Raw genomic sequence first — 99,933 nt, forward strand, 5'->3', positions numbered from 1 at the left:
GAAGAATAATCATTCTAAATGAACTAAAAAATATGTAATAGCAAGCATTACGATGTAACTATACCGTACTCATGAACAAATGCGACTAACTGTATAACAGACTAACTATCATCGCATTTTGCCTTGATCGTTACTTGATGATTGTGACGGAGTATCGAGAAACATTTTATCTACATTCCTGCCATAGACAAAAGTCGGATGCGTCTTCTTACCCTGATGGCTAAAACGCTGGGCAAAATTCTTCTCTCCCCAAAAGATGCAATATGAAGCGTCTATTTTTTCATTACGTCCTATTACAGCCAATTTTGCATGCATCTAACGTTTTAAGGACGATCAGATACAGATCACAACGTAGAGCATAGACCTAACCTGCAATTGGTTTTTATTGAAATAGGAGTATGCGTCATAAAATCAAGTGCTTATATTACAACCCTACTTGATAGCTCTATAGATAACCGTTTAATAGAAGGCAACGTTGAATCCTCATTTTTATCTTTATCGCATCTACCGTCAGATATATGTTATCTACAAAAACGCAAATAATCGGCAATAGCGGCATGTTGGATTATGCCTACAAGCCGCACTGTTACATGAATCTATATCACTTCTAGTTGCATCAACAGCTAGCGAATCCGCTATCTCATTCCCTCTTACACCAGAATGCGCTCTCACCTTTTCGACTTCGACATACTTGCCAGAACGCAGCTCATCGACTGCCTGCCATAAGCGTCGATTCTTAATCTGCTTTATCGGCTCTACGCCAGCCTTTCTTTTCCAGACATCACAATGCCCGAAGGCAGTAAAATCATTAAAACAAGTAATGTTAATGCCAACAGCAGCAGTAAAAAACGACAGTGGAGAGCGTGATTGCTCCCCATTCTTTTTTTGCCTTAACGCATCTATTTGAAGGTATATGTTATCAGTAAAAAGCGAGTTAACTATATCAAGTACCAGTCAATACAGAGGGGGGTTATTGAAGCTGGTACCATACATATCTATATTGGACATCAACGAAAAAGCACTTAGTCACTCGTACTCATGGGAAATAAACAACTATCAGGAAACAATAGTCCACTATGGCCGACTAAAAATGGCACATCGAATCCTTCAGGTGGTGGGCGCACCAACAACCCGCCAAGCAAAAAATAGAAGCAAACCTAGGCTGCTATAGCAGCCTAGGGAGCGTAACGCTGGTAACGACTTGTCGTGTAGATATCAGAGAAAGAACTACTAGACCCTGTAAATAGTTCTGTGTAACTGTCGGGGGTTACATGTATTCAGTCAGTCGGTCTTCGAACATAATCATAAAGCGGTTTAGAGCTTGTCGCCAGTTTCTAATCGGCATCGTCCACTTCTTGGAAGTATCTCTGATATCTAGGGAGATCACCTTTAGAGCTGATGTAATGACCCAGTTAAAATTGGACAATCTAAGCCGCTAAAGCATATACCTCAGCAGGTGTTTTCATCTTAAGCGCCTGATGTGGACGCTCGTTGTTGTAGACGATGGCAAAGCGAGCTTCACCTAAAGAGCCGAAGTTATGCATCCAAACATACTGCTCTTTAATGGTTATTATAAGGCGTTCAACTATATACTTATCAACATACGTGAAATAAGTGCCACTAGGGCTATAGCGCCGCTACCCGTGCGATCGTATAATAAATGTCCGCTTGCACGCTTGTGCACAATGAGTACGAGGACAGCCATGCCAAAGTTAACCATTGATACCCAATATGGCATCATCATTATCCAAGATTTAGAGACCGTATTCGTCAATGAATACTACGCGCACCTGTATGGCTACTCTAGCGCCTCTGAACTCCTCAACTCAATAGACTCCTTTCTTGACTTGATTGATCCCTCTTACCATCCCCAAGCGATCGACAACTATCATCAAACGCTCAAAGGTGACGTTCTTCCCCGAGGGAGAACCTTTCGTAATCGCGATCGCAACGGTCGGGAATTCTCAGTGTTTGCCATCGATCACGTGATTGAGTGGAACGGAAAACCCGCTTTACAAGTCACGGTTATCGATCTCTCAGCGCAAGAACGAGCCCAACTGCAACTTCAAGAAAATGAGCGAAAATTCAAACAGCTGATCACCAAGTCAGGGCAAGGCATTAGCGTCCACCGAGACTTTAAACCCATATTTGTCAATCAAGCTTGGGTTGACTTGATGCGCGCCCCCTCCATCGACGCCGTACTCCGTGATGTCAACTTACTCACTTTACTACCTGAGGAGGAGCACGCCAACGCTCAGTCACGTTATCAATCACTCATTAGTGGCCGTTTATCCGGGGCCAAGACGGTTGTGAAAAATCGATGTTTTGATGGAGAGATTCGTTACTTTCGCGTCTACGACAACTTGATTGAATGGGATGGAGAGCCAGCTGTTCAAGCCGTCATCGAGGATGTTACCGATCGAGTCATACTCGAAGCCAAGTTAAGACAGCTGTCGGTGACCGATCCACTAACCGATGTCTATAACCGTCGGGAACTCGATCGTGTACTCAACCAAGAATTTCAAAAAGGGCAACGTTATGGGCACCCATTTTCGGTTATCCTCATCGACATCGATCACTTCAAGGTCATCAATGATACGTATGGACATGATGTGGGCGACAACACATTACGAGCCATTGCCAACACACTTCGTAACACCCTACGCCAAACTGACGTGTTAGGCCGTTGGGGTGGGGAGGAATTTTTAATTGTCTGCCCGTCCACTGACCTTACCGGTGCCTCGCACCTCGCCAACACCTTAAGATCACGCATCGCGAATCTAGCACTAGACGTTACGAAGTCCGTTACCATCAGCATCGGAGTCGCCAGCCTAGACACTGACGAAACACAAGTCTCCGATGTTCTGAAGAGAGCCGATCGCGCGCTCTATGACGCAAAACATAACGGACGAAACCAAGTAAAGGTGGACCGCCCATAATATTGTCAAATATGGTCTACGCTTAGTAAGAGCGATTCGTTGGCGAATCAACGACACTAATGCGATGCCAATCTGACTGTACTTGGCGATGCAGAATTGGCGCAAACTTGCGATGTGTTCGAGCGATGTTAGCTTGGTGTACCAAACTGACTACTTTCGACAAACCGTAGGCGGTCAAATTACATTCGACAATCATCTAACACCGCTATCGATTAATGAGACTACTACCTCTTAAAAATGAAACGTTGTGCGTAAAACTTACCCAATATAAGGTGATATCAATCGGTGTGTACCCGTGACGCGTTGACTGTCAACACAACCTGAGTATGATTGACATAAATACGAGCGATGTTAGACATGAAGTAAGAGAGGTTTTCCCCGCAGTGATGACGCAGCCCCATCGTAACCGTTCGTTAAGTTTTGAGGGCCAACAAGGCAGACTTACTGCTGAAGATTACCCCACGATACCTCAAACGCGCCCTTTTGATGACGTAGCTCGGTGCCTTATCGAAGCGCAACGCGATGAAAAGCTCTTAAACGCACTCACTCACTTTTTTAGCCATGCTGAGCAGGCAATGGCGCTTAACCCCGACGCTTATCAAAATTTCCGCTCCACGTTACGTGCCTTTCACACCTTAATAGAAAAGAGCACAGAGCAACAGCAACTGTTGGCGGCGCTCACTTTATGGATTCGCTGGCTTTCTGCGTCGCAAAAGCCGTCTACACCAACCGAGCCCATGACATCATTAATTGTATTCGCTTCACAACGCCTCGCCGACGTCGCGATCCCAATACTCAGTGAACTGCATTCACACCAACATACCTTCGAGCGACTCAGAGACAGTGAGCGCCGGCTTCACGATGCCATGGATTACGCTCAAATCGGGCACTGGTCATCCCCTTATGAGGGCACTCGATCTCAGTGGTCACCGCAAATTTATGACTTGCTCGGATTAGAAAGGACCTGCCCCCCAGGCCTTGACACCCTAAAATCCGTCATCGATGAAGACTTCATGCCCGACTTCATAGCCGCTCGGCAGCGCTGCTTTGAGACGGGCGAAGACTTCTTCCTAGAGTGTCCAGTCACTCGCCAGAGTGATGGGGAGCGCCGTTGGATTGAGTGTCGTGGACAGGTGCATTACCTCAAGTCCGGCGAGCCTGAGCGATTGTCCGGCTTCATTCAAGATATCACGAGTCGTAAAGAGAGCGAGGAAACCATTACCCAACTCGCCTACTTTGACCCACTGACGTCACTACCGAACCGGCGTTGGTTATTGGATAAGTTAACTCAGCAATGCGACTCTCTCGCACATCGTCGCTCTTACTGCGCAGTTCTTCACATTGATATCGATGATTTTAAAAAAATCATTGACCTTTATGGTCACCCATGTGGCGATACATTGCTGATGCTCATCACAAAGCGTATCTGTGCGCTTCTTCGCCCCCAGGATACGTTAGCGCGCATCGGACATGACGAATTCATGTTGATACTTTGTGGCTTACCTGAAAAATATCCTCTAGCCCTCGAACAAGTCGACCAATGGAGCACTCAGCTCCTAGAGACGTTGGCACAACCTTATACCATCGACGAACATAAGTTTGTCAACAGCGCCAGTATCGGGATGGCGCTTTTTAATGACAATTCCGTTGGCGCTGAGGAGCTCATTGATCGAGCAGGGATGGCGTTAACGTACGCCAAGCACGACGGAAAAAATGTGTCACATTTGTACCATAGCACGATACAAGACAAGCTATTGCAAAGACTCCATCTTGAGTCGTCACTGCGCCAAGCCCTAGAACTCAATCAGCTGGCATTGTTTTATCAACCTCAAGTCCATGGCACCCATCTAACTATTGGCGCGGAGGCCCTGATTCGGTGGTTCCATCCAGAACATGGACTTATCGCACCTGATGACTTCATTCCACTTGCGGAAGAAACGGGACTGATCATTAGTATCGGGGATTGGGTACTAGAACAAGCTTGCCTTCAACTCTCGCGTTGGCAATCTGACTTCCAATATCTGACTTTGTCTGTCAATGTGAGCTACAAACAGTTCACGCACCCAGATTTCGTGACGAAAGTCGAATCGGTTCTTGAACGTTATCCGATTTTACCTGGTACGTTAAAGCTCGAGCTCACTGAAACCCTGCTAGTCGATGACATTGAACTGACTATCGCCCACATGCAGGCCTTAAAAGTGCGTGGCATCATTTTTTCATTAGACGATTTTGGTACGGGCTATTCCTCTTTGCAGTATCTCAAGCGTCTGCCTATAAGTCAGATTAAAATCGATCGCTCCTTTGTCTCAGAGCTTGAAGATAACCCTAACGACCAATCCATTGTCACCGCGACCATTGCCATGGCCAAAGCATTGGGCATCGATGTTATTGCTGAGGGTGTTGAGACACATGCGCAAGCCGCTTTTCTTCGAGAGCACGGATGTGACACGCACCAAGGCTATTACTATAGTCCGCCTTTATCGCTGTGTGACTTTGAACGCTATTTACAGGCGAACGTCCGGAGATTGACCTAGCAAGCTCCGAACTTAAGATGAAATAGCAAACATCAGCGCTTCGCTAGCCATACAACTTAAACGCTCTTGGTATTGCAAACACTTTCGCTAATTGCCAAGCAAACTGACGTATCGATGTCCATCGTATTCCATCCTTGCTAATGTTATCCAACGTGCGGTCTGTCGGCAGCTTACTCTTTACCACTGACACATTTAACCACTTTATTTTTCTCTTGGAGAAACAGGGAGTCCCAAAAACCCTGAGACTTCATCAGGCGAAGGTAGAAATGGGTTGCCCAACTTGATAACGGGCATTCTAAACTTTTCGTTGAGCATTAGAGATAACTCGTTCCTTAGGCAATACCGAAACGTTAAGAGAAACTGTCGAAGCCAGCAATACTAATGATAAATAAGAATGACAGCTTGTGGGGTACATCCCACAAGCTGCGTGCCACTGACCTTATAACGCCGCGGCTTCAACCGCTAACAAGTCAGCTCTCTCATTCCCTTCAACACCGGAGTGTGCTTTTACCTTTTCAACTTCAACATACTTCCTGGAACTCAGTTCATCCACTTGTTGCCACAGATGACGGTTCTTGACGGGTTTCTTATCCGCACGGCGCCAACCTCGGTCTTTCCAATCGTCCATCCAGATGTTGAAACCTTTCACACAGTAATCGCTGTCCGAATAGATAACGTCCCCATCTTCTGCGTATTCCAATGCTTCAATTAAGGCCAGTAGTTCCAGCTCAGCATTGTCGGTTTTTCGATTGATGGTAAAGCTCTCTTCATGAACAATCTCGTTGTCTTCATCCATGACCACCAGCCCGATACCTCCTCGTGTACATCCGTGTTGGTTGTTTGGTGCAGCGCCGTCTACGTAAATTGAATAACTCATTTTTTTTATCTCTCTCTAATTGTAAAAAGGGCGCATGACTTTGCTTAGCCAGCGCCCCGTTGATGATGTAATTGCTGTTTGTGTTACTGAAAGGATTCTTGGTTGTCTCGCATACTCAGACGCGATTCCATCCATTCCTCGATTTCACTTTCGACCCAAGCCACGGCACGTCCACCGAGTGGGACACTCTTCGGAAAATCGGTTTCATCAGCCATGAACTTGTAGATAGTGGAGCGGCCTAGCCCTGTTAGTGACATCACGTCTTTAAGTCGTAGAAATTTCATTTTCACTGGGAATCGTCTCCTGCTTTGTATATACCCATGTGATAAGCCGCCATTGTAAAAAAATGCAGTCGGTCTATTCCAAGCTAGAGCCAAAGCAGTAACGCTTTTCTTCCCACGCTTCAGCAAGACTGCTCATGCGGTGGAAGACAGTGTTCTTTATGTTGACGTCTTTGCTACGACAACGAGTCCCCACCCCATAATTGCCTCGGTCATTGAGAAACACCAATGAACGCGCTTCGCCGCTGTAGTGCTTTTCTATCGCTTCTTGCCAAGCCATTTTAAGGTGCCCGACCAATTCATTGCGCTTGTCCCAACAAATAGCGGGACCAAAGTGCTGGCTATAGTCAGTAAACAGCATCACGCGATAGTTGTGGGATGGCACCTTGTCTTCCCGCTTACGCCATACATAGAACAGAGAATCCGTATCAAGCTTTTCTTTAAGCAGATTAAAGTAATCGTTGAGGATACTGAGGTCGGTATCTTGATGGTCTTCTGGCAAAAACAAGTCCAAACGTGTGGCGAGAGCGATGTCAAACTGACTGAGTGCCTGTTCAAAGACATCGACCATTGAGGTCAGTACTGACTCGTATAACCCCTTGTCGCTGTAATACAGCGGGTAATCTTCAAAAGTTCTATCAAGGGTAATGCTTGGGAGGTAGGTTCTATTCGCCATGAATAATGCCTTTTGTGTGTGAATGACATAGGCATTACTCGCGCTGTATTTTTTTAAGGTGAGTCGTGACTGCAACCAAAGCTCTTGTTGCGTTGGTCGTTTTGGTTGGCAATGGGTTTCGCGAGACGACTGATTCGATAGAAGAACTCGTTTAACTGTAACGAGAACACTTCAGCGTCAGACAACAGCTCAAAACCTTCATTCGTAGGAGAGTAGGCTAATCCAGAGCATGGTTGGCTGTAATAAGCTTCAACCACCCTATCCCATGTCTTCCTCACTTTTTTGTAGAGAAAACGACCCCACCCCTCTCGACCAGTACCGAAGTTTTGAAAGAGATCCCTATCAAAGAGCAAGATAAGATGATGGTGCTCTCTGGTGGATTCACTTTCCTTCGCCCAGATATAGCGAATGACCGTTTGCTGGTATTGATAAGTTCTGTCGGTGTATTTGTCCTTACAGAGCTCGTTAGTCTCCGATTCTAAAATACGAAAGAAATGGGTAAACACCGTTAGGTAATCACCCCCGAAGTCACTCGGTAGATTTAGGTTGATGTGAACAGCATAGATTCTTGGATATTGGTTTAGAGCTTCAGTCAGCACTCGGTCTATACCCTCTAGGTATTCGAGGACGAGACCATTCTCAAAGTAGTAGAGTGGTTTCCCATTGAAGGTTCTGTCATGAATGATAGTGTGGGCTCTTTGATGAGCTACGTTGAGTTGATGAATCATGATTGGTTCCTGTGGTTTGGTGTGATTCCCACAGGAACTGTTACTACCGTTATTTTTAAGTGTATCAAGAGCTAGTAGCGAAGTTTCTCATCGTCCCTCCGTATACCTTTGAATTAGGTTTCGCGAAATAGCACACCCTTTTGAATAGCTCATTCTTCGATTGTTCAATATCCGATGCTTTCAGGTTTAAGCGATACACACCATTCTTGCAGAAATGAACTAGTGCTGGTTTCTCCTGTTTGATTGCACTGCACCATGCTTGCTTAATCAAGTCGGCTAGAGAGCCGTCTGACGCCCCTACATCCCCGAGTTGATAATAGATATCTTTGTTCAGGAAGAGTGCAACATGGTAGTGGTACTGCTCAGAGGTATTCTTCTCTTTTGCCCAGATGTAACTGGTCTTGTTCTTTAAACCCCTTCCCCAGCTTTTCTCTTTACGTTTTATATCTACGTCTAATTTGGCATTTAGGGATTTGAAGAATCGAGTGATGACTTTCGAGTCTGCATCATCGAAATCTTCGGGTAAGTGTAGGTCTATCCGAAAGACGGATAGCCTAGGATGATACTTCAATGCTTTCTCTATCAATTGAGAAATTTTGTAGAGGTAAAACTTACGATAGAAGAATCGTTGCTTTCGTTTCGTTGGTTGAGGTAGGTCGTAGTTATTGAACTTGTCTTCAGATGTGTACTGGTGATTCATGGTGTTGTTATCCCTATTCGTGTGTCTCTCATACACACAGGGAGTAACGTAAATTTTAGTAGTTGGTAGTTATGTATATTACCTATACCAACATATCCTCATGACATCAAAACGACCTTGCCACAAAAACCAATCCCCTTTTTATAAAAATAGTAGTCCTTTTACGCAAAAATCAAACAAAACAGACTTAAGGATAAAAATAATCATGTTTCCTTTCACTCGAAACTTATCACCTTGGATTTTAAATTCATTAAAAAACACCCACTACAACCAGAGGATGACATCCCATTCAGTTTATATCAAATCGTTAATTTGATTATTTACCAGAGATGCTTTATATTAAATCCACTCAAAGTGAAAAATAACTTATGTCATATATCAGATGTGGATGGCCTGTCCACTTTTTGAACACTGCTAAATGACATTCGAAATCATCGATCCTGAGTTTAATCTGAAACCTTATAGAAAAACCAGCAAAAAACCCACCAGCAACCAACATAAAACCCACAATTTATAGTTGTAAAACTATCAATTCTCCTACATTTCTCCTACACTAGACCGACAAAAATCTTGCACAAACGAATGACCATGAGTACTAGAAGATATTTAGAGCTGATTAAAAACTCATCAGAAGAAGACCTGAAACTTTATATTTATATAATTAAATGGGAATTAGAAAATAAAAGAGATGAGGTGATTGATTTAAGCAATAGGAACAAATCAAGCCTACAATTAATATTAAAAGAATTAATTAGAGACAAGCTCGACATTGAATATAAATACTTAGAAGGAGATGATTTAACTGAATATGAAAATGAAGATTTGGATGATTTCATTAGCTCTTTATTTTCACGCGCTCAGCAAATAAGAGGGGATATTAGTAAACAGATAGAATGGTTATCTGAACCAAGGCCACTATATTTTTTCTCAGTATTGATGCGCGCTGTTATCAATAACAACATTACTGACTTGTCTTACCCTGTAACATCGGTTGACTTCAAAAAAACAAAAATTGACTTTAAAACAGCAAAGTCAACAAAAGATACTGATACTGATAAGCACAAACTCAGTAAATTCGCTCAAATGGCCTTCGACTATGCCAACCAGCCACATTTCCTTGCAGCTCTAAAAAACATTTGTCCAAACAAAACATCACCAGCTCAGGATAGTATCGCCAGAACACTTGAGTATATTGCTGTTTCTTGTCATGTAGACGACCAAAGAGTAATGCTAGAAATAATTAATGATATAGAAAGTCTCTACCAATTGAGTTGTCGTTACGTAAACACAGAGTGGAACGTGTTTAACTCAAACGATGAAAAATTGAACGCTTGGTATTACCATTACTTGATGAAAAAGTATCCAGGAACCGGCTTAAACACAACTAATGATTCCATTAAACAAAAACATACCATTATGTGCATTTTTGACGTACTTTGCGCAACAACCTCACCTGATGATTTGAGTGAAAAAAGTAGCGAGGCTACAACATTTAAAAAAGTTGTAAAAGAACTCACTGATTCGTTTTCAAGAAAAGCTAAGTCTTCATCTTCACAAAGCAACGCCTTCAAAACTAAAGAAGAAAAAACACTAACATTCAGTGAGGTGGATTGGGCTAAGTTGATCGAGCTTACTGGCAGCGATGGAAGAAACGAGATCAAGGCCAAGCTTAAAAAGTTGATCGATAGAGAGTTGGAAAATCGAAAAAATGCTAAAGAGGGCAATGTAGGTCAAGATTCCAACGACGACTCTCTTACAATGCCATCGGAGCAGAAAAAGAAGGTTACAAATTTGGATAAAATATTTGAAACAAAAACTTTTGGAAGACCTCTTCTGAAGCGAGACTAAAGTATAGATTCATCGTTATAGTAAGCAATAGGTACACCACAAGGTACACCGTAAAAAATTAAACTGAACAATATTAAATAAAATCAACAAATTAACGACCAAGATCAACTTACGCCAGCCCACCAAACGTTTGGAAAGGGCAGTAGCAGTAATGTTACTGCCCTTTTTGTTTAAAGGGACTTGAACATGGATGTTATAAATTGGTATTTAACGAAACACTCTGATTACCAAGGGAGCAACACACCTTCATCAGCATCGCTAATGCAGTTGGAGGAGCTAAAACAAAACATTCTAACTCCTATACATAATTCCCTCGGAGCTCCCCGTATAACCTATGGCTTTACGAGCCATCCCCTTTTGCGTCACATCCTAAAGCACTCTCCGGGTGATATGGCGCCGGATATCGATCAACATGCCTCTATGGAAGTAAACTCGCGTGGAAATAGAATTTGTAAGCGGGATGGCGCCGCTTGTGATTTTTTTGTAGAAGGCTTTGAACAACGTATGCACGAAGTCGCGAAGTTTATCTGTGAAAACCTAGAGTTCGATAGACTGTATTTTTACGGGGTTGATAAACCATTACACATCAGTATTGGTTCTGATAACTCTCGTTATGCCTTAATCAGAAAAACTCGTAGTGACGGAGTTCGTGTTAATGACAGAAGTGCAAAAGGCGCAGCCACACCTACCCTATTTGATGATTTATAATCGTTAAAAACATAACTAGGGAAAAGTAATGAACGAAGAGCTGTTTAAACAATTGGTATCTCAAATCAATTTAGGGAAACATCTCCCTGATGCTGTTTATCTTCATAGAGATGCATTTTCTGCTCTTCCTAAAAATCTAAGTCAATTTATTCCCGCTGTAGCAAAAGCAGTAAACCTAGATGATGATAGTTGGAATCTAGTAAAATTATTTAAAAAGGAATTTCGACTATCCTTACTGCATTACCCTAACTTCTATAACGATTCCTACCCGTCTCTTAGACAAAGCCTCAACGTAGACCTTACAAAGCTAAGCCATAAAATTACAAGTTACGAAGAGACCGAAAACCCACCGATACTACATCGCAAAGAAACTATGATTCTGCCAAACAGCGACTATTACGGCCATTTTGTATCCCTAACACAAGAAGGAGAAAATGCCGGACTGTATGAGAATAGTCGTCTCATTGGTTTTAAAAACTCTTGGGAGAACGTCATTGCCCGTCATGGATATGAATTAGTCGATGGTCGGCTATTTCGTAGCTCCTCAATACCACAAACGGATGAATCCGGTATTGATAGGCATAAAACTGCAATAGTCAGACATGAGCTTTCTGCTCCCATGAAAAGCTTAGTTAAACATGGGTACCTTGAGGGCTCTTATTCCATATTTGATTATGGTTGCGGACGTGGCGATGACTTACGAGAACTCGAAGCGCATGGTCTTGATGCGTTAGGTTGGGATCCGAACTTTCAACCTGATAACGACAAAGTAAATTCAGATATTGTTAACTTAGGTTTTGTGCTTAATGTCATTGAAGATCAGGACGAACGATTGGAAGCATTGTTAGGTGCTTGGGAACTCTCCGATAAGTTTCTTGTAGTATCCGTAATGCTAGCTAACGAAAATTACATAGCTCAGTTCAAGCCATACAAAGATGGTGTGATAACCTCTCGTAATACCTTTCAAAAATACTATGCACAATCTGAAATCAAAAACTACATAGAAAGGTCCCTACAAGAAGAGGCTATAACCGTAGCCCCAGGTATTTTCTACGTATTCAAAGATAAAATTGAAGAGCAGTTATACCTGCAGAGCAAATACAAGCGACACCACAAATGGCAGCAACTCACCTCCCCAGAGCCCGTAGAATCGAAAGACAAAGCAAAACTGCTCATTACTCAAAACCAAGAACTGTTCAATGAGTTCTGGAACGTATGCTTAGAACTTGGCCGAATACCAGCCAACGATGAATTTGAGCAATCAGACAAAGTTCGAGAACTGATAGGATCTCATAAAAAGGTATTTACCCTACTTCAAGAACTGTTTGATACCAAAGAGTTTGAACAAGCGGAAAAAAGCCGTAAAGAAGATCTACTGCTTTACTTTGCTATGGGTCTATTCGAAAAAAGAAAGCCATACACCCAGCAACTAGAATCACTCAAAAGAGACATAAAAGCCCTCTTCACTGATTACAAAACAGCAATTAACTTAGCTGCTGAGCTACTATTTGCTATTGCAGATACAGAGCTAATCAATAAACAATGTGAAAAAGCACATTCACAGCTCGCTGCAAGTTTACTTAATGAAGGGCACTCGCTGATCTTCCATCGTGATTATATTGATGACCTTCCCCTACTACTGAGAGTATACGTTGGCGCAGGTTTACAAATGTATGGTGAGCTTGATGACGATATAGATCTAATCAAAATCCACATTACATCAGGCAAGCTGACTCTCACCGCTTATGATGATTTTGAAAAATCCGTACCTTTCTTAGTTGAAAGAATTAAGATCAAAATGGCCGAACAGGATATCGATTTCTTTGACTATGTGGTTGAAGAACGCAGGCCACCTCTGTTGAACAAGCATATTTTCCTAGAAACAGAACACATTCAATTTGAAAAACAAAAGAGATTTGATATACAAATATCAAAGCTCTTAGGCACAGACAACCAAAACGAAACAATAATCTCTCGGCAACACTTTGAAGAAAAATTACAACTAGCAAATAGACAAATTTCTGGTTACAAGCTTATAAAAATTTAAAGTAATAAGGAGGAAGGCTTATTCTGAAAGTTCTTCTGGCTTCCTCTTCTCTTAATCCGATTGCGGTCAATACATGAGAGGGTGTATTAGAAAGCGCATTACAAGCCGATCCTTGAGAAATCAGCCAAGCTTGCTCTTTAAGAAAGCGTTTTACCTCATCGTCATCACTAAAAGTAATGTTCCAAATTGTAGCAACGTGATCACTGCCACCGTTGCGACAGTAATGATATTTGCTAATGATTTTTTCAAATTCACTTTGCTGCTCACTTGGCTCTATCGGGAAATGTTCAACAGCAGAGCCTAAACCGACAATAAGTGGGGTAGGGGATGTCCCCCCTCGGATTCCTAATTCCTGACCGCCACCATGGATGAGTGGAATTAGCTCAGTATCTCGGGCATCACGTACGTACAACACACCAATGCCTTTAGGACCATAAATTTTATGGCCAGAGAGCGACAACATATCGATGTTCATGTCATCGACATCAATATCTAGCTTACAGAAGCTTTGCGCCGCATCGGTATGAAATGGAATGTTGTTATCAAAGGCAACTTCACCAATTTCATCGATAGGCTGCACGCAACCCAACTCGTTATTCACATGATGAATAGAGATCAACAGAGTATTAGGCTGAATTACATTCGCAACAGACTCAGCAGAAATGATGCCGTCACGATTGGGCTTCAAATAAGTCACTTCGAACCCGATATCTTCCAAAAAGCCACAAGTGTTTAAAATACATTTATGCTCAATAGAAGAGGTGATGATGTGACCTTTATCTTCCAGGTACTTAAAAGCCACGCCTTTAATCGCTAGGTTGTTTGACTCACTTGCACCACTGGTAAAAATAATTTCACTAGGCATCGCACCGATCTTTTCCGCGATGGCCTCTCTTGCTTGTTGAATCGCTTTAGTGGCCTTTTCTGCCTCAGAATGTGCTGCAGAAGGGTTGGCATAGCTTTCACTTTGCCATGGGGACATAGCGTCTAAAACAGAAGAAGAGACGGGTGTTGATGCTGCATAATCGAAGTAGTTATTCATGACTGATTAAAGTAATACGTTGACTGTAATTAGGGCGGTCTATCTCAAACTTATCTGACGCATAAAGCTGAAAGTAATCAAACAGGTTAGATATATAATCTTTTATTTCTCGCCGATATGGAAGAACATCATCTTTCAAAGCGTCGTGAACCCAAGACGTTACCATACCAAAATAAGCTTCTTTAGACTCTTCCTGCAACAGTTTTTGTTGAATAAAATGAAACACTTTGCTGTTGAGAAACGCTAACTGCGTTCTTTGTTTCGGCAAACCTAATCTAAACACATCTTGATCATGCAAGAATGATTCAGAATCAGCTAAATATGAACTCTCATCAGGAGTACTCCAAGGCAAGTCCATAACATATAAACCATCTGTATAGTTATATGACGACAACTCTAGAAGTTCATCCCACCACTCGTGTGTCAATTGATCATCGGTTTTATCCGCCTGTAACAAATACGCCTCTAACTGCTTTAACAACTCACTGGTAACGGGTACTGCATCATCACGAATTTGAGTAACCAAATCGATGTCTTTCTTGGTCAAGTCTAAACGAGTAGCTAGCTCCAAGTTCCCATAACCTGAAAGCTTTAGACCATTACTGGTAAAATTTGCACTTCCTATAAAACCAATAGATTCATCAACTATGTATAGCTTTGCATGCAAATCACGACTGATGAAACACTTAACACCACTATAATGAAGAACTTTCAATGCTTGTAAATCACATGAACCAGTTACAAGGTCTTGAGGCCGAGCCCGACAAACGACATTGATATCAACACCTAATGGAGCAGAATCAAACAGAAAATCTACAGCAGGTTGAGTTAAATATGCACTGATAATCGTGATCTTATTTGCTGTATCAAAACTAATTTTCAACTCATTCGATAACTGCTCACCTAGCATTAAATTAACAGGCACTAAAAAGGTCCTCACCATGATTGATTTCATCTACTAGATGATAGAAATATAACCCTAACATTTCTCTAGTACCTTTTAACGCGTTTTCTACACTATTTGATAACGAACTTCTCTCTGCAAAAAGCCATGCAGCGTATATCTGAATAAAAATGTGTTTCTCAATATCGGTCAAGGTGTGAACATAAGCTTCATTAAACGGATGGGAAACATTAACTAAGACAATAACACCTGATTGTGTTATACGATAATCAAACAAAACAGAAAGAGGAAGTTCGGTAAACTCAGTAGTATATTGTTTGGTTTTCTCATCACACTCTTTCAAGCTCTTCATAAAACCAGCTTTTGCAATTTGGCTGTTTTCGTTCGCCTTTACCGGTAACTTATACATTTTTGTTTTAGCCCAAAGAGCAATAAACATCTTAAGAGATTCCCAGAAATTTCCGCCTAATTGAGTGGAAGTCTTTTTTATATACTGATGATGCAGATTGAATGAAATGATGCTTTGATCTTCCGAGTTAAAAGAAAATAGCTGTTCATCTTTGAGGTTACAAAATTTAAAGGTGAAGTGTTCGTCTAACACCTTAACTTCAGTATTGAGTATCTGGGCAGAGTCTTCTCTATCCGAAAGGCTGTCCTGTTGTGGCTCTGCAGTCGATTGGCTATCTTTCCTATTTACACCTAGATTTTCATCCCACTCGGTAATAGTTTTAATCAGTTGATCTAAATGCCTTTCACGAACAAAGAAACTGCCTCTAACAGAAAAAGTATATGGGTCAATGGATTCAATAATATTCCTGGGTAGGAAATCAATAAACCATCCTGTTAGTAATTTTCCTCGTTGAGTTATGTAACTCTGAACCGACCCAAGAACCTCAAGGGGATCTCTATTTTTAGGCTGAGTCATAGGTTCATTAGGGGGAAAATTAAGTTTTAAGCTAGATTTAGCCTTTATTCTTTTCTTTAAATGAGCCTGTAAAGCAGACAAAGTAATCGCGACAGGTTTATTGTATCTCTGCTTATCTTTAGGTGAGAGGCCTATGACTTGGGAAACATCTGTTAACTTACCAAATATATCTATTGTTAATATTGCTATTTCCTGCAAAGAATCGGGGAGTTCAATATCACAAAGCAGAGAGTTTTTGGTTACATAAAGAGCTTCACTATAAAGGTTGCTACTTGTATCTGTCAGATACTCATTGACTGGATCAGAAGAACTCATAGGCCCGGGATTACTGAATACTTCACTTTTACCTGGTGAAAAGGTTTTAACTACAGAGCTTTTTGTCACATAGTCATCAGACAACTGATTTTGTGTATTATCTTTTTGATTCTCCAGTGGAATTTCTTCAGCTGAATCAGAATGGTTTGTTGGTAAGAGGTTGCTTATCACTTCTCTTTTGGCTAGTAGAAAAATTTCAACTTCTTCATCCGTTAAGCATAAGGTCAGTTTTGGTCGAGGGATATCAAGGCGAGAGACTAAGAATTTATGCAAATGTTTAGTTTTTAGTAACACCGTTTTATAGACTTCATCTAATCCCGTTAGATTGAAAACATCTGGATGTTCGAGATGTTCTTTTAGTGCTGAAACATCAGCGTTGGCTTTTTCTACCGTATTTGAAGATACTTCTAACTCCAGCTGAGAGGGCATATATTCGCGTTTTTTTGCTTCTTGAGTAGCTAGGTTAGACAAAGCATCACCGACCCGATTACTTTTATTTAAAATATTCGTCCGTCTTTGACTATTAAGATCTAAATATAATCTCGCAAAGTCACCTCTCAGCTTTTCAAGTTCTGCGTTTAACTTTAGATTTCTTGTTATCTCTTGGTCTAACTGATGGGTTCTCTCATCCAGCGCAACTTTTGTCACGTCTAACTCTTTCTGAATACTATCTACATGGGATTGAATCAATTCCATGGCATATTTCAAATTTGTACTCATTTACGTTCCATAAAGGCCAAAATAGAACAATTTATTTTGGCCTTTTCTACCTTCTACTCGTCATCACTCAGATATTCGTGCAGCATTTGTCCCCAAAGCTGGCGCGCAAACTCTAGTTGTTTCACTGAACGTTCAGATAGAGCTTCATTTTCCATTCTAGCCCATGCACCAAGACACACTTGTAAAATATCCTTTTGTTTTTGCTCTGCATTCTGAATTAACTTTTCATAAAATGGATGATTCTTATTCAGTTGTAGCAGTGTTAATCCTTGATATCTGCTAACATCAAAAAAGATATTTTGCGCTACCGAGATCTCTTGAATCTTAAAATGCTCACCATTTTTTATAATATTATCGACAATATTTTGAGCTTCAGGCTCTGTCACGGAAGGATCGCGTTTAATAGCTTTTATAATCTCTGGTTTATCTGACGGCTGAATTGGTTGATCCGGCTCTGGACCTTTACCTTCTTCACTCCTTCTATTATTTATACTTTCAATTATTGTTTCTGCTCTAGGTCGCACAATTGCACCATCTGTTTGTGGCCCAGTAATTTCCACAGAAAGAGCCCTTATATCTTTCTCAACTTCTTTAATCGCATTCCACAGCTTTTTTGATACCTGATACAACTTTACTTTTGGATCATTATTTTCTTCAAGGTCTTGCAAGTATTCTTCAGCTGTTTCAAACCCCTGTTTTTCAGCATCAGCATCAACATCCATATATTCAAAGTTGACAGCAGCTTGCTTGTTATTCAGAACCCCAAACACTTTATCTAAACCTGGAGGGAAGCGAACTTCGGCACCCATAAACCGGTTCTTATACTGAAGAGATGATTCGCGACTTAAAAAATCAAACCTTGTTTCTAATTCACGGCCTGCACGTACAATAGATACGCCGATATTGGTTGCCATATGAATGCCCCACATCGTTTTACCTAAAGTATTACCTTTAACATTGGGAGATTTTTTAATCGCATTAGCTACTTCGCTTTTGATCATAGAAACAATAATTTCTACGTTATAAACCTGACCTTCAAATGGTATTTCAACCACTTCTCTTTGCTTTATCTCAAACGGAACTTCACCTTGCATAGGTGAAGGTAACTCAGGAAGTGATGTATTAGCGCTTAAATAAAGTGGATCATTGGCCCTAAACTCTGCAGCTTTTGGGTTCTCTGATGGTAGATATTTATTATTAGCTTCGTTCCACAGATACGGTTCAAAATTAATTTTAACTTTACCTTCTGATATAAATTTACGGTACATTCTTCCAACTAACATTTCAGAATGTTTGTAAATAGACGCTGCCGTTTTCCACTGTAAACGGTCTAAGCTACTCCACAGTATAAAAGTACCGGACTCAGGCAGTCTGTCACCTTCAATGATCGACTTATACTCTAGAGGGATAGGTTTTTCTACCGGGTATGGAATCGACTCAAGGTCACCATGTTTCATCTCATCAATATCTAAATAGGTGTAACATGGCGATGAACCTTTCTGCCAACTCCAAACTTCAACACGCTTACATTGTGAAATACTGGAGTTAGGCAACCCCATACCAAATTTCCCCATACCTTCAGGCTCATCACGATTTTTAGAGCCGCCAAACTCTAAGGCTAAGTGAAGAACATCTTTATTCATTCCTTTACCCGTATCGAAAATACCTATGCGGTTAATTCTACGAGTATTTCTTGCTCCTGATGAATCGACTTTTTCAAAGCACAGTAACTTTACATTTTCTGCACCAGCCTGGATGCTGTTGTCTATCAACTCAGCCAATGCATATGCTGCGTTTTTATAGCCATTGTCTCTCATAGACTCAATAGCTACGGATCCGCGAATAAACGGTTTGTCATTATTTTGTTGTGTATTCATCATAAGTACTTATTCCGGTTTCCACATTTGGTCCCAATATTCGAATGCTCTACAAACACTACGAAACTCGGGGATATTGTCATTTACGGTATAAACTCGACACTGTTCATTACCTCCACTTCTTATTCCTCGCATAGCTCTTCCTGCCATTTGAGAATACTGAACTAAGGAATTTGTCGGTCTCGCAATAATCGCAACATTAGTGCATGGAGCATCAAAGCCGGCAGTTAAAACGCCATAGTTTATTAATACGTTTATCTTCTTATTTCTATAATCACTAATCGCGACTGCTCGTTCTACTTTAGGAGTTTTCCCATCAATGCTTCGACAGGCTACCCCTTTCGCAGTGAGAATCATCGCTAGTTCATTCGCATGCTCAACCGTACAAGCAAAGACTATGATCTGAGATTGATTTATTAACTCGGCTTCAATTGTTTCTAACAGTTTTTTATTCCGGTTATTGTTAAGAGATAAAGCTTTGAGAACGTCACTATTATCTACCTTTGCATTTTCGGGTTCGCAAGGTAACTGTAAGCTTAAATCGTCATAGTCAAGTTGTTTAAACTCAGCTTTAGCTAAATAGCCCTCATCAACTAAATAATCTAATGGCGAAAGATAACCACGAACCTTCATAGTGATTTTATTGTTTTCAAAAAAATCGCTTAAACGTTTATTTTCTTCTATAAGATTTTGATCATCACCTAAGACTCGTCCAGGCGTAGCTGATAGTCCCACTAGAAAAGCGTTATTCTCGGAATGGTTTAAAAAGTTATCAACAATACTCTTATACGTTGGAGCAATAGCTATATGTGCTTCATCAAATATAACGAGTGATGTATTCTTCCTTAACTGCTCATAGACGAATTGCAATGCCCCCGCATCCTTTCTCCCCAAGCTATGCAACTTCTGTAAACCTGCAACTAAGAAGCCTCGAGTAATCCCGCTAATAGACAACTCTGAATCACCATAAAACGAATAGACAGGAAGGTTATGGTTACCAATACGACTCCAAGCTTTTAAAAACTCATCACAAGCTTGCTCACACAGTTCTTTAGTATCAGCCAACCATACAACTAAACTATTTGGATTCGAACGTAAGTAAGAAGAGACAATATTCATTGCCGTTCGTGTTTTACCCGCCCCAGTAGGTAAATGTAGTAAAGCCCTTTTAATGTCATCAGATTGGATAAGACATTGAATACGATCAGCGCAATCAATCTGGTAATCATATAAAGGGTAATCAACGTTCGCTTGCCTTGTCCCTTGGACTTTTTCCTTAAGAGAATCAAACTGTTCTACAACTTCACCAATTCCTAAAGCTTTATAAAAGTCATTAGGAAAATGCTCAGCTATCTCACGTAAAATCTCATAATTTTGAGGAATATCGCTTTCATTATACTCAATTCCTTGAATATTTACGTTTTCAATAATTTCCTTTACTTGTTCCGGTGTCATTCTCTGCAATAGAAGATCCCTAGAACTTTCTTCAAAGAGTAGTTTCAAGCCAGCCGACTCATAAAGCATATTTGCTAAATCAAGCTCTGATTGAAGTTCTCCACTCACATTTGCTACATAGTCTTTTTGAGTTTGATTCAAAAGGCTGAACTTATCGCTCGATGATAAGTTTTCAATGATTTGTTTTAACACTCGTTTATTCCACTGACGACAATAACTTATTTACTCTATTCAGAGTATAGTGATACCATCAAAGATACCGTACTGCTGATTATTAAAACTAATAATATAGTAGCATATATACAAATCAATCAGTTAAAGTGCATCTTTCTTGATACAACTCACTGTTCTACAAATTAAAGATTTCATTTACATTCCTTCACCTCTAGATCTTGACTCGATATGCTGTAGAATCGCTGTTTGGATAAAATCTCCAAATCAGAAAGCAAGGTAACAACATTGAGCATTGAGACAAGTAACCTGAAATTTTCCGGGCATCAAACTTTCCCTATTCGATACGGTTGGATTTACAAAATAATTCAAGAAGTTATGAAAGGTCATTCCCTGTCGAGCAAAGACAACATTGAAGATCAGATGATCTCAATGGGGATGGGTAAAAACATGGTGCTATCAGTAAGGCATTGGGTTAAAACGCTCAACTTGGTGACTTGTACTGATAAAAAAACTCAGCAATACGAACTGACGGATTTAGCTAAAAAGTTATTCGTGGGGGATGATGCGTATGATGAGTTTTTAGATAAGGTTGGTACGGTATGGCTCCTTCATTGGCTAGCTCAATCAATTAACACTCAAGACTCAGACCTCAACACTGCTCGTTGGTTCTTTAATTATTTCAATGGCGTACGCATCGATAAGATTCAGTTATCAAAAGATATTTTGATTTCTTTAGCTCATCATGAAAAAGAACTGACGGAAGCAACACTGAAAAAGGACATCGACTGTCTATTTCAGATGTACTCAGCGAAGGCAACATCAGCGTCGAAAGTGAACGAAGATAGTTTTACCTCTCCTTTCACTGAATTGGGACTAATTTCTCAAGAATCCGCAAAAGATTATCGAGCAGAATTGAAAGCGCAGAAGTCCTTACCTGTAGAAGTGTTTGCTTATACAGTGATCGACTATATGAAGAGATCACAATTCGATAAGACAGGAAAAAAGATAAACAATAACAATACCTTATCTTTTGATACATTACTAAATGAAGTTGGCTCGCCAGGCAAAGTATTCCGACTTACAACTACTGGCTTAACTGAAAAGCTCGATGAACTTGAAGTATTAAGCGAAGGCAAAATTGCCTGGACAGATACCCAAGGCCTACGACAAATTCAACATAACTATGATGATTTACAAGCTGTAGATCCTGGTATGTTTTTGCATAACTATTACCGGGGGGAATAAAAGTGACACTAATAAACCAGTACTCCATAGCTACACGTCAACAGCGCTCAACTCGTATTGATAGTGACCTTGCCCCTGAATTTTTTAAAGGTTTGGTCTATCACGGCACTGCTCAATCGGCGCTAGAGACTTTATTCAGACAGTTTTCTCAAGTAGGCCAAAGTGCATATACATTAACGGGGCCGTATGGCTCTGGTAAATCAACCATCGCATTATTGCTAACTGGTTTACTACATCATAGCGATGCTATACGTCATGCAGCGCTAGAAGTCATCAATGAAGAATCAACAAAATTACTAACAGAAAGCATTCCTTACTCTTCTGGCTGGTTACAAATACGCTCAGTCGGTGGTGTCAACAACCCTGTAGATACCTTCTGGAAAGCTACGTTAGAAGCGCTACAATCACACCCGAACACAGATAGGGTCTATAAAAAGTACGCCAAAGTAGAGATCAAAACAGAATCTGATTTAGTTGATACTTGGGAAAATCTTTTCAAAGAAATTAAAGACTTAGTCGACGGTGTATTGCTCCTGGCTGATGAAATGGGTAAGAGCCTTGAGTTTATTAATAAAAACCGTGGTGAACTGCATCTTTTCCAAGACTTAGCTGAAGTCTTAGGCCGTATAAAAACACCGGTTATTTTCCTTGGTTTACTTCACCAAGCGTTTAGCGAATATGCAAAAGATCGAGGAACCAAACTCCAGGAAGAGTGGGGCAAAATTCAAGGCCGTTACAACGATATTCTCTACAACGTATCGACCGACGAGACCGTTGCTCTTATTGCTAAATCTATCGTCAATATTGAGTCGGTAGATAACAGTGGTGATGTGCGTGTTAGTAAAGTACTCAACGCACTGACAGATAATTCCGAGAGAAAAAAACAGCTCAAACAACGTTTAGAGCAAAGCATTCCTCTACACCCATTAACCACATTACTGCTCGGCCCTATTTCAAAACGTCGCTTTAGCCAAAATGAACGAAGCACATTCAGTTTCTTAAACTCACATGAGCAACACAGCTTTCAAATGTTCCTTAAGCAAAATGCGAACAAAAATGCGCGTTATACGTTAGAGAACTTGTGGGATTACCTGGAAACAAACTTAGAGCATGCAATTTTAGGCTCCCCAGATGGTCACGCTTGGGCGGCAGCAACCGAATCTATTCGCCAAGCTAGTAAGAAACAAGTGCCAGAAAAAGCAATTGAAATACTTAAATTAATTGCACTACTCACTTTGTTTGGACGTCCAGCGAACCTATCAGCCACAGAAGATATGCTGTTAGCTGCTAGCGATATTGAAGAGAAAAAAGAACTTGATGAGTATTTAAAAGCACTTAAGGAAGCCTCTTGCATCATCTATCGAAAACACTTGTCATCTTGGGTTATTTTTGAAGGTTCTGACCTTGATATCCCAAGCCTGATAGAAGAAAAAATCGAGCAGCAAGGCAGCAGTAACGAAGCTATCAACCATATTGTGTTTTCTAAACAGGTTATAGCCAAAGGTTACTACCATAAAATTGGTACTCTCCGTTGGGCAGAACAGTCACTAGTACAACGTTTCGATCAAGAACAAATTACTCAGACTATTGCACATCGCAAAGAAGAGTTTGCGAATATGTTGTTGCTATTAGAAGCTCAAGACGAAACTGCTTTACGTGAACAGACCAAACAGAATTCAACCCTTATTTTAGCGAATGCAAATAACTCTGAAGATATTATTGCTCTAGCAAAAGAAGTGTATGCCTTAGATCTTATCAAATCGGATAAAGAGATTGGTCGTATTTTGCAGCATGACAATGTTGCACAAAAGGAATATCAAGGCCGTTATATCAATGCGGAAATAGCACTTAACAATGCTATAGATGAAGGATTTAACACTGCAACCTGGTTCTATTGTGGCATCAGTTCAACGACTGAAACACTCAGCGAGATTGTAAGTACAACAGCAAGTAGAATTTTCAATCAAACACCAGTGATTATGAATGAGCTGGTCAACCGAAATAAGTTATCGGGTACAGCTGTTTCTGCATTGAAAAAACTACTTGAAGCAATGCTAGATTGCGAAGGTGAAGAAAACTTAGGTATTACAGGCTTTCCGCCAGAGATGTCTATGTATATCAGCTGCCTTAAAAACACAGCTGTTCATACATACGAACTCGAGCAAGATTCGCACTGGCACAGAGATGATATCAATCCAAGATTGGTGGCTATTTTTGAAGCAGCAAACAAACTACTTCAGAACAAAGCAGGGAAAACGGTCCTGTTATCAGAAATCGCAGAACTATGGAATAAGGCTCCATTTGGTTTAACTCATGGTGTTATCCCAATTTATCTACTGGCATTTTTGAAAACGCTTGGACAAGATATCGCCTTTTATGAAAAAGATCTAAGCAACGAATATGCGTTTATTGCTGAGCCAGACGTTGACTATGTACACAAGTTAATTCGTGCACAGCATGAACTCGCGGTAAAGTACATCGTATTAGATAAGTCAGAAAAAGAATGGCTACAAAACCTAGCAGTATTTGCAGCAACAGAGACTAGCAGGGAGATTGCGAACAACGTGTTAGCTGTTGCAACACCTTTAGTTACAACAATGCATAATTTGCCGCATTGGGTTAAAAACGCACATAACTTTATCGAAAATGATTTAGCAGCCAACAAGCAAGTCCTCGCGGTTCGTGACCTATTCTTACAAGCTAACGATCCACACGCGCTGTTGATTAAAGATCTGCCTAAGTTATTGAACTCGGATGGTAACTTTAGCTATTCACAACAAATCGATGTATTGGAGAATTGCTTTAAGATTCTCCGTGGTAAGCATGAGAAAATGCTCCGCCAAATCAAAGACAAAGTAAAAATCATCTTCCCTGAGACCGGCGAAGAACTGGCTTCAATGTGTAAGCTTGTTGAAGATAGAACTGGTGATTTACGCCTGAAAGCATTTGCTCGAGAGTTAGGAAAGAGCGAGGACGGCTTAATGCAATGGCTAGAAAGCATGATTCAGATTGTAATCGGCCGTGGCAAGCAAAGCTGGAACGAAGGGCTTTTATTAACCGCTTCCGCTAAAATTAGTGATTTTTCACAAGACTTCCTAAGCATCGTTAAATCGAGCTATCAAAGTAATGTATTAACTGATGCAAAACCAGAATCCATAAAAACTAAGTTAGTTTCTCTGGTTTTAGAAGACGATGATGGCCAACTAAGATCCTATAAGAAAGAAGTACGTGTGACAGACAATTCAAATTCAGATATCAAAGTAAAAGATGTTAGCCAAACACTAAACGCGCTAAATCTGAATGAGTTTGAACGCATTCACGTACTCCAAACACTATTAAAAGAAGCACTGGAAGCTCAAGGTTAAAAAATGGGTATTAATCATGAGTGAAGAACGCAAAGTAAAACATGTGCTTGGCTTATCAGGCGGTAAGGATAGTGCTGCCTTAGCCATTTATATGGCTCGTAACTATCCTGAAATCGATATTGATTATTTCTTTACCGATACAGGAAAAGAGTTGCCTGAAGTATACGAATATTTGGAACAGCTTGAGATTGTTCTTGGTAAACCCATCTCTCACATTAACGATAAGAAAGGCTTCGATTATTGGCTTGAACAGCACAATAACTTCCTTCCTGCAGGTCAGCAGCGTTGGTGCACAATTCGTATGAAGCTCGAACCGTTTGAAAAATGGATAAGACCTTATCTTGATGAAGGTTACGAAGTTGTTTCTTACGTGGGTATTCGAGCCGATGAGCCGTGGCGTGATGGTTACCGTCCTAATGAAAGCCAAAAATACCTGAAAATTAAGATGCCGTTTGCCGAAGATGGTATTAAGAAACAGGGGGTTTTAGACATCCTCGATAGTGCTGGTTTAGGGCTACCTAAATACTACGACTGGCGCTCTCGTTCTGGCTGCACATTCTGCTTTTTCCAAAGAAAAATTGAGTGGGTTCGCCTAAAAGAAATTCACCCAGAAGCGTTTGAAGAAGCGAAAGCTTATGAGAAACGTGCTGATACCAGCGCCAATGGTGAAACCTTCTTCTGGATGGGTCCTAACGAGCCTTTAGATACATTAGAAAACCCTGAGCGGATTGCAGAGATCAAAGCAAACCACGAGAAGGTTAAACAACGTTTCGAGAAGAAAAAAGCACGTGAACGTAAACGCCGCTTAGGTATGCATGCCATGGTAGATGAAAGCATGCTTATCGATACTTTAGACATGGACGCTATGTACGACCTTGAAGAAGGTGGCGGTGCTTGTGTGACTTGTTATAAGTAATGTATTTAGCGGCTTCGGCTGCTTTATCTCAAACATGGTATTTAAGTATCTCCAACAATCCCTTTCAGCCACTGCGTAAAAGTCGCAGTGGTTTCATTTGGGTTATGGGTGATCAAAAAGTACCCTGCGTTTGCGGGTATGGGGTTGAATGGTGAAATGAGCTTGCCTGTTTCCAGTTCATTTTGCAGTAGCATTGAGCGAGCCATGGCAATCCCTACCCCTGCTTCAGCAGCGGACATCGCCATATCGGTGCGGTTAAAGAAGTGCCCTTTGAGAGTTGAAATCTCAACGCCCATTTCGGACGCCCAATAAAGCCATTCATAATCTCTTGGTGCTTTTGCCCACGGCATGGCGTCATGAAGCAAGTTAACCTCATCCCAGTAGTTTTTATTGTTACTAATATCTTCAAGCCATGGGTGAGCTTTTAAATAGGATGGACTCATTACAGGTAACAAAGATTCCGCCATAAGTAGCTCTGAGTTTTTCCTGTTGTAAGGAAAAGGGCCGTAATCTATTGCGAGATCGAAGTCCTTTCTTTCGCTGTCCACCAGCGCCCCTTCCGCAAAAAGCTGTACCTGAATATCTGGATTCTGATGATAGAAATCTTCAAGTTTGGGTAACAACCATTTGAACGCCAACGACGGAGTGAGTTTAAGGCGGATCTCTTTACGATTCTCACGTTGCTCCAAGTTATGTAACGACTCTTCGATATCGTGAAAACTGCGTTGGACAACAGCTCTAAGTGTCTCTCCTGCTTCAGTTAATTTCACTCCACGCGAATGGCGTTCAAATAGACTAAAACCTATTTTTGATTCCAGTTGGAGTAACTGCTGACTAATTGCGCCTGTCGTTATGTGCAATTCCTTAGCTGCTGCACTGAAACTTGGATACTGAGCCACTAACATGAAGGTGTGTAACGCTGATACTTGAGAACTCTTTAACATAGCTTTGCTTATAGTTTTACTAAACACTGCTGATAATTTTTATCGATTGTTAACAAAAGGTAAAGCAAAGAAACTACCGCTATAACAAATGAGGAGTTTCAAATGGAAGTTATCGTTCTTGGAAGTGGTGTCGTAGGTTTAACATCAGCATGGTATTTATCTCAGGCAGGTCATAGCGTGACAGTGGTAGACCGCCAACCACGTAGTGCTGAAGAAACCAGTTTTGCGAACGCTGGGCAAATTTCATATGGTTATTCATCGCCATGGGCAGCTCCAGGTATTCCTCAAAAAGCGATTAAATGGTTATTTGAAAAACACGCACCTTTAAAAGTTAAACCATCGCTTGATCCTCAAATGCTGCAATGGATGACGCAGATGTTGGCGAACTGCCAACTTGCACGTTACCAAATCAACAAGTCTCGCATGCTGGCCATTGCGAATCATAGCCGCGAGTGTTTGAAAGAGCTTAAGAAGCACCACAACGTTGAATATCAAGGTCGCCAGAAAGGCACACTACAAGTATTCCGTACCGAAAAGCAGCTCGTTTCTATCGAAAAAGACATGAAGCTATTAGAGCAAAGTGGTGTGCGCTTTGAACTGATGGATGTGGCTTCTTGTATTAAACAAGAGCCAGGCTTAACTCCAGTGCAGGATAAACTGGTTGGTGGCCTCTATTTGCCTGATGATGAAACCGGTGACTGTTACCTTTTCTGTCAGCAACTAACGGAGCTGGCAAAATCCCAAGGCGTACAATTCAAGTTCGATACTCAAATTCAATCACTAGAGATTGAAAGCAAAAAGATCATGGGTGTCCAAACGGATAAAGGCCTGTTAAAAGCGGACGCTTATGTGGTTGCTTTAGGTAGTTTTTCTAAGCAGATGTTGAAGCCTTTAGGCGTAGACGTACCTGTATACCCAGTAAAAGGTTACTCATTAACCTTACCGATTGTGAATGAAGAGCTTGCTCCTACCTCTACAGTAATGGATGAAACCTACAAAGTTGCATTAACTCGCTTTGATGACAGAATCCGCGTTGCAGGCACAGCAGAATTAGCTGGTTTTGATCCTTCAATTCCGACCGCTCGCAAAGAAACGATTGAGATGGTCGTTCGTGATTTGTTCCCACAAGGTGGCGATTTTAGTAAAGCGGAATTCTGGACAGGCTTCCGTCCGATGACTCCAGACGGCACTCCTATTATTGGTGCTACACCGATAGAGAACCTTTACACCAACACTGGTCATGGCACTTTAGGCTGGACTATGGCGTGTGGATCAGGACAAATTCTTTCAGACATCATCACTCATGGTGATGCAAAAATTGATGTGACAGGATTAGGCGTTTCTCGTTATTACAGCTAAAAATCCTATCAATCACCAAAAAGGGTCTAGCCAGACCCTTTTTTATTAATGTATATACATATTATTCACCACAAAACATCGCAATTTCAAAACAACCTCAAAATGAAAATTTATTCATATAGGCATGCATAATTCTTATATAAGTAATATCTGATTTATAAAAGACCACTTTTTAAACAAATCTAGAATTTATAACTTACCATTCACTCTTTAATCAGAATTTCGTGTGAAAAATCACAGTAATTAAGTCTTAGAGAAAATTTGGTTAACATTACTGTTACAAAAGATTATTATCTGACACGCAAAACAAACACAACTATCACTCAACAGGGAAAATACTAATGCAGTCATTTGTTGATTTTCTAAATGGAATTATCTGGAGCCCGGCGCTGATTTATCTGTGTCTTGGCGCAGGTGTTTTCTATTCAGTTCTAACTCGTTTCGTTCAGGTTCGTCATTTCTTCGAGATGTGGCGCCTTTTGCTTTCTGGCAAAAGTTCTTCTAAGGGCATATCTTCGTTCCAAGCACTTGCAGTTTCTCTGTCAGGTCGTGTGGGTACAGGTAACATTGCAGGCGTAGCAGCAGCAATCGGTTTTGGTGGTCCTGGTGCTGTTTTCTGGATGTGGGTTGTAGCATTCTTTGGTGCCGCGACAGCCTATGCAGAATCAACTCTCGCGCAAATCTATAAAGAAGAAGATAACCATGAGTTCCGTGGTGGCCCTGCTTACTACATCGAAAAAGCAATGGGTCAAAAATGGTACGCATGGATCTTTGCTATCGCGACTATTTTTGCTTGTGGTGTCCTACTTCCGGGTGTCCAGTCAAACAGCATTGGTAATGCCGTGGAGACTGCATTTGGTTCAGGACCAATGATTGACACAGCTATCGGTACATTCAGTTTCGCAAAAATTCTCACTGGTACGATTGTTTCAATCCTTCTTGCATTCATTATTTTCGGTGGCGTGAAACGTATCGCTAACTTCACACAAATTGTTGTGCCATTCATGGCTCTGGCCTATGTGGTAACTGCGTTCGTTATCATTCTGCTAAACATTGGTGAAGTACCAAGAATCTTCGGCATGATCATTGGAGACGCATTTACACCTATGGCTGGTGTCGGCGCTGCAATTGGTTGGGGTGTGAAACGTGGTGTTTACTCTAACGAAGCGGGTCAAGGTACTGGTCCTCACGCTGCAGCGGCAGCAAGTGTTGATCACCCAGCTCAACAAGGTCTTGTACAAGCGTTCTCTATCTACATCGATACACTATTAGTATGTTCGGCAACAGCATTTATGATCCTAATCACTGGTGCTTACAACGTACACGGTGGCGCTGAAGGTCTGTTCCTAGTTCAGAACATCGCAGCAGATGTAGCGGCGAACGGTCCTGCATTTACACAGATGGCGATTGAAAGTGCACTTCCAGGTGTTGGTAAACCATTCGTTGCATTCGCGTTGTTCTTCTTCGCATTTACAACCATTCTGGCTTACTACTACATCGCTGAAACTAACGTGGCTTACATTCGTCGTACTTTCAAAGTTGACGGCCTAATGTTCTTCCTAAAACTGGTGATCATTACAGCGGTATTCTACGGTACGGTGAAGACGGCAAACCTTGCATGGGCAATGGGTGACGTTGGTGTAGGTATGATGGCTTGGCTGAACATTGTTGGTATCGTGATTATTTTCTTCATGGCTAAACCAACAATGGCAGCGTTAAAAGACTACGAACAACAACAAAAACAAGGCGTAGAAGATTACCTATTTAACCCTGTAAAACTTGGCATCAAGAATGCGACTTACTGGGAAGAAAAATACAAACGTAAGACAGGTAAAGCACCAACAGCTGACTCAGATTCTGAACTAGAACAGGTTTCAGGAACTCCGGCAGAACAATCTTCTAACTAAAATTAGAAAGATGAAAAAAGGGTTAGCTAAGCTAACCCTTTTTATTTGCAGCGAAAACGGCAACTTAGCTTTTCACTGTTTCCTGAATAATGTCTTCACTAGCATTTGGACGTTTTGCCCAGTAACCAGCCAACACAGATCCTGATAAGTTATGCCAAATCGAGAATATAGTTCCTGCCACAGCTGAAGCTGGAGTGAAGAACTTCATTGCCAATGCAGTTGCTAAACCTGAATTCTGCAAACCTACTTCAAACGCTACTGTACGACACACAGTTTCATTAAAGCCAAGTACACGGCAAACCCAATAGCCAGAAGCTAAACCCACACCGTTATGCAAAATAACCGCAAGGGCTACGATTGGGCCAATTGTCGCAAGGTTCCCAGCATTCAAAGCCACGACAATGGCAATAATAAGCACAATAGCCGCCATTGAAACAAGTGGTAATACTGGCTCTAATTTCTCAGTGACTGATCGTAAGAAGACATTCAACAGAACGCCACCAGCAACGGGTACTAAAACAATCTTCACTAAACTCATCAGCATACTGGCGACAGGCACATCGACAGCTTTACCCGCCAATAACTCAACCAATAAAGGGGTCAATACCACACCTAGCAAGGTGGATATTGATGTCATTGTAATCGACAAAGCCACATCCCCTTTTGCCAGATAACACATCACATTTGATGATGTACCACCTGCCACGCTGCCAACCAATACCATGCCGATAGTGAGCATAGGATCGAAACCCAACAGTAAGCTAATTAGCAAAGCTGCAATAGGCATGACGGAGAACTGCAAAATTAAGCCAACACCTATTGCCTTCTTATTATGGATAACATTAAGAAAGTCTTTAGGTTTTAGGGTTAGCCCCATAGCCAGCATAATGATCGTGAGAAGTGGAACAATTTGTCCTTTGTGCTCAACGAATAAGCTAGGTACAAAATAAGCACAAAGAGAGAACAATATTGCCCATAGAGGGAATAGTTGCGTGATAATCCTTAACATATACATTCCTGTTTAATTTTATATTTATAAGCCTTACCAACTGACTTGCCACTTCCGTTAAAATGACATCATGGGATAAGGGATAGCTAGGCCCATAGCGCTAGTATCAGGAATACGTTACTCCACTCTTTGAATATAAAACAACCAGACATTTACTGTGGGTTAGAATTTACACACAAAAAAAGGCCGACCATAGGTCGACCTTTCTAGAAATCAAAAGTTAATTAAGCTGCAACTTCTTTCAGTTCAACTTTAACTTCTTCTTTAACGAAAGCTGGTTTACCAACTGGTAACACTTCACGACCGTATTCTGCGTTAAGAACTTGAGCCATTGCGAAGTAGATAGCGCTTGCGCCACAGAAGATACCTTCGAAACCAGCAATAGTGCCGATTAGCTCGCTACCAGTGAAATCACGTAGTGCTAGTAGAGCAAATAGGATAGTCAGTGAACCGAATACTACTTGTTTTGCAACTGGGTAGCAGCGAGAACCAATGAACATGAAACCAGTAAAAATACCCCAAAGACCTAGGTACCAACCCATGAAGTGCTCAGGGCTAGCAGGCAGACCCATTTTTGGCATAACGATTAAACCAACAAGAGTTAACCAGAATAAACCGTAAGAAGTGAATGCTGTTGTACCGAAAGTATCACCACGGTTGTAGCACATAATGCCTACAATAACTTGACCTAAACCGCCGTAGAAAATACCCATAGCAAGAATCATAGAATCTAGTGGGAAGAAGCCTGCGTTATGGATGTTAAGCAGAATTGTAGTCATACCGAAACCCATTAGACCAAGTGGTGCTGGGTTAGCTAATTTAGTAGACATTACTCATGTACCTTAAAAAAAGTGGATAAAATTTACGCGCGGATTTTAATGGACGGCTAGATAAAATAAAGACTTCATTTGCAAAAACTTAGATTTCATTTTTATAGTTATTGAGTTATAAGAAACCAAAAGCTAACTTCACTGTACAAAAATAAAATAACCCTATAAAAAACATAGAATTAAAACACAAGCAAAATGCCCACGGCAGGACAATTGCTTAAAGTTTGAGCTTTGCAATAGCTCGGACATATTTTTTAACTGAAAAAAGAAAGCCCCAGAAGTTATCTGGGGCTTAGCAGTAGAGCTAATCGAATATTATTCCCACTCGATTGTCGCTGGCGGCTTACCAGAAATGTCGTAAACCACGCGTGAAATACCATTCACTTCGTTGATGATGCGGTTAGACACTTTACCTAGGAAATCATAAGGTAGGTGTGCCCAATGCGCAGTCATGAAGTCGATAGTTTCTACTGCACGTAGCGATACAACCCAGTCATATTTACGACCATCACCCATTACGCCCACTGAGCGTACTGGTAGGAATACCGTAAATGCTTGAGATACTTTGTTGTATAGATCCGCTGCATGTAGTTCTTCAATGAAGATAGCATCCGCACGACGAAGTAAGTCACAGTATTCTTTCTTGATTTCACCAAGAACGCGAACACCTAGACCAGGACCAGGGAATGGATGACGGAAAAGCATGTTGTATGGAAGACCAAGTTCCAGACCGATCTTACGTACTTCATCTTTGAACAGTTCACGTAGTGGCTCAACCAAGCCCATTTCCATATCGTCTGGCAAACCGCCAACGTTATGGTGAGATTTAATTACGTGAGCTTTACCTGTCTTAGATGCTGCTGATTCAATCACATCTGGGTAGATAGTGCCTTGAGCCAACCATTTTGCATTTTTCAACTTCTTCGACTCTTCATCGAATACGTCAACAAACACGTGACCAATTGTCTTACGTTTCTCTTCTGGATCAGACTTACCTTCCAGAGCATTTAGGAAACGCTCTTCCGCATCAACTTTGATGATGTTCAGGCCGAATTTATCGCCAAACATTTCCATCACTTGCTCACCTTCGTTAAGACGAAGTAAGCCGTTGTCTACGAATACACAAGTCAGTTTGTCGCCGATCGCTCGGTGAACAAGCATTGCAACCACAGAAGAATCCACACCACCAGACAAGCCAAGGATAACTTCATCGTCACCCACTTGCTCTTTGATACGTGCTACTGCGTCTTCAATGATTGATTCAGACGTCCATAAACGCTCACAGGCACATACGCCAAGAACAAAGTTCTCTAGCATTTGCAGACCTTGTTTTGTGTGCGTTACTTCAGGGTGGAACTGAACACCGTAGTATTTCTTCTCTTCATTAGCCATTGCCGCGTAAGGACAAGTGTCTGTTTCACCTACTTTTACGAAGTCAGCTGGAATTTCAACAACTTTGTCACCGTGGCTCATCCAAACATCTTGGATTTCAGCAAGATCTTTGAATAGTGCTGATTCACCAGACACTTTAACTTGTGCGTAACCGAACTCACGTTCTTCAGAACTTGCTACGCGACCGCCTAGCTGTTCTGCCATGGTTTGCATGCCGTAACATACACCCAGAACTGGAACACCAGAATCAAATACATATTGAGGTGCGCGAGGAGAGTTTTGTTCAGTTACACTTTCTGGACCACCAGAAAGGATAATGCCATCAGGGTTGAATTCGCGAATGTCCGCTTCTTCTACGTCCCAGCTCCACAGTTCACAGTAAACACCGATTTCACGTACGCGACGCGCGACAAGTTGAGTGTATTGAGAACCGAAGTCTAGGATCAGAATTCGTTGATCATGAATGTTCTTTGTCATATTGAGCAATCTTATCAGCTAAATGGAGAATCGGAGGCGAGTCTACTCGCCTCTCTATAAGTCATCAAGTAAAAAAGCAAACGTTTACGTAAGGTGCATATTCCGCTAAGAAACTCGCCTCTACGATCAAACGTTTATTGAGCTAAACCGTCTATTAATCTAGACGCCGCTCTTAACCCATACGATAGTTTGGTGCTTCTTTAGTGATTTGAACGTCGTGTACATGAGACTCTGCCATACCAGCACCAGAGATTCGTACGAATTCTGCTTTAGTACGCATGTCTTCAATAGTAGCTGAACCAGTTAGACCCATGCTTGAACGTAAACCACCCATCTGTTGATGAACGATCTCTTTCAGACGACCTTTGTATGCAATACGACCTTCGATACCTTCTGGAACGAGCTTGTCAGCAGCGTTATCAGACTGGAAGTAACGATCTGAAGAACCTTGAGACATAGCGCCCAAAGAACCCATACCGCGGTATGACTTGTAAGAACGACCATTGTATAGAATGATTTCACCCGGTGCTTCTTCAGTACCAGCGAACATTGAACCAACCATTACACAAGATGCGCCAGCCGCGATTGCTTTACAGATGTCACCAGAGAAACGGATACCACCATCAGCAATAACTGGAATGCCGTATTCATTTGCTACTGCAGCAGCATCTGAAATTGCTGTAATTTGAGGAACACCTACGCCCGTTACGATACGAGTAGTACAGATAGAACCAGGGCCGATACCCACTTTCACAGCACTAACACCAGCATCGATAAGTGCTTTAGCTCCAGCACCAGTCGCTACGTTACCACCAATGATGTCTAAATCTGGGTAAGCTGCGCGAGTTTCACGAATGCGGTTTAGAACACCTTCAGAGTGGCCGTGTGAAGAGTCGATAAGTAGAACGTCAACACCCGCTTCAACAAGAGCTGCTACGCGCTCTTCGTTACCAGCGCCAGCACCAACTGCAGCACCTACACGTAGGCGACCACGAGCATCTTTACATGCGTTTGGTTTACGTTCTGCTTTATGGAAATCTTTTGCGGTGATCATACCGGTTAGCTGGAACTCATCGTTCACAACCAGTACTTTCTCAACACGAGCTTCGTGCATTTTTTCTTGAACTTCAGCGCGGGTCGCGCCTTCTTTCACGGCTGCAAGACGCTCTTTAGGTGTCATTACAGAACCAACTTCTTTTGTTAAATCAGTAACAAAACGAACATCACGGCCAGTAATGATACCAACAAGTTCGTTGTTATCCGTTACCACTGGGAAGCCAGCGAAGCCGTGCTTTTCTGTCAGTTCAATAACATCTGCAATCGTCGCTTCTGGGTTTACTGTGACAGGGTCAACAACAACACCAGCTTCGAATTTCTTAACTTTACGAACTTCAGCTGCTTGCTGCTCGATTGACATATTCTTATGAATAAAGCCAATACCGCCTTCTTGTGCAAGAGCGATAGCTAAACGAGCCTCTGTCACTGTGTCCATAGACGCAGAAATCATTGGAATATTTAGAGTAATATTTTTAGTTAGCTGCGTATGTAGATCGGCAGTGTTTGGGAGAACGGTGGAGTGTGCTGGTACGAGTAGAACATCGTCGAATGTCAGCGCTTCTTTGGCAATTCTAAGCATTTGCAATATCTCACAATTTAGAGGGTAAATATAAAAACAATCCAAATGCCCTTTTCGTATAGAATGTTTAACCATCCCGAAAATTTACATTTGGATTAGATATTGCGGACGGATTATACGCCCGACGCAATCGCTTGGCTACACATTTTTTTCATTTTAATTTGCATTCCGCCCCTTGCTATGTATTATATTGCCGCTAATTTCCATACTCACGTCTGGTTGAAAAATTAGTGCCTTCCAATACCAATCCAAACATCTACACCGTTTCTCGTCTTAATGCTGAAGTCCGATTATTACTAGAAAATGAAATGGGCATCGTTTGGTTAATTGGTGAAATTTCCAATTTCTCAGCTCCTGTTTCTGGTCACTGGTATCTCACGCTTAAAGACTCTCGCGCCCAAGTAAAATGCGCCATGTTCAAAGGCAATAATCGCTTTGTGAACTTTAAGCCGAAGAATGGTCAGCAAGTATTGGTGAAAGCACGATTATCCCTGTATGAACCGCGTGGTGATTATCAAATCATCATTGAAAATATGCAGCCTGAAGGTGATGGCCGCTTACAACAGGAATTCGACCAACTAAAAATGAAGTTGGCTTCTGAAGGCTTGTTCGCTCATACCTTAAAGCAAAGCCTTCCTGAACATCCAAGATGCGTGGGTGTCATCACATCGAAAACCGGTGCTGCTCTGCACGACATTCTTCAAGTACTTAAACGCCGAGATCCGAGTTTACCTGTGATCATCTACCCTACTCTGGTTCAGGGAGAAGAGGCTGCGATTCAAATAGCTCAAGCGATTGGGTGTGCGAACTCCCGAGCGGAATGCGATGTGTTGATCGTAGGTCGTGGCGGTGGCTCATTGGAAGATTTATGGTGCTTTAACAACGAAATCGTTGCCCGCACGATTGCCGCCAGTCAGATCCCGATTATCAGTGCAGTTGGACATGAAATTGATGTCACTATTGCCGATTTCGTTGCAGATGTTCGAGCACCAACACCATCAGCGGCTGCTGAACTGGTCAGTAGAGACAACACGCATAAGAAGCAAGCGTTTCAAACCTATCGTCACAAGATAGCCAGCGCTATGCGCCACTATTTTGCTCAGCAGAAAGTGGAGTTGAAACAACTGCAACATCGTTTAGACCGACAGCATCCAGCCAATCGTTTACAACGCCAGCAGCAACAGTTAGATGAATACAGCATACGTTTAGAGCGTGCGATTCAAGCTCAAATCAACAAAACACAACAACATCTCGATAAACAGAAACATCAGCTTCAGTTGCTGTCACCGGAAAAGATACTGCGCAATCAACAATATTTGTTAACCAGTAAACAAAAAGAACTGAATGATGCCATGAAGCGATATCTTGTCTCTTCTCGCCACACGTTTACTCGCCTGACAGACAAAATGAACGCGGTTAGTCCTTTGGCGACATTGTCGCGCGGCTATTCAATCACTCAAAATGCTCAAGGTGACGTTATCCATGATGCCAATGATGTTAAGCAAGGTGATCTAATCGTAACTCGTCTCAAAGAGGGCGAGATTCGCTCAATCGTAAAATAGGCTCATCTCGTTATCCCGTTATAAAAAAGCCACTGAGGCTATCAGTGGCAAATATCACAGTGGAGTCCCAACACAACTCAGGTCTTACTCAACCTTTAAGTTATCTTTTATTTTCTTGGTCAGATTTTCTACATCGACTGGGCGAGAGAAGTAATAACCTTGCAGTAAGTGGCAAGCAAGGTCACCAAGAATTTGCGACTGCTCTTTGGTTTCAACCCCCTCAGCCACAATGGTAAGCTGCTTGATGTTCGCAACCGCCAAGATACTTTTCACTAAGTTGTAAGCATCTTCATCTTCGACTAAATCATTGATAAAGCTCTTATCAATTTTCACTTCATCAACGGGTAACTTAGATAAATAACTTAGTGATGAGTAACCGGTGCCAAAATCATCAATTGAGAACTTAATACCTACGGCTTTTAGTTGTTCAATAACCGCAACTGTGCCTGGAATATCGTTTAAGAATGTACCTTCCGTGATTTCAAACACAATACGACTTGGATCAATACCTGTCGATTCAATGATCTCAATAGTATTTTCAACGAACCTTTTACTCATAAGCTGGTTAGGAGAAATGTTGACTGAAAGAGTCAATGCTTCTTCACCATTCGGGCTAACTGATTGAATGTCATTACAAGCTTGAGTCAATACCAGATCACTGATCTTACCAATGGTTCCTTTCTTCTCTGCGATAGGAATAAAATCCAACGGCGCAACTCGACCTAGCTCAACGTTATCCCAACGAACTAAAGCCTCAACGCCAATTATCTTACCGTTCAATGTACTTACTTGCGGCTGGTAGTGAACATAGAATTCTTTGTTTTCGATAGCGAAATCAAGAAGGTTCGAAATCTTAAAATGACGCTCTGAACTCTTAGACATAAACGAAGAATAGTTTACGTGAAATAAATTATTTGCCTTCGCATACTTCATGGCCAGCTCACCGTTACGAACAATGATCGAACCCAAAATATTTCTGTTCTTGAAGTTCACGACTGCATTACGGACACGTAGTGAGATCATTTCACCGCAGATATCAAACTTCTCAAAGGTTTCTGTTTCTTTTGCTACATCGATACACAAACTGACTGACTTTTGGCAAATCACGGCAAATTGGTCTGCCGCAACATGCCCGATGAACATGGTTTCATCCTTTAACTCTTCAAGAGCGCTGGTTACTTGGCGAAGTATTCGGTCACCAACGGCAAAACCATACTGGTTATTTACTTTCTGAAAGTCGACAATGTCGATCAATTGTAATTGGTATTCTTCGCCTTTTTCTTGCAGACATAGATTATCAATATAATCGGACGTGGCCTTTCTATTCGGCAAACCAGTTACATCGTTATAAAGAGAGCAGAAAGCAATTTCATTGTCCTTCTCTTCAATCTGGATAAGTTTTTCTTCGATCGCCGATTTATATTCGTACAACTTTTGGGATGTAATATTTTTTAGGTAATAAATGATGCCAGCGAAGATTATGAAAACCAGAATATGGAATAAGTTTTGATTGGACTTCTCATCTAGGACTAAATCCGTCACCAGTTTAGCTTCAGACTCGGAATAGTTTTTAATATCGTGTAAAAGCTCACCACTACCTAAAACAACGTCCCAATCCTCAACATAACGAATGTGTGTGATCTTTTGTGCTTCAGCATCACTCTTACGGTTATTAAAGGCTTTATCGCTATATTCAACCCAAGACGCGCCATTAATAGCGCTTTGATAAATATAGTGAACAACTTTATCGTCGATATCGTCTCTAAATAAATTGTCTGAATTTCGGTGTACTACGAACTTTTTGTTCTTGTTGATAACAAAAATATAGCCGTCATTATTTTCGTTTAACAACTGGAAAGAGTTCATTGTCTTATTGAAAAGCCCCGTCGGAATAATATCACCGTCAGCGAGACCGTTACTTTGGCGAATGACATCCAACATTTTGATTGTTGTATCAACTCGTTCAACAACTTCCGCTTTTCTCATGGCAATGTATTGTTCTTCGACACTAGTGATGACCGAAGCGATTAAGTTATTTGAAAATAACTGCTGATTTATAAAAGACGTACCAATGGCACACACCATAAGTATGCTTGGCAGCCAAAGTAAATATCGTTGCAACACTTTGTCGGTCATTTTCGCGAGTTCTTTCCGTTTCATTTCAGTGTTTATCCAACTTCATATGTGGATTCCCAGCTAACAAATGATACAGATGAAAAGCGAATAGAATAGATATCGAGGACTGATATAGCTGTAAGGTAAATCTCACTCAGTCATTGAATGAGATTTAATATTGAAAAGGACTTAAATAAACCGATTAGTCAACTTTTTGAAACTCAAAACGAATATGCGATTTTGACTTCAGCTCATTACAGGTATTGCAAAAATAGTTGGCAGCTCCACATGCTTGCAGTTTCTCTAGTTCGGCTTCGCAGTCGGGACAAAATCCAACCTTTTTAAAATGACTCTCACATGATGAACAGTGGTACTGTCCGTCCCACACAAGCTCTTTGTCACATTGAGGACACAAGTTTTCCATTACACTACTCCAACTTCTAATTCGAAATCTTTGGTTTAAACGCCTGCTTACATATTAAAGATCGTTAAAGAGATCTCAATCCGATCTTCCGCTTTATCTGCTTTGTTCAGCGATCTACCCTTAAAAGAACATTTATATAACCACACACCGAAAGCATAAGTTACATATTCTGCATTTGGATTTTAAACAGATTAATAATCTACTTTCAACTCTAAAATCTCAACAAATCAGAACTTAACAAAAGGATCATTTTCCAATTGATGAGTTACATGCGTGTGCATTTCGATATGTTCACTGTCACGTTGTACTAGCTTCACTTGTATCTCTTTGAAGCTATCCAATGAATCACAATGCGTTCCACCGCAAGGGATTATCGCTATTTCACCTTCCTGCAAATCACACTGCCAGTAGCGTGAATCCGTCAGGTTTTCGCCTTGTCTGGTGATCTCGATTTTTGATCCCAGTGTTAACCAAGACGCAAGCTGCGCATTTACCTGCTCTTCAATCTTAGCTAAGTTTTCTAGCATATCTGCGCTATTCAAACCACGCTTACGCAATGTTTTCCCTAGACGATACGTGTCTACACAGCGATCTTCTGTGACAAAGCTCGTCACTTGCGCATAACTATTAAAATCATTGTGGCCGTGAGGGTCTTTCCTGTCTGCATCTTTACGCCAATATCCAGCCGCTAACACTTTATTTAACGCTAAGTAAGCTAAGTGACCTGCGCTATGACCACGGCTAAGCTGGTTCTGATAAATATCGTCAACAGTTAAACTCACTACATCATGAACTTTGACAGCATTTTCTTCTGCCTTGATTTGATGAACGACAACGAACACCCAACCGGGTTCATCTCGTTTTACGGGAATCTCTTTACCGACCAGCAACTGATGATCGGCCTGATTAATAGCCCCTACAAGGCAGTGCTCAACTGTGTAGATATGCTCTCCGATAGCGAGTGTTCCTCGATCGGCTGGATGATCAGGCCAAATATGGCTCACAGGATGAAAAGGAGTCTGGGAGGTCACAATATAAAGTGCTTCTTCGCTAACTCTAACAAACTGTACCTCGCTTGAGAGCTGATAAATGGATTGTGTAAAAGTGACTTGAGTAGGTGTATATGACATATCAAATTATCGGACGGTTATGATTAGCAATCTCCTCCGCATAAAGCAGAGGTTTACAGATAACAGAAAAAAGCCCAAGCAATGCTTGGGCTCTTAAAAAGCGTTATTTTCTGCGACCTTTCATCATGGTCATCAGGCGCTTGCGTTTGCGCTCTTGCGATAACGTCATTTTGTTAGTTTTACCTTCAAATGGGTTTTCGCTGTTCTGGAACTGAATACGAATCGGTGTACCCATGATATCCAGTGACTTACGGAAGTAGTTCATCAGATAACGCTTGTAAGAGTCTGGTAGCTCTTTAACAAGGTTACCGTGCACAACTACAATTGGTGGGTTATAACCACCAGCATGCGCGTACTTGAGCTTCACTCGGCGGCTACGAACCATCGGCGGTTGGTGATCTTCAGTCGCCATCTTCATGATTCGAGTCAGAACCGATGTACCAACACGAGTTGTTGCAGACTTGTATGCCTCTTGAACAGATTCAAACAAGTGTCCAACACCTGTGCCATGTAACGCAGAAATAAAGTGAATACGAGCGAAGTCAACGAAGCCTAAACGACGATCCAGCTCTTTCTTAACGTGTTCTTTAACGTCGGTGTTTAAGCCATCCCACTTATTGACGGCGATAACAATTGAACGACCAGCGTTGAGAGCAAAACCTAATAAGCTTAAGTCTTGATCAGAAATGTTTTCACGAGCATCAATAACCAGTAATACAACGTTGGCATCTTCAATAGCTTTCAACGTTTTAACTACTGAGAATTTCTCAACCGTTTCGTTAACGCGTTTACGGCGACGAACACCTGCGGTATCAATCAACACGTATTCACGCTCATCACGCTTCATCGGGATGTAGATAGAATCACGCGTGGTGCCCGGCATATCGTAAACCACAACACGTTCTTCGCCCAAAATACGGTTAGTCAGCGTTGACTTACCTACGTTTGGACGACCGATAATCGCCAGTTTAATTGGCTGATCTTGTAGACGCTTATACGCTGCTTCCGCTTCTTCTTCTGTATACTCTAGCTGTTCTTCTTCTGAATCTTCAATATCAGTCAGATCTTCCAGAAGTGCATCTTGAGCCTGCATCTCTTCCGCAATAGGGTTCAACGCACGGTCAATCAAAGCACCAACGCCACGGCCGTGAGCTGCAGCGATTTGGTACATGTTTTCCATACCAAGTTGCCAGAACTCAGCGCTCGCTGCGTCTGCGTCAATACCATCCACTTTGTTTACAACCAAAATGCTGTTCTTTTCAATACGACGAAGATGCTGTGCAATCGCTTCATCTGATACGGTAAGACCAGCGCGGCCATCTACCATAAACAATACAACATCTGCCTCTTCAATCGCAGCGAGCGACTGTTCAGCCATTTTAGTTTCAACACCTTCTTCACTGCCATCAATACCGCCAGTATCAATAACAATAAATTCGTGCTCACCTAGCTTTGCTTGGCCATATTTACGGTCACGAGTTAAGCCAGGAAAATCTGCAACCAAAGCATCGCGCGTACGCGTTAATCGGTTAAACAGTGTCGATTTACCTACGTTAGGACGCCCAACAAGAGCAACAACAGGTATCATAACAACCTCTACAATTATTAATCATATGTAGTTATAGGTAATGACTGAGAAAACAACCAATCAGCTTTATACCAATATATCCGCCTACGCGAATTATACCCAAACGACTTGGAGTTGCAGGTAGGCGGCAAGTGAGTGAATCCCCATGAGCATAGATAACTATGCAATTGGGGTGAACGAACGTAGTCAACACCGCTGCAGCTTCAAGTAGGAAGGTTATATATAAGTATTACCTATAACCACATTATTTATTTCAATAAAACGGCTCCTAACTGTTTCCAGCTAGGAGCCGTTTGTGAATGATATCACAATTTACTTTTTGATCGTCAGTTTCTTTACATCGCCATCGCGAGTAACCAGAACATAACCGCCATCAATCGCCATTGGACCAACAGCAAAACCGCTATCGTCAATCAACTGCTGAGCAACAAACTCACCAGAGCTACGATCAATCCAGTGAAGATAGCCTTCGCTGTCACCAACAACTACGTAGCCTTCAATCACTTTTGGTGCGGTCAGCAAACGGTGTTCAAGCTGGTCGTTACTCCACAGCTCAGTACCACTACGCGAATCCACCGCAACTAAGTGATCTTTATCTGTTACTAGGAATAGACGCCCGCCATCAGTAGCCATATCGGTTGCTGATGAGTAATTACGTTTCCAGATAGGATTGCCAGAACGCAGATCAACTGCAATTAACTGACCGTTGAAACCAATCGTGTAGAGAGTTCCGCCGATGATCACAGGAGACGCATCGACATCCACCAAACGGTCTATTTCAGTCGCACCTTTCGGTTGGCCTACTGGTTGTTGCCAAATAAGCTGACCACGAGCAGAAATTGCCGCAGCTAGTCGACCACTTGGCGTACCCCAGAACACACCACCAGAAACAGCGGCTGGTTGGCTTTCACCACGTAGCGTTAAGTTCGGTACTTCAGTACTGATTGTCCATTTCTGGCTACCGGTCGCCTGATCTAATGCGACTAACGCACCACGACTGGTATTTACGATAACAAGGTTGTTGTCTGCTACAGGAGAAGCTAACACTTCACCTTCGACTTTCACTTTCCAAGACTCTTCACCAGTCTCAGCATTTAAAGCAATAACAACGCCGTTTTCACTGCCAATGTAGATTTGACCATACGCAGCAACGATACCGCCGGAAAGACGAGCAGAAACATCTTCTTCCAGATCGACTTTCCAGATCTCTTTGCCATTTTCAGGATCAAGCGCTTTTACAATACCGTCACGGCTTGCAACGAAAACTTTGCCGTAAGCAAAATCAGGTGACAGCTTAGAAAAGTAATGACCAACGCCATCACCGATAGAAGTACTCCACAGTGACTGAGGCGTAAATTCACTTTTCACCACTGGCACAGGTGCCATCACAACGTTTTCTTCTTCGCTGGCACAGCCGGCTAGCAGAGCTAACACAGCTGAGGACAGAAGCACTTTGTTGAACATCTTTTTCATCAACTTGTGCCCTTACTTGGCTAGGTCGTCCAGTTTAATTTGCAACGTTTGGCTTGCATCAGTCGCTTGTTGCGCTTCAGTGTAAGCGGCATAAGCAGCAGCAGTGTCGCCCTTACGCAGAGAAATATCACCGCGCAATTCAGCCACTCGGCCTGCCCAACCTTCTTCTGTAATATTGTTCAGCTCAGCTAATGCAGCATCAAAATCACCTTGCTCAGCCTGAACTCGAGCAACTCGTAAAGTAATCACTGGTTTTAAAGCCGCATCTTTAGTCGTGCTTTTCGCCCACTCAAGTTGTGCTAAAGCTTCGTCTAAATTACCTGCTTCAATTTGAACTTTTGCAAGTTGCATTGCTGCAAGCACTGAATACTCAGTGTCTTTATTGCCATCAATAAAGCTTTGAACATCACCGCTCGCATCAATGCCTTTCGAGGATAGAGACTGGATTGCTTGAGTATAAGCTTCTGAAGCAGCCTCTTTCGCTTCGGTTACGCTATCTTGATAAAAACGCCAACCAAAAAGACCACCTAAGCCAATGACAGCACCTAACATTACGGCTTTGCCATTTTCCTTCCACCAATCTTTGATCGCTTCTACTTGTTGTTCTTCAGTATCGTAGAGTTCCACTTCCTATCCTCTTTATTAATGCCAATGACGAGCATTGGCATAATGTATCTCTAAAAATGCGCTATTAGATCAGATGAGCCAGCTTGCTCGCGATCTCTGCTTGAGAAATTGTTTCTTGCTCGCCGCCTGCTAGGTCTTTTACAACCACAGTGTTACCCGCAACTTCGTCTTCACCCAAAACTAATGCTATCGCAGCACCAACTTTGTCTGCACGCTTAAACTGTTTCTTAAAGTTTCCGCCGCCGAAGTGTGTCATAACACGAAGACCCGGAACTTGCTCACGAATTAATTCAGCAAGCTTCATTCCCGCAGACAGAGTACCTTCGCCAGCCGTCACCACGTAAACATCAACGCTGCGACGAACATCTGTGTTGCCTAATGTTTCCATCATCAACACTAAACGTTCTAGACCCATAGCAAAGCCTACAGCTGGGGTTGGTTTTCCACCCAACTGCTCAACAAGACCATCGTAGCGACCACCGCCACATACGGTACCTTGTGAACCAAGACTTTCAGTGATCCACTCAAATACAGTACGGTTGTAGTAATCCAGACCACGAACCAAACGCTCGTTAACCGTATATTCGATACCTGCAACATCAAGAAGTTCACATAAACCTGCAAAATGTTGTTTTGACTCTTCATCTAGGTAATCAGACAGCTTAGGTGCATCACCTAATACGGCTTGAACATCTGGGTTTTTAGTATCCAGTACACGCAGAGGGTTGGTGTATAGACGACGCTTACAGTCATCATCCAGTACATCCATATACTGCTCTAAATACTCAATTAAAGCGGTACGGTAGTTCGCACGCGCGTCAAGTGAACCGATTGAGTTCAGCTCAAGACGGACATGTTCAGAAATGCCAAGCTCACGCCACATACGTGCCGTCATCATGATCAATTCAGCATCAACATCAGGGCCATCAAGACCAAATACTTCCACACCACATTGGTGGAACTGACGGTAGCGACCTTTCTGAGGGCGTTCATGACGGAACATTGGGCCCATGTACCACAGACGTTGTTCTTGGTTGTACAACAGACCATTTTCGATACCAGAACGTACACAACCCGCAGTACCTTCTGGGCGTAGCGTTAAGCTATCACCGTTACGGTCTTCAAAGGTGTACATCTCTTTTTCAACAACGTCAGTGACTTCACCAATCGCACGGCTAAATAGATGTGTCATCTCAACGATAGGCATACGAACTTCGTTATAGCCGTAAGCACTAATTACGTTTTTTACCGTGCCTTCCACTTTTTGCCAAAGTGGAGACTGAGTTGGGAGACAGTCGTTCATGCCTCGGATTGCTTGAATAGTCTTTGCCAAAATAGTTACCGTAATATCGTTTAGATTAATCTTGTTCAAGTTGCTGAATGTTGATGCGATTCTTCTCATCTAACATTGATGCTTTGGCACGAATTTTCGCTTCAAGCTGAGCAACCAGGTCGTCGTTGTCAAAACGTTCTTTTTGACGAACGCCGTCTTCATAAAATGCGCTTTTCTTATTGCTGCCTGCCAGACCTAAATGGGAAGCTTCCGCTTCGCCCGGGCCATTTACTACGCAGCCAATAATTGAAACATCCATTGGCGTCAAAATATCTTCCAACCGTTGTTCCAGCTCGTTCACAGTAGAAATAACATCAAACTCTTGACGAGAGCAGCTCGGACAAGCGATGAAGTTAATTCCGCGAGAACGGATACGCAGTGATTTCAAAATATCGAAACCGACTTTAATTTCTTCAACCGGATTAGCAGCCAAAGAGATACGCAAAGTATCACCGATACCTTCCGCTAACAGCATGCCTAAGCCAACCGCAGACTTCACTGAACCGGCACGAGCGCCGCCCGCTTCAGTAATACCTAAGTGCAATGGCTGGTCGATTTTCTTCGCCAGCAAGCGGTAGGAATCCACCGCAAGGAACACATCGGATGCTTTCACACTGACTTTAAACTTATCAAAGTTCAGACGATCAAGAATATCCACATGGCGCATCGCCGATTCCACCAATGCTTCTGGGGTTGGCTCGCCATATTTCATTTGCAGATCTTTTTCTAATGATCCGCCGTTTACACCGATACGAATCGGGATATTTTTATCACGCGCGCAGTCAACAACAGAACGGATGCGAGATTCGTTACCAATGTTGCCTGGGTTGATACGTAAACAGTCAACACCGTACTCTGCCACTTTCAATGCGATACGATAGTCAAAATGAATATCCGCAACGAGCGGCACTGATACTTGCTGTTTGATGAGCTTGAAAGCTTCTGCGGCGTCCATAGTAGGAACAGATACGCGAACGATATCTGCACCGACATTTTCCAGAGCTTTGATCTGAGCGACTGTCGCTTCCACGTCAGTCGTTCTTGTATTGGTCATTGATTGCACAGCAATTGGCGCACCATCGCCAATTGGCACATCCCCTACATAAATACGTGTAGAAGGACGACGTTTGATCGGAGATTCGTGTTGCATAGTATTGTCTAAGGTAAGGTGAGTCTTGCTACTTTGCCTGAAGTATACCCAGAAAGGTCTACAGGTTCACTTGCAAATGTCATTGATACGCTCTCTGGAGCGCCAAGAATCACTTGTAGAGGTTTTTGTCCGCGTAAATTCAGTGTCTGACCCGCTTGTTTAATGCCAGTCGACAACGTTTTACCCGTCGCATCTTTAACTTGAATCCAGCAATCCGCTGAGAAAGAAAGTGTTAGCAAGTTGCTTGCATCGGCTTGTTCTACAACAGGCGTCTCAACAACTGGCTCTTCAACAACCATCGGTTCTTCTTCCACTGCAACAGGCGCTTGTTCGCTAATCGCAGGCTCAACGTCTTCAACTACTGGTTCTTCAGTCTGTTCTACCGCTTGAACTTCATCAGCAGGTGACGTTGGTTCAACAGGCTCTTCACCTGATTCTTCGGTTAATTCGCTGACCGTTGCAAACTCTTGATCGTTACGCGAATCCTGCAATGAGGACTCATTGCTCAAAACCGCTGAAACTTCAGCATCTTTATCCGCTTCGAATCCACTGTCTCTGTGGTTCTGCCACCACCAAAGTGATGACATACCGATAAGAATCACCAAGATAACCCAAGTAATAGTCATAATATGGCTATCGTGTTTGGCACGCTTGGTTTTCTTTGAGAAGCTTTGCATGGTTTGCTCTTGAGGTTCCGAAGCGGTGCTTTTCTCATAAGCTTGCAAAATTTCAGATTCTTTTAATCCAACCGCTTTGGCGTAAGAACGCAAATAGCCGCGAATAAAGGTAGCGACTAAATCAGATTCAAAGTTGTTGGCTTCTAAGTTTTGAACAATGGATAAACGCAATCTCAAACGATCAGCGACTTGTTGTTGTGTTAACCCTAAAGCTTCGCGCTTTTCTCTTAACAGGGTTCCTGGTTCTACAAATGCTGCTTCTTGTTCTACAGTTGATGTTTCTTCGACGATTGGGTTTTCTTGTTCTTTATGTTCAGTATTCATCCGCGATGTCTGTCTCGTGTTTTTGTGCTCAAGTATCGCTTCGTCGCTTTTATTATTGATTTGTTAGTAGCAATCAATGTCGATGACTTCAACAGGTGAAAATTCATTTATGTTGATATCGCCAGTAATTCGCATTTACTTTTGATAATAGTGAAACATTCTAATAGATATTAGCCTGTAAACAACAAGCATTTGGAAAAGAAATTACAGACACGTCAAGGTTTTTGCTTAAACTGACATCAAAAAGACATATTTTGTAGGATTAATTCCAAAAGTAAGTAAGCCAGAGTTCACTCTGGCTTACTTATATTTTTAACTAAATCTGTTTTACAGGGATAGCTTGCTCATCCACCTGCTTGATTTTAGTACGTTTGGTACGGTCAATAACATCACCGACCAACTGACCACACGCCGCATCAATATCATCACCACGTGTTTTACGGATCGTTACGGTATGTTCGTATTGCATCAGTGTTTTCTGGAAACGATCAATTCGTGAGTTACTTGGTTTCTTGTAAGGTGAACCCGGATATGGGTTAAACGGAATCAAGTTAATCTTACAAGGTGTGTCTTTCATTAGTTGCGCCAGTTCGTGAGCATGCTCGGTACCATCGTTTACATGATCCAGAAGTACATACTCAACCGTCACTTTGCCACGGTTTGCATTTGATGAAGCAATATAGCGACGAACAGACGCTAGGAAATCTTGAATATCCCAACGATCATTAATCGGCATAATTTCACTGCGCAGCTTATCGTTCGGCGCGTGCAGTGAAATCGCTAAAGCAACGTCAATTTGCCCCGTCATTTGGTCTAAGCCGGATACTACGCCAGAAGTAGAAACCGTTACACGGCGCTTAGAAAGACCAAAACCGAGATCATCCAGCATGATTTCTAGTGCTGGAATCAAGTTCTTCATATTCAGAAGTGGCTCGCCCATACCCATCATTACAACGTTAGTAATAGGACGACGGCCTGTTTCTTTTTCTAAGCCAATTTCACGCGCTGCACGCCATACCTGACCAATAATTTCAGATACACGTAAGTTACGGTTAAAACCTTGTTGGGCTGTAGAACAGAATTTACATTCCAGCGCACAACCTACCTGAGAAGAGACACAAAGCGTTGCACGATCATCTTCAGGGATATAAACCGTTTCTACATCCTGATCACCCACTTTCATCGCCCACTTGATGGTACCATCACTGGAGTGTTGAGCTTCGGAAACGTAAGGTGCACGAATTTCACACTTTTGAATCAGTTTTTCGCGCAGCTGCTTATTAATATTGGTCATCTTGTCGAAGTCGTCACAACCAAAATGGTAAATCCACTTCATCACCTGATCTGCGCGGAATGCTTTTTCACCCAGTTCATCAGCGAAAAATGAACGCATAGCCTTGCGATCAAAATCAAGTAAATTGACTTTTTGTGTGGTCATGTAGCCTCTCAAAGATGGAACTATAATTAAGGGCGCGAATTGTACAGCCTTTAGGCAATAACGACAAGGGCTGCAATACCATGAGTTTACTAGGGTATTTACAAGCCATTGAATAAAAAATAAACAGCAAATTAAAAAAATAGCAAACAGACTTCGAGTACTAAGTGAAGTTGCTAAAAAATGGAGATTTCAGTGTTGCGAGAGGTACTGACGGGTACAAAAAAGCTCCCTTTCGGGAGCTCCTTAAAATTAAACTACAGCTTCTGAGCGAGGACAGATTTCTGATTCAGGGAAAAAGAATTCAATCTCGCGTGCAGCAGACTCAGGGCTATCACTGCCGTGCACTGAGTTATGACGCATGCTGAGTGCATAGTCAGCACGGATAGTGCCACATGCCGCTTCTTCAGGATTAGTCTTGCCCATCAGCTCACGGTAACGCGTAATTGCATCTTCACCTTCAAGAACTTGAACCATAATTGGGCCAGAAGTCATAAACTCTTTTAGCGGTTCAAAGAATGGCTTTCCTTCGTGTTCCGCGTAAAAGCCGCTTGCTTGTTCATCAGTCAGACGAAGCATTTTCGCTGCGATAATGCGTAGTCCAGCCTTTTCAATACGATGATAAATCTCACCGATTAGATCACGTTCCACGGCGTCAGGCTTAATGATAGAAAATGTTCTTTCTAGGGCCATAAGATGTCCTTTTACTTTACTTGTCGTTTTATTTTAAAAAGGCGGCTCTTAGGCCACCTTTAATTACTTCGATTACTTAGCTTGATCCATTAGTACGCGAGAGATGGTTCTTACGCCCATACCCGTTGCACCTGCAGCCCATTTATCACTTGGAGACTTACGGTAAGTACCCGCACAGTCAAAGTGTAGCCAGCCTTTCTTGTGGTCTTCAACGAAGTAAGACAAGAATGCAGCCGCAGTACTTGCGCCCGGTGAGTAATCACCAGAGCTAATGTTAGATAGATCAGCGAAAGGTGAAGGCAACATCTCACGATGGAAATCCATCAGTGGAAGTGGCCATAGACCTTCATGTTCTTCTTTAGCCGCTGTCAGAGCTTGGTGTGACAACTCGTCATCAAAGCTCATCAGCGCATGGAAATCATTGCCTAATGCATTTTTTGCTGCGCCAGTTAGCGTTGCGCAGTCAATAATCAGCTCAGGTTTTTGCTCACTGGCGAACATCAGACCGTCAGCCAATACCAAGCGGCCTTCCGCGTCAGTATTCATGATTTCTACTGTTTTACCGTTCTTGTAAGTGATGATATCACCCAGCTTAAGAGCACGACCTGAAACCATGTTTTCAGCACAGCATAGAATCAATTTCACGCGCTTATTTAAACCGCGAAGAATTGAAAGTGCCAGCGCACCAGTAATCATGCCTGCACCGCCCATATCTGCTTTCATCGCAGACATCATGCCAGATGCTTTTAGGCTGTAACCACCGGAATCGAAAGTAATACCTTTACCAACTAAACATGCGAACACGGGTGCGTCTTCTTTTCCTGTTGGGTTGAAGTCGAGTTGTAGCATTGCTGAGGTGCGGTCTGAACCACGACCAACAGCGAAAATGCCTTCCCAACCTTCAGCTAAAAGATCTTTGTCTTTTACGATACGGTAAGAAACTTGTTCAGGAGCCAGAGATTTCACGAACTCAGCCGCCATAGTCGCAAGCTGACGAGGTGCCACTTCTTCGGCACTCTTGTTAATAATGTCGCGAACCCAATCTGTGGTTTTAATACGAGCTTCTAGTTCTGCTTGTACTTCTTGCTCTAGGGGTTTCCACTCAACCGTGTTTCTCTTCTTCGCTTCACGGTAGCCTTGATAGAAAGCCCAGATAGATTCGAGATCCCAACCTTCGCCTTCTAGAGATACAGAACGCAAACCTTGAGTATCCAGTTTACGAGCAGCGCGTTGAATCGCACCTAAATCGTGAGATTGAGTAAGGTGAATCGTTGTACCTTGCTCAGAAAATGATAATAACGCCTTTTCTCCCCACTGAGGCTGGGCAGCTTCCAGGCTAATAAATACAGACATTTGTGTAGACATGGTTTCTCCTTGTCTTAGTAATGGCGTCTCTTCGCCACATCTCTTCAATAACTCGGGGATGTTAGCATTTTGTCAGTTAAAAATATCAACTTGATAAAAAAACGGGCAACTAGGCCCGCTTTTTTATTAAAACTGTTAACTTAGCGAGGCTAGGTTAGCGAATTTAATCGCGCTCATCCATCCAGCACATAATGATCGCTTCAAGGATTTTTTCGTTCGAGTGATTAGGCTCATCGTCAAAATCTTCAAGGTCCAATATCCACTGATGTAAATCAGTAAAACGTACGTTTTGCGGTTCAATATCAGGATACTTTTCGCAAAGTTCAATCGCGATATCGCGTGAATCTGTCCATTTCATAATGTTATTCCAGTGTCATATACTCAGGCTTGAATAAAGCCGAAGTGATAATTAGTGATCTTCAGATGCGTGATTCAAAGTGTATTTTGGAATTTCAACAACCAAATCTTCATCCGCGACTTTTGCCTGACAGCTCAAACGAGATTCAGGCTCTAAGCCCCATGCTTTATCTAGCATGTCATCTTCAAGTTCATCACTCTCTTCTAGCGAGTCAAAACCTTCACGGACAATGCAGTGACAAGTGGTACATGCACAGGATTTCTCACACGCATGCTCAATTCCGATACCGTTTTTCAACGCCACATCAAGAATCGTTTCGCCAGGTTGCGCTTCTAATACCGCACCTTCCGGGCAAAGTGTTTCATGGGGTAAAACAATAATCTTAGGCATTTTTTGTCTTCTCTTTAAATCTCGTCAACTGAATGACCAGCCAATGCGGCACGAATAGATTTATCCATACGGCGCGACGCAAAATCTTGGCTCGCTTTATCGGTATCTTTTATTCCTTGCTCAATAGCATCTGCATCATCACCGTTGCGTAATTCGATCAGTGATTCAATAGCATTAACTAAAAGCTGGCGCTCATCTTGGCCCAGTAGTTCGTCACCATCTGCCTTCATTGCTGCAATCAGACCTTCGATGACTCGATCCGCTTCAACACGCTGTTCCATCAAGGTTCTTGCTTGCATGTCTTCTTTAGCATAAGCCATAGAATCACGCAGCATTTGAGCAACTTCATCATCGCTTAAACCGTAAGACGGTTTAACCTGAATTTCGGCTTGGACGCCTGTGCTCTTTTCCATTGCAGTTACGGATAGCAGACCATCCGCATCTACTTGGTAAGTAACGCGAACATGTGCAGCACCAGCGGCCATTGGCGGAATACCTTTGAGTGAAAAACTCGCCAGTGAACGACAGTCATCCACTAATTCACGCTCACCCTGAACAACGTGGACACTCATCGCTGTTTGACCATCTTTGAAGGTGGTGAACTCTTGCGCTCTTGCTACTGGGATCGTGGTGTTGCGTGGAATAATTTTTTCCACTAAGCCACCCATGGTTTCAATACCCAGAGACAGCGGGATCACATCCAACAGAAGCATTTCAGAATCAGGCTTATTACCTGCTAAAACATCTGCTTGAATCGCGGCACCGATGGCCACTACTTCATCAGGGTTGATACTGGTTAATGGCGTACGACCAAAGAACTCACCCACTTGCTCACGCACATATGGAGTACGAGTAGAGCCACCAACCATGACCACTTCCAATACTTCATCAGCCGAAATCTGCGCATCTTTGAGCGCGCGGCGGCAAGACATCAGCGTCTTCTTCACTAGTGGCTGGATCAGTTCATTGAACTGTTGTTTGGTAAGCACGCCAGACCAATCAAGGACATTAACTTCTACTTGATCGCTATCTGACAGTGCAATTTTCGCAGCCGTTGCTGCGTTTAATAGCTCACGGTGTTTGCTTGAGCTTAACTGGCCTTCAATACCCATTTGCTGTTGCAGGTATTCGGCTATCAGATGGTCGAAATCGTCGCCGCCCAATGCTGAATCACCACCTGTTGCGAGCACTTCAAATACGCCTTTTGACAGACGTAAAATAGAAATATCGAACGTACCGCCACCTAAGTCATAAACCGCAATCACACCTTCCTGAGCGGAATCCAGACCGTAAGCAATGGCTGCGGCCGTTGGTTCATTGAGTAGACGTAATACGTGTAATCCGGCAAGAGCCGCTGCATCTTTGGTTGCGACTCGTTGGGCATCATCAAAGTAAGCAGGAACAGTGATAACCACGCCTGCCAATTCGCCGCCTAATGTGTTTTCAGCTCTTTGGCCTAGCGTTCTAAGAATGTCTGCAGACACTTGAATCGGGTTTTTGTCACCGTGAGACGTTTGCATGATCGGCAAACCGTTTTCACTGGCTTTAAATTGATACGGCAGATTTGGGTAACGAGACTGAATATCGGTTAATGAACGACCAACAAGTCTCTTTACCGAAATAATAGTATTAGCAGGATCGGCTTGTGCGTTGTCATGAGCGTCATAGCCGACCACTTTTTCTTCTTGGGAATAAGACACAACGGAAGGCAGGATGCTTCGTCCTTGCTCATCAACTAAAGTGGTTGCCGTGCCGCTTCTCACTGAAGCCACTAACGAGTTGGTGGTTCCTAAATCAATGCCTGCAGCCAGTTTATGCTGGTGCGGTGCAGAACTTTGACCCGGTTCTGCAATTTGAAGTAATGCCATCTATGGGTCCTTTTTTTAGAATTAGCCGAGGAGTTTGTCTTCGACTCGTTCTATTTCATTTTTTAATTTGGCAATAAATTTGAGCTTACGAACAGTGTCTGCTGCGGTATTCCACTGCTCACTGTTTAGCTCTTGCTCTACTTGAATTAAGTGCTGTTTATACATTTTCTCGACTTTACTATCAAAGTCGAACAGCGCACTTTCCGCATCAGAGCTGTCGGTAATTGCTTCAAGTTCTTCACGCAGTTCCATCTGTTCCATCAGGAACATTGGATCTTGAAGAGTTTGCTGTTCACCTCGGAGTTCAACGCCGTTAAGTGACAGCAGGTATTCTGCGCGAGAGATTGGGCTTTTTAAAATTTGATTGGCATCGTTAATCTCTGCCGTTTTTTGTACCGACATCAGTCGATCACGCTCAGAAGCCGTGGCAAAGTTATCTGGATGAAAACGCTTTTGCAACTCTCGGAACTGAGAAGAAAGAAGGCTACCATCCAGTTGAAACTGAGTTGGTAGCCCAAATAATTCGAAATAATTCATGTAGATATCGGTCCTTTAATTCGATTTAGGATGAACGTTTTCTCACCCTAAATTCAGAGAACTCTTAGACGTTGAAGCTTTCACCACAACCACATTCGCCTTTGACATTTGGGTTGTTGAATTCAAAGCCTTCATTCAAGCCTTCTTTTTTGTAGTCCAGCTCTGTGCCGTCTAAGTAAACCAAGCTTTTCGCATCAATGATAACTTTCACACCGTTATCTTCGAAGACTTGGTCACCGTCTTCAAGATCATCAACGAATTCTAGTACGTATGCCATACCTGAACACCCAGTCGTTCTTACGCCTAAACGTAAGCCGATACCTTTTCCTCGGTTATCCAAAAAGGTTTTAACTCGGTGTGCTGCTGATTCAGTTAGAGTAATGGCCATACTGCTACCTTTGGGTCTTCTGTTAATTAAAGTGGGAGTAACAAAGGGTTACTCCCCAATCATTTATTATTCTTGATGTTTTTTCTTGTAATCCGCAACAGCGGCTTTGATTGCATCTTCTGCCAAGATTGAGCAGTGAACTTTCACTGGTGGTAGCTCTAGTTCTTCCGCAATTTCAGCGTTTTTGATCGCTGCTGCTTCGTCAATTGATTTACCTTTAACCCATTCAGTTACAAGCGAGCTTGATGCAATTGCGCTACCACATCCGTAAGTCTTGAATTTTGCATCTTCAATGATGCCTTCAGGAGATACTTTAATTTGTAGACGCATTACGTCACCACATGCAGGTGCACCAACCATGCCGCTACCTACTGATGGATCTTCCTTGTCAAACGAACCTACGTTACGTGGGTTCTCGTAATGATCAATTACTTTTTCACTATATGCCATGATAGTTACCTCGAATCCTCTAAGTCGCTGGAAAGATTAATGATGAGCCCACTCAACGGTGTTCAAATCTACCCCTTCCTTGTACATATCCCATAGTGGCGACATGTCGCGTAATTTGTTGACAGCTACACGAATCAATTCAATCGCATAATCAATGTCTTCTTCTGTTGTAAAACGACCGAATGAGAAACGAATTGAGCTGTGAGCCAATTCATCATTAAGACCAAGAGCACGTAGTACGTACGATGGTTCAAGGCTTGCTGATGTACATGCACTGCCTGAAGATACCGCAAGGTCTTTCAGAGACATAAGCAGTGATTCACCTTCAACGAAAGCAAAGCTCACGTTTAGGTTGTTCGGTAAACGCTGTTCTAGGTCACCGTTGATCGAAACTGCTTCCATATCTTTGATGCCAGCTAGTAGACGATCACGCAGTTTTTTAGCGTGGTCGAAATCTTGTTGCATCTCTTCTTTTGCAATTCGGAATGCTTCACCCATACCCACGATTTGGTGAGTTGGAAGTGTTCCTGAGCGGAAACCACGCTCGTGGCCGCCACCATGCATTTGCGCTTCAAGACGAATACGTGGTTTACGACGTACGTATAAAGCACCAATACCTTTAGGACCGTAAATTTTGTGCGCCGACATAGAGATAAGGTCAACTTTCATCTCTTGAACGTCGATTGGCAATTTGCCTGCTGATTGCGCTGCGTCTACATGGAAAACAATTTTACGTGAACGACACAGTTCGCCAATAGCAGTGATATCTTGAATAACACCGATTTCATTGTTCACATGCATGATAGAAACAAGAATGGTGTCATCACGCATTGCTGCTTCTAATTTATGTAGATCAATGAGGCCATTTGCTTCTGGCTCAAGATAAGTCACTTCAAAACCTTCACGCTCTAGCTGACGAGTAGTGTCCAGTACAGCTTTGTGCTCAGTTTTACAGGTAATGATGTGTTTACCTTGTTTTTGATAAAAGTGTGCAACACCTTTAATCGCTAGGTTGTTAGACTCTGTTGCGCCTGAAGTGAAGATAATTTCACGAGGGTCAGCATTCAATAGTTCTGCAATTTGCTCACGAGCAGTATCAACAGCTTCTTCTGCCTGCCAGCCATAACGATGAGAACGAGATGCAGGGTTACCGAAAGTACCATCCATCGTCATGTACTGAACCATCTTTTCAGCAACACGTGGATCAACTGGGCAAGTTGCTGAATAGTCTAAATAAATAGGCAGTTTCATTTTCTACTCCAATGCAATGTAAACGTCGTTCTTAAGAACGAACATTAATACCTACGGGTGCCGCACCAATGGTGACTGTGTTCGAATTTTTGTGTGCAATCCCGTGGTTAACCGCAAGATCGATATCTTGGCGATCTGAAATTTCTAGCACTTCATTATCAACCATCAGCTCACCCAGAGTGATGTTGTTAAGGAAGTCACTGATGCGAGAGCTTAGGTCGCGCCACAGTGTATGTGTTAAGCAGCGAGTACCACCTTGGCAATCACCTTTTCCGTGACACTTAGTTGCATCAACGGATTCATCAACTGCGGCAATCACTGTACCAATTGAAATCGAGTGGCCATTCATACCTAAGCGATAACCACCGCCCGGACCACGAACGCTAGCAACTAAACCTGCTTTACGTAATTTCGAAAACAGTTGCTCTAAATATGAAAGCGAGATGCCTTGGCGTTCAGAAATATCTGCCAATGGTACTGGGCTTTGTTGCGAATGCAGAGCCACATCTAACATGGCTGTTACCGCATATCTTCCTTTAGATGTAAGTCTCATATCACACCGTATCCACATTGATTATGTGGTTAGAAGTTTCACATACCTGACTAATATGGTCAAGTATTTATTTGACTAAAATAGTCAGGTATTTAACCATTAACTAAAAATGGTTATTCTTTATTCTCTAGACTTTTTCCAACAGCGGTAAGAACGCCACGTAAGATGTTGAGTTCTTGAGCTTCTGGACGCGCACGATTAAAAAGGCGACGAAGTTTGTTCATCACTTGGCCCGGTTGTGCCTCTGAGATGAACTGGGTTTCAATCATTACTTTTTCAAGGTGTTCATAGAACATTTCCAGTTCTTTATGACGAGGGTATTCCTCTTCAGCCTGAGGCGCGTATTGAGATTGAACCTGATTTAAATGCGCAACGCGGATTTCATAACATATTGTTTGAACCGCCATGGCTAAATTTAGAGAGCTGTAGTCAGGATTTGCAGGGATGCAGACGTGGTAATGGCAAGTTTGCAGTTCTTCATTGGTTAGCCCTGTACGTTCACGTCCAAAGACTAAAGCAACCGGATGTTTTTGCCCTTCAATAGCAAACTTCTCACCGCATTCGCGAGGATCAAGCATTGGCCATTCAAGCGTTCTTGAACGAGCGCTAGAACCAACGACTAAACCACAGTCTTCTACAGCTTCTTCTAAACTATTAACAATTCGAGCATTGAGTGCGATTTCGCTTGCACCAGCGGCCAATGCGACAGCTTGAGCATCCACCTCACACTGAGGATCAACCAAGACCATTTCGCTGAGACCCATGACTTTCATAGCACGTGCTGCAGAGCCGATATTGCCTGAATGAGAGGTTCCCACTAAAACCACTTTAACATTGCTTAACATGATGTATTTACGCTACTCAACTTATAACCGCAGAATATTAACATAAACCTGAGTAAAATGGTCAGAAGCTTCACTCCCCCAGAACCGAATGAATAAAAAATAACCACTTCCATTTTGATAAACATTTGGTATACTGCGCACCGCTTTTTCGTTCTTTAACATCCGTTGGGAAATCCGTATGCATCCTATGCTAAACATTGCTATTCGCGCTGCGCGAAAGGCAGGCAATCATATTGCTAAATCTCTAGAAACTCCTGAGAAAATCGAAGCCACTCAAAAAGGCATGAACGACTTTGTCACTAACGTAGACAAAGAAGCTGAAAACATTATCGTTTCTACGATTAAAAGCTCTTACCCAGAGCACTGCATCATTGCCGAAGAAGGCGGTCTGATCGAAGGTAAAGATCAGGATGTACAATGGATTATTGACCCACTGGATGGCACGACAAACTTTATAAAAGGTTTACCTCACTTCTGCGTTTCAATTGCTGTTCGTATTAAAGGCAAGACTGAAGTAGCTTGTGTTTACAACCCAATGCTAAACGAGCTATTCACAGCTCAACGTGGCTCAGGTGCACAGCTAAACAGCGGTCGTATCCGTATCAAACAAATTAAAGACCTGCAAGGTGCCGTTTTGGCAACTGGCTTCCCATTCAAACAAAAGCAACACTCAGAATCTTACATGAAGATTATGACGTCTCTATTTGTTGAATGTTCAGACTTCCGTCGTACTGGCTCTGCAGCTCTTGACCTATGTTACCTAGCATCTAACCGTGTTGATGGTTACTTTGAACTTGGTTTGAAACCTTGGGATCTTGCAGCCGGTGAACTGATTGCTCGTGAAGCAGGCGCAATCCTAACAGATTTCGCTGGCGGTACTGATTACATGAAATCAGGCAACATCGTTGGCTCTAGCCCACGCGGTGTGAAAGCTATTCTGAACCACATCCGTGAAAACGGTAACAGTGCGATTCTGAAATAACAGCTCCGTCACAGCTGATAAATAGAAAGCCCCTTCCTAACGGTTGGGGCTTTTTTGTGTCTGACTGTCGCTGAAGATACAAAGCTAGAAGCAGTCATTATCAGCTTTGATGAAACTCAAATCCCCTTTTCACTGCAGCTAATTTGCAACTTTCAGTAAAAAGACAAACTCGAAGAATAGAAAAAGAAAAAGCCACTGAACTCAGTGGCTTTCTAATCTCTTATGGCATCTCGTCGAATTCGGCACCTTCTTTCTCCACTTGTGGAGTCAGTAAGTGCTCACGAGTAATACCTAATTTCAATGCTAGAGCAGAAGCCACATAGATTGAAGAGTAAGTACCGACTGTGATACCGAGTAGAAGTGCCATTGCGAAACCGTGAATCAAAGCACCGCCTTGGGTAAACAAGGCAATAACCACAAACAAGGTTGTACCTGAAGTAATCAAAGTACGACTTAATGTTTGCGTGATTGAACTGTTCATGATTTCAGCAGGTTCACCTTTACGCATCTTGCGGAAGTTCTCTCGAATACGGTCGAATACAACGATGGTATCGTTGAGTGAGTAACCGACTACCGTTAGCAAAGCCGCAACGATGGTTAAGTCCACCTCAACTTGCATAAGCGAGAAAATACCAAGCGTAATAATCACGTCGTGCGCCAGTGCCAATACAGCACCTGCCGCTAAACGCCATTCGAAACGCATAGACACATACAGAAGAATACACAGTAGCGATACTAAAATCGCCAAACCGCCCGCTTCTGTCAGTTCATCACCTACGTTAGGACCAACGAACTCGATACGACGCATTTCAACCGATTCACCCGTACCTTCTTTAATCGCACCCAAGATTTGGTTACCCAGCGCTTCGCTTGCCACATTTTCACGTGGGCGAAGACGAACCATCACATCTCTAGCTGAACCAAAGTTCTGTACAGTTGCATCACCAAAGCCTTTCGTTTCTAGTGCTAAACGAATCTCTTCAAGGTTTACAGGTTGTTCAAAACCCACCTCGATCAGTGTACCGCCCGTAAAGTCTAAGCCCCAGTTCAGCCATTTTGTCGATAGCGTGAAAATCGAAGCTCCGATCATGAGTATCGAGAAAATGAACGCGAACTTCGACCAACGCATAAAGTCGATCGATTTATCTGTTTTCAGAATTTGAAACATACCAATTCCTACCCTTAGATCGACAATTTGTTAATGCGTTTACCACCGTACAACAAGTTGACGATACAACGAGTGCCGATAATTGCAGTAAACATTGAAGTGAGAATACCGATAGACAGAGTCACAGCGAAACCTTTGATCGCCCCCGTACCCACAGCAAACAGAATGATTGCAGTGATTAAGGTGGTGATGTTCGCATCGGCGATAGTACTGAACGCGTTCGCATAACCTTGGTGAATCGCTTGCTGAGGGTTACGCCCGTCACGCAGCTCTTCACGTATACGTTCAAAGATCAGTACGTTCGCATCCACTGCCATACCTACGGTTAATACAATACCCGCAATACCTGGTAGGGTCATTGTTGCCCCCGGAATCATAGACATCACGCCGATGATCAATACAAGGTTGGCAAACAGTGCGACGTTGGCAATCAAACCAAACTTACGGTAGTAAAGTAGAGTAAACAGCATTACTGCAACCATACCCCAGATACACGCTTGAATACCCATATCGATATTCTGTTGACCCATAGATGGACCAATGGTGCGTTCTTCTACAATCGAGATTGGCGCAATTAGAGCACCTGCACGTAATAGAAGAGCTAGGTTATGAGCTTCAGCCGCTGAATCGATACCGGTAATACGGAAGCTACGGCCTAGAGCAGATTGAATCGTTGCTTGGTTAACCACTTCTTCGTGCTTAACTAAGATAACTTTACCTTCTGGAGTCTTACGACCGCTGTCTTTGTATTCAGCAAACACCGTAGCCATCAGCTTGCCAATGTTCTTTTTAGAGAACGCTGACATCTTCGCGCCACCTTCACTATCCAGTGAGATGTTTACCTGAGGACGACCATATTCATCAGTGCTTGAGCTTGCATCAGTGATACTTGAACCACCAAGAATGACACGCTTTTTAAGCACTGCAGGGCGACCTTCACGGTCAAACTTAACTTCGCTGCCTGCAGGTACACGACCCGCAGCCGCTGCTGCTAAATCTGCTTTGTCATCCACTTCACGGAATTCAAGTGTCGCAGTAGCACCAAGAATCTCTTTCGCACGAGCCGTATCCTGAACACCTGGCAGTTCAACAACGATGCGAGTTGCACCTTGACGTTGTACCAACGGTTCAGCAACACCCAGTTCGTTTACACGGTTACGTAGGATGCTGATGTTTTGTTCAACAGCGTAGTTACGAATTTCTTGTAGACGAGTTTCAGAGAATTGCGCTTTGAGAACGAATTGATTGCTTTCATCAGAAGCAATGAATGTCATATCGCGGTGTTTTGCTTCTAAAGAGGCTTTTGCTTGAGCAAGTTGCTCAGCATCACGTAACACCACTTCTACTGAATCTTTAAGAGGACGAATTGCACGGTAGCGAATTTTGTCTTCTCGCAGTTCACTGCGGAATGCTTCTTCTTGCTGACTGACCAGTTTTTCCATCGCGGCATCCATGTCTACTTCCATCAGGAAGTGAACACCACCACGAAGGTCGAGACCAAGCTTCATAGGTGCTGCACCTATTGCTTCAAGCCAATCAGGAGTTGATGCTGCTAGGTTTAATGCCACAATCGTGTCTTTACCCAGAGCTTCACTTACGACATCGCGCGCGCTGATTTGAGTATCTGTGTCATTAAATCGAACAAGGATAGATCCATTTTCAAGACCAATGGATTTATGAGAAAGCTGCGCTTTATCTAGCGCTTGAGTGACAGAATCCAGCGTTGACAGATCTACAGAGGCGCCACGCGCCCCTGTAATTTGAATAGCTGGATCTTCACCGTAAATATTTGGAAGTGCATACAAAGCAGAGACGGCAATAACAAATACCACCATCAAGTACTTCCATAACGGATAACGGTTTAGCACAGAGAAGATCCTCTAGCTGTTTATAGAGATTTCAGCGTACCTTTTGGTAATACTGCTGTAATGAAGTCTTTTTTAAGAACGATTTCGTTGTTCTCATTAAGAGCAATAGACACATAATCGTTGTCTTCTGCAATTTTAGTAATGCGACCTACTAATCCACCACTGGTAAGCACTTCATCACCTTTAGCCATAGAAGCCATTAGGTTTTTATGCTCTTTTACACGCTTTGATTGTGGGCGGTAAATCATGAAGTAGAAGATTACCGCGAACATGCCAAGCATGATTAGCATTTCAAAACCACCACCAGCTGAAGTACCAGCTGGAGCCGCGTGTGCTACAGAAATTAGACTCATTGAGAAACGTCCTCTAAGTTGTTTTGTCTAGTTTGAAATCTATTGGGTTGCGCAACGTTGAATTCAAGTCAGGAATAGAGATAAATCCAACTTAGCGCACGAAATTACGTTAATGCCAGCACGCATGCTGGCATCAACATTAAGCTTTCTCTTTTTGTAGAGGTGGAACTTCACGATTGCGTCGTGCGTAGAACTCTTCTACAAATTGATCGAAACGGTCTTCATCAATCGCAGTACGGATACTTTCCATCAAACGTTGGTAGTAGCGTAAGTTATGAATGGTATTCAGGCGAGCGCCCAAAATTTCATTACAACGATCTAAATGGTGAAGATACGATTTCGAGTAATTTTTGCAAGTGTAACAATCACAATGCGGGTCTAACGGAGAAGTATCCGTTTTATGAACCGCGTTGCGAATCTTGATTACACCGCCAGTAACGAATAAATGACCGTTACGCGCGTTACGTGTTGGCATAACACAGTCAAACATATCGATACCACGGCGTACACCTTCTACTAAATCTTCCGGTTTGCCAACGCCCATTAAGTAACGAGGTTTGTCTTCCGGTAGCTGTGGACAGGTGTGCTCAAGCATACGGTGCATGTCTTCTTTAGGTTCACCAACCGCAAGACCACCTACAGCGTAGCCATCAAAACCAATTTCAGTCAGGCCTTTTACAGAAACATCACGCAGGTCTTCGTATACGCTACCTTGAACGATACCGAATAAAGAGTTCGGGTTTTCAAGCTTGTCAAAATGATCGCGAGAACGTTGAGCCCAACGAAGAGACATCTCCATTGAATTCTTAGCTTCATCATGAGTTGCAGGGTATGGCGTACATTCATCAAAAATCATGACGATGTCTGAACCAAGGTCTTTTTGGATCTCCATAGACTTCTCAGCGTCCATGAAAATCTTGTCACCGTTTACTGGGTTACGGAAATGCACACCTTCCTCAGTGATTTTACGAATATCACCAAGGCTGAACACTTGGAAACCGCCTGAATCAGTCAAGATTGGGCCTTGCCAGTTCATGAAGTCATGCAAGTCACCGTGCATTTTCATTACTTCTTGACCAGGACGTAACCATAGGTGGAAAGTGTTACCCAGCAGAATTTGTGCGCCAGTATCAGCCACTTCTTCCGGTGTCATACCTTTTACCGTGCCGTAAGTACCGACAGGCATAAACGCTGGCGTTTGCACTGTGCCACGTTCAAAAGTCAGCTGACCGCGACGTGCATTGCCATTTTTCTTTTTTAGATTGAATTGTAGTTTCACAAAGCCTCCAAATGTCAGAGAAACAGTCTGACGGATTGATACCTACACCCAGCATTAAATTAACACTAGCCTAGGTACAAACAGCTACCCGGAAAAGTGTCCAGATAGCTTCAAATATAAATCAAGAGTATGACGCTTTTCGCTTCAAATAGTTCTCTTGGTAATGAACATTGCATCACCGTAACTAAAGAAACGGTATTGTTCTTTCACAGCATGCTCATAGGCCACCATAGTATGTTCATAGCTTGCGAATGCACTTACTAACATAATTAGCGTTGATTCAGGTAGATGGAAATTGGTAATCAAACAATCCACTAACTGATATTGATAACCTGGGAAAATAAAAATCTCAGTGTCACCAAAGAAAGGAACCAACTCAGTACCTTTGCTTAAAGCATCTTGCGCAGCACTCTCTAAAGAACGCACAGACGTTGTACCCACGGCAATAATACGCCCGCCACGAGCTTTGGTTGCAGCAATCGCATCCACCACTTCTTGAGGTACTTCTACGTATTCTGCGTGCATGTGGTGATCGTTGATATTGTCTACACGAACAGGTTGGAATGTCCCAGCCCCTACATGCAAAGTGACATAAGCAAACTCAACACCTTTAGCTTTGATTTGCTCAAGCAGTGTTTCATCAAAATGCAGACCTGCCGTTGGCGCAGCTACCGCGCCTGGCTTCTGGTTATAAACCGTTTGGTAACGTTCTTTATCTGCATCTTCATCTGGTCGATCGATGTAAGGTGGCAATGGCATATGACCGATGTCATTTAAAATTTCCAATACGGCTTTTTCGTCCGTAAAGCGAATTTCAAACAGCGCATCATGACGCGCAACCATCACTGCATGGTATTCATCATTTTCACCCAGATACAATTCTGTATTCGGCTTTGGTGGCTTAGAAGAGCGAACATGAGCAAGAATCGTGTGCTCATCAAGCATACGCTCAACCAATACTTCGAGTTTGCCCCCCGAGGCTTTACGGCCAAACATACGAGCAGGAATAACACGGGTATTGTTAAACACTAAAAGATCACCCGGTTCTACCAGGTCGAGCACTTTTTTAAAGGTACTATCGGTTAATGCACCAGTATTACCGTTCAACTGCAGCAAACGGCTGGCTGTACGGTCTGCTTTTGGGTAACGAGCGATCAGCTCGTCTGGAAGTTCAAAATGAAAATCTGAAACTTGCATGACTGTATATTCGTTCTCTTCAGGGTTTAGCGATGAATCTTTTCGCGGCGCGGTAGTATATACCTAAGCCACATCAAGATACAGGATTGTGCACCACTAACCTCCAATGAATCAGCAATAGTTTGTAATCAACGATGAATTCGCTCAATTCGAGATAAAAGTGGTCAAGCTCTCAGATATTTGTCCGCAGAAAAACTATGCTTTAAACAAGAACCAACGCGTTATTACAATCCTGAAGAGATAGGAGTTGGATATGATTAAAGTCGAAGACATGATGACTCGTAATCCACATACATTACTGCGTTCAAACACACTCTCTGATGCCAAACACATGATGGAAGCGTTAGATATTCGACACATTCCTATTGTCGATGCAAATAAAAGGTTACTTGGTGTCGTAACACAAAGAGACATACTGGCCGCACAAGAATCGAGTCTGCAAAAAACCTCAAGCACCACTTCGTATACAGACGACTCTCCGCTTTACGAAATCATGCATACGCAAGTGATGTCTGTTTCTCCGCAAGCAGGGCTAAAAGAAAGTGCCATGTACATGCAGAAACACAAAGTGGGCTGCCTGCCTGTCCTCGCTAAAGGAGAATTAGTCGGAATTATTACCGATAGCGACTTTGTCTCGATTGCAGTGAGTCTTCTTGAGTTGCAAGAAGAAGTAGAACCTGAAGAAATCGAAGATGATCTATAACGATCTTTTCGTTTAATCAGCCCCCTTTCTCATCATTTATGAAAGGTTAATATTCAATAATATTAACCTTTACTTCTCTGCCTTACCTTACAAACCCCAGCCCTTGTCAGACAGTTCCCTTCACAGATGTAGGATTGTTTTTTTTTGACCTGTGGTTATGTCATACAAAACAAATTTATCTATATAAAACAAAACGTTATAGAAATCACTCGACTATGGTCACTTTTGGATGATAGTGATTAGTTGTATAAAATTTGGCTAATTCCGTTTGTCCACATAGAAGAAACACATGCTTAATAGAATCACCAAGGTATCGTATAAAATATACTTAATCATTGCCTTTACGACGCTTTCAACTCTGATCATTTCAGGGGTTGCAGCGTTCGCGATCAAAAACATTCAATCTGATTTCAATGATTTCAGACAAGTAAACCAAAACGCCATTCAAGCAAGTAACGTTCAAGAACACATGCTAACGGCACGCATTCGAGCTTTGACTTTCCGCGCTAGCGGCGACGATAAAAGCTTCAACGATGCAGTTAACGAACTCAAGGCTACGGAAAGCATTATTCAAACTGAGATCGCTAACAGCATTTATCCGCAGCAGGTGACACTTCTTACTGGCATGAAAAATAGTGTCAATCAGTACGAAGCTGAACTGAACGAAGTGAAAAATTTAATGCAGCGCAGAAATGAACTTGTGCGCGCGAACCAGTCTGTGACTGAAGAACTACAAAAGCATATCAGTCAACTTCGTAACAACAGCGCAAGCATCAATATGGACCTTTTTGAAAGTGTGATTGAAACGGAATATCAATTTACCATCGCGCTGCAACACGCTACTAACTTCCTCGTTGACAACGATGAGAAAGACTTTGAACTTTACCAAAGTGCATTTGGTCAACTACAAAAAATGATGGTCGAATTTGATAAATCATATCCTGAATACCGCAATGGCACCGTCATTAAACAAGTGGATGAATTTAACCGAAATATCAAAGAGATATTTTCAATCATTAGCCAACGTAATGAAATTTGGTATGTAAACCTAGCCAATTTAGGCGACCAAATTACAAATAATATCGTAGACATTAAGCAGAACTCATTTAAGAGCCAAACGAAATTAGCACAACAAGTCTCAGACCTAGCGGACAATGCTGTAATGGCCGTCATCATGGCTTTAGTGATTTCAATACCGCTGGTTATGCTCATTTGCCAATGGGTAACTCGCAGTATCACAGGTCCAATCAATACGACCAAAGCTATTATCGAACGCATGGCAAATGGTGAGTTACACGCTAACCACACTGTCGAGGGTGCTGATGAAGTAGCACAAATGCGCCATTCACTAGGTCAGATGGAACAAAAATTCTACAGCACCGTAGAAGAGATCACGCAAAACTGTGAAATGCTGGCTTCGGCTTCAGAGCAGCTATCGGCTATCAACCACGAAGTTCTGCAAAGTTCGATGACACAGCAACAAGAGACCGACCAAGTTGCTACAGCGATGAACGAAATGTCTGCTGCCATTAACGAAGTAGCCATTGGTGCCAACACAGCCTCTCAAGAAGCAGAATCTGCAACAGAAGAAGCAAACAAAGGCATGGCAGTCATGTCATCATCTATGGAGAAAATCAGCTCTCTTGCTCAACAGATGGGCGATCTGAGCACTGAGATCTCAACCTTACGTACTGGTACAGAGGAAGTGGGTGATGTTATGAACGTGATTCAAAACATCGCTGAACAAACAAACTTACTGGCACTTAACGCAGCCATTGAGGCGGCTCGTGCTGGTGAACAAGGTCGTGGTTTTGCGGTGGTGGCAGATGAAGTTCGTCAACTAGCACAACAAACACAAAAAGCGGTAGAGAAAATCGAGGGGCAAATTACCACCCTTCAAACCAACACATCTCAAGTAGTGGAATCTATCAATGCTAGTCAAACAATGCTTGAAGAGACGGTGACACAGTCTGCATCGGCTAACGTGGCCTTTTCAACGATTACCGATAGTGTCGCTCAAACCAACAATCTAAACACTCAGATTGCTACAGCGACAGAAGAACAAAGCACTACAGCAGAGATGATCAGTGAAAGTATCACCGTTGTTCGTGACAAAGTAGACCAAACAGTCAACATGGTTTCAGACAGCAACCAAGCTTCACAAGAGCTGGCTAAAATGTCAGTAACATTGGCTGAGCTGATGCGATTCTTCAAGCTGAAGTAATTCTCAAATCGATAAAAGCAAGCAGCTGGATTTTAATCCGGCTGTTTGTTTTTCTGCCGAAGTCGTCATGTTTCTCTTAATCCGTATCTGCGTTACAACCTTATGAAATTAAAAAAGTACAAATCTATTTCAGGCATAACCTCCTATTCGATGTCACTCATTTTTGCTCTGTGCACTGTGATCAGCCTTTTTTCAGCACTTATTTTTATCTCTCTAGATAAAGATGCAGAAATTATTAATCTCTCTGGTTCTTTACGAATGCAAAGCTATCGTCTTGCTTATGACATCACAACAAACAACTCAGAGAACAAACTCAAATACATAGAGAAATATGACTCAGTATTGTACTCAGACGCCCTAAAATCTGTTACAGACTGGCACTCGACTGACGAGATCAAGACACACTATTTTCAAGTTGTTAGACATTGGGAAAGCATCAAAGAAAAGCTGCTCACACAAAGAGAGCAAGAAGTTTTGCCTATCATTCCAAGTTTTGTCGATATCATTGATGAACTGGTGTGTAACATCCAAGTTCATTCAGAAAACAAACTTCACTATTTAATCTGGGCAAGCTGTGTCGGTGTACTACTCGTCGGGCTAATCGTGACATACTTTGTTCATTACATTAACCATAAAGTCGTTAGTCCAATCGTTCAATTATCTAATGCGAGCCAAGACATACGTCAGGGTAACTTCGATATTACGCTTGATTACCACCTCAATAATGAAATTGGTCTGCTGTCTTCCACTTTTCATCGTATGGCGGAAAAAATGGGACATATCTACTCAGGGTTGGAGCAATCACTTAGCCAAAACAATCAAGCCTTAGAGCTGGCAGTAGAAGAAAACGTATTGCTCTCCAAGATCTCGATTATTCTGCTCAACTCTGAACCACACCAAAACAAGCTAGAATCAGCTATCAGCCTGATTAAGGATTTGGATGCGGTCTCATTTATAACATTGGAATGGAAAAACGCAGAGACAGGAGAGTCAATAGCAGTGTCACAAGGAACCAAGAATAGCGAACTACTCTATACCCTTCCGTTGATGTATAAAAATGCCATTGTAGGAACGCTAAGCTGCCAGAGTGAATACAAGCTATCACTGCTAGAAACTGTTGCTCCTATTTTTGCCAAGTACCTGCATTCATTCAGCAAATAAGGGAACCTAAAGCTGTCACTTCAACTCAATACGCTGAGATCGAGCTACAAAAAAGCTGCCTTGTTAGGCAGCTTTTCAGGGTAAATAGAAAGTATTTAGCTAGAGCGAGATAGCTGATATTTGTCTCGGTATAAGCTTTCATCTGCTCGTAAAATGGCAGCTTCAATACTCTCAAACTCTTGTTTTTCAGTCACACCCGTAGCCACTGACACCCGCATACTCGTTGGTTCGATAACAGACGAACGGACTTCACTTTTCAGTTGTTCAGCGAGTGCTTCAGCAGTGTCAATGTCACAATCTGGCAATACGACAATGAATTCATCGCCACCGTTTCGAACCAGATATCCATCATAACCAAATACGGTTTTCATCGAGTCCGCAATATGTTTGATCGCTTTATCTCCAATCGCATGCCCAAACAAATCGTTAATTTTCTTTATTTTGTTGCCGTCAATTGCAATAACACTGGTTTTCTTATTTGATGTTGCAAAAATGAATTCGTCTTCTTTGAATATTTTACGGTTGTACAAGCCAGTCAGTTCGTCTTCATTTGCTGAAATAAGCACTTTCTTAAGCAGATTACGGCTATAGCGGGAATCGTCCCATTTCCAGTAAACAAAGAAAGCACAAACAAAGAGAATCGCCCATAGCCAGAAAAATTCAATGGCAATATTCGATGATGAGAGTTTATAAATGATCCGACTTCGATTATCAGTGATGTGTTCACGGGTATAAGTACGGCCAAAGTTAATATTCATATGCTCAAATATGGTACTTTTAAAGCTGTTGTTTTTTTCTGTTCTAAACGTTAAACCATGATCCCAAGACACCGGGATGTGAAGATCGACAACAAAGTCACCAACGATTTTTTTGGTGGAAAAGTCCCTTACCGGTGACGACATAGACATAATGTAAGCACCTGACAATAAGTCTTTATACACAGGGGAGACAATGACTCTATCGATCAATTGAAATGGCCGAGCATATATCGAGCACGTTTCGGTTATGCTACAACGTTCAATACCGAAAAGTTCTTCTGAAATTGGAAAGTCAGGGAGCAGTTCATGAGTAAAAATCTTCTTTCCTTCATAAGAACGAAAGTACATAAATACATCTTTGGAATCGAATAGCGAAGGAACATACTTATTGCTGAGCTGCATGACTCGGATGATGGTGCGCTCATTTTCTGTCAGCTCTTCATGCCCTTCAACGGCATAACTGTAAACTTCATACTCCTCAAGATTTGAATCATTGATTAGCACAGGTAACTGACGCTCAGTTTCAGCCAGCAGCCCAAGAAGAATCATTTTCTGTTTTTTGATTTCTAACGTTTTTACGATGGAATCAACATGGGTGAATTTCCCGTTTACCAGTCTTTCCATATTGAAAGATATAATGGCGTAGAACAGAGAAGTGCTAACAAGAAGAGCAACAACTGAGATTTTAAAGTAGCGCATCATGGATGTGTAGTGAGCCACTTAGTGCTGATGAACATCAAAAAGACTGAGAGCTTCAATTGGCATTGGTCTCCCCGTCAAATATCCCTGACAGACATCCACACCCAAACTCTGCATTAGCTTCCAAGTGGCGTCATCTTCAACCCCTTCAGATACGAGATTGATATGTAAACTTTTAGAAAGTGTACACATGCTGCGTATGATCGACTGCTTTGTTGCATCGATCAGGCAGCCGAATACGAAATTCTTATCGATTTTAATTTCAGTAAATGGCAAATGAGAGAGCTTGAGATAAGACGAGCTACCAGTACCAAAGTCATCAATTGAGATACCCACACCATATAAACGCATGCGTGTTACATTGGTGATCATTTCAATCGATTCGTTGTAGATATCCTGCTCGGTCAGCTCAAGCGTTATCAGACTAGGATCAACCCCGTGATGAGTGCATTGCTCCAACAGATAATCGGCAAAACTTGGAATTTCAAGATCTTGCTGTGTGACGTTAATTGCCACACGACATTGAATTCGATTTTCAGAAAGATCAGACAACACATTATCGAGAACGACTTTGAACAAGTGATACTCCATTCCTCCGTCATGCAACATCGGGATAAATATATCGGGAAAAATCATACCTTTGCTCGGGTGAACCCAACGAGCAAGCGCTTCTAGCCCAACAATCTTGCCGGTGGTGTAGTCTAACTGTGGCTGATAGTAGTTTTTAAACTGACCTTGCTGTAGAGCATTAACCAACTCTTCCATATCAACCGATTTTAGTTTCTGTTTAATCGCAGTTTTCTTGATGATGGCTTCTTTTTGAAACATCTCTTCCAAAACCGCATCCGTCACAGGCTTGCTTAATTCATAAACATTGGAAAAACCAAGTTTCTTGCTCATATAAGTTAATGAAGAAACGATAGAGCTTTCGACACTACTGGTAATAGCCAAAGCACCTTGATAACCAAGATTATCCAGATGACGGATCAAACTGATGCCATCCATTTCGGGCATCATTATGTCACTAAATATAATGTCAAACTGATGTTCAGAAACAGCACGCAACGCTTCCTGACCACTGTTACAGGCCATAAGATTGGTGATGCCGAATTTTGTTAATTGGCGTTCCATTACACTTAATTGTATTGGGTTGTCATCGACAATTAAGGCTGCGAGTTCTTTCATTGGTATCAATTTACTTTCTACAACGTGAATGTTAACGAATTTACGTAGCCTCACTTAACCGAAGGCTTTGTAAAGTACAGACGAACTTTGGGATTGTTTATGTAGCTAGAGGGAAAGTCAAACAATGGGTATTTTAGATTTTTTTATAACTTTATGAATTTTATAAAGTTATGACATTCTTAAAAATAACACAAAATAATAAAAGAAATTTCCTACGCCCTACTTCTAACATTGACGACGAAATATATTTCTATTTGTAACTATTTTGCCAATAAAAAAGAGCGACCTAAGCCGCTCAAAGTTCATGCACAGAAAAAGTTATTATCAATGGTTTTTAAAACTGGTCTTCTTCGGTGGAACCAGTAAGGGCAGTAACCGATGAATTTCCGCCTTGGATAGTGTTGGTCATCTTATCGAAATAGCCTGTTCCTACTTCTTGCTGGTGAGCAACAAAGGTGTAGCCTTTTTCAGCCGCAGCAAACTCAGGACGTTGAACCATTTCAACATAGTGACGCATACCTTCACCTTGAGCGTAAGCGTGTGCTAACTCAAACATGTTGAACCACATGTTATGAATGCCAGCTAATGTAATGAACTGGTACTTGTACCCCATATCAGAAAGCTCTTGCTGGAACTTAGCAATGGTTTCTTGATCAAGGTTTTTCTCCCAGTTAAATGAAGGCGAACAGTTATAGGCCAACAGTTGATCTGGGTACTCAGCAAGAATTGCTTCAGCAAACTTACGAGCTTCATCTAGATCCGGTTTTGCTGTTTCACACCAAACAAGGTCAGCATAAGGTGCATACGCTAAGCCACGAGCAATCGCTTGATCAATACCAGCACGTACACGATAGAAACCTTCGCTGGTTCTCTCGCCGACAATGAAGTCAGCATCGTATGGGTCGCAATCTGAAGTAAGCAGGTCTGCCGCATTCGCATCAGTACGTGCGATAACCAGAGTCGTGGTGCCTGCAACGTCAGCCGCTAAACGTGCTGCAACCAATTTTTGTACGGCTTCTTGAGTAGGAACCAATACCTTACCGCCCATGTGACCACATTTTTTCACTGATGCAAGTTGGTCTTCAAAGTGAACCCCTGCCGCACCCGCTTCAATCATAGACTTCATCAATTCATAAGCATTGAGTACGCCACCAAAACCGGCTTCCGCATCGGCAACTATCGGTAGGAAGTAATCAACGCCTTCTTCTGGTGTTACACCATTTGACCATTGAATCTGGTCCGCACGACGGAACGAGTTATTGATTCGCTTAACCACGCTCGGTACGGAGTCTACAGGGTAAAGTGATTGGTCTGGATACATTGTTGATGCCGTGTTGTTATCAGCAGCAACCTGCCAGCCTGATAGGTAAATCGCTTCAATACCCGCTTTTGCTTGCTGTACAGCCTGACCGCCGGTTAACGCACCTAAACAGTTCACATAACCTTTCTTGGCACTGCCATTAACCAGTGACCACAGTTTTTCTGCACCACGTTGTGCAATCGTATTTGCTGGAGTAATTGAACCACGCAGGTTCACTACTTCTTCAGCGGTATAAGTGCGTTTTACGTTGTTCCAACGAGGATTCGTTGCCCAATCTTTTTCTAACGCTTCAATTTGTTGGCGGCGTGTCAGTGTCATAATCTATCCCTCTTGATATGAGCGTCCTTTCGCAATCAGCACTGAATTCGCTGATTTTGATCTGACTATTTTTGTTTCACGTTAATGTTGTTATTGGTTATAGGTTTTGCTTAATCTAAATATTCGTAACCCGGTACGGTTAAGAAATTGGTCAACTCATCACTGGTGGTCAGTTTCTCCATCAGCTCAGCGGCTTCGCTAAATCTGCCAGAGTTAAACCGTTCTTCACCCAGTTCTGATTTCACCACCTCAATTTCTTCGGCAAGATACTGACGGAACAGCTCTTTGGTTACGGTCTGACCGTTATCCAGCGACTTTCCGTGTTGTATCCACTGCCAAATTGATGTGCGCGAGATTTCTGCAGTTGCGGCATCTTCCATCAGTCCGTAAATCGGTACACAACCATTACCGGAGATCCAAGCTTCGATGTATTGCAGCGCAACGCGAATGTTGTGTCTCATCCCCTCTTCACTTCTTACGCCTTCACATGGCGCTAATAGTTCTTCGGCGGTGATAGGCGCATCAGACATACGGCTGATGTCGAGCTGATTACTGCGTTGACCAAGTACTTGGTTGAAAACATCCATTGCAGTGTCGGCAAGCCCAGGGTGAGCAACCCACGTACCATCATGACCGTTATTCGCTTCTAACAATTTGTCATTGCGAATCTTGTCCTGAACCTGTGCATTCACTTGTGGGTCTTTGGCTGGAATGAATGCCGCCATACCTCCCATCGCAAATGCTCCACGCTTGTGACAGGTATAAATCAGTAAGCGCGAGTAAGCGTTGAGGAATGGTTTATCCATCGTCACAACTTGGCGGTCAGGGAGTACACGGTCAGCATGTTTTTTCAGTGTTTTGATATAACTGAAGATGTAATCCCATCGACCGCAGTTGAGGCCAACAATGTGTTCTTTCAGTGCAAACAGAATTTCATCCATCTGGAAAACTGCAGGCAGTGTTTCAATCAGTACCGTGGCTTTGATGGTGCCGGTTTCTAACCCAAAGTAGTCTTCGGTGAAATGGAAAACATCACTCCACCATTTCGCCTCTTGATACGCTTGCAGTTTTGGCAGGTAGAAATAAGGGCCACTGCCTTTTTTCAACAGAGCTTTGTAGTTATTGAAGAAATACAAAGCGAAATCTAACAACGCTCCCGGAATAATCTGTCCGTCAAACGTGACATGTTTTTCACGTAGATGCAGACCTCGAACGCGACAAATTAATACTGCTGGGTCTTCCTTGAGTTGATAGTTTTTACCGTTGTCTGGGTTGGTATAACTGATGGTGCCATTCACTGCGTCTCGCAAGTTGATTTGACCATCCAAAACCTTATCCCAAGCTGGAGACATTGAGTCTTCGAAGTCAGCCATGAATACTTTTACGTTTGCATTCAGTGCATTGATCACCATTTTGCGATCGGTTGGCCCCGTAATTTCAACGCGGCGATCCTGAAGATCATTCGGAATGCCGAGGATTTTCCAGCTTCCTTCGCGAATATCTTTGGTTTCACTCAGGAAGTCCGGCAACTGACCGTTATCGATTGTTTGCTGCTTACGTTCACGCTCTGCAAGTAACTCATCGACTCTTGCTGCATATCGAACACACAGTTCCGATAAGAAAGCTTGCGCTTCAATAGGAAAAATCGCTTCGTGCTCTGAGTTGAGCTCTCCAGTAATTTTTAATCGGGAACAAAAACTAGCATCTCTCTCGAGAGCGATATTCGAATCTGACGTTTGAGCGAACATATCTTCTTCCTTTTTATTCAAAATTTCATTTGTAACTTTAAAACTACAAATTGAATTTTAATTTGTTGAGCCTTCCTTGCTTTCCATGTCTATACAATCCCTCAAATAACATCAGACTTCAACGTATTTAAGACTAGACATAGGTCTACAAAACCTAAACAAACACTAACTTACAAAGGGGTTCAGTAAAAGCCAAAAAATACATATCGGCGAAATTCAAAGTTTTGTTCGGTTGATATTTTAGGCACTATGCAAGTAAGAAAAATGTAATTAATTACGTAATATAATTACAATAAAAATCGAAGTGTAAAATCGCTTTAAACAACAGCAAAGTCGCATTGAAAATCAAAGAGTACAGAAGTGGTGGTAGCTTAGACGGAAAAAACGTTTTTTCTTTAAACACCGAGCAAGACAAAAACTGTAAAATTAACTTTGTGAATTTTTACAATTTTATGAAAGCTTCATAATTTTTAGTCTTGTGAAATTTCACAGAAAAAGCGATTCAAAAAGTATAAAAAACTAAAAAACGCACCATTTCCAGTGCGTTTTAACTATAAGATGATCGTCTATATTTGTGAACCAATTGAAGTTTCTCCTTAGCAGAGAGCGAATAAGGCGTTCAAAGTCTGTTAAAAGCAGAAACCTCAACTGGGAGGATATACGACTAATCGCTACAACATCTCTGAAAGCAAATCCGCAAGGAGGTTAAAAGTATGACTGCGAGACGAACTTGGACGCCATATTAATCCGATCTCTCGATAAGCTTGCTGACCAGGAGGATCGATGACCACAAGATTCTGGTTCTCTAAAAGACCGTGTTCAATCGCCATCTGTGGGATAAACGTCGTCCCCAATCCATTCGCAACCATCTGTACCAAAGTATGTAAACTCGTTGCTGTGAATGGATTAATCTTCTCTTTCTCCGTTAACTTACAGGCCGAAACGGCGTGTTCCGTTAAACAGTGTTCGTTCTCTAACAAGAAGACAGACTCATCAGGTAAGTCTGCGTATTTGATGGGAACACGAATAGCATCAGCTTGATTACGGCTGATCACCATACGAAAAGCATCTCGACCGACAATACGACTTTCCAAATTCCCAATATCCATCGGTAGAGCAAGGATCAGGACATCTAACTCTCCATTCCGCAAACTCTGAAGCAGGTTTGTGGTAGTATCTTCGCGTAACAAGAGATGCAACTTCGGATAGCGTAAGTTTACCTCTTGCACCAAATCCACCAGCAGGAACGGTGCAATTGTCGGGATACAGCCCAATCTCAGTTGCCCTTCCATCGCATCGGTTTGACACAGTTTACCGACTTCGACTAAATCCTGTCCTTTAGCGAGCAACTCTCGCCCTCTTTTTACTACTTGCTCTCCGGCAAGCGTAAAAACCAGCGGGCTTTTTTTATCTTTCTTTTCATACAGCGGGCAACCAATTAACTCTTCAAGGTTTTGAATGCCTTTGCTCAAGGTAGATTGACTCACAAAACAACGTAATGCCGCCTCGCTGAAGTGGCGGGTTTCATGCAGTGTCACTAAGTAATGAAGCTGCTTTAAGCTTGGCCATTTATTCATAGTAATGATTATCTTTGAGGTATTTCGGTTCAGTGAATTATGATTTGGTCTATTATCGCTTTTTTCGATTAAGTTAATCTATTTAATTCGCTTTTTTCTATTTAAGAAAATGTACTATAGTTTGTCTCGTACATACATGGACTAAGCCGACAACAATGAGAGTCGGCTTATCATAATTTAATGCTTAGGAGCAAAAAAATGGTACTAGTAGGTCGTCAAGCCCCTGATTTTACTGCTGCTGCGGTACTTGGTAACGGTGAAATCGTTGATACATTCAACTTCAAAGAATTCACTAAAGGTAAGAAAGCAGTTGTATTCTTCTACCCTCTAGATTTCACTTTCGTTTGCCCATCTGAATTGATCGCATTCGACAAGCGTTTTGAAGACTTCCAAGCGAAAGGCGTTGAAGTGATCGGTGTTTCTATCGATTCTCAATTCTCTCACAACGCATGGCGTAACACTGCTATCGCTGATGGCGGTATCGGTCAAGTTAAATACCCTCTAGTTGCTGACGTTAAGCACGAAATCGTAAAAGCTTACGATGTTGAGCACCCAGAAGCTGGCGTTGCTTTCCGTGGTTCTTTCCTAATCGACGAAGACGGTCTAGTACGTCACCAAGTGGTTAACGACCTACCACTAGGCCGTAACATCGACGAAATGCTACGCATGGTTGACGCACTAAACTTCCACCAAAAACACGGTGAAGTTTGCCCAGCACAATGGGAAGAAGGCAAAGCAGGTATGGACGCATCTCCTAAAGGTGTTGCAGCATTCCTATCTGAGCACTCAGACGATTTAGGCAAAAAGTAATCACTTCTTAGCCCGCGCTCAACTCGGGTTAATGGTTGGACAATATATAAAGCGATAACGCACCGCCAATCAGTTAAGAAGTAAAGTCTTGTAAAAGCTCAAAGCATCCGCTTTGAGCTTTTTTATTTATAGCCGTTAATTGGCATCGAACACGAACACGCCCAACCATCCATGGCGCTCCGATGTGCCTTCCATGGCACATAGGGTTCGTTTATCGATACCAATGACAGCTTTACCGATTGCAAGCAATGAATTTACTGCTGTTTGGTATACACTTATCCCCACATCAAACAGCTGCGAGCCCATCATGAACTACAACATCGAAGTGTGTATCGACAATCTAGAATCTCTACATTTAGCGATCGAAGGCGGTGCCAACCGCATCGAACTTTGCTCTTCTTTGGCTTTAGGTGGACTCACACCAAGTTTTGGCATAATGAAGCAAGCAGCAAACATTTCGTCTGTTCCTGTTTATGCCATGATCCGCCCTCGCCAAGGCGATTTCCTTTACGATGAAGACGATATGGAATCCATGTTGTATGACATTGATGCGGCGGCTGAAGCGGGCTTACAAGGTATCGTGTTTGGTATTCTTACCGCTGAAGGGAAGGTTGATATTCAGAAATGCGCCCGAATCGTCAATCACGCCAAACTCAATGGATTAGGTGTGGCTTTTCATCGCGCTATCGATCAATGCCAAGACTATCGCCAAGCATTAGAAGACATCATCGAACTCGGCTGTGAGCGAGTACTAACTTCAGGTCTCGCCAGCAATGCATTAGCGGGGGCAGATGTCATCGCAGACATGGTACAGCTTGCAGATGGACGCTTATCCATTATGGCGGGAGCCGGTGTATCAAGTGACAACGTGGAAACCATTGTCACTCAAACCTTGGTCAAAGAAGTTCACTTATCCGGAAAATCAACGCGGGCAAGCCACATGACGTTGGTGGCAGATAGCGCCAAAATGGGCAATCAAAACCTCGATGACTTCATCGTCCCTGTGACGAATCCAGAAGCCATTCGCAAAGTCGTAGAAATTGTAAAATCGTTTTAGTGCTGACGATTAGCGTTCAATTTTAACGTAACGCATCGTCTATAGACTGTTCGCCCAAGTGGCGAACGTCTTTGCCTTTAACAAAGTAGATGATGTATTCACAGATATTCTGGCAACGATCGCCAACACGCTCAATCGCACGAGCTGACCACATCACTTGCAGAATATGCGGGATGTTTTTCGGGTCTTCCATCATATAAGTCATCAACTGACGAATCACAGATTCGTACTCTTTATCTAACTTATCATCCAGCTTATAGACTTCTGCTGCAGCTTCCACATCCATACGAGCAAAGGCATCCAAAACTTTGTGCAGCATGGCTACAGCACTGCGACATAACGGTTCTAGAGACACCTGAAAGTGACTCTCTTTAGAGGAAGGGCTTTCAATTGCCACATAGGCCATCTTGGTTGCAACATCACCGATACGTTCGAGATCAGTAATGGTTTTGATGATCGCCATAATCAAACGCAGATCTTTTGCCGCAGGCTGACGCTTAGCGATAATGCGAGTGCATGCTTCATCAATCGATACTTCCATTGCATTCACTTTGTGATCATCACGCACCACTTTTCTTGCAAGCTCAATATCCTGCTTATTCACCGCTTGCATCGCAAACGAAAGCTGCTGCTCAACCAATCCACCCATGGTTAATACATGCGTACGAATGGATTCAAGCTCAACGTTGAATTGACCAGAGATGTGGCGACCTAACTGCATGATGGTTCCTTAACTCGCAAAGTTCTTCTGCAAAAACTGCTTTTGTTCGTTTATCCGTATCGACCAGTAATGTAGTCTTCGGTTTTCTTTTTCAATGGCGAAGTAAAAATAGAGTCCGTATCTGAGTACTCGATCAATTTTCCCATATGAATAAAGGCGGTATGGTCACTCACCCTTGCCGCTTGTTGCATATTATGAGTAACAATCACAACCGTATATTTGGTTTTCAGCTCGTGGATCAGTTCTTCGATCGTCAGGGTCGAAATAGGGTCAAGAGCTGATGTCGGTTCATCCAGCAATAGCACTTCAGGTTCAATAGCAATCGCGCGAGCAATCACCAAACGCTGCTGCTGACCACCAGATAAGCCAAACGCATTTTCGTGCAGACGATGTTTTACTTCGTCCCACAGTGCAGCAGCTCGCAGAGAACGCTCCACTGCATCATCTAACGCTCGGCTGTTCTTTATTCCCTGTAAACGTAGACCGTAAACCACGTTCTCGTAAATAGATTTAGGAAACGGATTGGGGCGCTGAAACACCATGCCCACTCGGCGTCTGAGTGTGGCAACATCCACATCCGGATGATAAACGTTTTTACCATGCAGCTTGATTTCACCTTCTACACGACAGGCTTCCACGAGATCGTTCATACGGTTAATACAACGCAGCAAGGTCGACTTACCACAACCAGAAGGACCGATAAACGCTGTCACTTGTCCTTTAGGAATGCGCATGGAGATATCGCTCAACGCTTTTGTCTGACCATAGAAAAGACTCAAACCTTCAATTGAAATTGAGGTTTGCTGGTCAGTTAGATTGTTGACATCCAACGGAGCTTGATAGCCCAAAGTTTGATTAACAGAAAACATGCTTAATCTTGTCCTAAAGTACGATATTTCTCGCGCAAATTATTACGAATGCTGATGGCGGTTAAGTTCAAAGCCACAATAACAGTGACGAGCAAAAATGACGTTGCATAAACCAAAGGGCGCGCGGTTTCGATATTGGTGGTTTGGAAACCCACATCATAAATATGAAAGCCCAAATGCATAAACTTACGTTCCAAATGAACATAAGGGAACTCTGCGTCCACTGGCAAGCTTGAGGCAATTTTTACCACACCCACCAGCATCAATGGTGCAACCTCTCCCGCAGCACGGGCTATCGCTAATATCAGTCCTGTAATCATAGCAGGGCTAGCCATAGGCAGAACAATTCGCCAAATGGTTTCAAACTGTGTTGCGCCCAATGCTAATGAACCGTGGCGTACCGAATTCGGAATACGGGTTAACCCTTCTTCAGTGGTGACAATCACCACTGGCAGCGTTAATACTGCCAATGTCAACGCTGACCATAACAAACCCGGCGTGCCAAAGGTAGGGGCTGGTAAACGCTCTGCATAGAACACGCTATCGATAGATGAACCTATGGTGTAAACAAAAAAGCCTAAACCAAAGACGCCATAAACGATCGACGGTACACCGGCCAAGTTGATGACTGCTACGCGAATAATGCGAGTAAAAGTATTGTCTTTGGCGTATTCATGCAGATAAACCGCAGCAACGACGCCAAGAGGCATCACAATCACCGACATCAGCAACACCAGAAAGACAGTGCCAAAGATTGCAGGGAACACACCGCCTTCGGAGTTAGATTCGCGTGGATTTTCAGATAAAAATGCCCAAACCTGTTTCGACCACTGGGTCAATTTTTCCAAAGCATTCATATCATTCGGATACCAGATATCCAGAATATGACTCACTGGAATTCTCACCCGAGTTCCTGCCATGTCTTCAACAATTAGAGTTTGCTGACCTAGCTGAGTTCTCAGTAAATCCAGATGTTCTTCAGCTTGTTTTCGTTTTTCATCCAGAACTTGCTTTTGTTGCTGATAGGCAACCTGATATTCATCGGTTAACTTACCATTGAGCTCTAAACGTCTTCTCTCCAGTCTCAACTTTTCTGAAGCACTGCTGACAACCCGAATCTCTTGTTCAATCACTGTATCGATCTGCTCACGCAACGTCGTCACTTCTTGCAATCCTCGCTCAAGAAGCGTTGAAATATACGCACTGCTCTCACCATCGGCTTTTTCAAACCCGACAGGCTTACCAAAAAACTGTCCGTCACGGGTACGCTCAATCACCGCCCAACCCGTTGGCTTTTCAGGCGCAGAAACGTTGTCTGCCAGCAGTGAAATAAAATCCGCCTGATAGAGGTCTCGGTTTGCAACTTTAATGCTTAAGCGCTCTGCTGTTCCCTCTTCCAAAGCTTCGGCAGATAGAGTGATATTCATCTCTTTCAAATGGCTGACAGGCACACTTTCAGAAGCGTATAGCTGCCCGACGATCACTTTGTTAGGCTCTGCTAAGTTGTGCCATTGATACAGAGGTGCAGGCCAGAAATAGGTTAATCCTTTCCAGCCGATCAACAGCAATAATCCAAGAACCGAGATCAAACTTAGGCTCACTGCACCGCCAGTAAGCCATATCCAAGGAGAGCCCGATTTAAACCACTTCAATAACGACATTTAGCTATCCAACCCGTTACAGTGAACGATAACGAGCACGAAGACGCTGACGAACCCACTCAGCGATCGAGTTCACTGCAAATGTAAACACAAATAAAAGCAATGCAGCCAAGAACAGAATTCTAAAATGCGAACTGCCTACTTCGGATTCCGGAAGCTCTACCGCTATGGTTGCAGACAAAGTACGCATGCCTTCCAGAATATTCCAATCCATAATTGGTGTGTTACCGGTTGCCATCAAGACGATCATCGTCTCACCCACAGCTCGACCTAAGCCCATCATAATGGCTGAGAAAATACCCGGACTCGCTGTTAACAACACCACATTCATTAACGTCTGCCATGCCGTTGCTCCTAAAGCTAACGAACCGTCAGACAGGTGTTTCGGCACCGAGAAAATCGCGTCTTCAGCAATGGTAAATATGGTCGGGATCACCGCAAAGCCCATAGCAAAACCAACCACCAGCGCATTTCTCTGATCGAAGTCGATACCGTGTGACGCTAATAGCAAACGCACATCGCCATCAAACAACCACATCTCGATTTCACTGGTAAACGATAAAATCAAAGCGACAAAAGCAATCAACAGAGGGATCAATATTAAAGAGTGCCAGCCATGAGCTTTACGCATAATTGAACGTGGTAGCCACGACCAAATCAGCCCAACCATAAAGATAGCGACAGGTAATAGAACAAACAATGCAGTGATAGACGCCAGATTCGTCTCAACGATCGGAGCAAACCATAACCCAGCTAAGAAACCGATGATTACCGTCGGCAAAGCTTCCATCAATTCAATGGTTGGCTTAACGACGCGGCGCATTTTCGGCGCCATAAAATAGGCAGTATAAATAGCCCCTAAAACAGCAATTGGCACAGCAAACAACATGGCATAAAACGCTGCTTTCAATGTACCGAATGCGATAGGCATCAAACTAAATTTAGCTTCAAAATCATCGCCACCGGATGTCGACTGCCATACGTACTGAGGCTCTGGGTAGCTCTCGTACCACACTTTCTGCCACAACGATGAAAATGATACTTCCGGATAGCCGTTATCCACCTCAGCGACACTGATAATGCCATCAGAATAAGTCGCCAAATAACGCTCGTTATCTGACATCGCAGCCAATGTCGGTGCTTTGGAATAGGCACGTTCAAAGATCACCAGTTTTTCACTGGTGGTGTAATGACTTTGAACCGAACCATTTTTATAAAAACTGTAGAAACCTTTGCGATAGGTATCAGGCAGCAGCATGGTCATTTCTGATGCCAACTTAAACTCGCGGATATGCGTAAGCTTACGCTCGCCCTCTTGTGAATCTGTTGAATGCAAAACATCAAACCACTGCGAGACCAAACCGTCGCTGTGAGAAACCAACAGAGAATGAGCACCGGACAGAAGCGTAATGGCCGTTACTTGGTGTTTACTATCACCAAGGCTCAAATCAACAACTTCACGAATGTGAAAACGTACCCCATCACGAAGCGCCACCACAAGGTCTGTGCCTGAACGAATGTACAAGGTCTTTGCATCCGGTGTCAGTACCAATTGGTCGACTTTGCCAAACTGAGTCGGAAAGCGAAATTCTCCTTGCTGATTTTGTGCAGAAGTATCCACCCAACGAACCAACACAGAGCTGTCATCAAGATAGCTGGCAAACACCGTTTCCTCGTCAGTGACCGCAAAGCTGAATTGCTGAACCGTTGACCCTTGAGGAGAAAGCTTAAAGTTTTTAGGTAATGGCAGGCGTTCAAGTTCAGGCGTAAAACCTCGCCCTTGTTTGGTCATTGAATAAAGAAATTGGGGGCGAACTACAACCACATTACGTTCGCTATCCGCCATAGCAAACCAGCCAGAATCTCGCGTTGCTGTAGCAAACACAGTCGGTTTTATGTTGAGGTGCTCAATCCAGATCGGAGAACTTTTCTCGTGGTTAAGCAACCAAAATTCGGCGCTCGCATCTTTGTCGCTTTCGTTTGAACGAACAATAAAACCACGCTCGCCATATTCATCAATCGCCAGATACTGAGGTGCAGAAGCCGAAATAGGCTGACTGGCAAAATTAGGTTCCAACTTTGAATCAGAAAACAGAGGAAGAACGACCATACCAAGGTAGATAAAGATCAGTACCAAAGCCCCGAGCACACTGACGCCACCGCATGTCACTGCAAGACGAACCAAACGATCTTTGATTAATCGTTTCTGATCTCGTTCTTTCAATGAAAATGTGCTTTGAACCATTTAAAAATCTACCTATTTAACCAATTTGTCATACTATTTCCTTTAGGTGACAATTATATTACAAAGCGCATTAAACAACTGAAAATAAAACAACTCTAAGAACAAAAATACTCACTGCAATAAAAATGTCACATTGGAGCAATATTTTGCATGAGTTAGCTACCATAGTTAACGGCCACAGTTATCAACGTCAAAGAACTAGTCAGTAGGTGTATCATGAGTACGGATAAGCTGTATATCGACAAGGAATTAAGTTGGCTTTCATTTAACGAACGCGTATTGCAGGAAGCCGCAGATAAAACCGTACCCCTTATCGAACGAATTCGATTTTTAGGCATTTTTTCCAATAACTTAGATGAGTTTTACAAAGTACGATTTGCCGACGTAAAACGCCTGATCCTCATCAACCGCGAACGTGGTGGCAGCGACGAATCCAAGCATCTGCTGTCGCAAATGCAAACCAAAGCCTACAAACTCAACCAAGATTTTGATCAGCTCTACAGTGATCTGATCTTAGAAATGGCAAGGCGACGTATTTTTCTGGTTAATGAGACCCAACTTGATGAAGCTCAGCAACGTTGGATAACAAAGTATTTCCAGAAAGAAGTACTGCCTCATATCACTCCCCTGCTGATGCGTGACGACATTGACGTTCTTCAATTCCTCAAAGACGAGTACGCCTATATCACTGTTGAGCTGAAAAAAGGTGAGCACAGCCAATATGCGCTGATCGAAATCCCGACCGATCATCTGCCTCGCTTTGTCATGGTGCCAGAGCAAAAAGGTAAACGTCGTAAAACCATCATCTTGCTGGATAACATTATTCGTTACTGTCTTGAGAGTATTTTCCAAGGCTTTTTCGATTACGACAGTATCGCAGGCTACTCAATGAAAATGACTCGTGATGCCGAATACGATTTAGGCCACGAGGTTGAATACAGTTTGTTGGAGCAAATGTCCGAAGGTTTAAGCCAGCGCTTGACGGCGATGCCCGTTCGCTTTGTGTATGAGCGTGAAATGCCGGAAGCCATGCTGCGATTCTTATGTGAAAAGCTAAAAATCTCCCACTATGACAGCTTGTTGCCGGGCAGCCGCTACCACAACTTTAAAGACTTCATTGGTTTTCCTAACTTTGGCCGTGATTACTTGGAAAACAGACCGTTACCGCCGCTAAGTTGCGCTGATTTTGATGGTTACCCTAACTCGTTTGAAGCAATCAAAGCCAAAGACATTTTGCTTCACTATCCGTATCACAGCTTTGACCACATTACTGAATTGGTACGACAAGCGTCTTTTGACCCGAAAGTCATCAGCATAAAAATTAACGTTTATCGCGTAGCAAAAGATTCACGTTTGATGAATTCCTTAATCGACGCGGTTCATAACGGTAAACGTGTAGTTGTGGTGGTAGAACTGCAAGCGCGTTTTGACGAAGAAGCTAATATTGAATGGTCACGAATTCTGACCGAAGCTGGCGTACACGTTATCTTTGGCGCCCCAGGGATGAAGATTCATGCCAAGCTATTACTTATTACGCGTAAAGAAAACGACAACTTTGTCCGTTACGCGCATATCGGTACAGGTAACTTCCACGAAAAGACAGCCCGTATTTATACCGACTTCTCTCTGCTGACCGCCGATGAGGAGCTGACAACGGAAGTTCGCAGCGTTTTCAACTACATTGAAAACCCATTCCGTCCAGTTAAATTTAACCATTTGATTGTCTCACCGAGAAACTCGCGAACCCGTTTATACCGTTTGATAGACAGCGAAATCGCTAATGCCAAAGCAGGTAAAAAAGCGGCTATCACCATTAAGCTGAACAATCTTGTCGATAAAGGTCTGATTAACAAACTTTATGGCGCCAGTGCAGCCGGAGTGAAAGTCAGAATGATCATCCGAGGCATGTGTTCACTGGTTCCGGGTGTGGAAGGGGTAAGTGAAAACATTGAAGTGATCAGCATCGTTGACCGTTTCTTGGAACACCCGCGTGTGTTTATGACCCACAATGATGGCGACCCACAAATCTATATATCTTCTGCTGACTGGATGACACGTAACATCGATTACCGTATCGAAGTTACCGCGCCTATTCGTGATGAGCGTTTGAAGAAAAAAATCATCGATATATTAAACATTCAGTTTACAGATACGGTAAAAGCGCGTGTTATAGATAAAGAGATGAGTAACAGCTATGTGAAACGTGGTAATCGTAAAAAAATACGTTCTCAAATAGCGATTTATGACTATCTTAAAAATGTAGAAAAACAGACACGTAAACAAGGGGCTATAGCCCATCAAGAGTAAGTTACCGCCTATGAACCAACCCATTTCAAGCCGTGAAATTGCCGCCATTGATTTAGGCTCAAACAGTTTCCATATGGTCGTTGCTAAAGTCGTCGATCAAGATTTGCAACTTATCAGCCGTCATAAACAGCGGGTTCGTTTAGCATCTGGGTTGGATTCTCTCGGTAATCTTGATAATCCGTCAATTGAACGCGGTCTTGAGTGTTTAGCCATGTTCGCGGAACGAATTCAGGGCTTTGAACCTGAGAATGTTCGCATTGCAGCTACCCACACACTGCGCCGCGCCAACAACGCACACATTTTTATCCAGCGTGCTCGTGAAGTGATGCCTTTTCCTATCGAGATCATCCCCGGTAGTGAAGAAGCTCGTCTGATTTACCTCGGTGTTGCTCACACTCAACCTCAGTCTGATTCGATGCTAGTGGTGGATATTGGCGGTGGCAGTACTGAGATGATCATCGGCAAAGGTTTTGAAGCTGAGCTGGTCAACAGTAAACAGATGGGCTGTGTGAGTTACACCCACCAGCATTTTGCCAATGGCAAACTGTCGAAGAAAAACTTTGCACAAGCCATCTTAGCCGCCGAGCAAAAACTGGAGTCTATGGCTTCTAAGTATCGTAAGAAAGGCTGGCAAAGTGCGTTTGGTTCTTCAGGTACCATCAAAGCGATTCACGAAGTTCTGATCGGTTTGGGCGACGAAGACGGCATTATTACACCTGATCGATTAAACAAGTTGATCGACAAGCTGTGCGAATGGAACAAGATTGATGATATTGATTTGCCGACTCTGACCGATGATCGCAAGCCGGTATTTGCTGCGGGTGTCGCGATTCTGTCTGCGATATTTAAAGATCTTCATATCAAAGAGATGCACTTTTCCGACGGCGCATTGCGTGAAGGTCTGCTTTACGAAATGGAAGATCGCTTTAAATATTCTGATATTCGTCTACGCACCACAGAGAATCTTGCGGCTAAACACTTAGTAGACCTTGAACATGCCGCTCAGGTAAAAGGCTACGCACGCGATTTTCTCGACAACGTATCCTCTGAACTCGGCTTAAAAGCAGGCAGCGAATTGTTTGATCTACTGGAATGGAGCGCATTGCTGCACGAAGTAGGTTTGAGCATCAGCTTACAAGCATTCCATCGTCACTCCGCTTATATCCTGCGTCATACCAACATGCCGGGCTTTAACAGTGAACAACAACTGGTACTTTCAACCTTGGTTCGTTTCCAACGCAAAGCGTTAAAGCTCAATGAAATGACCGACTTCTCTCTGTTTAAGAAGAAACACATTACTGGTCTGATCCGCGTTTTACGTCTGGCTATTTTGGTCAACGGACAACGTAATGATGATCCATTGCCAGAACTCACCTTAAGCGCCAAAGATGATGAGTGGACATTGAGCTGTGTTGATAAAGACTGGCTGGAAAACAACAAACTGCTGCATGCCGATTTACTCACAGAACAAGAGTACTGGCGTGCCGTCGGTTGGGAGCTGAAATTCTAATTTTGCCCGTTCATTAAAAAGCCTCGAATCACGACGAGGCTTTTTTGTCCCTTACTCAATCCCTACTTTCTGCAACTCTTGACTGGCTATTTCAGCAGAAATCGGCACATAACCGTCTTTTGCTACTAGGCTTTGCCCTTGTTTGGAGAAGATAAATCGGATGAACTCTCGCTGAATCGGCGTTAAATCACGCAGAGGATTTTTGTTTACATAAACAAACAGATAACGGGAAAGAGGATACTGACCGGAAAGGATATTCTCGTGGGTCGGCAATACATAATCGGTACCGGATTTGGCAATCGGCAGAAGTTTCACGCCCGACACCTGATAGCCGACACCAGAATAGCCTATGGTGTTAATTGATGATGCCACTGACTGAACCACCGAAGCTGACCCCGGTTGTTCGTTCACATTGCGTTTGAAATCACCGCCGCAAAGCGCATTCTGTTTAAAGTAGCCATAAGTGCCGGATACTGAGTTGCGCCCAAACATTTGTATACCACGTTTTGCCCAGTCATAGCTCAGCCCCAGATCTTGCCAAGTTTTCGATGACTTAGCGGCTCCACAGCGCAGTGTTTCCGAGAAAATGCTGTCTAGCTGGCTGAAGTTAAGTCCTTCAATCGGATTATCACGATGGACAAAAACACCAATAGCATCAATCGCGACACGCAGCTCTGTGGGTTTGTAGCCGTAAGCGCGTTCAAAGGCTTCAATTTCTCTCATGCGCATTGGTCGGCTCATTGGACCAAATTGCGCAGTACCTTCCGTTAACGCAGGTGGAGCAGTGGCGGAACCGGATGCCTGAACCTGAGAATCGACGTTCGGATAGAGCGTTTGAAATTCTTCAACCCACAGTGTTGTCATACCTGCAAGTGTGTCTGAGCCTACCGACAGCAAACTGCCAGCAACACCCGATGTTTTGGTATAGTCCTGTAACTCCTCAACCGCATAAGCCATCTGAGCAAGCATTAAGGATGCAGCAATACAACACTGACTGAGTTTTATCATCGTACGACCAAACGTTTTGGCAGAACAAAAGAGAACTTACTCCCCTTGCCTACTTCACTTTCGATATCAAGATGCGAATCATGATGTGATAGTGCGTGTTTTACAATAGCCAAGCCCAGACCACTGCCACCAGTATCACGAGAACGGGCTTTATCTACGCGGTAAAAACGTTCAGTTAAACGATGTAAGTGCTGAGGTTCAATACCATCGCCCTTATCTTCGACTTCCAGACAAGCACCTTGCAGGCTTTGATACCAACGGACATAAATCTCCGCACCCGGAGGCGTGTATTTCACCGCATTGTAAACAAGGTTAGAGATCGCGCTACGCAACTGATCTTCGTCCGCCAGTACTTTAAGATTCTTATCCACTTCAAAAGTGAGCTTGTGTTCGTCACTACCGCTCAGACTGATGGCTTCTTTTTCCAAAATTTCCAGCATGCTAGGTACGTTAACCACTTCTTCAAGCTCGTGCATCGGTGCAGCTTCGATTTTCGACAAAGTCAGAAGCTGATTGACCAAACTGTTCATGCGGTTGAGCTGCTCAGTCATCACTCCATGCGCCTTGCCCCACATCGGCCCAGACAGGACTTCTGGGTCTTCAGTCATTTCCAAATAGCCCTGTAGCACTGTCATTGGAGTGCGGAGCTCATGAGAAACGTTGGCAAAGAAGTTACGGCGCATACCTTCTAGCTGTTTAATCTGGGTGACATCACGAACCACCATCAAATGCTCACCTTCGGTATAAGGCACGATACGCAGTTCGAGCATACGTTCTACGTTGAGTGGTGAGCGCATTTCCAGTGGCTCGGAAAAATCATCTTTTTGCAGATACTTGATGAAATCCGGCGTACGAATCAAATTGGAAATCGGCTGACCAGAATCATCAGGCCAGCGAAAGCCGAGCAGGTGTTGAGCTAAGCGGTTACACCATACGATGTTGCCTTCGCTACGAAAAACCACCACCGCATCGGGTAATGATTCTGCACCGTTACGGAAACGGCGAATCAGGTTAGTCAGCTCTTTGCGTTTTTTCCGTTGGCGTTGTTGTAGTCGGTAAATACCGTTAAACAAAGACTCCCAGTTGCCAGAACCAGAAGGTGGCGTCAGGCGTTTCTCATCCCATAACCATGCCGATAAACGCAACTGGTTATGCAGATGCCACACAAGCTGAATAGCCGTTGCTGCTAGTAGCAACCACGGCATATATCCAAAAATCCATCCAACCACTATCCATGGAAGGTAAAAAAAAGCCAGCTCCCAAGCCAGCTTTTTCCAAGTCAATCGTTCAACCATAATCTCTCGAACTTGATCCTTTTAAGCCTTTTATTTTTCAAGGCTGGCGCTTATAAGCCTAGCTCTTTACGCTTTCGTTGAGAAGCGGTAGCCAGCACCACGAACCGTTTGAATCAACTTATCGTGCCCAGCATCTTCAAGGGCTTTGCGCAATCGACGAATGTGTACATCAACGGTACGATCTTCCACATACACATTGGTGCCCCAAACGTTATTCAATAGTTGCTCGCGACTGTACACTCGCTCTTGGTGAGTCATAAAGAAGTGCAGCATTTTAAACTCAGTTGGCCCCATATCTAACGGGACATCGTTGGCTGTCACTCGGTGTGAAACTGGGTCTAACTTCAGACCTTGCACATCAATCAGCTCTTCCAATGCGGTTGGTGTGACTCGGCGGATCACCGCCTTCAAGCGAGCGACAAGTTCTTTAGGTGAGAAAGGTTTGGTGATGTAGTCATCAGCACCCACTTCTAAGCCGCGAACTTTATCTTCTTCTTCACCACGAGCAGTCAGCATAACAACCGGAATATTACGAGTCAGCTCTTCACGCTTCATGTGTTTGATAAAGTTAATGCCACTACCACCAGGTAGCATCCAATCAAGTAGAACAAGATCAGGGAAGGGTTCAGCTAACTTCTCTACCGCAGTGTCGTAATCTTCTGCTTCCACTGCTTGGTAGCCTTTCTGTTCAAGAACAAAGCAAAGCATCTCTCGGATTGGCGCTTCGTCTTCAACAACTAGAATCCTTCTAGACATATTTGAATAACCTTTATTTTAATTAACAGTATAACCAAGCATCTTGAGGTCACTTGAGCATATGCATTATGAAAAATGAATATGACACTTTTGTGACTATTGCAAACAATTTTTAATATAAGTTTCTTATCTTGTTCATGGTTTTATATTACTTGGCATAAGTTGATAATTTTTGTGTTTCGCCTAAGACATTGACGGGGAAATCCCCTATCATGTTGGCCTTTCGAACAAGGAAAAGAAAAGATATGTGGTTTAAAAACTGTATGGCTTATCGTGTTAATCGCGAAGTCAATTTCAACGCCGATCAGCTAGAAAAACAACTGGCAGAGTTCCGTTTCACGCCATGTGGCAGCCAAGACAAACAGAAATTTGGCTGGGTTCACGCACTAGGCAAACACGGCGACATGATGACTCACGTTAGCGAAGACCGCATTCTCATCTGCGCCAAGAAAGAAGAAAAAATGCTACCCGCTTCAGTGATTAAAGACTCTCTTAACGAGAAAGTCGCATTGATGGAAGCGGAAGAAGGTCGCCCGCTGAAGAAAACAGAAAAAGACAACATCAAAGATGACATCATTGTTGATCTTCTTCCTCGTGCCTTTAGCCGCAGCCATCTAACTTACGTTCTGATCATGCCAAAAGAAGGTCTGATTCTGGTTGACGCAAGCAGCTATAAGAAAGCGGAAGATGTGCTGGCACTACTACGTAAGAGTATGGGCAGCCTGCCTGTTGTTCCTGCCATTCCTGAAGTGGCAGTAGAAACAACACTGACTGAGTGGGTAAAAGACGGCAACTTGCCACAAGGTTTCCAGTTGCTTGATGAAGCCGAACTGAAATCGTTCTTAGACGATGGCGCTGTAATTCGCTGTAAAAAACAAGAACTGACCAGTGATGAAATTCTAAGCCATATTCAGGCGAATAAAGTGGTCACTAAACTCGCCTTAAGCTGGCAAGACCGTTTGAGCTTTGTGTTGGCTGAAGATTGCAGTATTAAACGCATTCAATACAGCGATGAACTCAAAGATCAAAACGAAGATATTCCTCGTGAAGATCAAGCAGCTCGCCTAGATGCTGACTTATCTCTACTGTGCGGTGAATTCTCAGCATTTCTACCAAATCTGTTTGAAGTGCTTGGTGGTCTTCCACAAGCTGACGCTTAATTTCTTCATTTCTGACTCTGCCTTCGCGGAGTCAGTTTTTCCCTACTTTTCTTCCCCTTCTATTCTTAATCTTTACTAGGCACAGCTCACGTTTTGACGTAAAATTTGCGCCCCTTCCAATACCATCAGGTGGTATTGGCCTGACTTGTGATCAGATTGAGAAACAAACAATGACAACTGAAAATACTTTTGTACCAGAGCTATTATCTCCAGCGGGTAGCCTTAAGAACATGCGTTACGCATTCGCATACGGCGCTGATGCTGTTTATGCTGGCCAACCTCGTTACAGCCTGCGCGTACGTAACAATGAGTTCAACCACGAAAACCTACAGATCGGTATCAACGAAGCTCATGCTCTAGGTAAAAAATTCTACGTGGTATGCAACATTCAACCGCATAACTCAAAGCTAAAAACCTTCATCCGCGACCTTAAACCTGTAATCGATATGAGCCCAGATGCTCTAATCATGTCTGATCCGGGTCTTATCATGATGGTTCGTGAAGCGTTCCCAGAAATGGCTATTCACCTTTCTGTTCAAGCAAACGCGGTTAACTGGGCAACAGTAAAATTCTGGTCAACGCAAGGCGTTGAGCGTGTCATTCTTTCTCGTGAACTATCTCTAGAAGAAATTGAAGAAATTCGCGAACAGTGCCCTGAAATGGAAATTGAGATTTTCGTCCACGGCGCTCTTTGCATGGCTTATTCTGGCCGCTGCCTACTTTCAGGTTACATCAATAAACGTGACCCGAACCAAGGTACTTGTACTAACGCTTGTCGTTGGGAATACAAAGTAGAAAAAGGCAAAGAAGACGAAGCCGGTCAAATCGTAGAAGAATTTGATCCAAATGCTGCACAAGCAATTGAAGTTCAGGAAGAACGTCCTGACAACACACTCGGTTTGGGCAAACCTTCTGATGAAGTTGTACTTCTGTCTGAAGCTCACCGTCCAGAAGAAAAAATGGCGGCTTACGAAGATGAGCACGGCACTTATATCATGAACTCAAAAGATCTACGTGCAGTTCAACACGTAGAGCGTTTGACTAAGATGGGCGTTCACTCATTGAAGATCGAAGGTCGTACTAAGTCTTTCTACTACTGCGCTCGTACAGCTCAGGTATACCGTAAAGCGATCGATGACGCAGTTGCAGGTAAACCATTTGATGATAGCTTAATGAATACTCTGGAAAGCCTAGCTCACCGTGGCTACACAGAAGGTTTCCTACGCCGTCACACTCACGATGCATACCAAAACTACGACTACGGCTACTCAGTGTCTGATGCTCAACAGTTCGTTGGTGAGTTTACAGGTAAGCGCCGTGGCGATATGGCTGAAGTAGAAGTTAAGAACAAATTCATGCTTGGCGACAGCCTAGAACTGATGACGCCAAAAGGAAACGTTGTATTCACTCTTGAAGCAATGGAAAACCGTAAAGCTGAAGCGGTTGATGACGCAAAAGGCAACGGTCACTTTGTTTATATCCCAGTGCCTCAAGACATGGATCTTAACTACGCGCTACTGATGCGTAACCTGAATGCTGGACAAGATACTCGTAACCCAGTAGGCAAGTAACCATGGCGTTATTGATCACAAAGAAATGCACTAACTGTGACATGTGTGAGCCTGAGTGTCCTAACGGAGCAATCTCTATGGGTGACAACATCTATGAGATCAATCCAAACCTCTGTACAGAGTGTAAAGGACACTACGAGATTCCGACATGTCAGTCTGTATGCCCGATCACCAACTGTATCGTGACGGATCCGGAGCATGTAGAAACGGAAGAAGAGTTGCTTGAGAAGTTTGTGATTATTCAGGGATTAGCGTAATCGCTCTCTAAACACTTTAAAACGAAGCCCAGTCAGTGACTGGGCTTTTTGTTGCGTTCTAATCTCAATTATTTCTGAGCTAGACCTTTGTCATTCAGATAACCAAGCATATACGGTCTCGATTCCTGACTCAGCTTAGCAGTGATTTGATCCGACCAACCTTGCTGTTTCACATTGCTCGAACGACTTTGATAGTATTCAATCATCGTCTGATCGTACTCAGCAACCGCATCTTTATTTAAAGGCTGATAACTGTTCTCGTGAACAATCACATCCGCCCCTAAACGCGGTTTCAACTGAGGATCTTGGTCTGGGTGCCCCAGACACATGCCAAACAGCACTGCGCTGTATTTAGGTAATCCCAGTAGCTCATCTACTTGTTTTGGTGAATTACGTAGACCACCGATGTAAACACCACCCAGCCCCATTGATTCGGCAGCCAACAAGCAGTTCTGCGCCATGATTCCCGAGTCAACTGCGCCAATCAGTGTCAGTTCCATAAACTCAGGCTTCACATTTGGATTCATTTCATAGTGACGTTGATAGTCGATACAGAACACCAAAAATTCAGCCGCTTGAGCAACGTAATGTTGGTTGCCAGATAGCTCAGCCAGCTTCTGGCGCTTCTCTTTATCGGTTACGCGAATAATAGAAACCACTTGAAGCAAACTTGAGCTGGAAGCCGCAATTCCTGACTTAATAATGCTGTCTAACTGTTGCTGAGTAATCGGAGTATCTTTAAAAGCACGTATCGAGCGATGATTTAAAATCGTATCAATAACGGAATTCATCAACTTACCCCTTAATAATGCTGAGCATTATCGTAGTAACCCGCAGGACTTAGAGCGGTAAAGATGACTGCAACATTTGAATCCTGACCAACAATGCCTTTCACTTGTTCGGTCACAATGGCTGCCACTTTATCTTGCACTTCCTGCCCACGATCAAACCACAATACTTCCACGAATGGGTATGCCGCTGTCACCTCTCCTTCTGCATAGAAAGTGGTGTAGATATATTCGAAAGTGAAATCTTCACGAGGAGAATTCATCAAAGACTGAAGTGAATCCGTGAGAGGTTTTGACAAGTTTTGCACTGTTTGAGGTTCTACAGCGCGGAAACGAAAATGTGGCATAACTTACTCCTTCTTTTTGAACATCATAACAGCTTCAAAAATAGGGAGCGATAGTAAGTAATGGCTCTTGTATCAAAGTTCAGGTCTTAACATTCAATACAAGAGCCACTTGATTCCATTTACTATGCTTTTAAATGTTCACCGAAAAAGGTCAAGGTGCGTTCCCAAGCCAATTCCGCTGCTTCTTCGTTATAACGCCCTGTAGAGTCGTTATGGAAGCCGTGATTAACGCCTTTATATACGTGCGCAGTATATGGAACTTTGTTTGCCGTCAGCACTTTTTCATAATCAGGCCATGTAGCATTCACTCGCTGGTCAAGTTCTGCAAACTGCAATAACAACGGACCTTTGACATTGGAACGAATGCTTTCAGCTGCAGGCGTCCCGTAAAAAGGCACTCCGGCATCCAGAGCATCTGGCATCGTGGCAGCAAGCATATTCACCACATAGCCACCAAAACAAAATCCGACAGCACCCAATTTGCCAGAGCTATTGGCATGGGACTTAATAAACATTGCGGCAGCAATAAAGTCTTCTTCAATCTTGGCTTTATCCATACTGCTTTGCATCGCTCGACCATCGTCGTCATTGCCCGGATAACCACCGAGAGGGAATAACGCGTCAGGCGCAAATGCGATATAACCATTCATCGCCAGACGTCTTGCAACATCTTCAATGTAAGGATTCAAACCTCGGTTTTCATGCACAACCAAAACTACTGGCGCAGTTCCTGTCAGCTCACGAGGCATAACCAAATAGCCTCGTCCTTTGCCATGTCCTTTTGGAGAGTCAAATTCCACGTAAGTGGCTTTGATCTTTGCATCGTTAAAAGATACCTGTTCTGCCAAAGCGTAATTAGGTAGTAAAGCAGAAGTGAGTACTGTCATGCTAAAACCCAATACTGCGAGCCCAGAGAGTCGTCTCATAAACTCTCTACGGTCGATCAGACCATGAGCATATTCGTCGTACCAGTCAAATGCTTCTTGCGGTATTTCCCTTGTTTGTTGGTTTTGGCTTGCTAGGGTATCAATACGTTCTGTCATGAAATGTCCTTAGTTCATTACGAATCATTCGCCTTTACTTAACAAATCTTAGACCATGCCCTGCGACTTAAGAGAACAAAATTTATCAAATTTGTAACAATTAAAAACGCGATATCAGGTTTCAGACAACCTCTTCCAACTCGCCATTTTCTCTGACTTCTATAGCAAAATTAAAAGACCTCTATTTTTATGAAATGCATCGAAATAACATCCGGTGCACCTTAAGTCTATTGGCTAAAAATTAATAAAATACCGTTTCTTTTTCCTTCAACGCTCCGTTAAGAACTATTTACCTCGCTTCAAAGTTATTTAGTGGTTAAGCGTTGTTTCTCTTTCGTTCTCTAGGGCTTCATCAATGACCAAACTCTGCTCCCCAGAATACAAACCTTGCCAATCGCATCGCTCATTAACCAATAAACCTAAGGTGAGTGCCAGCCATCAACAATTCTCTACGGCTGGTTTCTTTCACACTGAATCATCTCCCAGAGATTTGTTTAATTTTGGTACTGGTTGGCGATTCTTTAAAGGCTCACATCCTCAAGGGGGTGAACTGTCTTTGGATGACAGCCAGTGGGAAATCATCAATGCTCCTCATTGTGTAGAGTTGCTCCCAGAGGATGCCAGCGGAAGTATCAACGATCAGGGAGAAGTCTGGTATCGCAAACACTTTGACCTGTCCGAAGGTTTCTCTAACAAACGTATTTTCATCAACTTCGAAGCGATTCAGGGCAAATCTCAGATTTGGATCAATGGGCAGAAAGTAAGAGAAAATTACGAAGGTTTTCTCGGTATGGTTTTGGATATCACCGAATATGTGAACGTTGGCTCCAGCAACCTGATCTGCGTAATGGCCGACAATAGCGATGATTCCAGTTTCCCTGCTGGTAAAAATCAGTCCGAGCTCGATTTTACCTATGTCGGAGGTATGTACCGACATGTTTGGCTGTATACCACAACGCAAACCTACATTACCCATGCCAATCAAGTCGATGAAGTTGCTGGCGGCGGCATATTTGTTCATTTCGAAAAGGTTTCGCCACAAAGCGCCACTGTAAGTATCAAATCCCATTTAGCGAATAAAGCTCTTCAAGACACAACTCTGACCCTACACACCTGCTTAATTGACTCGCAAGGGAGTGAAATTACATCGACCAACACAGATGTTGTACTGACCAGTCAACAGAACCTACATGTAGAACAGTCGATTACGGTTGAGAATCCAAAGCTCTGGCACCCTGACTCTCCGCATCTTTACTGGTTAGAGTGTTCTCTCTTCAATCAGGCAGGAGAAAAAGTGGATGAAGTCCGTATCAGAATTGGTATTCGAACTATCGAATTGCGTGGCGAAGATGGCCTATATATCAACGGACAAGCATTTGAAGATAAACTTATTGGTGTTAACCGTCACCAGTATCACGCATATGTTGGTACAGCTCTGAGCAACAACTTACATTGGTATGATGTGAAAAAGCTCAGAGATGCAGGCATGCGCGTCATCAGAACAGCGCACTATCCTCAGTCTCCAGCTTTCATGGATGCGGCTGATGAACTTGGCATGCTGCTTCTTATTCCTTCCATCGGTTGGCAATTCTGGAATGATGCACCGCAGTTTGTGTCACAAGCAAAATCGAATATCAGACAGAAGATCCGTCGAGATCGTAATCATCCATCGGTTATGGCTTTCGAACCCGCTCTTAATGAAACTCACCAACCGGAGAGTTTCCTCAAAGATATCTATCAAATCGTCCATGAAGAGCAACCGCATAGCGCTATCGTACCTCTAGATAGCTACCTTGAAGCCCAACAGTTTTCCGATATGGTTTATGCCCACCCGAATCAAATGAGAAGTAACAAACTCTCAGCTGACGATATTGAGTTTGACCTATTCAAAGGCAAGGCCAGCTTTACCCGTGAATGGGGAGACAATGTGGATGACTGGAACTCTCATAATTCAAGTAGCCGCGTACATCGCAGTTGGGGAGAACAAGCTCAAATTATCCAAGCCATGCACTATGCTCTCGGCTCTGGAGATGGTGGTCATCAATACGCAACCAGCATTAATACCCTTTATCAAACACCAAGACAGCATGTAGGCGGCACGCTATGGCATGGCTTTGACCATCAACGAGGTTATCATCCGGAACAGTTCTGGGGCGGAATCATGGATGCATTCCGTCAGCCCAAATACGCGTATGAACTGTTCTGCAGCCAACGTAATCCTCTTGTGGAACACCCTATTGCTGAAAGCGGCTATCACATTGCGATTCTGCATGAAATGACGCCTATTTCTCCTTCAGACGTCATCGTGTGCAGTAATGCAGACCAAGTTAGATTAACTTTCTGTGGTGTTGAAGTGGGAACCATTTCAGTCAAAAACACCACCACAGGCATACCATTTAAACCTGCCGTATTTAAAAACGCTTATGACTTTATGACGGTAAAAGATAAACACCGTGCAGATCTGTTTGAAGAGGCTTGCCTTGTTGCTGAAGGATTAGTTGACGGCGAAGTGGTTTGTCGTGAGGTGAAGTATCCGGCAAGGCGTCCGACGCGTATACGCCTACGCTTATTAGATGAAAGCACACCTATCGTCGCAGACGGTTCCCAGTTAGTCACTATTGTCGCTGAAGTGACTGACGAAAGCGGTAACATCAAACGCTTAGCAAGAAACAGTATTACTTTTACGGTACTGGGTGAAGCCGAATTGATTTCGACAGAGCGCATGAGTTCGAATCCAAGATTAGTCGAATGGGGAACAGCGCCAGCAATGCTCCGCACCTCGTTACAAGCAGGTGAAATACGTATACAAGCCAAACCTAGCATCGAAGGCGTACATTCACTGATTCCTGATGAACTGGTCCTGCATTCAAAACCAAGCACTCATCAACTACTGGCAAAAGAACAACGAGAATGGCTAGTTGACGAAAAAGAACTGCGTGAAAAAGCTTCTCAATTTGCTCTGGCTAAGCAGCAAAAAATAACAGCATTAGAGGACATGACTTTGCGTCTAAAAGGCGTTGAAGCTCAACAAACAGAATGCGGAGAAACTGCTGAATAAGTATTAGTTGATTAGCGCTGATACAATAATTAAGGCCACACAGCAATAAGCGATGTGGCCTTGTTTTTTTGTGTTGCCTGAATCCGCGGCTCTGCCAATTGAACATTCCAGCAACCAGCCATACGACAGATGTGAAAAAGCCCCAGTCTTTCGACTGAGGCTTCTAATTATGGCAGGGGTGGAGAGATTCGAACTCCCAACACGCACTGATTTTTGGCATTGGCGGAATCCGCTGCTCTGCCAATTGAGGATTGCAGCAACTAGCCAAACGACAGATGTGAAAAAGCCCCAGTCTTTCGACTGAGGCTTCTAATAATGGCAGGGGTGGAGAGATTCGAACTCCCAACACGCGGATTTGGAATCCGCTGCTCTGCCAATTGGAGCTACACCCCTGCAGTTCGTTTTTAATGAGACGACTCTCACTTTCTATAACAAAAAATAAGTGGCGGAGCGGACGGGACTCGAACCCGCGACCCCCGGCGTGACAGGCCGGTATTCTAACCAACTGAACTACCGCTCCGCATTGGTTAGCGCTTGGTGCTAAATAAAAGCCTGGCGATGTC

82 protein-coding genes, 2 tRNA genes and 2 pseudogenes are annotated in these 99,933 nt (G+C 43.0%); 23 read left to right on the forward strand and 63 right to left on the reverse strand.

The genetic code is table 11. The features are described from left to right. Positions 1–600: 600 nt before the first annotated feature. The 3 genes and pseudogenes from L3V23_RS18150 to L3V23_RS18160 all read right to left on the reverse strand — a co-directional run. Positions 601–771, reverse strand: a pseudogene (locus L3V23_RS18150) (RNase H family protein); the annotation flags it as partial. A gap of 496 nt (positions 772–1,267) precedes the next feature. Beyond that, a pseudogene (locus L3V23_RS18155) lies at positions 1,268–1,399 on the reverse strand (IS256 family transposase); the annotation flags it as partial. A gap of 28 nt (positions 1,400–1,427) precedes the next feature. Continuing rightward, on the reverse strand, positions 1,428–1,589 hold the full coding sequence (locus L3V23_RS18160) for an integrase core domain-containing protein (RefSeq protein WP_102969538.1): 162 nt from the start codon (positions 1,587–1,589) through the stop codon (positions 1,428–1,430). Positions 1,590–1,703: 114 nt separating this feature from the next. On the opposite strand from L3V23_RS18160, the gene L3V23_RS18165 reads away from it, so the two are divergent. Next, positions 1,704–2,939 (forward strand): sensor domain-containing diguanylate cyclase, encoded by a 1,236-nt coding sequence (locus L3V23_RS18165; protein ID WP_237292691.1) that lies wholly within the window; start codon positions 1,704–1,706, stop codon positions 2,937–2,939. Positions 2,940–2,961: 22 nt separating this feature from the next. Here the strand turns inward: L3V23_RS18165 and L3V23_RS18170 are convergent, their stop codons facing one another. Continuing rightward, positions 2,962–3,135, reverse strand: a complete 174-nt coding sequence (locus L3V23_RS18170; protein WP_237292692.1) for a hypothetical protein — start codon at positions 3,133–3,135, stop codon at positions 2,962–2,964. Between the two features lie 190 nt (positions 3,136–3,325). Here L3V23_RS18170 and L3V23_RS18175 point away from each other — a divergent pair, with 190 nt between their 5' ends. Beyond that, the gene (locus L3V23_RS18175; protein ID WP_237292693.1) at positions 3,326–5,473 is read left to right on the forward strand and encodes a bifunctional diguanylate cyclase/phosphodiesterase; all 2,148 of its coding nucleotides are present in this window, start codon (positions 3,326–3,328) and stop codon (positions 5,471–5,473) included. A gap of 439 nt (positions 5,474–5,912) precedes the next feature. Here L3V23_RS18175 and L3V23_RS18180 read toward each other — a convergent pair whose 3' ends face one another. The 5 genes from L3V23_RS18180 to L3V23_RS18200 form a co-directional block, all read right to left on the reverse strand. Beyond that, complete coding sequence (locus L3V23_RS18180) at positions 5,913–6,350, reverse strand: ribonuclease HI (RefSeq protein WP_237292694.1); 438 nt, start codon at positions 6,348–6,350, stop codon at positions 5,913–5,915. Positions 6,351–6,433: 83 nt separating this feature from the next. Continuing rightward, a complete protein-coding gene (locus L3V23_RS18185) occupies positions 6,434–6,634 on the reverse strand; it encodes an AlpA family transcriptional regulator (protein ID WP_179876748.1) in 201 nt (66 codons plus the stop codon). 73 nt (positions 6,635–6,707) lie between these two features. Further along, a complete protein-coding gene (locus L3V23_RS18190) occupies positions 6,708–7,307 on the reverse strand; it encodes an inovirus Gp2 family protein (protein WP_237292695.1) in 600 nt (199 codons plus the stop codon). A 53-nt stretch (positions 7,308–7,360) separates the two neighbouring features. Next, complete coding sequence (locus tag L3V23_RS18195) at positions 7,361–8,035, reverse strand: inovirus Gp2 family protein (RefSeq protein WP_237292696.1); 675 nt, start codon at positions 8,033–8,035, stop codon at positions 7,361–7,363. 64 nt (positions 8,036–8,099) lie between these two features. After that, on the reverse strand, positions 8,100–8,735 hold the full coding sequence (locus tag L3V23_RS18200) for an inovirus Gp2 family protein (protein ID WP_080532520.1): 636 nt from the start codon (positions 8,733–8,735) through the stop codon (positions 8,100–8,102). Positions 8,736–9,323: 588 nt separating this feature from the next. Here L3V23_RS18200 and L3V23_RS18205 point away from each other — a divergent pair. The 3 genes from L3V23_RS18205 (at position 9,324) to L3V23_RS18215 (ending at position 13,338) form a co-directional block, all read left to right on the forward strand. Continuing rightward, positions 9,324–10,583, forward strand: a complete 1,260-nt coding sequence (locus L3V23_RS18205) for a hypothetical protein (protein ID WP_237292698.1) — start codon at positions 9,324–9,326, stop codon at positions 10,581–10,583. A 186-nt stretch (positions 10,584–10,769) separates the two neighbouring features. Then, the gene (locus tag L3V23_RS18210; protein WP_237292700.1) at positions 10,770–11,291 is read left to right on the forward strand and encodes a hypothetical protein; all 522 of its coding nucleotides are present in this window, start codon (positions 10,770–10,772) and stop codon (positions 11,289–11,291) included. A 28-nt stretch (positions 11,292–11,319) separates the two neighbouring features. After that, complete coding sequence (locus tag L3V23_RS18215; protein WP_237292702.1) at positions 11,320–13,338, forward strand: DNA phosphorothioation-associated putative methyltransferase; 2,019 nt, start codon at positions 11,320–11,322, stop codon at positions 13,336–13,338. Here L3V23_RS18215 and L3V23_RS18220 read toward each other — a convergent pair. Genes L3V23_RS18220 through L3V23_RS18240 form a run of 5 tightly spaced genes read right to left on the reverse strand, consistent with a single transcriptional unit; the run spans position 13,325 to position 20,768 of the window. Further along, positions 13,325–14,380, reverse strand: a complete 1,056-nt coding sequence (locus L3V23_RS18220; RefSeq protein WP_237292704.1) for a cysteine desulfurase family protein — start codon at positions 14,378–14,380, stop codon at positions 13,325–13,327. The two genes, L3V23_RS18215 and L3V23_RS18220, sit on opposite strands and share 14 nt — an antisense overlap. Next, positions 14,373–15,305, reverse strand: coding sequence for a phospholipase D-like domain-containing protein (locus L3V23_RS18225; protein ID WP_237292705.1), 933 nt, complete (start codon positions 15,303–15,305; stop codon positions 14,373–14,375). The genes L3V23_RS18220 and L3V23_RS18225 overlap by 8 nt, the downstream gene beginning before the upstream one ends. Further along, entirely contained in the window at positions 15,295–17,244 is a 1,950-nt protein-coding gene (locus L3V23_RS18230) for a hypothetical protein (protein WP_237292707.1), read from the reverse strand. The genes L3V23_RS18225 and L3V23_RS18230 overlap by 11 nt, the downstream gene beginning before the upstream one ends. A gap of 53 nt (positions 17,245–17,297) precedes the next feature. Then, positions 17,298–19,124, reverse strand: a complete 1,827-nt coding sequence (locus L3V23_RS18235; protein ID WP_237292709.1) for an ATP-binding protein — start codon at positions 19,122–19,124, stop codon at positions 17,298–17,300. A gap of 6 nt (positions 19,125–19,130) precedes the next feature. After that, complete coding sequence (locus L3V23_RS18240) at positions 19,131–20,768, reverse strand: DEAD/DEAH box helicase (RefSeq protein WP_237292711.1); 1,638 nt, start codon at positions 20,766–20,768, stop codon at positions 19,131–19,133. 267 nt (positions 20,769–21,035) lie between these two features. Between L3V23_RS18240 and L3V23_RS18245 the strand changes: the two genes are divergently transcribed. From L3V23_RS18245 to L3V23_RS18255, 3 genes are read left to right on the forward strand one after another with little or no spacing between them, the layout of a single operon-like run. Continuing rightward, positions 21,036–21,995, forward strand: coding sequence for a DUF4007 family protein (locus L3V23_RS18245; protein WP_237292713.1), 960 nt, complete (start codon positions 21,036–21,038; stop codon positions 21,993–21,995). A 2-nt stretch (positions 21,996–21,997) separates the two neighbouring features. Continuing rightward, on the forward strand, positions 21,998–25,360 hold the full coding sequence (locus L3V23_RS18250) for a hypothetical protein (RefSeq protein WP_237292714.1): 3,363 nt from the start codon (positions 21,998–22,000) through the stop codon (positions 25,358–25,360). A 16-nt stretch (positions 25,361–25,376) separates the two neighbouring features. Further along, complete coding sequence (locus tag L3V23_RS18255; RefSeq protein ID WP_237292716.1) at positions 25,377–26,276, forward strand: phosphoadenosine phosphosulfate reductase family protein; 900 nt, start codon at positions 25,377–25,379, stop codon at positions 26,274–26,276. 41 nt (positions 26,277–26,317) lie between these two features. Here the strand turns inward: L3V23_RS18255 and L3V23_RS18260 are convergent, their stop codons facing one another. Beyond that, positions 26,318–27,220 (reverse strand): LysR substrate-binding domain-containing protein, encoded by a 903-nt coding sequence (locus L3V23_RS18260; protein ID WP_237292717.1) that lies wholly within the window; start codon positions 27,218–27,220, stop codon positions 26,318–26,320. Positions 27,221–27,322: 102 nt separating this feature from the next. On the opposite strand from L3V23_RS18260, the gene L3V23_RS18265 reads away from it, so the two are divergent. Both L3V23_RS18265 and L3V23_RS18270 read left to right on the forward strand, forming a co-directional pair. After that, on the forward strand, positions 27,323–28,579 hold the full coding sequence (locus tag L3V23_RS18265) for a D-amino acid dehydrogenase (protein ID WP_237292718.1): 1,257 nt from the start codon (positions 27,323–27,325) through the stop codon (positions 28,577–28,579). A 341-nt stretch (positions 28,580–28,920) separates the two neighbouring features. Continuing rightward, positions 28,921–30,486: an alanine/glycine:cation symporter family protein gene (locus tag L3V23_RS18270; RefSeq protein WP_102954657.1), complete on the forward strand. Its 1,566-nt coding sequence runs from the start codon at positions 28,921–28,923 to the stop codon at positions 30,484–30,486. A gap of 64 nt (positions 30,487–30,550) precedes the next feature. On the opposite strand, the gene L3V23_RS18275 is transcribed toward L3V23_RS18270, so the two are convergent. From L3V23_RS18275 to guaB, 4 genes are all read right to left on the reverse strand, one after another. Continuing rightward, a complete protein-coding gene (locus L3V23_RS18275) occupies positions 30,551–31,495 on the reverse strand; it encodes a bile acid:sodium symporter family protein (RefSeq protein WP_237292719.1) in 945 nt (314 codons plus the stop codon). Positions 31,496–31,719: 224 nt separating this feature from the next. Continuing rightward, positions 31,720–32,325, reverse strand: coding sequence for a GPR1/FUN34/YaaH family transporter (locus L3V23_RS18280; RefSeq protein ID WP_042489695.1), 606 nt, complete (start codon positions 32,323–32,325; stop codon positions 31,720–31,722). A gap of 315 nt (positions 32,326–32,640) precedes the next feature. Continuing rightward, positions 32,641–34,194: a glutamine-hydrolyzing GMP synthase gene (guaA, locus tag L3V23_RS18285; RefSeq protein ID WP_042489694.1), complete on the reverse strand. Its 1,554-nt coding sequence runs from the start codon at positions 34,192–34,194 to the stop codon at positions 32,641–32,643. A gap of 172 nt (positions 34,195–34,366) precedes the next feature. After that, on the reverse strand, positions 34,367–35,830 hold the full coding sequence (gene guaB / locus L3V23_RS18290) for an IMP dehydrogenase (RefSeq protein ID WP_042489692.1): 1,464 nt from the start codon (positions 35,828–35,830) through the stop codon (positions 34,367–34,369). A gap of 308 nt (positions 35,831–36,138) precedes the next feature. On the opposite strand from guaB, the gene xseA reads away from it, so the two are divergent. Beyond that, entirely contained in the window at positions 36,139–37,392 is a 1,254-nt protein-coding gene (gene xseA, locus L3V23_RS18295) for an exodeoxyribonuclease VII large subunit (RefSeq protein WP_237292727.1), read from the forward strand. An 84-nt stretch (positions 37,393–37,476) separates the two neighbouring features. Here the strand turns inward: xseA and L3V23_RS18300 are convergent, their stop codons facing one another. The 21 genes from L3V23_RS18300 to trmJ form a co-directional block, all read right to left on the reverse strand. Beyond that, the gene (locus tag L3V23_RS18300) at positions 37,477–39,552 is read right to left on the reverse strand and encodes an EAL domain-containing protein (protein ID WP_237292720.1); all 2,076 of its coding nucleotides are present in this window, start codon (positions 39,550–39,552) and stop codon (positions 37,477–37,479) included. A gap of 157 nt (positions 39,553–39,709) precedes the next feature. Beyond that, entirely contained in the window at positions 39,710–39,931 is a 222-nt protein-coding gene (locus L3V23_RS18305) for a zinc ribbon domain-containing protein (protein ID WP_042489686.1), read from the reverse strand. Between the two features lie 227 nt (positions 39,932–40,158). After that, positions 40,159–41,061, reverse strand: coding sequence for an alanyl-tRNA editing protein (locus L3V23_RS18310; RefSeq protein WP_237292721.1), 903 nt, complete (start codon positions 41,059–41,061; stop codon positions 40,159–40,161). Between the two features lie 103 nt (positions 41,062–41,164). Next, positions 41,165–42,649, reverse strand: a complete 1,485-nt coding sequence (der, locus tag L3V23_RS18315) for a ribosome biogenesis GTPase Der (protein WP_042489682.1) — start codon at positions 42,647–42,649, stop codon at positions 41,165–41,167. A 312-nt stretch (positions 42,650–42,961) separates the two neighbouring features. Beyond that, positions 42,962–44,122: an outer membrane protein assembly factor BamB gene (bamB, locus tag L3V23_RS18320; protein WP_102963908.1), complete on the reverse strand. Its 1,161-nt coding sequence runs from the start codon at positions 44,120–44,122 to the stop codon at positions 42,962–42,964. A 12-nt stretch (positions 44,123–44,134) separates the two neighbouring features. Further along, the gene (locus tag L3V23_RS18325) at positions 44,135–44,749 is read right to left on the reverse strand and encodes a YfgM family protein (protein ID WP_102963909.1); all 615 of its coding nucleotides are present in this window, start codon (positions 44,747–44,749) and stop codon (positions 44,135–44,137) included. Positions 44,750–44,813: 64 nt separating this feature from the next. Beyond that, on the reverse strand, positions 44,814–46,082 hold the full coding sequence (gene hisS / locus L3V23_RS18330) for a histidine--tRNA ligase (RefSeq protein WP_102965607.1): 1,269 nt from the start codon (positions 46,080–46,082) through the stop codon (positions 44,814–44,816). Positions 46,083–46,107: 25 nt separating this feature from the next. Next, complete coding sequence (gene ispG / locus L3V23_RS18335) at positions 46,108–47,232, reverse strand: flavodoxin-dependent (E)-4-hydroxy-3-methylbut-2-enyl-diphosphate synthase (RefSeq protein ID WP_102954650.1); 1,125 nt, start codon at positions 47,230–47,232, stop codon at positions 46,108–46,110. Between the two features lie 8 nt (positions 47,233–47,240). Further along, positions 47,241–48,233, reverse strand: a complete 993-nt coding sequence (rodZ, locus tag L3V23_RS18340; protein ID WP_237292722.1) for a cytoskeleton protein RodZ — start codon at positions 48,231–48,233, stop codon at positions 47,241–47,243. A 316-nt stretch (positions 48,234–48,549) separates the two neighbouring features. Further along, positions 48,550–49,671: a bifunctional tRNA (adenosine(37)-C2)-methyltransferase TrmG/ribosomal RNA large subunit methyltransferase RlmN gene (locus tag L3V23_RS18345; RefSeq protein WP_102965348.1), complete on the reverse strand. Its 1,122-nt coding sequence runs from the start codon at positions 49,669–49,671 to the stop codon at positions 48,550–48,552. 249 nt (positions 49,672–49,920) lie between these two features. After that, positions 49,921–50,361 (reverse strand): nucleoside-diphosphate kinase, encoded by a 441-nt coding sequence (ndk, locus tag L3V23_RS18350; RefSeq protein ID WP_042489669.1) that lies wholly within the window; start codon positions 50,359–50,361, stop codon positions 49,921–49,923. A 72-nt stretch (positions 50,362–50,433) separates the two neighbouring features. Continuing rightward, the gene (gene pepB / locus L3V23_RS18355; RefSeq protein ID WP_237292724.1) at positions 50,434–51,726 is read right to left on the reverse strand and encodes an aminopeptidase PepB; all 1,293 of its coding nucleotides are present in this window, start codon (positions 51,724–51,726) and stop codon (positions 50,434–50,436) included. 163 nt (positions 51,727–51,889) lie between these two features. Further along, positions 51,890–52,084, reverse strand: a complete 195-nt coding sequence (iscX, locus tag L3V23_RS18360) for a Fe-S cluster assembly protein IscX (protein ID WP_042489665.1) — start codon at positions 52,082–52,084, stop codon at positions 51,890–51,892. Positions 52,085–52,135: 51 nt separating this feature from the next. Continuing rightward, complete coding sequence (gene fdx, locus L3V23_RS18365; RefSeq protein WP_042489664.1) at positions 52,136–52,474, reverse strand: ISC system 2Fe-2S type ferredoxin; 339 nt, start codon at positions 52,472–52,474, stop codon at positions 52,136–52,138. Positions 52,475–52,488: 14 nt separating this feature from the next. After that, on the reverse strand, positions 52,489–54,342 hold the full coding sequence (gene hscA, locus L3V23_RS18370) for a Fe-S protein assembly chaperone HscA (RefSeq protein WP_237292725.1): 1,854 nt from the start codon (positions 54,340–54,342) through the stop codon (positions 52,489–52,491). 21 nt (positions 54,343–54,363) lie between these two features. Continuing rightward, the gene (gene hscB, locus L3V23_RS18375) at positions 54,364–54,879 is read right to left on the reverse strand and encodes a co-chaperone HscB (RefSeq protein ID WP_042489661.1); all 516 of its coding nucleotides are present in this window, start codon (positions 54,877–54,879) and stop codon (positions 54,364–54,366) included. Between the two features lie 64 nt (positions 54,880–54,943). Further along, complete coding sequence (gene iscA, locus L3V23_RS18380) at positions 54,944–55,267, reverse strand: iron-sulfur cluster assembly protein IscA (RefSeq protein ID WP_042489660.1); 324 nt, start codon at positions 55,265–55,267, stop codon at positions 54,944–54,946. A 66-nt stretch (positions 55,268–55,333) separates the two neighbouring features. Then, positions 55,334–55,717 (reverse strand): Fe-S cluster assembly scaffold IscU, encoded by a 384-nt coding sequence (iscU, locus tag L3V23_RS18385; protein ID WP_042489659.1) that lies wholly within the window; start codon positions 55,715–55,717, stop codon positions 55,334–55,336. Positions 55,718–55,753: 36 nt separating this feature from the next. Then, positions 55,754–56,968 carry an IscS subfamily cysteine desulfurase gene (locus L3V23_RS18390; protein ID WP_042489658.1) on the reverse strand — a complete coding sequence of 405 codons (1,215 nt, stop codon included), beginning with the start codon at positions 56,966–56,968 and terminating at the stop codon, positions 55,754–55,756. Positions 56,969–56,999: 31 nt separating this feature from the next. Continuing rightward, on the reverse strand, positions 57,000–57,521 hold the full coding sequence (iscR, locus tag L3V23_RS18395; protein ID WP_042489657.1) for a Fe-S cluster assembly transcriptional regulator IscR: 522 nt from the start codon (positions 57,519–57,521) through the stop codon (positions 57,000–57,002). A 113-nt stretch (positions 57,522–57,634) separates the two neighbouring features. After that, positions 57,635–58,366 (reverse strand): tRNA (cytosine(32)/uridine(32)-2'-O)-methyltransferase TrmJ, encoded by a 732-nt coding sequence (gene trmJ, locus L3V23_RS18400; RefSeq protein ID WP_102954645.1) that lies wholly within the window; start codon positions 58,364–58,366, stop codon positions 57,635–57,637. Positions 58,367–58,544: 178 nt separating this feature from the next. On the opposite strand from trmJ, the gene suhB reads away from it, so the two are divergent. After that, entirely contained in the window at positions 58,545–59,348 is an 804-nt protein-coding gene (suhB, locus tag L3V23_RS18405) for an inositol-1-monophosphatase (RefSeq protein ID WP_042489653.1), read from the forward strand. A 220-nt stretch (positions 59,349–59,568) separates the two neighbouring features. Here suhB and secF read toward each other — a convergent pair whose 3' ends face one another. From secF to queA, 5 genes are all read right to left on the reverse strand, one after another. Beyond that, entirely contained in the window at positions 59,569–60,516 is a 948-nt protein-coding gene (secF, locus tag L3V23_RS18410) for a protein translocase subunit SecF (protein WP_042489651.1), read from the reverse strand. Positions 60,517–60,530: 14 nt separating this feature from the next. Then, the gene (secD, locus tag L3V23_RS18415; protein WP_081878777.1) at positions 60,531–62,384 is read right to left on the reverse strand and encodes a protein translocase subunit SecD; all 1,854 of its coding nucleotides are present in this window, start codon (positions 62,382–62,384) and stop codon (positions 60,531–60,533) included. Between the two features lie 20 nt (positions 62,385–62,404). After that, positions 62,405–62,737 (reverse strand): preprotein translocase subunit YajC, encoded by a 333-nt coding sequence (gene yajC / locus L3V23_RS18420; protein ID WP_102954642.1) that lies wholly within the window; start codon positions 62,735–62,737, stop codon positions 62,405–62,407. Positions 62,738–62,876: 139 nt separating this feature from the next. After that, a complete protein-coding gene (tgt, locus tag L3V23_RS18425; protein WP_102965346.1) occupies positions 62,877–64,016 on the reverse strand; it encodes a tRNA guanosine(34) transglycosylase Tgt in 1,140 nt (379 codons plus the stop codon). A 144-nt stretch (positions 64,017–64,160) separates the two neighbouring features. Further along, a complete protein-coding gene (gene queA / locus L3V23_RS18430; protein WP_102965345.1) occupies positions 64,161–65,213 on the reverse strand; it encodes a tRNA preQ1(34) S-adenosylmethionine ribosyltransferase-isomerase QueA in 1,053 nt (350 codons plus the stop codon). A 253-nt stretch (positions 65,214–65,466) separates the two neighbouring features. Between queA and L3V23_RS18435 the strand changes: the two genes are divergently transcribed. The 3 genes from L3V23_RS18435 (at position 65,467) to L3V23_RS18445 (ending at position 69,301) form a co-directional block, all read left to right on the forward strand. Beyond that, positions 65,467–65,916 (forward strand): CBS domain-containing protein, encoded by a 450-nt coding sequence (locus tag L3V23_RS18435; protein ID WP_042489641.1) that lies wholly within the window; start codon positions 65,467–65,469, stop codon positions 65,914–65,916. A 289-nt stretch (positions 65,917–66,205) separates the two neighbouring features. Then, a complete protein-coding gene (locus L3V23_RS18440) occupies positions 66,206–68,140 on the forward strand; it encodes a HAMP domain-containing methyl-accepting chemotaxis protein (RefSeq protein ID WP_102965344.1) in 1,935 nt (644 codons plus the stop codon). Between the two features lie 150 nt (positions 68,141–68,290). Beyond that, positions 68,291–69,301, forward strand: a complete 1,011-nt coding sequence (locus tag L3V23_RS18445) for a type IV pili methyl-accepting chemotaxis transducer N-terminal domain-containing protein (RefSeq protein WP_237292726.1) — start codon at positions 68,291–68,293, stop codon at positions 69,299–69,301. A 95-nt stretch (positions 69,302–69,396) separates the two neighbouring features. Here the strand turns inward: L3V23_RS18445 and L3V23_RS21440 are convergent, their stop codons facing one another. The 5 genes from L3V23_RS21440 to L3V23_RS18470 form a co-directional block, all read right to left on the reverse strand. After that, a complete protein-coding gene (locus tag L3V23_RS21440; protein ID WP_146029093.1) occupies positions 69,397–70,779 on the reverse strand; it encodes a GGDEF domain-containing protein in 1,383 nt (460 codons plus the stop codon). Next, positions 70,780–71,943 carry an EAL domain-containing protein gene (locus L3V23_RS18455; RefSeq protein WP_102965342.1) on the reverse strand — a complete coding sequence of 388 codons (1,164 nt, stop codon included), beginning with the start codon at positions 71,941–71,943 and terminating at the stop codon, positions 70,780–70,782. A 334-nt stretch (positions 71,944–72,277) separates the two neighbouring features. Next, positions 72,278–73,582, reverse strand: a complete 1,305-nt coding sequence (gene aceA, locus L3V23_RS18460) for an isocitrate lyase (RefSeq protein WP_042489629.1) — start codon at positions 73,580–73,582, stop codon at positions 72,278–72,280. Between the two features lie 110 nt (positions 73,583–73,692). Further along, the gene (gene aceB / locus L3V23_RS18465) at positions 73,693–75,330 is read right to left on the reverse strand and encodes a malate synthase A (protein ID WP_102954637.1); all 1,638 of its coding nucleotides are present in this window, start codon (positions 75,328–75,330) and stop codon (positions 73,693–73,695) included. Between the two features lie 671 nt (positions 75,331–76,001). Then, a complete protein-coding gene (locus tag L3V23_RS18470; protein ID WP_102954636.1) occupies positions 76,002–76,907 on the reverse strand; it encodes a hydrogen peroxide-inducible genes activator in 906 nt (301 codons plus the stop codon). Positions 76,908–77,105: 198 nt separating this feature from the next. On the opposite strand from L3V23_RS18470, the gene L3V23_RS18475 reads away from it, so the two are divergent. Further along, complete coding sequence (locus L3V23_RS18475; RefSeq protein ID WP_042489622.1) at positions 77,106–77,717, forward strand: peroxiredoxin C; 612 nt, start codon at positions 77,106–77,108, stop codon at positions 77,715–77,717. Between the two features lie 135 nt (positions 77,718–77,852). Here L3V23_RS18475 and L3V23_RS18480 read toward each other — a convergent pair whose 3' ends face one another. Further along, positions 77,853–78,026 (reverse strand): hypothetical protein, encoded by a 174-nt coding sequence (locus L3V23_RS18480; RefSeq protein WP_180980269.1) that lies wholly within the window; start codon positions 78,024–78,026, stop codon positions 77,853–77,855. On the opposite strand from L3V23_RS18480, the gene L3V23_RS18485 reads away from it, so the two are divergent. Next, on the forward strand, positions 78,025–78,774 hold the full coding sequence (locus L3V23_RS18485) for a copper homeostasis protein CutC (RefSeq protein WP_102965341.1): 750 nt from the start codon (positions 78,025–78,027) through the stop codon (positions 78,772–78,774). The genes L3V23_RS18480 and L3V23_RS18485 overlap by 2 nt on opposite strands. Positions 78,775–78,796: 22 nt before the next feature. Here the strand turns inward: L3V23_RS18485 and phoU are convergent, their stop codons facing one another. From phoU to L3V23_RS18505, 4 genes are read right to left on the reverse strand one after another with little or no spacing between them, the layout of a single operon-like run. Further along, the gene (gene phoU / locus L3V23_RS18490) at positions 78,797–79,495 is read right to left on the reverse strand and encodes a phosphate signaling complex protein PhoU (RefSeq protein WP_042489618.1); all 699 of its coding nucleotides are present in this window, start codon (positions 79,493–79,495) and stop codon (positions 78,797–78,799) included. 50 nt (positions 79,496–79,545) lie between these two features. Beyond that, entirely contained in the window at positions 79,546–80,364 is an 819-nt protein-coding gene (pstB, locus tag L3V23_RS18495) for a phosphate ABC transporter ATP-binding protein PstB (RefSeq protein WP_102954635.1), read from the reverse strand. Positions 80,365–80,366: 2 nt separating this feature from the next. Then, positions 80,367–82,025 carry a phosphate ABC transporter permease PstA gene (pstA, locus tag L3V23_RS18500; RefSeq protein ID WP_102963924.1) on the reverse strand — a complete coding sequence of 553 codons (1,659 nt, stop codon included), beginning with the start codon at positions 82,023–82,025 and terminating at the stop codon, positions 80,367–80,369. Positions 82,026–82,041: 16 nt separating this feature from the next. Then, entirely contained in the window at positions 82,042–84,270 is a 2,229-nt protein-coding gene (locus tag L3V23_RS18505) for an ABC transporter permease subunit (RefSeq protein WP_102965340.1), read from the reverse strand. Positions 84,271–84,486: 216 nt separating this feature from the next. On the opposite strand from L3V23_RS18505, the gene ppk1 reads away from it, so the two are divergent. Together ppk1 and ppx are read left to right on the forward strand one after the other, a co-directional pair. Further along, a complete protein-coding gene (ppk1, locus tag L3V23_RS18510) occupies positions 84,487–86,577 on the forward strand; it encodes a polyphosphate kinase 1 (protein ID WP_102965339.1) in 2,091 nt (696 codons plus the stop codon). A 10-nt stretch (positions 86,578–86,587) separates the two neighbouring features. Next, positions 86,588–88,087 (forward strand): exopolyphosphatase, encoded by a 1,500-nt coding sequence (gene ppx / locus L3V23_RS18515; protein ID WP_042489609.1) that lies wholly within the window; start codon positions 86,588–86,590, stop codon positions 88,085–88,087. 51 nt (positions 88,088–88,138) lie between these two features. On the opposite strand, the gene L3V23_RS18520 is transcribed toward ppx, so the two are convergent. The 3 genes from L3V23_RS18520 to phoB all read right to left on the reverse strand — a co-directional run bounded on the left by L3V23_RS18520 (position 88,139) and on the right by phoB (position 91,146). Continuing rightward, positions 88,139–89,056 (reverse strand): phosphate ABC transporter substrate-binding protein PstS family protein, encoded by a 918-nt coding sequence (locus tag L3V23_RS18520; protein WP_237292728.1) that lies wholly within the window; start codon positions 89,054–89,056, stop codon positions 88,139–88,141. Positions 89,057–89,091: 35 nt separating this feature from the next. Then, complete coding sequence (gene phoR / locus L3V23_RS18525) at positions 89,092–90,390, reverse strand: phosphate regulon sensor histidine kinase PhoR (RefSeq protein ID WP_042489605.1); 1,299 nt, start codon at positions 90,388–90,390, stop codon at positions 89,092–89,094. Between the two features lie 66 nt (positions 90,391–90,456). After that, entirely contained in the window at positions 90,457–91,146 is a 690-nt protein-coding gene (phoB, locus tag L3V23_RS18530) for a phosphate regulon transcriptional regulator PhoB (RefSeq protein WP_042489603.1), read from the reverse strand. 245 nt (positions 91,147–91,391) lie between these two features. On the opposite strand from phoB, the gene rdgC reads away from it, so the two are divergent. The 3 genes from rdgC to L3V23_RS18545 all read left to right on the forward strand — a co-directional run bounded on the left by rdgC (position 91,392) and on the right by L3V23_RS18545 (position 94,134). Next, entirely contained in the window at positions 91,392–92,306 is a 915-nt protein-coding gene (gene rdgC / locus L3V23_RS18535; protein ID WP_042489601.1) for a recombination-associated protein RdgC, read from the forward strand. A gap of 170 nt (positions 92,307–92,476) precedes the next feature. Then, positions 92,477–93,877, forward strand: coding sequence for a tRNA 5-hydroxyuridine modification protein YegQ (gene yegQ / locus L3V23_RS18540; protein ID WP_102965337.1), 1,401 nt, complete (start codon positions 92,477–92,479; stop codon positions 93,875–93,877). Positions 93,878–93,879: 2 nt separating this feature from the next. Then, positions 93,880–94,134, forward strand: coding sequence for a YfhL family 4Fe-4S dicluster ferredoxin (locus tag L3V23_RS18545; protein WP_042489597.1), 255 nt, complete (start codon positions 93,880–93,882; stop codon positions 94,132–94,134). 68 nt (positions 94,135–94,202) lie between these two features. Here L3V23_RS18545 and nfsA read toward each other — a convergent pair whose 3' ends face one another. From nfsA to L3V23_RS18560, 3 genes are all read right to left on the reverse strand, one after another. Continuing rightward, on the reverse strand, positions 94,203–94,925 hold the full coding sequence (gene nfsA / locus L3V23_RS18550) for an oxygen-insensitive NADPH nitroreductase (protein ID WP_102954631.1): 723 nt from the start codon (positions 94,923–94,925) through the stop codon (positions 94,203–94,205). Between the two features lie 11 nt (positions 94,926–94,936). Then, positions 94,937–95,269, reverse strand: coding sequence for a DUF1904 domain-containing protein (locus L3V23_RS18555; protein ID WP_042489593.1), 333 nt, complete (start codon positions 95,267–95,269; stop codon positions 94,937–94,939). A 122-nt stretch (positions 95,270–95,391) separates the two neighbouring features. Then, entirely contained in the window at positions 95,392–96,312 is a 921-nt protein-coding gene (locus L3V23_RS18560; protein WP_102965336.1) for a dienelactone hydrolase family protein, read from the reverse strand. Positions 96,313–96,667: 355 nt separating this feature from the next. Here L3V23_RS18560 and L3V23_RS18565 point away from each other — a divergent pair, with 355 nt between their 5' ends. Next, complete coding sequence (locus tag L3V23_RS18565; protein WP_102965335.1) at positions 96,668–99,370, forward strand: sugar-binding domain-containing protein; 2,703 nt, start codon at positions 96,668–96,670, stop codon at positions 99,368–99,370. A gap of 316 nt (positions 99,371–99,686) precedes the next feature. Here the strand turns inward: L3V23_RS18565 and L3V23_RS18570 are convergent. After that, positions 99,687–99,763 (reverse strand) — tRNA-Trp (locus tag L3V23_RS18570). Between the two features lie 50 nt (positions 99,764–99,813). After that, positions 99,814–99,890, reverse strand: a tRNA-Asp gene (locus L3V23_RS18575). Positions 99,891–99,933: the final 43 nt, after the last annotated feature.

The sequence above is a fragment of the Vibrio sp. A1-b2 genome (assembly GCF_021726015.1).
Lineage (GTDB): Bacteria > Pseudomonadota > Gammaproteobacteria > Enterobacterales > Vibrionaceae > Vibrio > Vibrio diazotrophicus.

Excerpts from the sequence above, each read along its gene's own strand:
- L3V23_RS18165 (WP_237292691.1), top strand. The coding sequence starts at position 1,704 with ATGCCAAAGTTAACCATTGATACCCAATATGGCATCATCATTATCCAA.
- L3V23_RS18170 (WP_237292692.1), bottom strand. The coding sequence starts at position 3,135 with ATGATTGTCGAATGTAATTTGACCGCCTACGGTTTGTCGAAAGTAGTC.
- L3V23_RS18175 (WP_237292693.1), top strand. The coding sequence starts at position 3,326 with ATGACGCAGCCCCATCGTAACCGTTCGTTAAGTTTTGAGGGCCAACAA.
- L3V23_RS18180 (WP_237292694.1), bottom strand. The coding sequence starts at position 6,350 with ATGAGTTATTCAATTTACGTAGACGGCGCTGCACCAAACAACCAACAC.
- L3V23_RS18185 (WP_179876748.1), bottom strand. The coding sequence starts at position 6,634 with ATGAAATTTCTACGACTTAAAGACGTGATGTCACTAACAGGGCTAGGC.
- L3V23_RS18190 (WP_237292695.1), bottom strand. The coding sequence starts at position 7,307 with ATGGCGAATAGAACCTACCTCCCAAGCATTACCCTTGATAGAACTTTT.
- L3V23_RS18195 (WP_237292696.1), bottom strand. The coding sequence starts at position 8,035 with ATGATTCATCAACTCAACGTAGCTCATCAAAGAGCCCACACTATCATT.
- L3V23_RS18200 (WP_080532520.1), bottom strand. The coding sequence starts at position 8,735 with ATGAATCACCAGTACACATCTGAAGACAAGTTCAATAACTACGACCTA.
- L3V23_RS18205 (WP_237292698.1), top strand. The coding sequence starts at position 9,324 with ATGAGTACTAGAAGATATTTAGAGCTGATTAAAAACTCATCAGAAGAA.
- L3V23_RS18210 (WP_237292700.1), top strand. The coding sequence starts at position 10,770 with ATGGATGTTATAAATTGGTATTTAACGAAACACTCTGATTACCAAGGG.
- L3V23_RS18215 (WP_237292702.1), top strand. The coding sequence starts at position 11,320 with ATGAACGAAGAGCTGTTTAAACAATTGGTATCTCAAATCAATTTAGGG.
- L3V23_RS18220 (WP_237292704.1), bottom strand. The coding sequence starts at position 14,380 with ATGAATAACTACTTCGATTATGCAGCATCAACACCCGTCTCTTCTTCT.
- L3V23_RS18230 (WP_237292707.1), bottom strand. The coding sequence starts at position 17,244 with ATGAGTACAAATTTGAAATATGCCATGGAATTGATTCAATCCCATGTA.
- L3V23_RS18235 (WP_237292709.1), bottom strand. The coding sequence starts at position 19,124 with ATGATGAATACACAACAAAATAATGACAAACCGTTTATTCGCGGATCC.
- L3V23_RS18255 (WP_237292716.1), top strand. The coding sequence starts at position 25,377 with ATGAGTGAAGAACGCAAAGTAAAACATGTGCTTGGCTTATCAGGCGGT.
- L3V23_RS18260 (WP_237292717.1), bottom strand. The coding sequence starts at position 27,220 with ATGTTAAAGAGTTCTCAAGTATCAGCGTTACACACCTTCATGTTAGTG.
- L3V23_RS18265 (WP_237292718.1), top strand. The coding sequence starts at position 27,323 with ATGGAAGTTATCGTTCTTGGAAGTGGTGTCGTAGGTTTAACATCAGCA.
- L3V23_RS18270 (WP_102954657.1), top strand. The coding sequence starts at position 28,921 with ATGCAGTCATTTGTTGATTTTCTAAATGGAATTATCTGGAGCCCGGCG.
- L3V23_RS18275 (WP_237292719.1), bottom strand. The coding sequence starts at position 31,495 with ATGTTAAGGATTATCACGCAACTATTCCCTCTATGGGCAATATTGTTC.
- L3V23_RS18280 (WP_042489695.1), bottom strand. The coding sequence starts at position 32,325 with ATGTCTACTAAATTAGCTAACCCAGCACCACTTGGTCTAATGGGTTTC.
- guaA (WP_042489694.1), bottom strand. The coding sequence starts at position 34,194 with ATGACAAAGAACATTCATGATCAACGAATTCTGATCCTAGACTTCGGT.
- guaB (WP_042489692.1), bottom strand. The coding sequence starts at position 35,830 with ATGCTTAGAATTGCCAAAGAAGCGCTGACATTCGACGATGTTCTACTC.
- xseA (WP_237292727.1), top strand. The coding sequence starts at position 36,139 with ATGGGCATCGTTTGGTTAATTGGTGAAATTTCCAATTTCTCAGCTCCT.
- L3V23_RS18300 (WP_237292720.1), bottom strand. The coding sequence starts at position 39,552 with ATGAAACGGAAAGAACTCGCGAAAATGACCGACAAAGTGTTGCAACGA.
- L3V23_RS18305 (WP_042489686.1), bottom strand. The coding sequence starts at position 39,931 with ATGGAAAACTTGTGTCCTCAATGTGACAAAGAGCTTGTGTGGGACGGA.
- L3V23_RS18310 (WP_237292721.1), bottom strand. The coding sequence starts at position 41,061 with ATGTCATATACACCTACTCAAGTCACTTTTACACAATCCATTTATCAG.
- der (WP_042489682.1), bottom strand. The coding sequence starts at position 42,649 with ATGATACCTGTTGTTGCTCTTGTTGGGCGTCCTAACGTAGGTAAATCG.
- bamB (WP_102963908.1), bottom strand. The coding sequence starts at position 44,122 with ATGAAAAAGATGTTCAACAAAGTGCTTCTGTCCTCAGCTGTGTTAGCT.
- ispG (WP_102954650.1), bottom strand. The coding sequence starts at position 47,232 with ATGCAACACGAATCTCCGATCAAACGTCGTCCTTCTACACGTATTTAT.
- rodZ (WP_237292722.1), bottom strand. The coding sequence starts at position 48,233 with ATGAATACTGAACATAAAGAACAAGAAAACCCAATCGTCGAAGAAACA.
- L3V23_RS18345 (WP_102965348.1), bottom strand. The coding sequence starts at position 49,671 with ATGACCACACAAAAAGTCAATTTACTTGATTTTGATCGCAAGGCTATG.
- ndk (WP_042489669.1), bottom strand. The coding sequence starts at position 50,361 with ATGGCCCTAGAAAGAACATTTTCTATCATTAAGCCTGACGCCGTGGAA.
- pepB (WP_237292724.1), bottom strand. The coding sequence starts at position 51,726 with ATGTCTACACAAATGTCTGTATTTATTAGCCTGGAAGCTGCCCAGCCT.
- iscX (WP_042489665.1), bottom strand. The coding sequence starts at position 52,084 with ATGAAATGGACAGATTCACGCGATATCGCGATTGAACTTTGCGAAAAG.
- fdx (WP_042489664.1), bottom strand. The coding sequence starts at position 52,474 with ATGCCTAAGATTATTGTTTTACCCCATGAAACACTTTGCCCGGAAGGT.
- hscA (WP_237292725.1), bottom strand. The coding sequence starts at position 54,342 with ATGGCATTACTTCAAATTGCAGAACCGGGTCAAAGTTCTGCACCGCAC.
- hscB (WP_042489661.1), bottom strand. The coding sequence starts at position 54,879 with ATGAATTATTTCGAATTATTTGGGCTACCAACTCAGTTTCAACTGGAT.
- iscA (WP_042489660.1), bottom strand. The coding sequence starts at position 55,267 with ATGGCCATTACTCTAACTGAATCAGCAGCACACCGAGTTAAAACCTTT.
- iscU (WP_042489659.1), bottom strand. The coding sequence starts at position 55,717 with ATGGCATATAGTGAAAAAGTAATTGATCATTACGAGAACCCACGTAAC.
- L3V23_RS18390 (WP_042489658.1), bottom strand. The coding sequence starts at position 56,968 with ATGAAACTGCCTATTTATTTAGACTATTCAGCAACTTGCCCAGTTGAT.
- iscR (WP_042489657.1), bottom strand. The coding sequence starts at position 57,521 with ATGAGACTTACATCTAAAGGAAGATATGCGGTAACAGCCATGTTAGAT.
- trmJ (WP_102954645.1), bottom strand. The coding sequence starts at position 58,366 with ATGTTAAGCAATGTTAAAGTGGTTTTAGTGGGAACCTCTCATTCAGGC.
- suhB (WP_042489653.1), top strand. The coding sequence starts at position 58,545 with ATGCATCCTATGCTAAACATTGCTATTCGCGCTGCGCGAAAGGCAGGC.
- secF (WP_042489651.1), bottom strand. The coding sequence starts at position 60,516 with ATGTTTCAAATTCTGAAAACAGATAAATCGATCGACTTTATGCGTTGG.
- yajC (WP_102954642.1), bottom strand. The coding sequence starts at position 62,737 with ATGAGTCTAATTTCTGTAGCACACGCGGCTCCAGCTGGTACTTCAGCT.
- queA (WP_102965345.1), bottom strand. The coding sequence starts at position 65,213 with ATGCAAGTTTCAGATTTTCATTTTGAACTTCCAGACGAGCTGATCGCT.
- L3V23_RS18435 (WP_042489641.1), top strand. The coding sequence starts at position 65,467 with ATGATTAAAGTCGAAGACATGATGACTCGTAATCCACATACATTACTG.
- L3V23_RS18440 (WP_102965344.1), top strand. The coding sequence starts at position 66,206 with ATGCTTAATAGAATCACCAAGGTATCGTATAAAATATACTTAATCATT.
- L3V23_RS18445 (WP_237292726.1), top strand. The coding sequence starts at position 68,291 with ATGTCACTCATTTTTGCTCTGTGCACTGTGATCAGCCTTTTTTCAGCA.
- L3V23_RS18455 (WP_102965342.1), bottom strand. The coding sequence starts at position 71,943 with ATGAAAGAACTCGCAGCCTTAATTGTCGATGACAACCCAATACAATTA.
- aceA (WP_042489629.1), bottom strand. The coding sequence starts at position 73,582 with ATGACACTGACACGCCGCCAACAAATTGAAGCGTTAGAAAAAGATTGG.
- aceB (WP_102954637.1), bottom strand. The coding sequence starts at position 75,330 with ATGTTCGCTCAAACGTCAGATTCGAATATCGCTCTCGAGAGAGATGCT.
- L3V23_RS18470 (WP_102954636.1), bottom strand. The coding sequence starts at position 76,907 with ATGAATAAATGGCCAAGCTTAAAGCAGCTTCATTACTTAGTGACACTG.
- L3V23_RS18475 (WP_042489622.1), top strand. The coding sequence starts at position 77,106 with ATGGTACTAGTAGGTCGTCAAGCCCCTGATTTTACTGCTGCTGCGGTA.
- L3V23_RS18485 (WP_102965341.1), top strand. The coding sequence starts at position 78,025 with ATGAACTACAACATCGAAGTGTGTATCGACAATCTAGAATCTCTACAT.
- L3V23_RS18480 (WP_180980269.1), bottom strand. The coding sequence starts at position 78,026 with ATGATGGGCTCGCAGCTGTTTGATGTGGGGATAAGTGTATACCAAACA.
- phoU (WP_042489618.1), bottom strand. The coding sequence starts at position 79,495 with ATGCAGTTAGGTCGCCACATCTCTGGTCAATTCAACGTTGAGCTTGAA.
- pstB (WP_102954635.1), bottom strand. The coding sequence starts at position 80,364 with ATGTTTTCTGTTAATCAAACTTTGGGCTATCAAGCTCCGTTGGATGTC.
- pstA (WP_102963924.1), bottom strand. The coding sequence starts at position 82,025 with ATGTCGTTATTGAAGTGGTTTAAATCGGGCTCTCCTTGGATATGGCTT.
- L3V23_RS18505 (WP_102965340.1), bottom strand. The coding sequence starts at position 84,270 with ATGGTTCAAAGCACATTTTCATTGAAAGAACGAGATCAGAAACGATTA.
- ppk1 (WP_102965339.1), top strand. The coding sequence starts at position 84,487 with ATGAGTACGGATAAGCTGTATATCGACAAGGAATTAAGTTGGCTTTCA.
- ppx (WP_042489609.1), top strand. The coding sequence starts at position 86,588 with ATGAACCAACCCATTTCAAGCCGTGAAATTGCCGCCATTGATTTAGGC.
- L3V23_RS18520 (WP_237292728.1), bottom strand. The coding sequence starts at position 89,056 with ATGCTTGCTCAGATGGCTTATGCGGTTGAGGAGTTACAGGACTATACC.
- phoR (WP_042489605.1), bottom strand. The coding sequence starts at position 90,390 with ATGGTTGAACGATTGACTTGGAAAAAGCTGGCTTGGGAGCTGGCTTTT.
- phoB (WP_042489603.1), bottom strand. The coding sequence starts at position 91,146 with ATGTCTAGAAGGATTCTAGTTGTTGAAGACGAAGCGCCAATCCGAGAG.
- rdgC (WP_042489601.1), top strand. The coding sequence starts at position 91,392 with ATGTGGTTTAAAAACTGTATGGCTTATCGTGTTAATCGCGAAGTCAAT.
- yegQ (WP_102965337.1), top strand. The coding sequence starts at position 92,477 with ATGACAACTGAAAATACTTTTGTACCAGAGCTATTATCTCCAGCGGGT.
- L3V23_RS18545 (WP_042489597.1), top strand. The coding sequence starts at position 93,880 with ATGGCGTTATTGATCACAAAGAAATGCACTAACTGTGACATGTGTGAG.
- nfsA (WP_102954631.1), bottom strand. The coding sequence starts at position 94,925 with ATGAATTCCGTTATTGATACGATTTTAAATCATCGCTCGATACGTGCT.
- L3V23_RS18555 (WP_042489593.1), bottom strand. The coding sequence starts at position 95,269 with ATGCCACATTTTCGTTTCCGCGCTGTAGAACCTCAAACAGTGCAAAAC.
- L3V23_RS18560 (WP_102965336.1), bottom strand. The coding sequence starts at position 96,312 with ATGACAGAACGTATTGATACCCTAGCAAGCCAAAACCAACAAACAAGG.
- L3V23_RS18565 (WP_102965335.1), top strand. The coding sequence starts at position 96,668 with ATGACCAAACTCTGCTCCCCAGAATACAAACCTTGCCAATCGCATCGC.